Annotated in this window: 98 protein-coding genes and 14 pseudogenes (2 of these 112 cut by a window edge); 51 read left to right on the forward strand and 61 right to left on the reverse strand. The window is 64.6% G+C overall.

Annotation, left to right across the window (positions count from 1 at the left end):
* The 3 genes from AB8Z38_RS14860 to AB8Z38_RS14870 form a co-directional block, all read right to left on the reverse strand.
* Positions 1-964, reverse strand: partial view of a glycosyltransferase family 39 protein gene (locus tag AB8Z38_RS14860; RefSeq protein ID WP_369725849.1) — the 5' portion only. The gene continues 545 nt to the left of window position 1, outside the view; only the first 964 of its 1,509 coding nucleotides appear in the window; the start codon lies at positions 962-964; its stop codon lies beyond the left edge, outside the window.
* 99 nt (positions 965-1,063) lie between these two features.
* On the reverse strand, positions 1,064-1,897 hold the full coding sequence (locus AB8Z38_RS14865) for a ribonuclease HII (protein WP_369725850.1): 834 nt from the start codon (positions 1,895-1,897) through the stop codon (positions 1,064-1,066).
* 64 nt (positions 1,898-1,961) lie between these two features.
* Positions 1,962-3,137, reverse strand: a complete 1,176-nt coding sequence (locus AB8Z38_RS14870; protein ID WP_369725851.1) for a PA0069 family radical SAM protein — start codon at positions 3,135-3,137, stop codon at positions 1,962-1,964.
* Positions 3,138-3,347: 210 nt separating this feature from the next.
* Here AB8Z38_RS14870 and AB8Z38_RS14875 point away from each other — a divergent pair, with 210 nt between their 5' ends.
* Together AB8Z38_RS14875 and AB8Z38_RS14880 are read left to right on the forward strand one after the other, a co-directional pair.
* Positions 3,348-5,762 (forward strand): phosphoketolase, encoded by a 2,415-nt coding sequence (locus tag AB8Z38_RS14875; RefSeq protein ID WP_369725852.1) that lies wholly within the window; start codon positions 3,348-3,350, stop codon positions 5,760-5,762.
* A gap of 8 nt (positions 5,763-5,770) precedes the next feature.
* Positions 5,771-6,949, forward strand: a complete 1,179-nt coding sequence (locus AB8Z38_RS14880) for an acetate/propionate family kinase (RefSeq protein WP_369725853.1) — start codon at positions 5,771-5,773, stop codon at positions 6,947-6,949.
* A 259-nt stretch (positions 6,950-7,208) separates the two neighbouring features.
* Here the strand turns inward: AB8Z38_RS14880 and AB8Z38_RS14885 are convergent, their stop codons facing one another.
* Positions 7,209-8,048 carry an RMD1 family protein gene (locus AB8Z38_RS14885; RefSeq protein WP_369725854.1) on the reverse strand — a complete coding sequence of 280 codons (840 nt, stop codon included), beginning with the start codon at positions 8,046-8,048 and terminating at the stop codon, positions 7,209-7,211.
* Between the two features lie 230 nt (positions 8,049-8,278).
* Between AB8Z38_RS14885 and AB8Z38_RS14890 the strand changes: the two genes are divergently transcribed.
* Both AB8Z38_RS14890 and AB8Z38_RS14895 read left to right on the forward strand, forming a co-directional pair.
* Positions 8,279-8,854, forward strand: coding sequence for a glycosyl transferase (locus tag AB8Z38_RS14890; protein ID WP_369725855.1), 576 nt, complete (start codon positions 8,279-8,281; stop codon positions 8,852-8,854).
* A gap of 65 nt (positions 8,855-8,919) precedes the next feature.
* Positions 8,920-9,848: pseudogene (locus tag AB8Z38_RS14895) on the forward strand (GNAT family N-acetyltransferase).
* 229 nt (positions 9,849-10,077) lie between these two features.
* On the opposite strand, the gene moaB reads toward AB8Z38_RS14895, so the two are convergent.
* Entirely contained in the window at positions 10,078-10,641 is a 564-nt protein-coding gene (gene moaB / locus AB8Z38_RS14900; protein ID WP_369725856.1) for a molybdenum cofactor biosynthesis protein B, read from the reverse strand.
* 81 nt (positions 10,642-10,722) lie between these two features.
* A complete protein-coding gene (locus AB8Z38_RS14905; protein WP_369725857.1) occupies positions 10,723-11,655 on the reverse strand; it encodes a neutral zinc metallopeptidase in 933 nt (310 codons plus the stop codon).
* A gap of 410 nt (positions 11,656-12,065) precedes the next feature.
* On the opposite strand from AB8Z38_RS14905, the gene AB8Z38_RS14910 reads away from it, so the two are divergent.
* The 4 genes and pseudogenes from AB8Z38_RS14910 to AB8Z38_RS14925 form a co-directional block, all read left to right on the forward strand.
* The gene (locus AB8Z38_RS14910) at positions 12,066-13,196 is read left to right on the forward strand and encodes a site-specific DNA-methyltransferase (RefSeq protein WP_369725858.1); all 1,131 of its coding nucleotides are present in this window, start codon (positions 12,066-12,068) and stop codon (positions 13,194-13,196) included.
* Positions 13,197-13,317: 121 nt separating this feature from the next.
* A complete protein-coding gene (locus AB8Z38_RS14915) occupies positions 13,318-13,644 on the forward strand; it encodes a hypothetical protein (protein ID WP_369725859.1) in 327 nt (108 codons plus the stop codon).
* A gap of 126 nt (positions 13,645-13,770) precedes the next feature.
* Positions 13,771-14,455: pseudogene (locus tag AB8Z38_RS14920) on the forward strand (glutathione S-transferase family protein).
* 44 nt (positions 14,456-14,499) lie between these two features.
* Positions 14,500-14,676: pseudogene (locus tag AB8Z38_RS14925) on the forward strand (LysR family transcriptional regulator); the annotation flags it as partial.
* Positions 14,677-14,865: 189 nt separating this feature from the next.
* On the opposite strand, the gene AB8Z38_RS14930 reads toward AB8Z38_RS14925, so the two are convergent.
* Entirely contained in the window at positions 14,866-15,486 is a 621-nt protein-coding gene (locus AB8Z38_RS14930; RefSeq protein WP_369725860.1) for a glutathione S-transferase family protein, read from the reverse strand.
* A gap of 127 nt (positions 15,487-15,613) precedes the next feature.
* Here AB8Z38_RS14930 and AB8Z38_RS14935 point away from each other — a divergent pair, with 127 nt between their 5' ends.
* Positions 15,614-16,894, forward strand: a complete 1,281-nt coding sequence (locus AB8Z38_RS14935; protein WP_369725861.1) for a flavin-dependent oxidoreductase — start codon at positions 15,614-15,616, stop codon at positions 16,892-16,894.
* Between the two features lie 237 nt (positions 16,895-17,131).
* Here AB8Z38_RS14935 and AB8Z38_RS14940 read toward each other — a convergent pair whose 3' ends face one another.
* Together AB8Z38_RS14940 and mutY are read right to left on the reverse strand one after the other, a co-directional pair.
* The gene (locus tag AB8Z38_RS14940) at positions 17,132-17,551 is read right to left on the reverse strand and encodes a PaaI family thioesterase (RefSeq protein ID WP_369725862.1); all 420 of its coding nucleotides are present in this window, start codon (positions 17,549-17,551) and stop codon (positions 17,132-17,134) included.
* A 52-nt stretch (positions 17,552-17,603) separates the two neighbouring features.
* A pseudogene (mutY, locus tag AB8Z38_RS14945) lies at positions 17,604-18,721 on the reverse strand (A/G-specific adenine glycosylase).
* Between the two features lie 83 nt (positions 18,722-18,804).
* On the opposite strand from mutY, the gene AB8Z38_RS14950 reads away from it, so the two are divergent.
* From AB8Z38_RS14950 to AB8Z38_RS15000, 11 genes and pseudogenes are all read left to right on the forward strand, one after another.
* Positions 18,805-19,089 carry a type II toxin-antitoxin system RelE/ParE family toxin gene (locus tag AB8Z38_RS14950; protein WP_369725863.1) on the forward strand — a complete coding sequence of 95 codons (285 nt, stop codon included), beginning with the start codon at positions 18,805-18,807 and terminating at the stop codon, positions 19,087-19,089.
* Positions 19,061-19,384 carry a HigA family addiction module antitoxin gene (locus tag AB8Z38_RS14955; RefSeq protein ID WP_369725864.1) on the forward strand — a complete coding sequence of 108 codons (324 nt, stop codon included), beginning with the start codon at positions 19,061-19,063 and terminating at the stop codon, positions 19,382-19,384. Before AB8Z38_RS14950 ends, AB8Z38_RS14955 begins: the two co-directional genes overlap by 29 nt.
* 2 nt (positions 19,385-19,386) lie before the next feature.
* Entirely contained in the window at positions 19,387-19,875 is a 489-nt protein-coding gene (locus tag AB8Z38_RS14960) for a DUF721 domain-containing protein (protein ID WP_369725865.1), read from the forward strand.
* Between the two features lie 134 nt (positions 19,876-20,009).
* Positions 20,010-20,666, forward strand: coding sequence for a DsbA family protein (locus tag AB8Z38_RS14965; RefSeq protein WP_369725866.1), 657 nt, complete (start codon positions 20,010-20,012; stop codon positions 20,664-20,666).
* 216 nt (positions 20,667-20,882) lie between these two features.
* Positions 20,883-24,347 (forward strand): chromosome segregation protein SMC, encoded by a 3,465-nt coding sequence (gene smc / locus AB8Z38_RS14970; protein ID WP_369725867.1) that lies wholly within the window; start codon positions 20,883-20,885, stop codon positions 24,345-24,347.
* Positions 24,348-24,461: 114 nt separating this feature from the next.
* Positions 24,462-25,439: a small ribosomal subunit Rsm22 family protein gene (locus tag AB8Z38_RS14975; protein ID WP_369725868.1), complete on the forward strand. Its 978-nt coding sequence runs from the start codon at positions 24,462-24,464 to the stop codon at positions 25,437-25,439.
* Positions 25,440-25,573: 134 nt separating this feature from the next.
* Positions 25,574-26,134, forward strand: a complete 561-nt coding sequence (locus tag AB8Z38_RS14980; RefSeq protein ID WP_369725869.1) for a LemA family protein — start codon at positions 25,574-25,576, stop codon at positions 26,132-26,134.
* A 137-nt stretch (positions 26,135-26,271) separates the two neighbouring features.
* A complete protein-coding gene (locus tag AB8Z38_RS14985; RefSeq protein WP_369725870.1) occupies positions 26,272-27,489 on the forward strand; it encodes a M48 family metallopeptidase in 1,218 nt (405 codons plus the stop codon).
* 207 nt (positions 27,490-27,696) lie between these two features.
* Complete coding sequence (locus AB8Z38_RS14990) at positions 27,697-28,452, forward strand: hypothetical protein (RefSeq protein WP_369725871.1); 756 nt, start codon at positions 27,697-27,699, stop codon at positions 28,450-28,452.
* 61 nt (positions 28,453-28,513) lie between these two features.
* The gene (locus tag AB8Z38_RS14995) at positions 28,514-29,182 is read left to right on the forward strand and encodes a hypothetical protein (RefSeq protein ID WP_369725872.1); all 669 of its coding nucleotides are present in this window, start codon (positions 28,514-28,516) and stop codon (positions 29,180-29,182) included.
* Positions 29,183-29,271: 89 nt separating this feature from the next.
* Positions 29,272-29,601 (forward strand): annotated as a pseudogene (locus tag AB8Z38_RS15000) (GIY-YIG nuclease family protein); the annotation flags it as partial.
* A gap of 22 nt (positions 29,602-29,623) precedes the next feature.
* Here AB8Z38_RS15000 and AB8Z38_RS15005 read toward each other — a convergent pair.
* The 5 genes and pseudogenes from AB8Z38_RS15005 to petA all read right to left on the reverse strand — a co-directional run bounded on the left by AB8Z38_RS15005 (position 29,624) and on the right by petA (position 36,365).
* The gene (locus tag AB8Z38_RS15005) at positions 29,624-30,163 is read right to left on the reverse strand and encodes an adenine phosphoribosyltransferase (RefSeq protein ID WP_369725873.1); all 540 of its coding nucleotides are present in this window, start codon (positions 30,161-30,163) and stop codon (positions 29,624-29,626) included.
* A gap of 9 nt (positions 30,164-30,172) precedes the next feature.
* A pseudogene (locus AB8Z38_RS15010) lies at positions 30,173-32,337 on the reverse strand (anthranilate synthase component I).
* A 465-nt stretch (positions 32,338-32,802) separates the two neighbouring features.
* The gene (locus AB8Z38_RS15015; protein ID WP_369725874.1) at positions 32,803-33,477 is read right to left on the reverse strand and encodes a dienelactone hydrolase family protein; all 675 of its coding nucleotides are present in this window, start codon (positions 33,475-33,477) and stop codon (positions 32,803-32,805) included.
* 223 nt (positions 33,478-33,700) lie between these two features.
* A complete protein-coding gene (gene fbcH, locus AB8Z38_RS15020; RefSeq protein WP_369725875.1) occupies positions 33,701-35,773 on the reverse strand; it encodes a cytochrome b/c1 in 2,073 nt (690 codons plus the stop codon).
* Positions 35,774-35,835: 62 nt separating this feature from the next.
* Positions 35,836-36,365 (reverse strand): annotated as a pseudogene (petA, locus tag AB8Z38_RS15025) (ubiquinol-cytochrome c reductase iron-sulfur subunit).
* A 277-nt stretch (positions 36,366-36,642) separates the two neighbouring features.
* Here petA and AB8Z38_RS15030 point away from each other — a divergent pair.
* The 6 genes and pseudogenes from AB8Z38_RS15030 to AB8Z38_RS15055 all read left to right on the forward strand — a co-directional run bounded on the left by AB8Z38_RS15030 (position 36,643) and on the right by AB8Z38_RS15055 (position 40,463).
* A complete protein-coding gene (locus AB8Z38_RS15030; protein ID WP_369725876.1) occupies positions 36,643-37,101 on the forward strand; it encodes a tRNA (cytidine(34)-2'-O)-methyltransferase in 459 nt (152 codons plus the stop codon).
* A gap of 42 nt (positions 37,102-37,143) precedes the next feature.
* Positions 37,144-37,775: pseudogene (gene queE / locus AB8Z38_RS15035) on the forward strand (7-carboxy-7-deazaguanine synthase).
* 17 nt (positions 37,776-37,792) lie between these two features.
* Complete coding sequence (locus AB8Z38_RS15040) at positions 37,793-38,158, forward strand: 6-pyruvoyl tetrahydropterin synthase family protein (RefSeq protein ID WP_369725877.1); 366 nt, start codon at positions 37,793-37,795, stop codon at positions 38,156-38,158.
* Between the two features lie 126 nt (positions 38,159-38,284).
* Positions 38,285-39,172, forward strand: coding sequence for an oxygen-dependent coproporphyrinogen oxidase (gene hemF / locus AB8Z38_RS15045; protein ID WP_369725878.1), 888 nt, complete (start codon positions 38,285-38,287; stop codon positions 39,170-39,172).
* Entirely contained in the window at positions 39,163-39,909 is a 747-nt protein-coding gene (locus AB8Z38_RS15050; protein ID WP_369725879.1) for an HAD family hydrolase, read from the forward strand. Before hemF ends, AB8Z38_RS15050 begins: the two co-directional genes overlap by 10 nt.
* 347 nt (positions 39,910-40,256) lie before the next feature.
* Entirely contained in the window at positions 40,257-40,463 is a 207-nt protein-coding gene (locus AB8Z38_RS15055; RefSeq protein ID WP_369725880.1) for a YodC family protein, read from the forward strand.
* Positions 40,464-41,757: 1,294 nt separating this feature from the next.
* On the opposite strand, the gene AB8Z38_RS15060 is transcribed toward AB8Z38_RS15055, so the two are convergent.
* From AB8Z38_RS15060 to AB8Z38_RS15080, 5 genes and pseudogenes are all read right to left on the reverse strand, one after another.
* Positions 41,758-42,528, reverse strand: a complete 771-nt coding sequence (locus AB8Z38_RS15060) for a TSUP family transporter (protein WP_369725881.1) — start codon at positions 42,526-42,528, stop codon at positions 41,758-41,760.
* A complete protein-coding gene (locus AB8Z38_RS15065; RefSeq protein WP_369725882.1) occupies positions 42,525-43,781 on the reverse strand; it encodes a CCA tRNA nucleotidyltransferase in 1,257 nt (418 codons plus the stop codon). Before AB8Z38_RS15065 ends, AB8Z38_RS15060 begins: the two co-directional genes overlap by 4 nt.
* Positions 43,782-43,791: 10 nt before the next feature.
* The gene (locus tag AB8Z38_RS15070) at positions 43,792-44,055 is read right to left on the reverse strand and encodes a DUF6111 family protein (protein WP_369725883.1); all 264 of its coding nucleotides are present in this window, start codon (positions 44,053-44,055) and stop codon (positions 43,792-43,794) included.
* Entirely contained in the window at positions 44,052-44,723 is a 672-nt protein-coding gene (locus tag AB8Z38_RS15075; RefSeq protein ID WP_369725884.1) for a CoA pyrophosphatase, read from the reverse strand. Before AB8Z38_RS15075 ends, AB8Z38_RS15070 begins: the two co-directional genes overlap by 4 nt.
* Positions 44,720-45,332 (reverse strand): annotated as a pseudogene (locus tag AB8Z38_RS15080) (DUF1285 domain-containing protein). Before AB8Z38_RS15080 ends, AB8Z38_RS15075 begins: the two are co-directional and overlap by 4 nt.
* A gap of 316 nt (positions 45,333-45,648) precedes the next feature.
* Here AB8Z38_RS15080 and AB8Z38_RS15085 point away from each other — a divergent pair.
* The 6 genes and pseudogenes from AB8Z38_RS15085 to AB8Z38_RS15110 all read left to right on the forward strand — a co-directional run bounded on the left by AB8Z38_RS15085 (position 45,649) and on the right by AB8Z38_RS15110 (position 55,515).
* A complete protein-coding gene (locus AB8Z38_RS15085) occupies positions 45,649-46,647 on the forward strand; it encodes an AAA family ATPase (RefSeq protein ID WP_369725885.1) in 999 nt (332 codons plus the stop codon).
* Entirely contained in the window at positions 46,647-47,591 is a 945-nt protein-coding gene (locus AB8Z38_RS15090; protein WP_369725886.1) for a DUF58 domain-containing protein, read from the forward strand. Before AB8Z38_RS15085 ends, AB8Z38_RS15090 begins: the two co-directional genes overlap by 1 nt.
* Positions 47,588-50,399, forward strand: a pseudogene (locus tag AB8Z38_RS15095) (DUF4159 domain-containing protein). The gene AB8Z38_RS15090 and the pseudogene AB8Z38_RS15095 overlap by 4 nt, the downstream one beginning before the upstream one ends.
* Positions 50,400-50,406: 7 nt before the next feature.
* Positions 50,407-52,470: a hypothetical protein gene (locus AB8Z38_RS15100; RefSeq protein ID WP_369725887.1), complete on the forward strand. Its 2,064-nt coding sequence runs from the start codon at positions 50,407-50,409 to the stop codon at positions 52,468-52,470.
* Between the two features lie 230 nt (positions 52,471-52,700).
* Complete coding sequence (locus tag AB8Z38_RS15105; protein ID WP_369725888.1) at positions 52,701-53,099, forward strand: DUF2946 domain-containing protein; 399 nt, start codon at positions 52,701-52,703, stop codon at positions 53,097-53,099.
* Positions 53,100-53,241: 142 nt separating this feature from the next.
* Positions 53,242-55,515 (forward strand): TonB-dependent receptor, encoded by a 2,274-nt coding sequence (locus AB8Z38_RS15110; RefSeq protein WP_369725889.1) that lies wholly within the window; start codon positions 53,242-53,244, stop codon positions 55,513-55,515.
* A gap of 408 nt (positions 55,516-55,923) precedes the next feature.
* On the opposite strand, the gene AB8Z38_RS15115 is transcribed toward AB8Z38_RS15110, so the two are convergent.
* The 8 genes from AB8Z38_RS15115 to AB8Z38_RS15150 form a co-directional block, all read right to left on the reverse strand.
* Positions 55,924-56,307: a RidA family protein gene (locus AB8Z38_RS15115; RefSeq protein ID WP_369725890.1), complete on the reverse strand. Its 384-nt coding sequence runs from the start codon at positions 56,305-56,307 to the stop codon at positions 55,924-55,926.
* Between the two features lie 39 nt (positions 56,308-56,346).
* The gene (locus tag AB8Z38_RS15120; protein WP_369725891.1) at positions 56,347-57,972 is read right to left on the reverse strand and encodes an amidohydrolase family protein; all 1,626 of its coding nucleotides are present in this window, start codon (positions 57,970-57,972) and stop codon (positions 56,347-56,349) included.
* Between the two features lie 10 nt (positions 57,973-57,982).
* Entirely contained in the window at positions 57,983-59,302 is a 1,320-nt protein-coding gene (locus AB8Z38_RS15125) for an MFS transporter (protein ID WP_369725892.1), read from the reverse strand.
* Positions 59,303-59,547: 245 nt separating this feature from the next.
* Positions 59,548-60,318, reverse strand: coding sequence for an IclR family transcriptional regulator (locus tag AB8Z38_RS15130; RefSeq protein WP_369725893.1), 771 nt, complete (start codon positions 60,316-60,318; stop codon positions 59,548-59,550).
* 112 nt (positions 60,319-60,430) lie between these two features.
* Positions 60,431-60,955, reverse strand: a complete 525-nt coding sequence (locus tag AB8Z38_RS15135; protein ID WP_369725894.1) for a GNAT family N-acetyltransferase — start codon at positions 60,953-60,955, stop codon at positions 60,431-60,433.
* A 51-nt stretch (positions 60,956-61,006) separates the two neighbouring features.
* Positions 61,007-61,942, reverse strand: coding sequence for a glycosyltransferase family 2 protein (locus AB8Z38_RS15140; protein WP_369725895.1), 936 nt, complete (start codon positions 61,940-61,942; stop codon positions 61,007-61,009).
* Positions 61,939-63,090, reverse strand: coding sequence for a hypothetical protein (locus AB8Z38_RS15145; protein WP_369725896.1), 1,152 nt, complete (start codon positions 63,088-63,090; stop codon positions 61,939-61,941). The genes AB8Z38_RS15140 and AB8Z38_RS15145 overlap by 4 nt, the downstream gene beginning before the upstream one ends.
* Positions 63,091-63,138: 48 nt before the next feature.
* Positions 63,139-63,630: an NUDIX domain-containing protein gene (locus AB8Z38_RS15150; protein ID WP_369725897.1), complete on the reverse strand. Its 492-nt coding sequence runs from the start codon at positions 63,628-63,630 to the stop codon at positions 63,139-63,141.
* A 110-nt stretch (positions 63,631-63,740) separates the two neighbouring features.
* On the opposite strand from AB8Z38_RS15150, the gene AB8Z38_RS15155 reads away from it, so the two are divergent.
* Positions 63,741-64,634 carry a metallophosphoesterase gene (locus AB8Z38_RS15155; protein WP_369725898.1) on the forward strand — a complete coding sequence of 298 codons (894 nt, stop codon included), beginning with the start codon at positions 63,741-63,743 and terminating at the stop codon, positions 64,632-64,634.
* A 100-nt stretch (positions 64,635-64,734) separates the two neighbouring features.
* Here the strand turns inward: AB8Z38_RS15155 and AB8Z38_RS15160 are convergent, their stop codons facing one another.
* From AB8Z38_RS15160 to AB8Z38_RS15170, 3 genes are all read right to left on the reverse strand, one after another.
* Positions 64,735-65,289, reverse strand: coding sequence for a hypothetical protein (locus AB8Z38_RS15160; protein ID WP_369725899.1), 555 nt, complete (start codon positions 65,287-65,289; stop codon positions 64,735-64,737).
* Between the two features lie 189 nt (positions 65,290-65,478).
* Positions 65,479-65,685 (reverse strand): hypothetical protein, encoded by a 207-nt coding sequence (locus AB8Z38_RS15165; protein WP_007595122.1) that lies wholly within the window; start codon positions 65,683-65,685, stop codon positions 65,479-65,481.
* A 22-nt stretch (positions 65,686-65,707) separates the two neighbouring features.
* Positions 65,708-67,342, reverse strand: coding sequence for an isocitrate lyase (locus AB8Z38_RS15170; RefSeq protein ID WP_369725900.1), 1,635 nt, complete (start codon positions 67,340-67,342; stop codon positions 65,708-65,710).
* Between the two features lie 219 nt (positions 67,343-67,561).
* Here AB8Z38_RS15170 and AB8Z38_RS15175 point away from each other — a divergent pair, with 219 nt between their 5' ends.
* A complete protein-coding gene (locus AB8Z38_RS15175; protein ID WP_369725901.1) occupies positions 67,562-69,007 on the forward strand; it encodes a short-chain fatty acyl-CoA regulator family protein in 1,446 nt (481 codons plus the stop codon).
* A gap of 100 nt (positions 69,008-69,107) precedes the next feature.
* Here the strand turns inward: AB8Z38_RS15175 and AB8Z38_RS15180 are convergent, their stop codons facing one another.
* Positions 69,108-69,401 (reverse strand): antibiotic biosynthesis monooxygenase, encoded by a 294-nt coding sequence (locus AB8Z38_RS15180; RefSeq protein ID WP_369725902.1) that lies wholly within the window; start codon positions 69,399-69,401, stop codon positions 69,108-69,110.
* Positions 69,402-69,586: 185 nt separating this feature from the next.
* Here AB8Z38_RS15180 and AB8Z38_RS15185 point away from each other — a divergent pair, with 185 nt between their 5' ends.
* Together AB8Z38_RS15185 and AB8Z38_RS15190 are read left to right on the forward strand one after the other, a co-directional pair.
* Positions 69,587-69,805, forward strand: coding sequence for a hypothetical protein (locus AB8Z38_RS15185; protein WP_369725903.1), 219 nt, complete (start codon positions 69,587-69,589; stop codon positions 69,803-69,805).
* A gap of 8 nt (positions 69,806-69,813) precedes the next feature.
* Positions 69,814-70,278, forward strand: coding sequence for a hypothetical protein (locus AB8Z38_RS15190; protein WP_369725904.1), 465 nt, complete (start codon positions 69,814-69,816; stop codon positions 70,276-70,278).
* 57 nt (positions 70,279-70,335) lie between these two features.
* Here the strand turns inward: AB8Z38_RS15190 and AB8Z38_RS15195 are convergent, their stop codons facing one another.
* The 3 genes from AB8Z38_RS15195 to AB8Z38_RS15205 all read right to left on the reverse strand — a co-directional run bounded on the left by AB8Z38_RS15195 (position 70,336) and on the right by AB8Z38_RS15205 (position 71,740).
* Complete coding sequence (locus AB8Z38_RS15195) at positions 70,336-70,764, reverse strand: hypothetical protein (protein ID WP_369725905.1); 429 nt, start codon at positions 70,762-70,764, stop codon at positions 70,336-70,338.
* A gap of 16 nt (positions 70,765-70,780) precedes the next feature.
* Positions 70,781-71,134 carry a hypothetical protein gene (locus AB8Z38_RS15200; protein WP_369725906.1) on the reverse strand — a complete coding sequence of 118 codons (354 nt, stop codon included), beginning with the start codon at positions 71,132-71,134 and terminating at the stop codon, positions 70,781-70,783.
* A 63-nt stretch (positions 71,135-71,197) separates the two neighbouring features.
* Positions 71,198-71,740 (reverse strand): hypothetical protein, encoded by a 543-nt coding sequence (locus AB8Z38_RS15205; protein ID WP_369725907.1) that lies wholly within the window; start codon positions 71,738-71,740, stop codon positions 71,198-71,200.
* A 326-nt stretch (positions 71,741-72,066) separates the two neighbouring features.
* Here AB8Z38_RS15205 and AB8Z38_RS15210 point away from each other — a divergent pair.
* Positions 72,067-72,880 (forward strand): annotated as a pseudogene (locus AB8Z38_RS15210) (hypothetical protein).
* A 187-nt stretch (positions 72,881-73,067) separates the two neighbouring features.
* A complete protein-coding gene (locus AB8Z38_RS15215) occupies positions 73,068-73,421 on the forward strand; it encodes a hypothetical protein (RefSeq protein ID WP_369725908.1) in 354 nt (117 codons plus the stop codon).
* 249 nt (positions 73,422-73,670) lie between these two features.
* On the opposite strand, the gene AB8Z38_RS15220 is transcribed toward AB8Z38_RS15215, so the two are convergent.
* The 3 genes from AB8Z38_RS15220 to htpX form a co-directional block, all read right to left on the reverse strand.
* Positions 73,671-74,312, reverse strand: a complete 642-nt coding sequence (locus AB8Z38_RS15220) for a tetratricopeptide repeat protein (RefSeq protein WP_369725909.1) — start codon at positions 74,310-74,312, stop codon at positions 73,671-73,673.
* Positions 74,313-74,483: 171 nt separating this feature from the next.
* Positions 74,484-74,657 (reverse strand): hypothetical protein, encoded by a 174-nt coding sequence (locus tag AB8Z38_RS15225; protein ID WP_369725910.1) that lies wholly within the window; start codon positions 74,655-74,657, stop codon positions 74,484-74,486.
* A 253-nt stretch (positions 74,658-74,910) separates the two neighbouring features.
* Entirely contained in the window at positions 74,911-75,867 is a 957-nt protein-coding gene (gene htpX / locus AB8Z38_RS15230; protein ID WP_369725911.1) for a zinc metalloprotease HtpX, read from the reverse strand.
* A gap of 153 nt (positions 75,868-76,020) precedes the next feature.
* Between htpX and AB8Z38_RS15235 the strand changes: the two genes are divergently transcribed.
* The 6 genes from AB8Z38_RS15235 to AB8Z38_RS15260 all read left to right on the forward strand — a co-directional run bounded on the left by AB8Z38_RS15235 (position 76,021) and on the right by AB8Z38_RS15260 (position 80,878).
* A complete protein-coding gene (locus AB8Z38_RS15235) occupies positions 76,021-76,251 on the forward strand; it encodes a hypothetical protein (RefSeq protein WP_369725912.1) in 231 nt (76 codons plus the stop codon).
* 41 nt (positions 76,252-76,292) lie between these two features.
* Positions 76,293-76,484 carry a hypothetical protein gene (locus tag AB8Z38_RS15240; RefSeq protein WP_369725913.1) on the forward strand — a complete coding sequence of 64 codons (192 nt, stop codon included), beginning with the start codon at positions 76,293-76,295 and terminating at the stop codon, positions 76,482-76,484.
* A gap of 29 nt (positions 76,485-76,513) precedes the next feature.
* Positions 76,514-77,827 carry a lytic murein transglycosylase gene (locus tag AB8Z38_RS15245; protein ID WP_369725914.1) on the forward strand — a complete coding sequence of 438 codons (1,314 nt, stop codon included), beginning with the start codon at positions 76,514-76,516 and terminating at the stop codon, positions 77,825-77,827.
* A gap of 224 nt (positions 77,828-78,051) precedes the next feature.
* Positions 78,052-78,555 carry a DUF1993 family protein gene (locus AB8Z38_RS15250; RefSeq protein ID WP_369725915.1) on the forward strand — a complete coding sequence of 168 codons (504 nt, stop codon included), beginning with the start codon at positions 78,052-78,054 and terminating at the stop codon, positions 78,553-78,555.
* Between the two features lie 171 nt (positions 78,556-78,726).
* Entirely contained in the window at positions 78,727-79,830 is a 1,104-nt protein-coding gene (locus AB8Z38_RS15255) for an alkene reductase (RefSeq protein WP_369725916.1), read from the forward strand.
* Positions 79,831-80,071: 241 nt separating this feature from the next.
* Complete coding sequence (locus AB8Z38_RS15260; RefSeq protein ID WP_369725917.1) at positions 80,072-80,878, forward strand: tetratricopeptide repeat protein; 807 nt, start codon at positions 80,072-80,074, stop codon at positions 80,876-80,878.
* Here the strand turns inward: AB8Z38_RS15260 and AB8Z38_RS15265 are convergent.
* From AB8Z38_RS15265 to glpD, 8 genes and pseudogenes are all read right to left on the reverse strand, one after another.
* Entirely contained in the window at positions 80,867-81,577 is a 711-nt protein-coding gene (locus AB8Z38_RS15265; RefSeq protein WP_369725918.1) for a hypothetical protein, read from the reverse strand. The genes AB8Z38_RS15260 and AB8Z38_RS15265 overlap by 12 nt on opposite strands.
* Before the next feature lie 149 nt (positions 81,578-81,726).
* Positions 81,727-83,508: an ABC transporter substrate-binding protein gene (locus AB8Z38_RS15270; RefSeq protein WP_369725919.1), complete on the reverse strand. Its 1,782-nt coding sequence runs from the start codon at positions 83,506-83,508 to the stop codon at positions 81,727-81,729.
* A gap of 75 nt (positions 83,509-83,583) precedes the next feature.
* A complete protein-coding gene (locus tag AB8Z38_RS15275) occupies positions 83,584-83,913 on the reverse strand; it encodes a DUF2160 domain-containing protein (RefSeq protein WP_369725920.1) in 330 nt (109 codons plus the stop codon).
* A 12-nt stretch (positions 83,914-83,925) separates the two neighbouring features.
* Complete coding sequence (locus tag AB8Z38_RS15280) at positions 83,926-84,732, reverse strand: carbohydrate ABC transporter permease (RefSeq protein ID WP_369725921.1); 807 nt, start codon at positions 84,730-84,732, stop codon at positions 83,926-83,928.
* The gene (locus AB8Z38_RS15285) at positions 84,732-85,736 is read right to left on the reverse strand and encodes a carbohydrate ABC transporter permease (protein ID WP_369725922.1); all 1,005 of its coding nucleotides are present in this window, start codon (positions 85,734-85,736) and stop codon (positions 84,732-84,734) included. The genes AB8Z38_RS15280 and AB8Z38_RS15285 overlap by 1 nt, the downstream gene beginning before the upstream one ends.
* Complete coding sequence (locus AB8Z38_RS15290) at positions 85,736-86,821, reverse strand: ABC transporter ATP-binding protein (RefSeq protein ID WP_369725923.1); 1,086 nt, start codon at positions 86,819-86,821, stop codon at positions 85,736-85,738. The genes AB8Z38_RS15285 and AB8Z38_RS15290 overlap by 1 nt, the downstream gene beginning before the upstream one ends.
* Positions 86,822-86,833: 12 nt before the next feature.
* A complete protein-coding gene (locus AB8Z38_RS15295; protein ID WP_369725924.1) occupies positions 86,834-87,973 on the reverse strand; it encodes an ABC transporter ATP-binding protein in 1,140 nt (379 codons plus the stop codon).
* A pseudogene (gene glpD, locus AB8Z38_RS15300) lies at positions 87,970-89,520 on the reverse strand (glycerol-3-phosphate dehydrogenase). The gene AB8Z38_RS15295 and the pseudogene glpD overlap by 4 nt, the downstream one beginning before the upstream one ends.
* 231 nt (positions 89,521-89,751) lie before the next feature.
* Between glpD and AB8Z38_RS15305 the strand changes: the two are divergent.
* A complete protein-coding gene (locus tag AB8Z38_RS15305; protein ID WP_369725925.1) occupies positions 89,752-90,033 on the forward strand; it encodes a type II toxin-antitoxin system Phd/YefM family antitoxin in 282 nt (93 codons plus the stop codon).
* A complete protein-coding gene (locus AB8Z38_RS15310; RefSeq protein WP_369725926.1) occupies positions 90,030-90,455 on the forward strand; it encodes a type II toxin-antitoxin system VapC family toxin in 426 nt (141 codons plus the stop codon). The genes AB8Z38_RS15305 and AB8Z38_RS15310 overlap by 4 nt, the downstream gene beginning before the upstream one ends.
* Before the next feature lie 2 nt (positions 90,456-90,457).
* On the opposite strand, the gene AB8Z38_RS15315 is transcribed toward AB8Z38_RS15310, so the two are convergent.
* On the reverse strand, positions 90,458-91,309 hold the full coding sequence (locus tag AB8Z38_RS15315; RefSeq protein ID WP_369725927.1) for a DeoR/GlpR family DNA-binding transcription regulator: 852 nt from the start codon (positions 91,307-91,309) through the stop codon (positions 90,458-90,460).
* Positions 91,310-91,445: 136 nt separating this feature from the next.
* On the reverse strand, positions 91,446-92,120 hold the full coding sequence (locus AB8Z38_RS15320) for an HAD family hydrolase (RefSeq protein WP_369725928.1): 675 nt from the start codon (positions 92,118-92,120) through the stop codon (positions 91,446-91,448).
* A gap of 151 nt (positions 92,121-92,271) precedes the next feature.
* On the opposite strand from AB8Z38_RS15320, the gene AB8Z38_RS15325 reads away from it, so the two are divergent.
* Positions 92,272-92,730, forward strand: coding sequence for a nuclear transport factor 2 family protein (locus AB8Z38_RS15325; protein WP_369725929.1), 459 nt, complete (start codon positions 92,272-92,274; stop codon positions 92,728-92,730).
* Positions 92,731-92,948: 218 nt separating this feature from the next.
* Here AB8Z38_RS15325 and AB8Z38_RS15330 read toward each other — a convergent pair whose 3' ends face one another.
* The 10 genes and pseudogenes from AB8Z38_RS15330 to AB8Z38_RS15375 form a co-directional block, all read right to left on the reverse strand.
* Positions 92,949-93,140: a hypothetical protein gene (locus AB8Z38_RS15330; RefSeq protein WP_247440723.1), complete on the reverse strand. Its 192-nt coding sequence runs from the start codon at positions 93,138-93,140 to the stop codon at positions 92,949-92,951.
* A gap of 220 nt (positions 93,141-93,360) precedes the next feature.
* Positions 93,361-93,771: an acyl-CoA thioesterase gene (locus tag AB8Z38_RS15335; RefSeq protein WP_369725930.1), complete on the reverse strand. Its 411-nt coding sequence runs from the start codon at positions 93,769-93,771 to the stop codon at positions 93,361-93,363.
* Between the two features lie 7 nt (positions 93,772-93,778).
* Positions 93,779-95,875, reverse strand: a complete 2,097-nt coding sequence (locus AB8Z38_RS15340) for a 3-hydroxyacyl-CoA dehydrogenase NAD-binding domain-containing protein (protein ID WP_369725931.1) — start codon at positions 95,873-95,875, stop codon at positions 93,779-93,781.
* Positions 95,876-95,877: 2 nt separating this feature from the next.
* Positions 95,878-97,161 carry an acetyl-CoA C-acetyltransferase gene (locus tag AB8Z38_RS15345; RefSeq protein ID WP_369725932.1) on the reverse strand — a complete coding sequence of 428 codons (1,284 nt, stop codon included), beginning with the start codon at positions 97,159-97,161 and terminating at the stop codon, positions 95,878-95,880.
* Entirely contained in the window at positions 97,161-99,428 is a 2,268-nt protein-coding gene (locus AB8Z38_RS15350; RefSeq protein ID WP_369725933.1) for an acyl-CoA dehydrogenase, read from the reverse strand. Before AB8Z38_RS15350 ends, AB8Z38_RS15345 begins: the two co-directional genes overlap by 1 nt.
* Before the next feature lie 254 nt (positions 99,429-99,682).
* Positions 99,683-100,306: a flavin reductase family protein gene (locus tag AB8Z38_RS15355; protein WP_369725934.1), complete on the reverse strand. Its 624-nt coding sequence runs from the start codon at positions 100,304-100,306 to the stop codon at positions 99,683-99,685.
* A 133-nt stretch (positions 100,307-100,439) separates the two neighbouring features.
* Positions 100,440-101,040, reverse strand: a pseudogene (locus AB8Z38_RS15360) (TetR/AcrR family transcriptional regulator).
* 30 nt (positions 101,041-101,070) lie between these two features.
* Positions 101,071-104,209 (reverse strand): annotated as a pseudogene (locus AB8Z38_RS15365) (efflux RND transporter permease subunit).
* A gap of 284 nt (positions 104,210-104,493) precedes the next feature.
* On the reverse strand, positions 104,494-105,600 hold the full coding sequence (locus AB8Z38_RS15370) for an efflux RND transporter periplasmic adaptor subunit (protein ID WP_369725935.1): 1,107 nt from the start codon (positions 105,598-105,600) through the stop codon (positions 104,494-104,496).
* 244 nt (positions 105,601-105,844) lie between these two features.
* Positions 105,845-107,176 carry an MFS transporter gene (locus AB8Z38_RS15375; RefSeq protein WP_369725936.1) on the reverse strand — a complete coding sequence of 444 codons (1,332 nt, stop codon included), beginning with the start codon at positions 107,174-107,176 and terminating at the stop codon, positions 105,845-105,847.
* A 78-nt stretch (positions 107,177-107,254) separates the two neighbouring features.
* On the opposite strand from AB8Z38_RS15375, the gene AB8Z38_RS15380 reads away from it, so the two are divergent.
* Entirely contained in the window at positions 107,255-107,683 is a 429-nt protein-coding gene (locus tag AB8Z38_RS15380; protein ID WP_369725937.1) for a DUF2809 domain-containing protein, read from the forward strand.
* 78 nt (positions 107,684-107,761) lie between these two features.
* On the opposite strand, the gene AB8Z38_RS15385 is transcribed toward AB8Z38_RS15380, so the two are convergent.
* The 3 genes from AB8Z38_RS15385 to AB8Z38_RS15395 all read right to left on the reverse strand — a co-directional run bounded on the left by AB8Z38_RS15385 (position 107,762) and on the right by AB8Z38_RS15395 (position 109,651).
* On the reverse strand, positions 107,762-108,922 hold the full coding sequence (locus AB8Z38_RS15385; protein WP_369725938.1) for a winged helix-turn-helix domain-containing protein: 1,161 nt from the start codon (positions 108,920-108,922) through the stop codon (positions 107,762-107,764).
* A 116-nt stretch (positions 108,923-109,038) separates the two neighbouring features.
* On the reverse strand, positions 109,039-109,287 hold the full coding sequence (locus AB8Z38_RS15390) for a hypothetical protein (RefSeq protein ID WP_369725939.1): 249 nt from the start codon (positions 109,285-109,287) through the stop codon (positions 109,039-109,041).
* Between the two features lie 118 nt (positions 109,288-109,405).
* Entirely contained in the window at positions 109,406-109,651 is a 246-nt protein-coding gene (locus AB8Z38_RS15395; RefSeq protein ID WP_369725940.1) for a hypothetical protein, read from the reverse strand.
* 356 nt (positions 109,652-110,007) lie between these two features.
* Between AB8Z38_RS15395 and AB8Z38_RS15400 the strand changes: the two genes are divergently transcribed.
* Positions 110,008-110,649, forward strand: coding sequence for an OmpA family protein (locus tag AB8Z38_RS15400; RefSeq protein ID WP_369725941.1), 642 nt, complete (start codon positions 110,008-110,010; stop codon positions 110,647-110,649).
* 48 nt (positions 110,650-110,697) lie between these two features.
* Here the strand turns inward: AB8Z38_RS15400 and AB8Z38_RS15405 are convergent, their stop codons facing one another.
* Entirely contained in the window at positions 110,698-111,978 is a 1,281-nt protein-coding gene (locus tag AB8Z38_RS15405) for a phospholipid carrier-dependent glycosyltransferase (RefSeq protein ID WP_369725942.1), read from the reverse strand.
* Positions 111,979-112,179: 201 nt separating this feature from the next.
* Between AB8Z38_RS15405 and AB8Z38_RS15410 the strand changes: the two genes are divergently transcribed.
* Together AB8Z38_RS15410 and AB8Z38_RS15415 are read left to right on the forward strand one after the other, a co-directional pair.
* Positions 112,180-112,881: a FecR domain-containing protein gene (locus AB8Z38_RS15410; protein ID WP_369725943.1), complete on the forward strand. Its 702-nt coding sequence runs from the start codon at positions 112,180-112,182 to the stop codon at positions 112,879-112,881.
* Between the two features lie 2 nt (positions 112,882-112,883).
* Positions 112,884-113,590, forward strand: partial view of a hypothetical protein gene (locus AB8Z38_RS15415; RefSeq protein ID WP_369725944.1) — the 5' portion only. Its footprint extends 412 nt past the window's final position; 707 of the gene's 1,119 nt are visible here — the first part of the coding sequence; the start codon lies at positions 112,884-112,886; its stop codon lies off the right edge, out of view.

The raw sequence follows: 113,590 nt of genomic DNA on the forward strand, positions 1-113,590 counted from the left end.
CGGCACCAGCGACGACAGCCTCGAGCCCGAGCAGGCCGGAGATCAGGACCGCGCCGATCACCGGGGCGAGCGCAAAGAAATAGACGAAGTTGCGCGCGAGTGGCTCAACCGGCGGCCGGTAGATGATGGGCGCTTCCTCGCTCTTGCCGGCGAACAGGCCGGTGTTGAGGAACGTCAGCACCGGGATCGCCGCCGTGCCGAGCACGAGCCCGCCGAACAGCCAGGCCGCGTGCAGCGCGCGGGCGTTCAGGTCCGAGATTTGCGGCAAGGCCGGCAGGACAAGCGTCTCCGCACGCATCAACCAGACCGCATAGGGCAGCGCCAGCACGGCGACCACGATCAGCGCAAACAGCGGATCGAGCGCGCGCAGCGTCTTGCGGCCACGCGCAGTCGAGAACGCAAAGATCACGAGCAGCATGAGCAGGAAGATCGCGGCGGGCGTGGTCAGCAGCAACAAGCCTGCCTCGATCGACCAGGCGAACCAGGCGTTGCCGCGACGCTGGCCGATGATCTGCCAGGAATGCAACAGCAGCAGCGTCCAGAGCGGCCGCGCCAGTATCAAGGGGCCGAAGTCGAGCGCGGGCGAGGAGAAGGCCAGCGCAGTCATGGTCAGCAGCACGGCGAGCACCGCATGCTGGGTGCCGACCACGGCGCGCGCGAGATGGTAAAGCGCGACGAAGGTCGCGATCTCGCACAGTTCGGCCAGGACATAGACGCCCAACATGTGGCCGCCGGCGGCGCGATAGGCGATGTCGGCGAGCCAGAGCGGCAGCGGCGGGCCAAGATCGGTGCCGACCTGGTATTCGCGGCCAAAGGCCAGCAGCGTCGCCAGGTTGCCGGGCGGGCTGCGGTAGAACATCAGCGCCACCAGCAGCCACATCGCGGCCTGCAACAGCACGGCGATCCATACGATCAGCCGCGGCCGGGCGCGAATGAGCTCGATGACCAGGGAGGTAAACCGCATGCAACGTCCGAAAGATGCAGCCAACCCGTCCAGCCGGCCCTATTCGCTCACGATTGTTTTGATAAAGGGCACTGCGCGTCGTGGCAACGACAGTCTGCTCTAGAGGCTGGCGGACGCATCGATTTCGATGGCCGCTTCCACCTGCATCTCGGCCTCGGCGACAGCAAACAAGTCCTGCACCGGCTCGACCGTCCAGGGCATGTGCTTGGCGCGGGCGGCGACGACGGGGGCGAAGAAGCTGCGGTGGTGCACGGTGGGCCCGAGGCGGTCGAGGGCATCGAGATGCTCCGGAACGGCATAGCCCTTGTGCTGCTCGAAGCCGTAGCCCGGGCAGTCCTGCGCCAGCGCGCACATCAGCCGGTCGCGCGTCACCTTTGCGATGATAGAAGCTGCCGCGATCGACAGGACGATGCCGTCGCCGCCGATCACGGCCTCACAGTCGCAGGTGGTATCCAGACGGTCGCGACCATCGACAAACACGTGGCGTGGCGGCTCGGGCAGCGCCACCACCGCGCGCTTCAAGGCCCAGAGCGAGGCGCGCAGGATATTGTCGCGGTCGATGCGGGAGCGCGAGGCGACCGCGACGGAGACCTGCGCCGTCGCGCAGATCTTGTCGAACAGTTTTTCACGTTCCTCCGCGGTCAGGCGCTTGGAATCGTCGATGCCGCGCGGAATGCGGTCGGGATCGAGAATTACCGCAGCCGCCACCACGGGACCGGCGAGCGGGCCGCGGCCGGCCTCGTCGCAGCCGGCGACCGGCCAGATGCCGCGCTTGATCAGCGCGCGCTCGCGGCGGAAGCTCGGCGAAGCAACCGCGATGACGCTTTTCTTGGCCGCACCCTTGCCCGGCTCGGCATTCCCGATCGAAGCCTTCTCAGGCTTTTGAGGCGCGACCTTCTTGGCCGGCTTGCTGACGGACTTGTCCCGAATCATGGCCGGGATCGTGCGCACGCGCCTCCGGCCAGCGCAACCGGGAACCCCGGGCAATTCCCGTTATTCAACGACTCCTCCAGAACAGACTGAGCTGATCGCCCTCCCGCTTCGGCCTCGCAAAATGATCAATCGTCAGCTTGGAGCGGCGCTTGTTCAGCCCGAGCCTCTCGCAGGCGATCTCGAAGCGGCGGCCGATGGTCCAGGCCATCGGGCCGGTGCCCTTCATCCGCTCGCCCCATTTGGCGTCGTAGTCGCGACCGCCGCGCATGTCGCGGATCAGCGTGAAGACGTGGCGGTAGCGGTCCGGATAGTTCGCCATCAGCCATTCGCGGAAGAGATCGCGGACCTCCAGCGGCAGCCGCAGCAGCACGTAGGAGGCTTCCTTGACGCCGGCATGGGCGGCGGCATCGAGAATACGCTCGATCTCGGAATCGTTCAGCGCGGGGATCACCGGCGCCACCATGACGGTGGTCGGAATGCCGGCCTCCGAGAGCTGCTTCAGCGCCTCCAGCCGCTTCGGCGGCGTCGAGGCGCGCGGCTCCATGGTGCGCGCCAGCTTGGGATCGAGCGAGGTAACGGAGATTCCGACCTTGGCGAGGTTGCGCCTGGCCATCCGCGCGAGAATGTCGATGTCGCGCAAGACCAGCGCCGATTTGGTGACGATGCCGACGGGATGGCCGGTGCGCTCCAGCACCTCCAGAATGCCGCGCATGATTTTGCGCTCGCGCTCGATCGGCTGGTACGGATCGGTGTTGGTGCCGATCGCGATCATCCGCGGCTCGTAGCCGGCCGCGGCGAGTTCCTTCTCCAGCAGCGCCGGCGCGTCGGGCTTCACGAACAGCTTTGACTCGAAATCGAGCCCCGGCGACAGGCCGAGATAGGCATGCGTCGGCCGGGCGAAGCAATAGACGCAGCCATGCTCGCAGCCGCGATAGGGATTGATCGAGCGATCGAAACCGATGTCCGGAGAATCGTTGCGGGTGATCACCTTGCGCGAGGTGTCGATGGCCACCGTGGTCTTGAACGGCGGCAAATCTTCGAGGCTTTGCCAGCCGTCGTCGAAGGCGACGCGCGCCTCGGCCTCATAGCGGCCGCTGGCGTTGGATTGCGCGCCCCGGCCTCGCCTGCGCTGGCGGTCGATGGCGACCGCCAGCTCAGGAAAGTCGGAAGCCGCACCCGCCGGCTCGGAGGGCGCCGTGACCGGCAGGTGCTTGAGAGCATGAGAGGATGCTGGACTCATGAAGCCAAGATAGCACGACGAAAGAACAAATCAAGAACACAAACAAAAAACTGGAAAACAATCCCATGCAAAGTAGCCGCCCAAATTTCGGGCGCGGTGACTTGACGTCCCGCAACACGGCTGTCCCGGGCATCACGTCTGATGCCGGTCGGGGATCAATCGTCGCGCAACATGGTTGGTGACGAGCGCTGGGTGAAAGTCGGCAGGAACATGACAATCCAACAAAAAACGACCGCCGCGAGCGGCGACCTCGATCTCCTCGATCGCTACTGGCGCGCGGCGAACTACCTTTCCGTCGGGCAAATCTATCTTCTGGACAACCCGCTGCTGCGCGAGCCGTTGCGGCCGGAGCACATCAAGCCGCGTCTGCTCGGCCATTGGGGCACCACGCCCGGCTTGAACTTCATTTACGCCCATCTCAACCGGGTGATCCGCGCGCTGGACCTGAATGCGATCTATATCTGCGGTCCCGGTCATGGCGGACCGGGCATGGTCGCCAACACCTATCTCGAAGGCAGCTACAGCGAGATCTATCCCGACATCGCGCGCGACGCGGACGGATTGCGCAAGCTGTTCAGGCAGTTCTCCTTCCCGGGCGGCATTCCGAGCCACGCCGCGCCGGAAACGCCGGGTTCGATCCATGAAGGCGGCGAGCTCGGCTACGCGCTGGTCCACGCCTATGGCGCGGCCTTCGACAATCCCGACCTGCTCGTGGCCTGCGTCGTCGGCGACGGCGAGGCCGAGACCGGGCCGCTCGCGGCGTCCTGGCACTCGAACAAGTTCCTCAATCCCGCGCATGACGGCGCGGTGCTGCCGATCCTGCATCTCAACGGCTACAAGATCGCCAACCCGACCGTGCTCGGGCGGATGCCCGACAGCGAGATCCGCGAGCTTTTTCGCGGGCTTGGCCATGAGCCGCTGTTCGTCGAGGGCGACGATCCCAAATTGATGCACCGGATCATGGCGGATGCGCTCGACGTCGCGCTCGCCAGCATCCGCTCGGTCCAGCGGCATGCTCGCGACGGGCGCAAAAACGTCGAGCGGCCGCGCTGGCCGATGATCGTGCTGCGCAGCCCCAAGGGCTGGACTGGCCCCAAGGAGGTCGACGGCCTCAAGGTCGAGGGCTTTTGGCGCGCGCATCAGGTTCCAGTCTCGAACTGCCGCGAGAATCCGGCGCATCTGAAACTGCTCGAAGACTGGATGCGCAGCTACGAGCCGGAAAATCTCTTCGACGCGAACGGCACGCTCATCCCCGAGCTTCAGGTGCTGGCGCCCGAAGGCAGCCGCCGCATGGGCGCCAATCCGCACGCCAATGGCGGGCTGTTGAAGAAGGAGCTGAAGCTGCCTGACTTCCGCAGTTTCGCGGTGGACGTGCCGGAGCCGGGCGGCGTCATCGCAGAAGCCACGCGCGAGCTCGGCAAATTTCTGCGCGACGTCATCCGCCTCAACGCGCAGACGCGCAACTTCCGCATCGTGGGACCGGACGAGACCGCGTCAAACCGGCTCGATGCGGTGTTCGAGGCGACCGAACGAGTGTGGATGGAGCCGATCGAACCTTACGACGTGCATCTCGCGCAGGACGGCCGCGTGATGGAGGTCTTGAGCGAGCACCTTTGCCAGGGCTGGCTCGAAGGCTACCTGCTCACCGGACGGCACGGCTTGTTCTCGTGCTACGAGGCCTTCATCCACATCGTGGATTCCATGTTCAACCAGCACGCCAAATGGCTCAAGGTGACGCGGCATTTGCCATGGCGGCGCCCGATCGCCTCGCTCAACTATCTCCTGACCTCGCATGTCTGGCGCCAGGACCACAACGGCTTCAGCCATCAGGATCCCGGCTTCGTCGATCTCGTCGCCAACAAGAAGGCCGACATCGTCCGCATCTATTTCCCGCCCGACGCCAATACGCTGCTATGGATCGCCGACCATTGCCTGCGCACCTACGATCGCGTCAATGTCATCGTCGCCGGCAAGCAACCTGCCCCCCAATGGCTCTCGATGCGAGACGCGGCCACGCATTGCGACGCCGGCATCGGCATCTGGACTTGGGCGGGCACGGAGGAGGCGGGCCACGAGCCCGACGTGGTGATGGCCTGCGCGGGCGACGTGCCGACGCTTGAGACGCTCGCCGCCGTCGACCTTCTGCGCAATGCGTTGCCCGAGCTGAAGATGCGCGTCGTCAACGTCGTCGATTTGATGACGCTGCAACCGAAGGAGCAGCATCCGCACGGCCTCGCGGATCGCGACTTCGACACCTTGTTCACGCGCGACAAGCCGGTGATCTTCGCCTATCACGGCTATCCTTATCTCATCCACCGGCTGACCTATAACCGCACCAACCATGCCGGCATGCATGTGCGCGGCTTTGCGGAGGAAGGCACCACGACGACGCCGTTCGACATGGTCGTGCTCAACGAGCTCGACCGTTACCATCTCGCGATCGAGGCCATCGAGCGCGTGCCGGGTCTTGCGGCCAGGGCCGCCGACGTGAAACAGCACTTCCGCGACAGACTGATCGAGCATTCGCACTATGTGCGCGAACACGGCGAGGACATGCCGGAGATCCGCGACTGGGTCTGGCAGAACAGCGCAGGCGGCAAGACTCCGGCCGAAGCCGGCGATTGACGGCAGCCATGTCGGACACCGTTCTGGTTCTCAACTCCGGATCGTCGAGCATCAAGTTCGGCCTGTTCGAGCTGTCGGGGTCCGATCCCGCCCTGCTCTGCAAAGGACTGCTCGACGAGCACGAGACGAAGCCTCGACTCGCCGTGAAGAGCCCGGCGGGCGAGACCCTGTTCGACAAGCAACGCACAGAGGCGGATACGGGCAGCGGTCACCTGTTCGCAGACGTGCTTGGGTTTATCGAAGAGCATTTCGGCGAGCGCCACTTGCGTGCCGTGGGCCATCGCATTGTCCATGGTGGGCCAGACTATTCACGGCCGGTCGAACTGACGGAAGACGTCTACGCGAAGCTTGAAGCGCTGACGCCGCTGGCGCCGCTGCACCAGCCGCGCTGTCTCGCGCCGGTCCATACGATCCGGGCGATCCGGCCCGAGTTGAGGCAGATCGCCTGCTTCGACACCGCCTTCCACCATGGTCTGAGGCCGCCCGCGAGCCGCTTCGCCATTCCGAGACGCTATGAAGAGCGCGGCATCTGCCGTTACGGCTTTCACGGCCTGTCGTTCGAATATGTCGCAGGCCGGCTCGCGGACATCGCGCCCGAGCTTGCCGCCAAGCGCACCGTGATCGCCCATCTCGGCAACGGCGCGAGCCTCTGCGCGCTTCGCAACGGCCGCAGCGTCGACACCACCATGGGACTGACGCCGCTCGACGGATTGATCATGGGCACGCGCTGCGGCACCATCGACCCCGGCGTCCTGCTCTATCTGCAACAGCACGAGAAGATGTCGGTCGAGGACGTGCAGCACCTGCTCTATCAGGAGTCGGGCCTGCTTGGGGTATCCGGCATCTCCGCCGACATGCGCTCGCTGCTTGCGAGCGGCGAGGCTGCGGCAAAGGAAGCGATCGATCTCTTCACGTTCCGTGCGGCGCAGGAGGTCGCAGTCATGGCGAATACGCTTGAAGGGCTGGATTGCCTAGTCTTCACCGGAGGGATCGGCGAGCACGCGCCGCAGATTTGCAGCATGATCGGTGAGCGGCTGGCATGGCTCGGCGCGCGCATCGATCCCATCGCAAATGACGCGGCGCACGAGTGCATCAGCGGCAGCGACAGTGCCGTCGACATCTTCGTCATCCCGACCAATGAGGAATTGATGATCGCGCGACATTGCGCGGCGGTGTTGCAGCGATGAACGCTCGTTCGATTAGGTATCCTGGGCAAAGCGAAGCGTGCCCACCATTCAGTGTTCGCGATGAAGGTGGTGGGCACGGCGCAAGTGCGCCTTTGCCCACTCTACGATTCCAGACTCGTGGAGACATACCCTTCACCCAGGTGAGTTTGCGTCTCCTCACGGTGCTGCCCTCTCCCACAAGGGGCGAGGGCACGGTCACGCGCATCTCGCTCGCGGACCGGATTGCTCCAGCGACGCGCCTGTGCGGACTTCTTCCTGCTCAGTGAATGCCGGTATAAATCTGAAAACAGCCGATCGCGACTTCGATCACGATCAGTATCACCACCGCGATTTCGAGGCGGAGGGAACGCTGGGTGTCGATGATGTCCGTCAGCGCGTTGGCGGTCGCCGACACTGCCGTGAGCTTGCGCTCGAGCGTGTCGAGGCGCTCCTTCAGCTCGTACTCGTCTTCGAGACGGGCATAGAGCCGGTCGAGCTCCGGCTTCTCCCAGAGCACGTCGGGCTTCTCGGCGACAGCAACACGGCCAGCAACGCGCTGCTGCACCAGCAGCGCGTTGCCGATCAGTTGCAGAATGCCCTTGCGCCGGCGCGGCGTGCGGCCGTGCTCGGCGAGCTCGCGCGCAAAAGGCTCGATAACATCGAAGACCGCGGCGACACGCCGCTCGTCGCGCGCCAGCGACGTGCTCTTGGCAAGAGCGTCCGCAACCAGCAGCAGCCGGTCGTCGGAGAATTTGGCAAGGCAGATCGGCCCACCCGGCTGGATCGCCTCGGCGCTTTCGTCGCTGCAAAGCTGCGCCTGTGCGGTCTCCTCTTCATAGGGGCTGAACTCGCCGGTGACCCGCGGCTTGAGGCTGTCGATCAGAACCTTCTCCTCGGAAGGAAGCAGGCCGATCAGCACCACGACGCCGTAACGGAAGATCACGGCCAGGCCGGCATGGATCCGGAAGGCGGCGGGCGTCGAGGACACCAGCGTGCCGATATCGAGGCCTGATGCATTGATGCGGTCGCCCAGCATCAGGGCGCGGATCCGCAAGGTCGGCGCGGCGTCCTGCTTCGACGATATTGGCGGAGTGCCAATGGAGAGTTGATCGACATTCACGCGAATATCCTCCTTGCGCGACCCGGCTTTCTACGGAGTCGGCACCGCTGCCGAAACATTTGGCAATTTTGCCACCCGCGCGCGACACATTTGGCTGCGTTGGACAGACGGGGATTTACCATCGCAAGCCGAAGCGTGCCAAAAAGTTGCACTCGGCGACGCCGGGTGTTTATGACACCGTCATAACAGGCTACGCTTCTCCCGAAGTCGCAGACACCGAAGCCCAAATCATGCTGAGCGTCATCATTCCGACCGACGGCGTCGAGCAGACGGCGGTCGCAAGTCTGGCCGCGCTGGTCCCCGGTGCTGCGGCCGGCGTCGTCCGCGAAGTTCTCCTCGTCGACGGCACCCGCAACGGCGTCATCGAGCGCGTTGCCGATGTCGCGGGCTGCCGTTTCATCGGCTACGAGGGTTCGTCGCAAGGTGCAGCCCTCGCTGCCGGCGCGCTGCAGGCCCGTTCGCCCTGGCTGATGTTCCTCCCCGCCGGGGCCGTGCTGGAGACCGGCTGGATCGACGAGACCACCCAATTCATCCAGGCCGTCTCATCGAGCGGCCGGGATCGTGCGGCCGTGTTCCGCTACGCCCGTTCCCCCTATTCTGATACCGGATACCGTGACGTCCTGCGCTTCGTCCTGCGCAAGCTTGCCGGCCCGCTGGCCGATCAGGGACTTTTGATCGCGCGTGATCATTACGACCGGATTGGGGGTTATCCGCCCCAAGCCCGCCGTTCCGAAGCGCAGCTGCTGCGGCGGCTCGGCCGTTCCTCCCGGACGCTGCTGCGGAGCCGGATTGTCATGGTCGGCTGACACGCATCTAATACTTGCCAAAGTCAAAGAATTGTTTGACGATGGCAAGTATCGAGGTGCGTCAAATGACAATCAACGGTACCGAGGATGCCATCGCAGCGGTTCGCGCCTTCAACCGCTTCTACACCCGCAAGCTGGGTGTGCTCGACCAGCATCTGGGAAAAAGCCCGTTTTCGCTCAGCGAGGCGCGCGTCCTCTATGAGCTCGCGCATCGCGACGACCTTGCGGCAAAGGAGATCGGGACCGAGCTTGGCCTCGATCCCGGCTATCTCAGCCGCATCGTCCAAAGCTTCGACGAAAAAGGCTTGATTACGCGAAAGCCCCTGCCCGCAGATCGCAGGCAATACCAGCTCTGCCTCACTGCGAAGGGCCGTCAAACTTTCGCAAAGCTGAACCTCGGCTCGCAAAACGAGGTCGCCGCCATGCTGGCTCCCCTGGCGGCTGACGATGCAAAGCGGCTCACGCAGGCCATGGCGACCATCGAGGCTGTGCTGGAGCAACGTCGAAGCCAGCCCACGGCTTTCGTGCTGCGCAGCCATCGGGTCGGTGACATGGGCTGGGTCATCTCGCGACAGGCCGCCGCCTACGCGGCCGACTACAACTGGGATATCAGCTACGAGGCGCTGGTCGCCGAGATCTGCGCACAGTTCATCAAGAGCTATGACGCCGCGCGCGAGCACTGCTGGATCGCGGAAGTGGCTGGCGAGCCGGTCGGCTCGATCTTCTTGGTGAAGGCCACGGACGAGATCGCGAAGCTGCGCCTGTTGCAGGTGGAGAAGAAAGCGCGGGGACTGGGTGTCGGCCGCGCACTGGTCGAGCAATGCCTCCAGGGCGCGCGCGGAGAGGCTACAGCAAAATGACGTTGTGGACCCAGAGCATCCTGGTCGCCGCGCGCGGCATTTATCGGAGCGCAGGATTCAAGCTGGTCGCGACCGAGCCGCATCACAGCTTCGGCCAGGATCTGATTGGGGAAACCTGGGAGCGGGATCTCTGATGCTGCAGCAGCGGGCGCGATGCGCATGAATGTGCCCTCGCCCCTTGTGGGAGAGGCAGCGACGCTGGCAGACGCGAGCTCGCTTGGGTGAGGGGTTTGTCTCCGCGAACGACTCTTTTGCAATGGTGCGTGCGGATAGATACCCCTCATCCGGCGCTTCGCGCCACCTTATCCGCCTTCGCCAAGGCTTCGGCGGACATGAGGAGAGAAGGGAAGAAAGCGTCCGCCGCTACAGCGTCGCGCCTTGGGCCTTTGGCCTGCGCAAATGTTCGTCCAGCCGCGGCATGATCTCGACGAAATTGCAGGGGCGCGTGCGGTAGTCGAGTTGGGGTTTGAGGATGCCGTCCCAGCCGTCGCGGCAGGCGCCGGGAGAACCAGGGAGGCAGAAGATGTAGGTCGCGCCCGCGACGCCCGCGGTGGCGCGGCTCTGGATTGTCGACGTGCCGATCTTGGCGTGGCTCAGCATGTGGAACGCGATCGAAAAACCGTCCATGCGCTTCTCGAACAGCGGCTCGATCGCCTCCGGCGTGACGTCGCGCCCGGTGAAACCGGTGCCGCCGGTGGTGATGACGACGTCGACGCTGGTATCCGCAACCCAGCGGCGAATCACCGCGCGGATCGCCTCGACATCGTCGGTGACGATCTCCCGCGCGGCGAGATGATGGCCCGCTGCGGTCAGGCGATCCGCGAGCGTCTGGCCGGACTTGTCGTCGGCGAGCGCGCGCGTGTCGGAGACCGTCAGCACGGCGATGTTGAGCGGGATGAACTGTTTTGTTTCGTCGATGGAGGCCACGGGCTTCACTCCTGCTTCACAACCACCGCCGCCATCCTTCGAGGCTCGCCGAAGAGGTGAGCACCTCAGGATGACGGATAACTACAACGACCCGCTGCCGAACGTGTTGCAGGCGTCCACCGTGCCGCGCTGGTAGCCGGTCATGAACCAGCGCTTGCGCTGCTCGGCTGAACCGTGGGTGAAGGAATCCGGCACCACGCGCCCGGTGGCCTGGCGCTGCAGCGTGTCGTCGCCGATCGCGCTTGCCGTGGTCAGGGCCGCGTCGATGTCGCCGGCCTCGAGGAAGCCCGGCCGCTTCTTCTCCTCGCGGTTGACCCAGACGCCCGACAGGCAGTCGGCCTGGAGCTCCACCTTCACCTGCAATGCATTGGACTCGGCCTTGCTGCCGGCCTGCTGCTGCAGCCGCGTCACGCGCGGAATGATGCCGAGCAGGTTCTGAATGTGATGGCCCGCCTCATGCGCGATGATGTAGGCCGCGGTGAACTTGCAGGCATTGCCGGAGCAGCCGTGGAAGCGCGTCTCGACCTCGCGGAAGAAGCCGGTATCGAGGAAGATGGTGCGGTCCGGCGGGCAGTAGAACGGGCCCATCGCCGACTGCGCCATGCCGCAGCGGCCGCCATTGGTGGCGTTGCGGAACAGCACGATCTTAGGGCCGGTGTAGGACTGGCCGCTGGCCTTGAATATCTCGCTCCAGCGATCGTCGATCTCGCCGAGCACGCCGGAGATCATGCTGCCCATCTCGTCCGTCGGCGCGCCGCGCTTGGCGGTCGAGGACTGGCGATCGGTCTGGTAGCTCGGTGCCTGGCCGCCGCCGGTGAGGATCTCGGCGCCGCCGATCAGGATGCGCGGATCGATGCCGAACGCGTAGCCGATCAGGCCGAGCACGATGACGGTCCCGATGCCGAGCCCGCCGCCGCCCATCGGAAGGCCGAACCCGCCGCCTCCACCGCCGCCGCCATCATCGCCGCGACGATCTTCAACGTCGTCGCTGCGGCGGAAATCATCATATCGCATGGCGGGCTTCCCTCAATCCTTGTGGCATCATCTGGGCACAAGTGCGCCAAAGCTCAACGCGCCACACATGTAAAATTTCCGTTGCATCCATCAATATCGCGCTCGGCAAAAGTTGCCTAGTGCGACAGCGTGCCGGTGCCAGCAATATTTTCCGAGGGTCGTGCAATTTTTTCCGAGGGAAATTGGAGTCCTTTTCGGGATCGAGATGCTCCCGCAACGCGAAGAAATCAGAAATACACTGCAAAACACGGCGAATGCGCGCGACGAACCGGGCGCAACGCGCGATGCGATGCCTGCTCACAAAACCAGCGGATTAAGTCGATTTTTACTTTGACGCTTCAATGTAACGGCCAGTCGGTTGTTTGGTCCCGCGTCGCCGACAGCGTCGCCTGAGTCAGAGTTCTTGAGTCATGGTAGAGTCGCGTCGCGGGGCGTCTGCAAGGGCGCCCCGCACAAATTTTGAATCCGCCTCGCATCGCATCATCCTCGGCGATTGCGTCGCTGAGATGTCGAAGCTTCAGGCCGGTTCGGTCGACCTCGTGTTCGCCGATCCGCCCTACAATCTCCAGCTCAAGGGCGACCTCAAACGCCCCGATGAATCCCATGTCGATGCCGTCAACGACGAGTGGGACAAGTTCGAATCGTTTTCCGCCTATGACGATTTCACCCGCGCCTGGCTGCTCGCCGCGCGCGCTGCGATGAAGCCGTCGGCAACGATCTGGGTGATCGGCTCCTATCACAACATCTTCCGCGTCGGCGCGATCATGCAGGACCTCGGCTTCTGGCTCCTGAACGACATCGTCTGGCGCAAGTCGAATCCGATGCCGAATTTCCGCGGCCGCCGCTTCACCAACGCGCACGAGACCATGATCTGGGCCGCGCGCGACGAGAAGGCCAAGGGCTATACTTTCAACTACGAAGCGCTGAAGGCCGCCAACGAGGACGTGCAGGCACGTTCCGACTGGCTGATCCCGCTCTGCACCGGCGAGGAGCGCCTCAAGGGCGCCGATGGCAAGAAGGTTCACCCGACGCAGAAGCCGGAAGGCCTGCTCGCGCGCGTGCTGCTGTCGTCGTCGAAACCCGGCGATCTCGTGATCGATCCCTTCAACGGCACCGGGACCACAGGCGCCGTCGCAAAACGCCTCGGCCGCTCCTATATCGGCTTCGAGCGCGACAAGGTCTATGCCAAGGCGGCGGAGGCCCGCATCGCCGCGGTCGAACCGCTGCCGGAAGCGAGCCTCGCCCTGTTCATGACCGCGCGCGAAGCGCCGCGGGTCGCGTTTTCCGAGTTGATCGAGCGCGGCATGATCATGCCGGGCACCAAGCTGTTCGACGCCAAGAAGAAGCTCGGCGCGCTGGTACGTGCCGACGGCGCGATCATGTTCGGCGACAAGGTCGGCTCGATCCATCGTATCGGCGCCGTCGCGCAGGGCGCGCAGGCCTGCAATGGCTGGACCTTCTGGCATATCGAGACCAAGAAGGGCCTCAAGCTGATCGACGAACTCCGCGCCGAAATCCGCGCAGGTATGGCGGCGGGATAAGTCCCGTCCACCGTCATTCCGGGCTCGCGCTAACGCCCGCCCCGGAATGACGACTTCTTGAACGCCGCACCCGCTGAAACTGCGATAGCATCATCACTCCCGCCCCGACCCGGCCGGTCCGATGCGACGACAGTCCGAGACATTGCTGCTGGTGCCGCTGCTGCCGATCTTCCTGGTCGGCATGTTTCCGATGTTCCTGATCGGGCTGCTGGGATTTTTCGGGCTCGCCCTGTTCGGTGTGCTCGTGGTCTGCGTCGGGCTCGCCAGCAGCAACGAGGCCCACAACAGCTTCAATCACGAGGTCATCGTTCACGGCTATGCGCGGGGGTCGGAGCGCGCCACCCAGGCGTCAAACGTGCACGCGGCGACGCGACTGGCGTTGCGGCTCGAGGCCGTGGGCGCGGCCATGGTCATTACGGCGGCAATCGGCCTCTGTTACGCCGGCTGATCTGCACGACGCGCAGATGCCGCACGGCAAACTCGCCGCTTGTGCTTTCGGACAAGGTTCAGCAAGACAAGGCCGCCCGCGGCACGACGCTGCATTGTTCTGCAAAAACGCAATCGGGGAGACAACATGCTCAAATTCTATTTCAACGGATCGCCGAACCCGACCAAGGTCGCGCTTTATCTCGAAGAGGCTGGCCTGCCCTTCGAGCCCGTGAAGATCGACACCCGCAAGGGCGAGCAGTTCACGCCGGACTATTTGAAGATCAATCCGAACGGCAAGGTGCCGGCGATCGACGACGCGGGCACGATCGTTTTCGACAGCAACGCCATCTTGCTCTATCTCGCCGAGAAGACCGGAAAATTCCTGCCCGCGGCCAGCGCGCGGCGAGACCCTGTCCTGGCTGATGTTCATCGCCACCGGCGTGGGGCCGTATTCCGGTCAGGCCGTGCACTTCAAGCATTTTGCGCCGAAGGACCAGAACCACGACTACGCCCATAACCGCTACCAGTACGAGACCGATCGCCACTACAATATCCTCGACGCTCACCTCACAGGTCACCGCTATATGGTGGGCGACAGCTATTCGATCGTCGATATGGCGCTGTGGGGCTGGGCGCGGATGGTGCCGTTCAAGCTCGGCGACGACGCCTTTGCGCGATACCCGAACGTCAAGCGGCTGGTGGACGAAATCTCGGCACGTCCCGCGGCCGCGCGCGCGCTCGCGCTGAAGGACAAGTTCACCTTCAAGGCCGAGATGGACGATGAGGCCCGCGGCAACATGTTCAAGCACATGACCACGAAGGTCGCCTGATCGCGTCTTGCTGTCATGAAAGGTCCGCGCGTCATTGCGCGTGGATCGCGGCGCTGTCGCGGCAATTCGGGCTGGTCACCGTGACGCCGCCGCTCGATCCCGGCATCGACGAGCAGTTCATGTTCCATCCGACGCGGGCGCAGATGGACCAGGGCTCAATCTGGCTGCGGCGGCTGATGCTGGAGACGGAACGGGAGCTGGAGAAACGGAAGACTGGATAGGGTGCAGCTTCAGCAAATACGGTGTCGTCCCGGACAAGCGCGCCTCAAGCGCGCGACGATCCGGGACCCATAGCCACAGGAAGTAGTGGTTAGGGGGACTCGGAGTTGCCGCCATCGCGCCACAACCGCTCCCTGTGGTTATGGGTCCCGGGTCTGCGCTTACGCTTGCCCGGGACGACACCGGGGTTGTTACCCCTTCTGCGCGTCCATCACCTTGCGCACGGCCGGGCGGTCGGACATCCGCTTGAAGTGGTCGGCGATCTTCGGCGTGGCGTTGATGTCGACGCTGTCGCCGTCGAGCCAGGTTGACAATGTGTAGAGATAGGGATCGCAGATCGTGAACTGGTCGCCCATCACCCACGGCCCTTTGAACATCCTCTGCTCGATCAGGGAAAAGCAGGCGCCCATGGTCTTCGGGACCATCGCCTTCATGTCGGCGAACGAGCTCTCTTGCGTCGCCCAACGCGCACCGCGCATCTTGTGGGCATGGTTGATGTGCACGGTCGAGCAGAGATAGGAGTTGAACGACTGGACCTGGGCGAAATCGAAGGCATCGTCGAGCGGCGCGAGTTTCGCGTTGGGGAAGGTCTGCGCGAGATAGGCCAGCATCGCCGGCGTCTCGGTGAGGACGCCACGATCGGTCACCAGGGCGGGGACGCGGCCCTTCGGATTGATCGCGAGATAGGCCGGGCTGTTCTGCTGGTTGTCCTTGAAGCTCAACCGTTCCGCCGCGTAGTCGGCGCCGGCCTCTTCGAGGGTGATGTAGGTGGCGAGCGCGCAGGTGCCGGTGGCGTAGTACAGCTTGAACATGTCGGACCTCATGGGAAAGCAGAAAATTAGCGGCGGCCGGCCCCCTGGTCCATAGTACCACATCCTCTTCGCAGTTGCCCACCGGCGCCCGCTCGTGCCAAGACGCCCGCAATCGGAGGGGCTTTTCATGACCGTACTCATCGCCGGTGGCGGCATCGGCGGGCTGACGCTTGCGCTCAGCCTGCGCGGAATCGGTGTTCCCGTGAAAGTGTTCGAGAGCGTCGCGGAGCTGAAGCCGCTCGGCGTCGGCATCAACGTGCTGCCGCATGCGGTGCGCGAGCTGATCGAGCTTGGCCTCATGGACAAGCTCGACGCGAGCGGCGTGCGCACGCGCGAGCTCGCCTATTTCTCCAAGCACGGCAAGCCGATCTGGAGCGAGCCGCGCGGGCTCGAGGCCGGTTACAAATGGCCGCAATTCTCGATCCATCGCGGCACGCTCCAGCAGCTGCTGCTCGACACCGCGGTCGAACGGCTCGGCCGCGAGAATATCCTGACCAGCCATCATCTGACCGGCTGGACCGAGACCGCCGACGGCGTGCGCGCCGACTTCGTCGACAAGGCGACCGGCAAGCCGGCGGGCACTTACGACGGAACACTGCTGATCGCCGCCGACGGCATCCATTCCGCCGCGCGAGAGAAGCTCTATCCGCAGGAGGGGCCGCCGATCTGGAATGGCCGCATCCTGTGGCGCGGTGTCACACCGTCAAAATCCTTCCTCACCGGCCGCACCATGATCATGGCCGGCCATGAGATCCTGAAATTCGTCTGCTACCCGATCTCGAAACAGCCAGACGTGGCCGGCAACCACCTGATCAACTGGGTCGCCGAGCGCCACATGCCGCCGACCTACCAGTGGCGCCGCGAGGACTACAATCGGACGGCGCGGCTGGAAGAATTCCTGCCCTGGTTCGAGAGCTGGCAGTTCGACTGGCTCGACGTGCCCGGCCTGATCAAGGCCTGCCCGCACGCTTATGAATATCCGCTGGTCGACCGCGATCCGGTGTCGCAATGGACCTTCGGCCGCGTCACGCTGATGGGCGATGCCGCGCATCCGATGTACCCGATCGGCTCGAACGGCGCCTCGCAGGCGATCCTCGATGCCCGTACCATCACCCGCGAGATCCTGGCGCATGGCCCGACGCAAGCGGCGCTGCTCGCCTACGAGACCGAGCGGAGGCCTGCGACCACCGACCTCGTCCTGCTCAACCGCAAGAACGGCCCCGAGCAGGTGATGCAGCTCGTCGAAGAGCGCGCGCCCGACGGCTACACGGTCGTCACCGACGTGCTGTCGCAGCAGGAGCTCGAGGATGTCGCCGCGAACTACAAGCGCGTCGCGGGTTTCCAGGTCGAGGCGCTGAACGCGAAACCGCCGATCGTGAGCGGGGGCGCGAAGCGGGTGGGGGGCTGAGTTCGGCTCAATAGCCGTAACGCTCTCGCACGAAGCGAGATGCACGTTGATGTGCCCTCGCCCCTTGTGGGAGAGGGCAGCGACGCTGGTGGACGCAGACTTACTCGGGTGAGGGGTTGTCTCCGCGAATACATCTCTGGCAATTGAGCTCGCTGAACTGACCCCTCATCCGGCGCTTCGCGCCACCTTCTGCCACAAGGGGAGAAGGGAAGCGGAGCGCGTGGCAAAATCGGAAAGCTAGAGCACCACCCTCGCCGCTTCCAGCAGCCGCTCGCTGGCCGTCGCGGTTGCCAGCACCGTGCCGTCCGCGGCCATCAGCCTGGCCTCGACGAATGCAATCGTCTTGCCGAGCTGCGTCACCTTGGCCTCGGCGGTGATCGGCCCGGGCTTTGCGGGGGCCAGGAAATTGACCGTCATGCTGATGGTGGTGGTGTAGAGCCGGCCCTCGCTCATCACGAGCACGGCGGGGCCCATTGTGTCGTCGAGCATGGCCGAGAGCATGCCGCCCTGGATAAAGCCCGCCGGATTGCAGAACTCGGGCTTGCCTTCGAAAGCGAGCTTGATCCAACCATCTTCGGGACGGGCATCGAGCAGCCGCCATCCCAGCAGCTCGGCACAGGGCGGCCTTCGAAAATCGTCGAGCGCGGTCTTGATCATGCGAAGCTCCGTTTCGCCCCGCTGTTAACGCAGCTCTGCTGCCAGCATGGTGTCAGGAGGATGCGGCCGGCGCGAGGTCCAGCGCCTGCGCGATCACCTTGCGCATGACGTTGGGCAGTGCTTCGTCGGCAAGGGTCGCGATCGGCACCCAGCGCATCCCTGCCGGCGCGCGGGTGCGAGCCGCTGCCTTCGCCGTGTAGACCACGAGTTCCAGCGGGAAATGCGTAAAAACGTGCGTGACCACGCCGACCTTGCGCTGCCAGCGCGAGAGCCCCTTCAAATCAGGCGCCTGTTGTTTCGCCGCCGCATCGTCTTGTCCGGCCAGCCAGTCCGAGCCGGGCACCTCGGTCATGCCGCCGAGCAGGCCTTTTTCGGGACGGGATCGAACCAGCAATTCGTCACCGCGCGTGACGACGAAGGCGGCGCCGCGCCGCAAGCTCCCGCTCTTCTTCGGCGCCTTGCGCGGAAAGCTCTCCTGCGTCCCTCGCGCGCGCGCCGTGCAGCCCTCGTTGAGCGGACAGAGCGAGCAGGCCGGCTTCTTCGGCGTGCAGATCGAGGCGCCCAGGTCCATCAGCGCCTGCGCGCTGTCACCGGCACGCGTATCGGCGAGCAGCGTCGCAGCCAGTTGCTGGATCACCGGCTTGGCCTGCGGCAACTCCTGTTCGACCGCGAACAGCCGAGACACCACCCGCTCGATATTGCCGTCGACCGGCATGGTGCGGCGATCGAACGCGATCGCCGCGATCGCCGCTGCCGTATAGGGCCCGATGCCCGGCACGCGCGCAGGCCCTCCTCCGTGTCGGGAAAGACCCCGCCATGCTCGCGCGTCACCGCCACCGCGCAAGCATAGAGATTGCGAGCGCGGGAGTAATAGCCGAGCCCGGCCCACATCCGCAGCACCTCGTCCTGCGAGGCCCGGCCCAGCGCCATGACGTCAGGCCAGCGCGCGACGAACTTTTCGAAATAGGGCCCGACCGCCTTCACCGTGGTCTGCTGGAGCATGATCTCGGATAGCCAGACGCGGTAGGGATCCGACGTCTCGCCGGGACGGGCTCGCCACGGCAATCGGCGGCGGTGGCGGTCGTACCAGGCGAGCAGCAATTCGGGGCTACCCGATAAGGTGCTCGCCGCTGGGCTACGTTCCCTCTTGAGCGTGGTCGTGGAAGGCATTTGCCTTTACTAAGGGAGGATCTGATCTGTGGCCAGCGTGTCCCCGACGTTGCGCGCTATAACGCCTTACGTTATACACGCACATGATCCAGAGCTTTGCGAACGCCGAGACCGAGTTGATCTGGTCCGGACGGCGAAGCCGAAAATTGCCGCCCGACATTCAGAATGCCGCCTTGCGAAAACTGCGTTTGTTGAACCAGGCACGGGTTGTGGCTGACCTCAGGGTTCCTCCGGGCAATCGACTCGAAGCGCTGAAGGCCGACCGCCAGGGCCAGTATTCGATCCGGATCAACGATCAGTGGCGCATCTGCTTTGTTTGGGACGACGGAGGACCGAGAGATGTCGAAATCGTCGATTACCACGGCTAGGAGCGGGCTGCTGCGCAATCCCCATCCGGGCGAAATCCTGCTGGAGGAGTTTTTGAAGCCGATGGAGCTCAGCCAGAACGCGCTGGCGCGCGCGGTTCGCGTGCCGCCACGGCGGATCAACGAGATCGTCCTGGGCAAGCGTGACATTACAGCTGACACGGACCTGCGGCTCGCCCGCTATTTTGGGCTGTCAGAGGGCTTTTTTCTGGGCCTCCAGATGGATTACGATCTGATGCAGCGGCGGCGCGAGATAGATCGCGACTTGAAGGCCATCCGGCCGCGCGCGGCCGCCTAGCTATGGCGCGCTTTTCCAAACCCGGCCCGATCAGCGCCAAGCCGCTGTCGCTGCTGCTCAACGACGTCTTTGCCGAGGCCTACGCCAAGCAGGGCTTTGCCGCGCGCGAGCTGGTGACGCGATGGGCGCAGATCGCCGGGCCGGAGATCGCCGCCCATGCCGAGCCCCTCAAGATGCAGTGGCCGCGGCCGGTCGAGGGCCAGCCGCAGGAGCCGGCGACGCTGGTGCTGCGGGTCGAGGGCCCGATGGCGCTGGAGATCCAGCACTCGGCCGATGTGATCCTGGAGCGGGTCAACCGCTTCTTCGGCTGGAGCGCGGTCGGCAAGCTCGCCTTTCGCCAGGCTCCCCTGTCGCGCACCCGGCGCCCAATGCGGCCGGGTCCGCCGGACCCCAAGGCTGTCGCCAAGGTGGCGGAAGAGCTCGGGGAGATCGAAGATGAACAATTGAAAACGGCGCTGGCCCGGCTCGGCGCCGCCATCAAGCGAAATTGAGCCTTATTCTGCGACCAATCTGGACCTGTCCTTGCGGCCCGCCATTGCCTCAAACCACGTTTCAAGCTAGCGACAGGCCGCCCGGAACCCTGCTACGAAGTTCGGGCGAGACCACGCCAATTCGGGAGCCGACCTTGATCATCACCCGCCGCGCCTTCACCACGATGCTGTCGCTGACCGGGCTTGCCGCGCTCGCCGGGCTCTCGCCGCTGCGGTTCATCTCGGAGGCGATGGCACAGAGCGCCGCGGATGTGGCCAAGCCAGTCTCGCTGCCCGACATGGCGCTGGGCCCGAAGGACGCCGCCGTCACCATCACCGAATACGCCTCGATGACCTGCCCGCATTGCGCGGCCTTCAACGAGCAGGTATTCCCCAAGATCAAATCGGAATACATCGACACCGGCAAGGTGCGCTACATCTTCCGCGAGTTCCCGCTCGACATCAAAGCGGCCGCCGGCTCGATGCTGTCGCGCTGCATCGCCAATGGCGACGCGCCGAAATATTTCGCCGTCACCGACATGCTGTTCCGCCAGCAGAGCGATTGGGTGGTGAAGAACACCACGGAGACACTGACGCGGATCGGTAAGCAGGCCGGCCTCACCCAGCAGCAGGTCGAAACCTGCCTGAAGGACCAGGCGCTGCTCGACAAGATCGCCGCCGACCAGAAATACGCGAGCGACGTGTTGAAGGTCGATTCCACGCCGACCTTCTTCATCAATGGCGAGAAGATCAAGGGCGAGGCCTCGTTCGAGGAATTCGCGAAAAAGATCAATCCGCTGCTGAAGAGCTGATCCGAAGATTCAACACCTGATTCGCGCATCCAAAGCCGTATCTTTCCCGTCATAAATCCCTTGGGAAAAGCGGCTTTCGCAGGTTGCCCTCGCGGCGCACCACGGCCATTGTCCAGCCGCATGAGTAGCCTTGGGCGACTCACCAGACAGCGACATTACCTTCCATGGTATTGTCCCGGCAGGGAGATCGCGCCCTGTCAACAGAGATGCGTGCTTATGAAAATCACCCGCCTGCGCCTACACGGATTCAAGTCCTTCGTTGAGCCCACGGACTTCGTCATCGAGCCCGGCCTGACCGGCGTGGTCGGACCCAATGGCTGCGGCAAGTCAGATCTGGTCGAGGCGCTGCGCTGGGCGATGGGCGAGACCTCGTACAAGTCGCTGCGCGCCGCCGACATGGACGCGGTCATCTTCGCGGGCTCCGGTAACCGTCCGGCGCGCAACCACGCCGAAGTGACGATGACGATCGACAACGCCGATCGCACCGCGCCGGCGGCGATGAACGACAGCCAGCTTCTCGAAATCTCCCGCCGCATCGAGCGCGAGGCGGGTTCGGTCTATCGCATCAACGGCCGCGACGTGCGCGCCCGCGACGTGCAGATCCTGTTTGCGGACGCCGCCACCGGCGCGCGCTCGCCGGCCCTCGTCCACCAGGGCAAGATCGGCGAGATCATCCAGGCCAAGCCCGAGCAGCGCCGCCGCGTGCTGGAAGACGCCGCCGGGGTCGCCGGCCTGCACGCCCGCCGCCACGAAGCCGAGCTGCGGCTGAAGGCGGCCGAAACCAACCTCACCCGCGTCGAGGACGTGATCGGCCAGCTCGCGGGCCAGATGGAGGGCCTCAAGAAGCAGGCCCGCCAGGCCGTGCGCTATCGCGAGGTCGCTTCCAAGGTCCGCAAGGCGGAAGCAACCCTGTTCCACCTGCGCTGGATCGGCGCCCATGCCGACGTGAACGAGTCCGGCCACACCCATGATCTCGCCGTCCGCGAGATGGCCGAGCGCACCCAGCACCAGGCCGAGGCCGCGCGCATCCAGGCGATCCGCGCCGCCGAAATGCCGGCGTTGCGCGATGCCGAAGCGCGCGCCGCGGCCGGCCTTCAGCGCCTCACCAATGCCCGCGAACTGCTCGACCGCGAGGAGGAGCGCGCCAGGGAGCGCGTCGCCGAGCTCGAACGCCGCCTGGCGCAGTTCGAGGGCGATATCGCCCGGGCCCAACAGCAGACCATGGATGCCGACGTCGCGCTCGAGCGGCTCGATGCCGAGGACGCCGAACTCAAGGAAGAGATCAAGTCGCGCGTCGAAAAGCGCTCCGGCGTCGACGAGCGCGTGGCCGAAGCCGAGGCTACGCTGACCGAAGCCGAAGGCCAGTTCTCGGAGCTCACCACCGCGCTCGCCGACCTCACGGCTAAGCGCAACCAGCTCGAGGCCAACGTTCGCACCCACCGCGACAAGCTCGCCCGGCTCGACCAGGAGATCGCCAATGTCGCCGCCGAAGAGCAGAAGCTCGCGGACCAGACCGGCGGCTTCGGCGATCTCGACGAGCTGACTGCCGCGGTCGAGAACGCCGAACAGACGCTGGCGGCTTCGGAAGCAGCAGCCCACGCGAGCGAAGCCGCTCACGTCGCAGCGCGCCAGACGCTGGAATCCTCGCGCTCGCCGCTGAACGAGGCCGACAAGCGCGTGCAGCGGCTCGAGACCGAGGCGCGCACGATCGCCAAGATCGTCAACGGCGAGACCAAGAATCTGTGGCCGCCGATCATCGACGGCATCACCGTCGACAAGGGTTTTGAAAAGGCGATCGGCGCAGCGCTTGGCGACGATCTCGACGCACCCGTGGATCCGTCGGCGCCGATGCGCTGGACCAATGCCGGCGTGACCGAAGGCGATCCGGCGCTGCCCGATGGCGTCGTGCCGCTTGCCGATCATGTGCAGGCGCCGGCCGAACTGGCGCGCCGCCTGGCGCAGATCGGCGTGGTGCCTCGCGAGCGCGGTGCCGAACTCGTTTCGCAGCTCAAGACCGGCCAGCGGCTGGTTTCGCCCGAAGGCGACGTCTGGCGCTGGGACGGCTTTGTCGCAGCAGCTCACGCCCCGACCGGTGCCGCGCGCCGGCTTGCCGAGCGCGCGCGCCTCGTCGACCTCGAGAACGAGCTGGAGCAGGCCCGCATCGACGCGCAGATCCAGCGACAGGCGCTGGAAAATGCCGAAGCCGAATTGCAGATGGCGGCCAGCACCGAGGGCGCATCGCGCGAGGCCTGGCGCGCCGCGCAGCGCGAGCTCAACGCCGCACGTGAGCGCCATGCCACCGCCGAACGCGAGATCAACCGTCACGCCGCGCGCAAATCGGCGCTGATCGAAGCGCATAGCCGCCTCGCCGCCGACCGCGCCGAGGCCGAGGCCGCGCATGAATACGCTGCCGCTGCGATCTCCGAGCTGCCGCCCAGCGAAGACGCCGAAATCCGTCTCGCCGCGGTCCGCAGCGACATCGAGGGACATCGCCGCATGGCGGCCCAGGTCCGCGCCGAGGCGCAGGCGCTGGCACGCGAGGCCGAACTTGCCGACCGCCGCGTGCAGGCGATCCTCGCCGAGCGCACCGAGTGGCAGAACCGCAAGGGCAGCGCGGCCTCCCACATCGACACCATCCAGGCCCGCATCACCGAAGTCTCGATCGAACGCAGCGATCTCGAGAACGCGCCCGCCGTCTTCGCCGAGAAGCGCAGCGCACTGATCACCGAGATCGAATATGCCGAGAACGACCGCCGCGTCGCTGCCGACGCGCTCGCCGCCGCCGAAACCGCGATGGCTGAGACCGATCGCGCGGCCAAGCTGACGCTCGAAGCGCTGTCGAGCTCCCGCGAGGCCACCGCGCGTGCCGAAGAGCGCATGGAAGGCGCGCGGCGCCGGCTCGAGGACATCGAGCGCGAGATCCGCGACATGCTCGAAGTCGAGCCGCAGGCCGTTGCCGGCCTCGCCGAGATCGAGCCCGGCGCGGAGCTGCCGCCGCTCGGCGAGACCGAGGAGGAGCTGGAAAAACTGCGCCGCGACCGCGAGCGCCTCGGCGCCGTCAATTTGCGCGCCGAGGAAGAGCTGCGCGAGGTCGAGACCCAGCACACCAGCCTCACCACCGAGCGGGACGACCTCGTCGAAGCCATCAAGCGGCTGCGCCAGGGCATCCAGAGCCTGAACAAGGAAGCCCGCGAGCGGCTCCTGACCTCGTTCGAGGTGGTCAACAATCACTTCAAGCGGCTGTTCGTCGAGCTGTTCGGCGGCGGCGAGGCGGCGCTGCATCTGATCGAGAGCGACGACCCGCTCGAAGCCGGCCTCGAGATCATCGCCAAGCCGCCTGGCAAAAAGCCGCAGACCCTGTCGCTGCTCTCGGGCGGCGAGCAGGCGCTGACCGCGATGGCGCTGATCTTTGCGGTGTTCCTCACCAATCCGTCGCCGATCTGCGTGCTGGACGAAGTCGACGCGCCGCTCGACGATCACAACGTCGAACGCTACTGCAACCTGCTGCACGAGATGACCGCCTCGACCGACACCCGCTTCATCATCATCACGCACAACCCGATCACGATGGCGCGCATGAACCGGCTGTTCGGCGTCACCATGGCCGAGCGCGGCGTTTCTCAGCTGGTGTCGGTGAACCTGCAAGAGGCCGTGGACATTCTCGACCAGAACGTGGCTTGAGAAGATTGACCGTCATTCCGGGGCGATGCGCGGCATCGAGCCCGGAATCTCGCGCGACGATCTCTAGATCCCGGCTTCGCGACTTCGTCGCGCCCCGGGATGAAGGCGGTGGACATGATCTCGCCCACGCTTCCCGCTGAGCTAAAGGCAGCCCTCGACGCGAAGCTCCAGGGCTTCTCGCGCACCGACGCGGCGCAGCGATCGCAGAAGATCTCGACCACCTATCGCGCCGGCGGCGGCTCCGGCACGATCAAATCCGAGGCCGATGCGCTCGCCTATGCGCTGGCGCGGATGCCGGCCACTTACGCTGCCGTCGCCGCAAGCCTGAGCGCACTGACCGAGACCGCGCCGGAGTTCGCCCCGGAAACTCTGCTCGACGTCGGCGCGGGCCCGGGCACCGCAAGCTGGGCCGCGGCGGAGGCTTTTTCGTCATTGCAAGATTTCACGCTGCTCGACGCCAACGCCACCCTGAGCCGGCTTGCGCTCGAGCTGGCACACGACAGCTCGCGCCTCGCGGATTGCCGCTATTTGCCGGGCGACGCCGCCACCAACCTCGTCGAGGTCGCTCAAGCCGATCTCGTCGTCGCGAGCTATGTCATCGGCGAGCTCGGCGAGAGCGACCAGCGCAAGCTCGCCGAAATGATGTGGGCCAAAGCGCGCCATGCGCTGGTCGTGATCGAGCCCGGCACGCCTGCCGGTTATTCACGCATCCTCGCACTGCGCCAGCAGCTGATCGCGGCTGGCGCCTATGTCGCCGCGCCCTGCCCGCACGAAAAGCCCTGTCCTCTCATCGCGCCCGACTGGTGCCATTTCAACCAGCGCCTGCCGCGCTCGCAGGCGCACCGCCAGATCAAAGGCGCCGACGTGCCGTTCGAGGACGAACGCTTCATCTACGTCGCATTGACCCGCACGCCGCCCGCAACACGCGCCGCCCGCGTGCTGGCGCCGCCGGACATCGGCAAGGCCGAGATCACGGCCAAGCTCTGCACCGAGGACGGCGTCGAACTCGCGAAGGTGCCGCGCCGCGACAAGCCCGCCTATGCGCATGCACGGCGCTGGCGCTGGGGTGATGCCGCCACGGCCGAAAGTTAACCTCGTTAGCCGCTTTTGCCTTGAACTCGGATGGTTCCCCGTTCGACCAAGTCTTACCTTTCCTCTGCGCCGGGCTCTCCCCCGGCCCCGTTTTGGTCTACGCTGCCCGCCTCAATCCCCTTCAGGAGTTCTCCATGTCGACCGGCTGGATCGTTCTCGGCGTTATCGTCGTCCTCGTGCTGTTCGCCTTCGGCGCCTACAACCGGCTGGTGGCGCTGAGCCAGCGCGTCGGCCAGGCCTTTGCCGATATCGACGTGCAGCTCAAGCAGCGTCACGATCTGGTCCCGAACCTGGTCGAGACGGTGAAGGGCTATGCCTCGCACGAGCGCGGCACGCTCGACGACGTCATCAAGGCGCGCAATTCGGCGATGTCGGCGCAGGGGCCGACGCAGGTGTCCGCGGCGGAGAACCAGCTCTCCGGCGCGCTCGGCCGGCTGATCGCGCTGTCGGAGGCTTATCCGGACCTCAAGGCCAACGCCAACTTCCAGCAGCTCGCCAGCGAGCTCTCCGATCTCGAGAACAAGATCGCGGCGAGCCGCCGCTTCTTCAACAGCGCGGTCCAGGAATACAACACCGGCATCCAGCAGATGCCCGCCGCGTTGTTCGCCGGCATGTTCGGCTTCACCCGGAAGGATTTCTTCGATCTCGGCGCGACCCGCACCGAAGTCGAAGCGGCGCCCCAGGTGAAGTTCTGATTCAGCTCACCAAACGGTGTCATTCCGGGGCGATGCGCAGCATCGAACCCGGAATCTCTTCGAGATCACCAATCTCTGGATTCCGGGTTCAGGCCTGCGGCCTGCCCCGGAATGACGGTGGTTAGACGGAAGCAGTCATGGCAGCGTACGGTCTCTACACGCACATCGCATCGAACAAGTTTCGTTCGATGCTGCTGCTCGGTGGCCTGTTCGCGCTGGTCTATGTACTGGTCTATGCCGGCGCGCTGGTCGCCGAAGTCGTCATCAACGGCAACGAGACCGCCGCCTTTTATCTGAGCCGTGCCTTCGCCGACCTGCTCAAGGCCGCGCCTTTCGCGACGGTCGCGGCAATCGCCTGGATCGTGATCGCTTATTTCTTCCACCAGTCGATGATCGACGCGGTGACCGGCGGCCATGACGTCACCCGGCAGGAGCAGCCGCGACTCTACAATCTGCTCGAAAACCTCTGCATCTCGCGCGGCATCACCATGCCGAAGCTGAAGATCATGGAGAGCCCGGCGCTGAACGCGTTCGCGACCGGTCTCAACCCGCGGCAATATGCCGTTACCGTCACCACGGGGCTGCTGAAGGCGCTGAATGACCAGGAGATCGAGGCGGTGTTGGGTCACGAGCTGACTCACATCAAGAACGGCGACGTGCAGCTGATGGTGGTGGCCGTCATCATCGCCGGCGTGGTCGGCTTCTTCGGCGAATTGTTCTTCCGCCTGTTCACGAATCTGAGCTGGAGTTCCGGCGGCTCGTGGTCGTCCGGCTCCTCCTCGTCATCGCGTTCGTCCTCGTCCTCGAGCGACAGCAAGAGCTCCGGCGGCGGCGCAATCGTCGTCATCATCATCGCAGTCGTGCTGATCGTGGTGGCCTGGCTGGTGTCGCAGGTGGTCAAGCTCGCGCTGTCGCGCTCGCGTGAATATCTGGCGGATGCGGGTTCGGTCGAGCTGACCAAGAACCCCGACGCCATGATCTCGGCACTGCGCAAGATCGAGAACCGCGGCGAACTGCCGGGCGCGACTTCGGCGGTGATGGAGCTTTGCCTGGACAATCCGCGCGAGGGCTTTGCCGATCTGTTCGCGACCCACCCGTCGGTGCAGTCGAGAGTCGACGCGCTGGTCAAGTTTGCCGGCGGCCATGATCCCGGCCCGCTGCCGCCGCCCAGCGACGAAACGGAAGAGCCCGAAGCACAGACCGGCCAGCAGAATGCCCCGCCGCCGCTGCCGCACGGTCCGTGGAACGACGCAGGCAGTCAGACCAGTCCGCCTCCCGTGCCTGCACCAAGCCCCTCCGGAACCACGCCCGGCAATCCGTTAGGCAACCCCATAGGTCCTTGGGGCCGCCATTGAACGCGTGATTTGCAGCAAGTTGCGGCGTATTTCCCGGCGCTTGGGAAAAACCACGGGAATTGCCGCAAGCGTGGCCTGCGGAATTGAATTCTCCCTTGTTTCTGCCATGTTCGCGCCCAACAGCAGACTTGGGACCTTCTTGGGACATCGATTTGGGGCCCGGCCGATTGCGACCTCGCGATCGGGGGCGCGCGTTAGGGGACAGCAATGGCAAAGCCGGCAGTGGTTGTGGTGGGCGCGGACAAGGGCGGGGTCGGCAAGACTACGGTGTCGCGCACCTTGCTCGATTATTTTTCCGCCAACAACGTGCCGACGCGCGCCTTCGACACGGAGTCGCCGCGCGGAACGCTGAAGCGCTTCCATCCCGATATCACCGAGATCGTCGACATGACGACGACGTCGGATCAGATGAAGATCTTCGATACGCTCAACGCGACAAGCCCGTCGGTCACAGTGATCGACGTCCGCGCCGGCCTGCTCTCGCCTGCGCTCGCCTCGTTGCGCGACATCGGCTTCCTCGATGCCGCCAAGGCCGGTCAGATCACCTTCGCGGTGTTCCACATCCTGGGCCCCTCGATCGCCTCGCTTGACGAAATCGCCGAGACCGCGAATTTCATGTCCGGCGCAAAATATTTCCTGGTCAAGAACTTCATCAACGACACCCAGTTCTTCCAGTGGGATCAGGCGACCTATAATTCCTACTTCCACCGCATCAAGGACGCGACCGAGCTGACCATCCCCAAGCTCAACGAAATGGCCTATGAGCAGGTCGAAGTCTCCTCCGTTCCGTTCCTGAAATTCGTCGCCAACAAGGGCATCAACGACGAGGCCGCGAACTATTCCTTCGTGCTGCGCGGGTATGTCCGGCACTGGCTCGCGAACGTCTGGAGCGAGTTCGACCGGATCCGGCTGACCGACATCGTCGGCTCGACCAAGGCTGGGGCCCGCAGCAGCGAAAAATAGTTGCGAGCGACGTGCGGATACGGCTGGATTGGGGCGGTGAGTTCGCTCAGATAAGCTCAAGATGTCCGCAACGCCCCTCTACATCATCTGCTCGCCCCGCCCGCAGGTCGGCAAGACGCTGCTGGCGCGGCTCTTGAGCGAATTCCTGCTGCTCAAGAACGGCAATGTCGCGGCCTTCGACGTCAATCTGAAGGAGCCGTCGCTGCTCGACTATCTGCCGAAGATCACCGAAACGGCCGATGTGATCGACACGTTCGGCAAGATGCAGCTGATGGACCGCGTCATCGTCGATGATGGGATTGCCAAGGTGATCGACCTCGGCTTCCACGCCTTCGACGAGTTCTTCAAGATGACCGACGAGATCGGGCTGCTGAAAGAGGCGGCGCGCCGGCATGTCGCGCCGATGATCCTGTTCGTCGCCGATACCGACCGCGTCTCCGCCCGCGCCCATGAGATGCTGCGCGGGCAGATCCCGCGGATGAACCTGATCATTGTGGACAATGAATTCATCATCCGCGGCGAGTTGCCGCCTGCCATGGCCGACGGCCGCCTGCTGCGCCTGCCGGCGCTGCCCGGGTTCCTGAAGACCTATATTGACCGGCTGACCTTCTCCTTCACCGGCTATCTGCGCCAGGAGAAGGACTCCTCGACCGAGCTGCATCAGTGGGTCCGCCGGAATTACCTTTCGTTCCGGGAGCTCGAGCTCAGTCTGATCCTGCAGCGCTCATAGCGCTTTATTTACCCGGGTAATATTGACGGAGAGCCGGATCGCGCCTACTGAGGAGCCCATCGGCATCCCCTCAACAAGGCCCCACGCCCGTGAGCACTCACCGGAAAGCAGCCATCGCCGCCTACAAGGAACGCAAGACCATCGCGGGCATCTTCGCCGTTCGCTGCGCGGCCTCGGGCGAGGCCTGGGTCGGTCAGGCTCCTAACCTCGAAACTATCCAGAACCGTATCTGGTTCTCGCTGCGCCAAGGCAGCCACACCTGCCGCAGCCTCCAGGCCGCGTGGAACACGCATGGCGAGGCGGGCCTGACGTTTGGCGAGTGCGAGCGTCTGGAGAACGAGGAAGCGGACTACGTCCGCAATGCGCTCCTGAAGGAGCGCTGGCTGCATTGGCGGTCCGCGCTGAAAGCCGAGGCGATCTGGAGATCGCCGCAGCCACCGCTCAATGCCCTTCGAACGTCATCAGCGTGCGCACCGGCACGTCCATGGCGCGCAGCTTGGCGGCGCCGCCGAGCTCGGGCAGGTCGATGATGAAGCAGGCGGCGACCACATTGGCGCCGATCTGGCGCAGCAGCTTCACCGCGCCTTCCGCGGTGCCGCCGGTGGCGATGAGATCGTCGACCAGGATGACGCGCTCGCCGGGCTGGATCGCGTCGACATGCATCTCCATCTCGTCGATGCCGTATTCCAGCGAATACGCGATACGCACGGTAGTGTGCGGCAGCTTGCCTTTTTTCCGGATCGGCACGAAGCCGGCCGAGAGCTGATGCGCCACCGCGCCGCCGATGATGAAGCCGCGCGCCTCCATGCCGGCAACCTTGTCGATCTTGTTGCCGGCCCAGGGATTGACCAGCTCATCGACCGCGCGGCGGAAGGCGCGCGCGTCGGCGAGCAGCGTGGTGATGTCGCGGAACATGATCCCCGGTTTGGGATAGTCGGGGATGGTGCGGACGCTCGCCTTCAGATCGTGATCAAAATTCATCGGTGTCTCTCAATTGGCCGGCGCTTCCAGCCGGAACGCATTCTCAACGATACGCAGACCCACCTCGTTGCCAAGCGACATCAGCGATTCCGGATGGAATTGCACGCCGGCGACCGGCAGCGTCTTGTGCTCGAGTGCCATTGCAACACCGTCCTCGGTGCTTGCGGTGACGGACAAAACCTCCGGCATGCTATCGCGTTCGACATAGAGCGAGTGATACCGGCCGATCACGATCTCGTTCGGCAGATTGCGCATCAGGCGCCCGCCGCGGACCTGAACCCGCGACGGACGACCGTGCGCGGGATGCGTGAGCTGGCCGAGCTCGCCGCCAAAATATTCGCCAATTGCCTGCACGCCAAGGCAGACGCCGAACACCGGCAGTTTGTCCGCCAGCGCGGCGCCGATGGTCGTCTTGATCCCGAAATCCTCAGGCCGCCCGGGTCCCGGCGACAGCACCAGCAAATCCCACCTCTTCTGCTTCAGCATGTCGAGCGCATGCACATAGCGGACCACGGTGACGCTGGCGCCGACCTGGCGGAAATAGTCAGCGAGCATGTGGACGAAACTGTCGTCATGATCGATCAGCAGCACCCGCTTGCCCGATCCCGTGGCATCAGGCGCAAAGGCCGACAGCGGCTTCGGCGGGTCACCGCGCAGCGCCTGGAACAGGGCCGCGGCCTTGACCTGGCATTCGCGGTCTTCCGCGGCGGGATCGGAATCGAACAGGCAGGTGGCACCGACGCGCACCTCGGCGAGGCCATCCTTCATGCGGATGGTGCGGATGGTGAGGCCGGTGTTGATGCTGCCGTCGAAATTCACCGCGCCGATCGCGCCGGCATACCAGCGCCGGGGCGAGCGTTCGTGATCCTCGACGAACTGCATCGCCCAGAGCTTTGGCGCGCCGGTGACCGTGACGGCCCAGGCATGGGTCAGGAACGCATCGAGCGCGTCGAAGCCCGGGCGCAGCATGCCCTCGACGTGATCGACGGTGTGGAACAGCTTCGAGTAGGTCTCGATCTGGCGTCGCGCCAAAACCTTGATCGTGCCGGGGACGCAGACGCGCGCCTTGTCGTTGCGATCGACGTCGGTGCACATGTTGAGCTCGAACTCGTCCTTCTCCGAGTTCAGGAGCTGGCGGATCTGCTCGGCGTCGCCGATCGCATCACTGCCGCGCGCGATCGTGCCGGAGATCGGACAGGTCTCGACCCGGCGCCCGTCGGAGCGCACGAACATTTCGGGCGAGGCCGACACCAGGAACTCGCCGTCACCGAGATTCATCAGCGCGCCGTAAGGCGACGGGTTGATGACGCAGAGCCGCTGGAACACTTCAGCCGGCGAGCGGTCGCAGGGTTCGGCGAAGAGCTGACCGGGCACGGCTTCGAACAGATCGCCGCGGGCAAAGGCTGCGCGCGCGGTCTCGACTGTCGCCTGGTACTCGCCGGGGGCGTGATCGGCAAAGCCCTGGCGCGGCGTCTTCTGATACGGGCTGTCGGCTGTCTCGCGTGGCAGGCCTTCCGTCGACTTGCCCTTCCAGGCGAAGTCGTAGGCCAGCATCACGCCGCGGCCGGTGGCGCGGTCATAAGCGAGCAGGCGATCGGGCACGTAGAGCACGATGTCGCGCTGGTCTTTTCGCGCGGCCGCTTCTGCACGATGTCCTCGATCTGGAACACGAGGTCATAGGCGAAGGCGCCGAACAGGCCGAGCAGCCCGTCGTCGTTGGCGGAGAAGGCGGCAACGAGATCGCGCACCAGCGACATCACGCTGGCCCGGCGCGTGCGCTGGTCCTCCTCGACCGGAGCGTCGCCGCGGATGATGTGGCCGGCAAGGTGCGATGGCGTCTTCTCGGAGATCACCACGCAGGGCTCGCGCAGCACGTCGCCGAGAAAGGCAACCAGGACCTGCCCGCGCTCGTTGAGCGCTTCCAGCTTGAAGTTGACGCCGACGGTCTCGAGCTTGAGTGGCGGATCGGAGAAGCCGAGATCAAAGCTCTCGTAGCGGCCGGGCACGGTCGTTCCCGACGACAGCACCACGCCATGGCGGCGGTCGAGCAGGTTGATGAGATCGTCCAGCCGGTTGGCCTCGCCGGTAAACTGCTCCGCCACGCGCGTGATCGACAGGCCCGCGCGGGTCACATAGTCGGATCTGGCCGGGAGGGTGAAGACGGTCCTGTTCATGTGGTCCTCTTACGAAACTTGTCGAGGGAACGCCACACAGGACAAACGATCAGGCCGCCGCACTGCGTGGGCGACCTTCGACGATTTTGAGAAAAGAAATCGCACCGGCCACCTCTTAGGAGGTGCGCCACCAAAGACGGGATGGGCGGGCCACGGTGCTCATGGCCGGATACTCACCATGGCGCGAAGGCGGCGTCAAGGTGTCGCCTCCGGTAGCCCGCATGGAGCGCAGCGCAATCCAGGTCCGGTACCATGATGAGACAGCCCCGGATTACGCTGCGCTCCATCCGGGGTACAAGTCAAAGGCCACACCGCTTCCAAAGGGCTGCCATCTCGGCATCGCTGGCAAACTCGCCGCGCTCAGCTTGATCGAGACCCTCGCGAACGACCGCTCTGTGCTCCTCCGGGATCATGAAGACCTCGCGGTCTCGGGGCCTCTCGTCTTCGGATCGATCCGGCACAGTCTCACCCCAGGTGCTTCCTAAAAAACTCCGTCGCCCGTCCCCAGGCGAGTTCGGCGGCTTCGCGGTCGTGCACGGCCTGGCGCTGCTCGTTGACGAAGGCGTGCTCGGCGTCATAGCGGAACAGCTCCAGCGACTTGCCGGCGGCCTTCATCGCGTTCTCGAACCCGCTGACCAGCTCCGGTGTGCACCATTCGTCCTTGTTGGCGAAGTGCGCCTGCAAGGGAATCTTGACGTCGGCGGGCTTGGCCGCCTGCTCCGGAGGGATGCCGTAGAACACGACGCCGGCCGCAAGCTCGGGGATTTTGGTCGCGCCGATGATGGTCACGGCGCCGCCAAGGCAGAAGCCGGTCAGACCCACTTTGGCGCCGTTGCGCGACAGATATTGCGTGGCGCCGCGCACGGTCTGCGTGGTGGCGTCCATGAAGTCGAGGGAGTTCATCTCTTTGCCGGCCGCGTCGGTGTCGTGATAGGGCACGACCTTGCCCTTGTAGAGATCGGGCGCCAGCGCATCGAAGCCGGCCAGCGCGAAGCGATCGCATAGGCCCTTGATCTGGTCCGACAGCCCCCACCATTCCTGGATCACGACCACGCCCGGCGCGTTGCCGCGCGCAGCATTCGCGAGATAGCCCGAGGCGTCCTTGCCGTCCGGGCGCTTGAAGCTGATTGCGGTTCCCATGGGTGTCCTCCGACGAGTTTCTGGGGAATGGTTGGCGGCATTTTGGCCGCTGCGGGCGCGTAGCGCAATCCACACTCACGTCATTCCGGGGCGCACGCAGTGCGAACCCGGAATCTCGAGATTCCGGGCTCGACGCTGACGCATCGCCCCGGAATGGCGGAGGGGCGAGCAACAAAAAAGCCCCCTTGCGGGGGCCTCTTGATTCTCGTCTCGCGTACGCCGCTCAGTGCGAGTCGGCCCAGACTTTCTTCTTGGTGAAGTACATCAGGCCGGCGAAGATGATCAGGAAGATGAAGACCTGGAAGCCGAGGCGCTTGCGCGCCTCCATGTGCGGCTCCGCGGTCCACATCAGGAACGTGGTGACGTCCTTGGCGTATTGCGCCACCGTCGCCGGCGAGCCGTCGTCATAGGTCACCTGGCCGTCGCTGAGCGGCTTCGGCATCTTGATGGCATGACCCGGGAAGTACTTGTTGTAGTAGGAGCCCTCCGGGATCGTCACGCCTTCCGGCACCTTGTCCTCAAAACCCTGGAGTACGGCCGCGACATAGTCCGGGCCCTGCTCCTGGTACTGGGTGAAGAAGTCAACGAGGAACAACGGGAAACCGCGGCCGTAGGAACGCGCCTTGGTGATCAGCGACAAGTCCGGCGGAGCCGCACCACCGTTGGCCGCGCGCGCCGCCTGCTCGTTCGGGAAGGGCGAGGGGAAGTAGTCGGCCGGCCGGCCCGGGCGCTCGAACATTTCACCCTGGTCGTTCGGACCGTCCTTGACCTTGTAGTCGGAGGCGAAGGCGGCCACCTGCGCCGTCGAATAGCCGGGACCGCCGGGATCGCCGAGATTGCGGAAGGCGATGTAGGACAGGCTGTGGCAGTTCGAGCAGACCTCCTTGTAGACCTTCAGACCGCGCTGGAGCGCACCGCGGTCATACTTGCCGAAAGGGCCCGCGAAGGACCAGCTGTTGCCGGGCGGCCTGGTGCCGCCTTCCTCGGCCCGGGCGCTGTCGCTCGAGCCGGCAAGCAAGGAGCCGGCGAGCGCAAGAGCGATCACGGTCGACACCATCGGGGTCGACTTGCTGCCGGTCTTGGCCAGAACCGCTTCTGCGATCGAGTTCGGCACCGGCCGCGGCTTCTCGATGCGCGAGAGCAGCGGCAGCACGATCAGGAAGTAGGCGAAGTAGCATACCGTCAGGACCCGGCCGGCGATCACGTAGATGCCTTCCGGCGGCTGCGCGCCGAGATAGCCGAGCAGGATGCAGACCGCGACGAAGATCCAGAAGAACTGCTTGGCCAGCGGCCGGTACTTCGACGATCTGGTCTTGGCGGCATCGAGCCAGGGCAGGAAGCACAGGATGATGATGGCCGAGAACATCCCGATCACGCCAGCGAGCTTGTTCGGGATCGAGCGCAGGATCGCGTAGAACGGCAGATAATACCATTCCGGCACGATGTGCGGCGGCGTCACGCCGGGGTTCGCCGGAATGTAGTTGTCGGCGTCGCCGAGATAGTTCGGCATGTAGAAGATGAACCAGGCGTAGAGCAGCAGGAAGCAGGCGACGCCGAAACCGTCCTTGATGGTCGCGTGCGGCGTGAACGGCACCGTGTCCTTTTCCGTCTTCGGCTCGACGCCGTCCGGATTGTTCTGGCCGGCGACATGCAGCGCCCAGACGTGGAGCACGACCACGCCCGCGATCAGGAACGGCAGCAGATAGTGCAGCGAGAAGAACCGGTTCAGCGTCGGATTGCCGACCGAATAGCCGCCCCACAACAGCGTCACGATGCTCTCGCCGACATAGGGAATGGCGGAGAACAGGTTGGTGATGACGGTGGCGCCCCAGAAGCTCATCTGGCCCCACGGCAGCACGTAACCCATGAAGCCGGTCGCCATCATCAGCAGGTAGATGATCACGCCGAGGATCCACAGCACCTCGCGCGGCTCCTTGTAGGAGCCGTAATAGAGTCCGCGCAGCATGTGAACGTAGACGGCGACAAAGAACATCGATGCGCCGACCGCGTGCATGTTGCGCAGCAGCCAGCCGAAATTGACGTCACGAACCAGCAGCTCGACCGACTTGAAGGCGAGATCGGCATGCGGCGTGTAGTGCATCGCCAGGATCACGCCGGTCAGGATCTGGATCCCGAGCATGAAGGAGAGAATGGCGCCGAACGTCCACCAATAGTTCAAGTTGCGCGGGGTGGGATAGACGACGAAGGAAGAGTGGATCAGACCCATGATCGGCAGACGTCGCTCGATCCATTGCAGGGCCGGATTGCTCGGCTGGTAGTCGGATGGTCCGCTCATGATGCGATCCTGAGGAAATAATACGACATGACGGTTCGAGGCTGCGGACGCGGGTCCGCAGCTCAGCCGATCTGGATTTTGGTGTCGGAAACGAACTGGTAGGGCGGCACCGCGAGGTTCGCGGGCGCGGGCCCCTGGCGGATGCGGCCGGACGAGTCGTACTGCGAACCATGGCAGGGGCAGAAGAACCCGTCGTAATTGCCTTCATGGGCGATCGGGATGCAGCCCAGATGGGTGCAGATGCCGATCACGACCAGCCACTGGTCATGGCCGGACTTGACCCGGGCCTCGTCGCTCTGCGGATCCGGCAGGCTCGCCACGTTGACGGCGCGCGCCTCGTCGATCTGCTTCTTGGTGCGGTGGCTGATGTAGATCGGCTTGCCGCGCCAGAACACCTTGATGTCCTGCCCCTCGGCGACCGGGCTGAGATCGACCTCGATCGGCGCACCGGCGGCGATGGTCGAGGCGTCCGGATTCATTTGGGAGATGAAGGGCCAAAGTGCGGCCGCGCCCCTACTGCTGCGGCAGCTCCCGTTGCAACGAATAAGAAATCACGGCGTGTCGGATGGTCCGCCGAAGACGCTGTCGTCACGATTCCAACCCTTTCTTCTTAGCTGCCGGTGGAACCGCTCCAGGGAGAGCCCAAAGGTCCCCAGAACAGTCTGCCGGCGCCCGCGGCCCCCGCGGCGGCAGAACTTCGCGTGTTCCCGCCAAAACAGGCGGAAACAGCAGTCCAGAATCGTTCTATTCGCACCCTTGCCGGGCGAGCGCAAGCCCGCTAACCGCGCGGAAGCGTGCAATGCACGAATTCCGTCGCTGGCGATGTTTTAATGAGACATTTCCGGCCCGCAGCAACCCGGTCACGACACATGCAGATAGCGCTTTTCCAGCCCGACATTGCCCAGAACACCGGCACGATTCTCAGGCTCTGCGCCTGTCTCGGATTGGCGGCCCATATCATCGAACCCGCCGGCTTCCCGTTCTCCGACCGGCTGTTCCGCCGGGCGGGAATGGACTATCTCGACCATGTCAGCGTGACCCGTCACGATTCATGGTCGAAATTTTCGGCCTGGCGCGAGGAACAACATTATCGGCTGCTGCTGTTCACCACCAAAGGCGCTACCGACTACCGCGATTTCCGTTACCAGACGTCCGACATCCTGCTATTCGGGCGCGAGAGCGCCGGCGTCACCGATGCGGTGGTCGAAGCTGCCGATGCCCGCCTGGTGATCCCGATCTCGCCGGGGCTGCGCTCGCTCAATGTCGCCATGACCGCGGCGATGGCCGCAGGCGAGGCGCTGCGGCAGGTCCGGAACCCGCAAGTTTGACAGCCAGTTTGACAGCAAGTTTGACAGTTTAAGGAGAGACGATTGAGTTACGCGGTCAAGGAAATCTTCCTGACCCTGCAAGGCGAAGGCGCCCACGCGGGGCGCGCCGCCGTGTTCTGCCGTTTTGCCGGCTGCAATCCTGGAGCGGCCGGGAGGCCGATCGCGACGACGCGACTTGCAAATTCTGCGACACGGATTTCGTCGGCACGGATGGCACGCTTGGCGGACGCTACGGCTCGGCCGCGGACCTCGCCGAGACCATCGCCGCGCAATGGACCGGATCGGCCGTGAACCGCTATGTGGTGCTGACCGGCGGCGAGCCGCTGTTGCAGGTCGACACCGAACTGGTCGCGGCGCTCCACGCCCGCGGCTTCGAGATCGGGGTCGAGACCAACGGCACGGTCGCGCCGCCGGACGGGCTCGACTGGATCTGCGTCAGCCCCAAGGGCGGCAGCGAACTGGTGCTGCGCCATGGCCACGAGCTGAAGCTGGTCTATCCGCAGGCGCTCGCTACGCCGGAGACTTTCGAGGGCCTCGCCTTCGAACGCTTCTCGCTCCAGCCGATGGACGGGCCGGATGTCGCCGAGAATACCGCACGCGCGATCGACTATTGCCTGCGCCATCCGCAATGGCGGCTGAGCGTGCAGACGCATAAATCGCTCGGCATCAGATAGGACGGGTTGACGGACAGATGTGGGAATTGACGAAATCGTTTCGCTTCGAGGCGGCGCATTCGCTGTCGGGCACGACCTTTGGCGCTGACAGCGAAGAGATCCACGGCCACTCCTTCCGCGCCGAGGTGACCCTGCGCGGCACGCCGGATCCGGCGACCGGGATGCTGGTGGACCTCGGCGTGCTCCAGCGCGCCATCGAGGACGTGCGCGTGATGCTGGACCACAAGTTCCTCAACAAGATCGAGGCGCTTGGGATCCCGACGCTGGAAAACCTCTCACGCTTTGTCTGGGAGCGGCTAGAGCATATCGGCAAGCTCACCCGCGTCAGCATTCACCGCGACAGTTGCAACGAGAGCTGCACCTATTACGGTCCGCAAGGATAGACTTCGAGGATTTCGTAGGGTGGGCAAAGCGCAGCGTGCCCACCATTCAAGATCACGGTGAAAGATGGTGGGTACGGCGCAAGGGCGCCTTTGCCCACCCTACGGCACTACGGTTGGGATTTGCAGATGGACGTTTCAATCATCGAAGACCGCAAAGCCCGCGCCCGCGCCTGGTTCGAATCCTTGCGCGACGACATCTGCGCGAGCTTCGAGCGGCTGGAGGATGACGCGCCGCAAAGCCTCTATCCCGGCGACGCCGGCCGGTTCAAACGCACGCCGTGGCAGCGTACCGATCATACCGGCGCGGCCGGCGGCGGCGGCGTGATGTCGATGATGTACGGCCGCCTGTTCGAGAAGGTCGGCGTGCATTGCTCGACCGTGCACGGCGAATTCGCGCCCGAGTTTCGCGCGCAGATCCCCGGCGCGGCGGACGATCCGCGGTTCTGGGCCTCCGGCATCTCGCTGATCGCTCACTTACGCAATCCGCACGTGCCGGCAGTCCACATGAACACGCGCTTCGTCGTCACCACCAAGGCCTGGTTCGGCGGCGGCGCCGACCTCACGCCGGTGCTCGATCGCCGCCGCACGCAGGACGACGCCGACACGATCGCCTTCCACGCCGCGATGAAGGACGCCTGTACCGGACCGAACGGCGTTGCCGATTACGACAAGTACAAGACGTGGTGCGACGAGTATTTCTATCTGCCGCACCGGAAAGAGGCGCGCGGCGTCGGCGGCATCTTCTACGACTGGCACGACAGCGGCGACTGGGACGCCGACCTCGCCTTCACCCAGGACGTCGGTCGCGCCTTCCTCAAGACCTATCCTGACATCGTGCGGCGCAATTTCGCAACCGCCTGGACCGCGGAGGATCGCGAGGAGCAGCTGGTTCGGCGCGGGCGTTATGTCGAGTTCAACCTGCTCTATGACCGCGGCACGATTTTCGGACTCAAGACCGGCGGCAATGTCGACTCGATCCTGTCATCGCTGCCGCCGGAGGTGAAATGGCCATGAGCGCGATCAAGCCGCTCCCCCGCGCCATGCTGATCGACATGGACGACACCATCCTGTCGGCCTATGGCCGGCCCGAGATCGCCTGGAACACGATCGCCAACGAGTTCGCCGACGAGCTCGCGCCGCTGCCGCCGCGCGAGGTCGCAACGGCCGTGCTGGCCTTCGCGCGAAACTTCTGGGCCAATGCGGACGCCTCATGGCGGCTGAAGCTTGCCGAAGCCCGGCATCTGACGGTCAAGGGCGGCTTTGCCGCGCTCGCCGCGGCTGGCCACCGCGCCCTGCCCGACGATCTCGCGATGCGCCTGGCCGATCGCTTCACCAGCTATCGCGAAGAGGAGATGTTCGTCTTCCCCGGCGCGCATGATGCCATCGACAGGCTGAAGGCGCTCGGCGTCAAGCTCGCGCTGGTGACCAACGGCGCCGCCGTCACCCAGCGCGCCAAGGTCGAGCGATTCGAGCTGGCGCATCGTTTTCACCACATCCAGATCGAGGGCGAGCACGGCTTCGGCAAGCCGGAGGAGCGCGCCTATCTGCATGCGATGGACGCGCTCGGCGTCACCGCCGAAGACACCTGGATGATCGGCGACAATCTGGAATGGGAAGTCGTCACCCCGCAGCGCCTCGGCATCTATGCGATCTGGATCGACGTGCATGGCGAGGGCCTGCCCGAGGGCTCGACCGTCCGGCCCGACCGCATCATCCGCTCGCTGACCGAACTGCTGCCGGGCGAGCCGTAACCAGGCGCGAACAAAAAAATCTCGAAAACAACCCCATGCACAGTAGACGGCTGCCGCAAATTCAACGGCTTGCGGATTTTGCGAAAAACCTTTGACCTGTCGGGCAAAACAGGCGCATGATGTCATTGTCGCGGGGCATGGCCAAGAAAGCCCTTGCGCAATCGATCCAACAGGCGCACTTGCCTGACTCAGTGAAATCGCTCCGGCTTGAAACCGTGCCATCGGTGTTTCAACAGCCTGGCAGCGGATCCGCCTGCCGCAGCACATCCAGCAATCCAGCAGCCCGTGATGGGCATGTCATGCCTGTTTGCTAGCCTCTCAAGTCAATCAACCCGAAAGGACCATCCATGGAACTGAAAGCCGGCGATATCGTCATGCTGAAATCCGGCGGCCAGCCGCTCACCGTCGCAACCGTGAAGGGCGACGACGTGACCTGTCTCTGGATGGGCGCAGAAGGCGATTTGTTTCGCGAGACGCTGCCGCTCGCGGTGCTCGAACGCCTGGAAGTGGAAGACCTCGACGAAGACGAGGATGACGACGAAGACGAGGAATAGGCACGGTTGAAGCCTGATTAGACCCGGAGTGCTCGGCTCCGGCGCACCTGATGTCCGCTTGGTCCGCCAATCGCGGCGCATTAGCGGACATCGCTTGTCGCAAGTCCGTAGGATGGGTCATCGCGCGCCGCTACGGAGGCGGGTCGGCCAACCGACACGAACCAGCGTTTCATCGGGATCAGACATGGCAAACTCGTGCATCCCCCATGGTTTGTCTTCGGGTGATCGCTGAAATTCGCGGGCCGCGGCGTCAACGTTCTCGAGATAGAGATAAAGGCCAAAAGGGTTTCAATTCTCGTCTACGCTGCCGCCCGGGCAAAGTTACGACGATACCCGTCATGATGAGGTGATTGCAGAAAAAGGCGATGGGTTTCGCAAGGGCTCAACCCATCCTACGGACTGCACTTCTTCTCCCGCGCCACGCCAGCGTAGCTTGTGCCGTGTGGCAGCCATGTCCGCAACGGTCGTCGGCTGTGAATCAAGCTTCCCCCACGGAAAAGATCCCTGGGTTGGATGTAGCGAATCCTCGGGCGGACAAACCAGTGCATTTTTCTCGGCGACGTGCCGAGACAGTCTCACCTACAAGAACTACGTGGACTGCGTCGAGACCAAGGTGTTCCTGGGCGAGTATCGCAACAGAGCCTACTGGTTTTGCAGCAGCCTCTCTGCTGGCAACAAGTTCAAAGTCGCCGAACTCAAGCGATCAAGACGCTAGCGCTACTCAACTCCGTCGCGCCTGATGTCCGCTTCACCGCCAATCACGGCGACAGCGGACATCGCTGAAGCCCGTAGGATGGGTGGAGCGCAGCGATACCCATCAAGGTCTCGCGCCATGCTCGCGGGTGTCGTCGGAATCGTTACGACGAGAACCCGTCATGATGAGGTGATGACGGAAGCGATGGGTTTCGCGAGGGCTCAACCCATCCTACAGGCTGCGCCGGGCATCACGCACCGCCAATCGCCCTCGTGATCTTGCCGCTGCCGCCGCAATTGGGACAGGGAGACGCACCGATGCGTCCCTTGCCATGACATTCGGGACAGATGTCTTCGCCGGTGCCGGGTGTTCCGGGGCGGGCTTCGTCACCGGGATTGAGGGTCGCCTGGTTCGTTGAGGCCTGGGAAGCTGAACCGGTGTTCTGAGGGGTCGAAGGATCTGCGTTTGCCATTTGCATCTCCCTGGTCGACCGCAAACGCGCTTCACCGACGGAAGTTGCTAATGGTGATATCCGACGCGGTAGTCCGGAACGAGGTTCGATCCCCGGTCCACGCGCGAATGCCTTCCGGGCCGGGTCATCTACGCGATGAGTTGCCTCACCGCAGCCGAGATCATCACCAACCCGCCGGTGATCACCGCAACATCGAGGATCGCCGTGTGGATGTGCACCGGCATGCGCTCGACGAACGCCTTGGCGAGGAATGCGCCGGGGATGGCGATGGCCCCGATCAGCAGCGCGAAGGCGAGCACCTGCGCGGTGACGGCGCCGGCGAGGCCGAACACCGAGATCTTGATGAGGCCGGTGCCGAGCGAGATCATTGCATCCGTGGCGATCACGGCGGCGCCTTCGAGGCCCGCGGCCATCAGCAGCGAGAGCAGGATCACGCCGGAACCGGACGTGCCGCCCACCAGCACCCCGTAGCCGACCGAGCCTGCCGCCAGACCAGTGTCGCCGATCTTGACTTGGCGGCGGCGGAGCACGCGGCGCAGCGGCACGCTCAGGATCAGCATGGTGCCGATAACCAGCGCCGCGCCGGCATTGCTCAGCCGCGTATAGCCGTAGGCGCCGAGCGCGGTGGTCAGCGCCGCGCAGGCGAGCACGATCAGTGCGCGGCGGCGGTCGGCATAGCGGAGATAGGCAATCGCACGGCTCGAATTGGTGAAGATCGCGGAGATCGCGATGATCGGCACCACGGGTTCGGCGCCGACCAGCGGCACCAGCACCAGCGGCATCAGCGCGCCGGTCCCGTAGCCGGCCAGACCACCAATGATCGATGCGAACAACGCCATCAACGCGACCAGCAGCAGCTGAAACAGCGAGATGTCGGCGAAGCCCGAGACGATGGTCAATGTTTCTGATCGCGCCTGATGCGTGCCGCAGCTTGATCTGCGATGGAAGCGAGTGCGGCTTCATCTAGTGGAAAATCGGCGGCGAGCCAAGCGTCCTCGGCGAGGGTCAACACATGTCCGAGCGCCGGCCCCTCGGCCATGCCGCGCGCGATGAAATCGGCGGCTTTCAGCGGGAATTTCGGCGCGGTCCAGCGCTGCGGCAGCTCGGCCAGCGCGCGCCAGCGCGACGATGTCACGTCGCCGCCTTTCCTCGCCCAGCCCAGCAGCACGCGATCGTGATAGCGCTCCGGCCCGAGCCGGTAGAGCAGCCGCCGCGCGCTGGCCTCGTCCTTGGTGGCGAAGCGCCACCAGCGGTGCCCCATCGAATCCAGCGCCTTGGCCTCATTGTTGGAGAGCCGCAAGCGCGCGGCGACGCGTTTTGCATCCTCGGTCACGGCCACCGTCAGCGCGGCGAGCCGACGGGTTACGCTCGCGGGCAGGCCGAGCGCGCGCTCGATCGCGATCATCGCCGACAACGGTCCGGTATAGACGACGCCGCCGATCAGCGCTTGCAGCAAGCCGGCATCGGCCATCGCCAGCGCGGCGCTCGATGCGCCGCCGGCGACCAGCAATTTCAGCATCTCCATGCGCACCCGCTCGGCCGACAGGGTCGCGAGGCCGGCGCGGCCACGGATGCAGGCAAGGTAGCCGGCGCGGTCGGGCTCGCCGGCACCGAAGGCGGCGTGGATGCGGAAGAAGCGCAGGATGCGCAGGTAATCTTCAGTGATGCGCTGATCGGCATCGCCGATGAAGCGCACACGCCGCGCTCGCGCATCCGCGACGCCGCCGACATAGTCGTAGACGACGCCGCCCGCATCGACCGACAACCCGTTCATGGTGAAGTCGCGGCGCTCGGCGTCCTTGACCCAGTCGCGGCCGAAGGCGACGCGCGCCTTGCGGCCGAAGGTTTCGGTGTCCTCGCGCAGCGTGGTGACCTCGTAGGGCTGGCTGTCGATCACGAGCGTGATGGTGCCGTGGTCGATGCCGGTCGGCACGCTCTTGATGCCGGCGCTCTTTGCGCGCCGCATCACCTCCTCCGGCAATGCCGTGGTCGCGATGTCGATGTCGCCCGGCGCGAGATCGAGCAGCGCGTTACGGACGGCGCCGCCGACCACGCGCGCCTCCTCACCGTCCACATTGAGAATTTGCAGGACGCGCGCGGTCCCGCCTGAGATCAGCCAGGGCGCTTGCGCAAGGATCGGCTCCGCGCTCATCATCCCGCCTTTATTTTTCGGTGCCCGGCACGAGCTTGCCGTTGACGACATGGGCGGGAACGTAGGTCGAATTCGGCGCGGCGCCGGAGAAATGCGCAAACCCGATCAGCCCCGCGATCACCAGCACCAGGGCCGCCAGGGCCAGGCGCGCGACGATGGTGGTCGGCCAGGACGATTGCACGAACAGGCCGGTACGCGTCGCGGCCAGGAACAGCGCATAGACGGCAAAGGGAATGAGAAAGATTCCGATCTCGGTCAGGACCGGCCGGATCATGACGAATAAATCCGCTCATAAAGCACGCGCAGCATGCCGGCCGTCGCACCCCAGATGTAGCGCTCGGCAAACGGCATCGCATAATAGGACCGCTCCATGCCGCGGAATTCCTTGCTGTGCACCTGGTGGTTGGCCGGGTTCATCAGGAAGGATAGCGGCACCTCGAACGCGTCATCAACCTCGGAATGGTTGATCGTGAGCTGAAAGCCCGGCCGCACCCTCGCAACCGTCGGCAGGATGCGGAAGCCGAACCCGGTGCCGTAGAGATCGAGATAGCCGATCGGCTCGACGAAATCGCGCGACAGGCCGACCTCCTCCTCCGCCTCGCGCAAGGCCGCATCGAGCGGGGAGGTGTCGGTCGCGTCGATCTTGCCGCCGGGAAACGCGATCTGGCCGGCATGGTCGTTGAGATGCGCGGAGCGCTGCGTCAGCAAGATCGTCGGGTCGGGATGGTCGACCACCGCGATCAGCACCGCGGCCGGCCGCACCGGCTGCTCGCGCGCGATGATCTCGAGCATCTTGTCGGTGCCCGGATCGCCCGAAGCCGGAATGATGTTGGGATCATAGAGGCCGGGCGGAACGTCGAAGCCGAGCCGCTCCCTGGAGCGGGCAAAGAATTCAGCCGCTCCGGCCGCGACAGACTCGGTCTTCAAGACAGGCTTGTTCAAAGCGCGGCCCTCACCTGCTCCGCATCGGCCATGGCGAAGAATTCGCCGGCCGATCTCGACGCCGAACATCGGCTGGCCATCGACCATCCGCTCCTCGCCCATGTCAACCAGATCGTAATAGAGCGCGCGGGTGACCTTGGCCCAGAGATCGGCGCGCACGTGCAGATAGGGCGTCAGCCCGCCGTCCCTGGCCTGTTCGAAACGCAGCCGGTGCGCGGCATCGCAGGTGACCCAGTCGTCGACATTGGTGCGGAAGCGGAGCACGCGACGGCTGTCCTCGCCGTCCTTCTGCATCTCGACCGCCATGAACGGCGCATCGTCGACGCGGATGCCGACCTTCTCCACCGGCGTGACGAGGAAATGCTTGTCGCCTTCGCGCTTCAAAATCGTCGAGAACAGGCGAACCAGCGCAGGCCGGCCGATTGGCGTGCCCAGATAGAACCATGTACCGTCGTTGGCGATTCGCATGTCGAGATCGCCGCAAAACGGCGGATTCCACAGATGCACCGGCGGCAGTCCTTTTTTGGCGCCTTCGGCACTGGCAGCAGTTTTGGCGGCGGCAGTCAGCCCGTCGAGAGCACGATCGGTGCCCTGCCCTTGGTTCGCCATGGTTTGCCCTGAGTTTGTCATTTCGCACGATGGGTCATTTGGCACGATTGGTGCAGGTCTGAATTGTAAGTCTACGTTGTATGTCGGTGCGTGGTTCCACCCCGCATTAGTCCGGTGTGGAGTTCGCCACTTCGTGATGCCCTACATATCCCCAAGCCGATAAGGTGGGGATAGGTTAATTCAACGAATACATGGCCTTCCTGCAAGTCTAGCATAGGGCCCATGAGATCGCGTCACGACAAAGTCACGGGATGACGTGACGACAGATGATCTGACGACGCAAGATAGCCGCATGGCAGGCTTAAGGAGCTGACGGATGGCGGAAAGTGTCGAGAAACTCGAGGACGGGATCGTTCGCTCGGCCGAGCAGGTGTCGAGCCAGATTCGTGCGGCCAAGGACGCGATCGCATCCGTCATCTTCGGTCAGGATCGCGTGATCGAGAACACGCTGGTCACCATCCTCTCCGGCGGCCACGCGCTCTTGATCGGCGTGCCCGGCCTGGCCAAGACCAAGCTGGTCGAGACGCTCGGCGTCACGCTCGGTCTCGATGCCAAGCGCATCCAGTTCACGCCCGATCTGATGCCGTCGGACATTCTCGGCGCCGAAGTGCTCGACGAGAGCACCGCCGGCAAGCGCTCGTTCCGCTTCATCGCCGGTCCGGTGTTCGCACAGCTGCTGATGGCCGACGAGATCAACCGCGCCAGCCCGCGCACGCAATCGGCGCTGCTGCAGGCGATGCAGGAGCAGCACATCACCGTTGCCGGCGCGCGCCACGATCTGCCCAAGCCGTTCCACGTGCTCGCGACTCAAAACCCGCTGGAGCAGGAGGGCACCTATCCGTTGCCCGAAGCGCAGCTCGATCGCTTCCTGATGGAGATCGACGTCGATTATCCCGATCGCGATGCCGAGCGCCGCATCCTGTTCGAAACCACCGGCGCCGACGAGACTCTGGCGAGGGGATCGATGAGCGCGGACGCGCTGATCACGGCGCAGCGGCTGGTTCGCCGCCTGCCGGTCGGCGATTCCGTGGTCGAAGCCATCCTGTCGCTGGTGCGCGCCGCTCGTCCCGGGCCGGACAGCGGCGAGACCGGCAAGTTCATCGCCTGGGGACCTGGCCCGCGCGCCAGCCAATCCTTGATGCTCGCGGTGCGCGCACGCGCGCTGATCGACGGGCGTCTCGCGCCCTCGATCGACGACGTGCTCGACCTCGCCGAGCCCGTGCTGAAGCACCGCATGGCGCTGACATTCCAGGCGCGCGCCGAGGGACGCACCATTCCGGAGGTGATCCGGCAGTTGAAGACACGGATCGGTTGATGGCAGCGGAGAACGGGCACACGGCGAAGGAGATCATTGCGATCCGACGTGCCGATGGCGAAAGCCGCACGCTCGCCGCTTCGCTGCCGCGCCTGGTTCTGGAAGCCCGCCGTATCGCCGCCAATGTCATCCACGGCCTGCATGGCCGCCGCCGCGCCGGCGCGGGCGAGAGCTTCTGGCAGTACCGCCGCTTCGTCTCGGGCGAGCCGTCGCAGAATGTCGACTGGCGCCGCTCGGCGCGCGACGACCATCTCTATGTCCGCGAGCACGAATGGGAAGCCTCGCACACGGTCTGGATCTGGCCCGACCGCTCGCCTTCGATGGCGTTCGCCTCGAAACAGGCGCGCGAGTCCAAGCTCGAGCGTACGCTGATCGTCGGCTTTGCACTAGCCGAGCTGCTGGTCGCGGGCGGCGAGCGCGTCGGCGTCCCCGGCCTGATGGCGCCGACCGCAAGCCGCAGTGTCATCGACAAGATGGCGCAGGCGATGCTGCATGACGATTCCGAGCGGCCGAGCCTGCCGCCGTCCTTCGTGCCTTCGGTGCTGGCCGAGACGATCGTGCTGTCGGATTTCTGGTCGCCGATCGACGAGATCAGGGCGACGCTTGCAGGGCTCTCCGGCTCCGGCGCGCATGGCACGCTGGTGCAGATCGTCGATCCCGCCGAAGAGTCGTTTCCTTATTCCGGCCGCGTCGAGTTCGTGGAGCCGGAAGGCTTCGGCGTGATCACCGCCGGTCGCGCCGAGAGCTGGGCGCAGGATTACACCGCGCGGCTCGCGCTGCACCGCGACCAGATCCGCGCCGAGACCAACAAGCTCGACTGGCTGTTCGCGACACATTCGACCGACCGTTCCGCCGCCGAACTGCTGCTGTTCCTCCATGCCGGCATGCAGGTGAGCAAGTCGGGCGCCCGCACCACCACCATCAAGGCGGGACCAGCCGCATGATGGGATTGCCGCTCGCTTTCACCGAACCGCTGCTGCTGATCGGCCTCGTCAGCCTTCCCGTGCTGTGGTGGCTGCTCCGCGTGATGCCGCCGCGGCCGCGCCGCATCGAGTTTCCGCCGACGCGGCTATTGTTCGACATCGCGCCGAGGGAAGAGACGCCCTCGCGGACGCCGTGGTGGCTGACCGCGTTGCGGCTTTGGCTGCGGCGCTGGTGATCTTCGCCGCCGCCGGCCCGATCTGGAATCCACGGACCGGGCTTGCGGGCAGCAAGGCGCCGCTGATGATCATGTTCGACGACGGCTGGAGCGCGGCATCGAACTGGGACGTCAGGATCAGGGCCGCCGACGAATTGATCGCCAATGCCGACAACGACCGCCGCGCCATTGCGCTGGTGCCGCTGTCGGAGCCGAACCGCGACATCACCCTGATGCCGGCGGGTGCGGCGCGCGTCGCGCTGCGGCAGCTCTCGCCAAAACCCTATTCGATCGAACGCGTCGAAACGCTGGCGGCGATCGATCGCTTCCTGAAAGCGACCGGCGATTGCGAGATCGCCTGGCTGTCCGACGGCGTCGACACCGGCCGCGGCGAGGAATTTCTGCAAGGCCTCGGCAAGACCATCGGAGAGCGCAGCTTGACGGTGTTCGAAGGCGGCACCTCGTCCCCGCTGGCGCTGGCCGCCGCCGAAAACGCGGCTGCGAAAATGACGGTGAAGGTGCTGCGCACCGACAGCGGCATCGCCGCCGGTACGGTGCGGGCACTGGACCAGAAGGCCTCGCCGATCGGCGAAGCCCGTTACACTTTCGGCCCGCAGGACAAGGAAACCGAAGCCGCGTTCGACCTGCCGGTCGAGCTGCGCAACGACATCGCCCGGCTCGAGATCTCCGGCGAGCGCTCGGCCGGCGCGGTGCAACTGCTCGACAAGCGCTGGCGGCGTCGCGCGATCGGCATCGTGTCGGGTGCGAGCAGCGAGACCGCACAGCCGCTGCTGGCGCCGAGCTTCTATCTCACCCGCGCGCTGGCGCCGTTCGCCGATGTGCGGCTGGCCGACAAGGGCGCGCCGCAGCAGGGCATCACGCAATTCCTCGACCAGAAGCTGCCGATGATCATCTTGGCCGATGTCGGCACCGTCGCGCCCGAGTTGCGCGAACGCCTCAACGCCTGGATCGATCAGGGCGGCGTGCTGGTGCGCTTCGCGGGCCCAAGGCTGGCGCAGGCCGAGGACGATCTCGTCCCGGTCAAGCTGCGCAAGGGCGGCCGCACGCTCGGCGGCAGCCTGACCTGGGAGAAGCCGCAGCATCTCGCCGCTTTCGCGGCCGACGGTCCCTTTGCCGGCGTCGTCGTGCCCAAGGACGTTACCGTGAGCCGGCAGGTTCTGGCCGAGCCCGATGCGGTGCTCGCCACCAAGAGCTGGGCCTCGCTTGAAGACGGCACGCCGCTCGTCACCGGCGAGCATCGCGGCAAGGGCATCGTCAGCCTGTTCCATGTCAGCGCGGACATGCGCTGGTCGGACCTGCCGATGTCGGGCAGCTTTGTCGAAATGCTGAGGCGGATCGTCGACATGTCCGGCTACACCTCGAAACCTGGCGCCGGTGTTGCCGCTGAGGCCAGCACCGAGACGCTGGCGCCGCTGCGCATGCTCGACGGTTTCGGCGCCTTCGGCCCGCCGCCGGCCGCCGCAAAGCCGCTGACTGCCGATTATCGCGACCGCGCCACACCAGATCATCCGCCCGGCTTCTACGGTCCGGCAGAAGGACCGCTCGCCGTGAACACGCTCGCTAGCGCTGACCGCATCGCCGCCCTGAACACCGCGAGCCTGCGCGCCCGGCACGCCACCTACACCAATGCCGAGCCGCGAGACTTGCGCGGCTGGCTGCTGTCGACCTCGCTCGCACTGTTTTTGGTCGACGCCATCATCGTCGCGCTGCTCGGCGGCGGCCTCGCCGCGCTGCTGCGCCGCCGTGCCGCGCCCGCGATGATCGTGCTCGGCCTGGTGCTTGCGGGCCTGCTGTCGTTCGCGCCGACGCCGTCGCGCGCCGACAGTGCCGCGGACGAGTTCGCGATGAAATCGACGTCGCAGACCCGCCTCGCCTATGTCGTCACCGGCAATGCCGATGTCGATTCCATCGTCAAGGCCGGTCTGTCCGGGCTGACGCTGTTCCTGGCGCAGCGCACCGCGCTCGAGGCCGGCGATCCCGTCGGCATCGATCCCGCGCGTGACGAGCTCGCGTTTTTCCCGCTGATCTACTGGCCGATCGTGCCGGGCGCGCCGAAGCCGCCGCAGGACGCCATCAACAGGATCGATGCCTATATGAAGCAGGGCGGCACCGTGATCTTCGACACCCGCGACGCGGTCGAGGCGCCGCCCGGCGAGAACGGTGCGTCGCAGACGCCGGGCATGCAGAGCTTGCGCGAGATCCTGTCCTCGCTCGACGTGCCCGAGCTCGAGCCGGTGCCGCGCGAGCACGTGCTGACCAAGACCTTTATCTCTTGCGCGACTTCCCAGGCCGCTTCAACACCGGCCAGACCTGGGTCGAAGCGCTGCCGCGCGAGGACGACGACGAGAGCGCGCAGAAGCCCGCGCGCGGCGGTGACGGCGTCTCGCCGATCATCATCACCTCCAACGACCTTGCCGGCGCTTGGGCGCTCCGTCCCGACGGCCAGCCGATGCTGCCGCTGACGCCGGGCGAGCCGCGCCAGCGCGAATTCGCCTACCGCGCCGGCGTCAACATCGTGATGTACACGCTGACCGGCAACTACAAGGCCGACCAGGTGCACGCGCCGGCGCTGATCGAACGGCTGGGGCAATAGGATCGACATGAATTACGGCATCGCGTTCACGCCGCTGGTTCCCGCGATCGTCCTCTGGATCGCGTTGGCGGCGATCGTCCTCATCGCGGGCGTGCTGCTGCTGGCACGTGCCCGCGGCACGGCCGTACGTGTCGCCGCGCTGGCGCTGTTCCTGCTGGCGCTCGCCAATCCCTCCTTCACACGTGAAGACCGCGATCCCCTCACGTCGATCGCCGCCGTCGTCGTCGACAAGAGCCCGAGCCAGAATTTCGGCAAGCGCAACCAGGAGGCCGCGCAGGCGCAGGAAGCGCTGGTGGACAGCCTGAAGAAGATCAAGGGCCTCGAGGTGCGCGTGGTCGACGCCGGACAGGCCGACGGCGAGACCGACGGCACCCGGCTGTTCGGCGCGCTGGCCTCGGCGCTGTCCGACGTGCCGGTCGACCGCGTCGCCGGCGCGTTCCTGATCACCGACGGACGCGTCCATGACATCCCGGCCAACGCGGCCGCGCTCGGCTTCCAGGCGCCGGTGCATGCGCTGATCACCGGACAAAAGGACGAGCGCGACCGCCGCATCGCGATCACGGCGGCGCCGCGCTTCGGCATCGTCGGCCAGACCCAGACCATCAGCTACCGGCTCGACGACCAGGGCGTCTCCGGCGAGCGCGCCAAGGTCACGGTCCGCCGCGACGGCGAGGTCATCAGCGAGCGCACGCTGTCGAGCGGCCAGAGCGCGAGCGTCGACGTCGAGATCAAGCATGCCGGCCCCAACATCGTCGAGATCGAGGCTTCGCCGCTGGAGCGGGAGCTGACCCCGGTGAACAACCGTGCCGTCGTCGCCATCGACGGCGTGCGCGACAAGCTGCGCGTGCTGCTGGTCTCCGGCGAGCCGCATTCCGGCGAGCGCACCTGGCGCAACCTCTTGAAGTCCGACGCCAGCGTCGACCTCGTGCACTTCACGATTCTGCGTCCGCCGGAGAAGCAGGACGGCACGCCGATCAACGAATTGTCGCTGATCGCGTTTCCGACCCGCGAGCTGTTCCAGCAGAAGATCAACGAATTCCAGCTGATCATCTTCGACCGCTATGCCCGCCAGGGCGTGCTGCCGGTCGCCTATTTCGACAACATCGCGCGCTACGTGCGCGGAGGCGGTGCGGTGCTGGTCTCGGCCGGCCCCGACTACGCCTCCAACACCAGCATCTGGCGCACGCCGCTGGATTCGGTGCTGCCGGCAGAACCGGTCGGCGTGACCGAGAAGCCGTTCTATGCGCATCTGTCCGACATCGGCAAACGCCATCCGGTGACGCGCAGGCTGGAAGGCTCGGCCTCCGAGCCGCCGCACTGGAGCCGCTTCTTCCGCACCGTCGACACCCGCAACTCCGTCAATCCGCCGGTGATGACCGGTGCGGACGGCAAGCCGCTGCTGTTCCTGACCCGCTTCGGCGAGGGCCGCGTCGCGCTGCTGCTGTCAGATCACATCTGGCTGTGGGCGCGCGGTTATGAGGGCGGCGGCCCGCATCTCGATTTGCTGCGGCGGATGTCGCACTGGCTGATGAAGCAGCCGGATCTCGACGAGGAAGCGCTGCGCCTCCAGGTGCAAGGCAAGTATCTCGTGGTGGTGCGCCAGACCATGGCGGACAGCGTGCAGCCCGTCACCGTCACCTCACCCTCCGGGGTGACGCGTGAGCTGACCCTCAACGCCGGCGACCCCGGCGAGTGGCGCGCCAGCCTGCCGGCGGGCGAGCTCGGCCTCTGGCAGGCCACCGACGGCACGCTGAAGGCGCTGATCAATGTCGGCCCGACCAATCCGAAGGAGTTTTCGGAAGTCACCTCGACCACCGAGACCTTGAAGCCGCTGACGCAGGCGACCGGCGGCGATGCGGTGCGCGTGGTCGACGGCTCCAGCGTCGAGCTGCCGCGCATCGTGCCGGTGCGCTCGGCCAGCGTCTTCCATGGCGACGGCTGGATGGGCGTGCGGATGCGCGACGCCAGCGTGGTGAAGGGCGTCGGCGTGCTGCCGATCTTCGCCGGCCTGATCGGGCTCCTGCTGCTACTTGGCGCGTTCGCCGCGACCTGGGTGCGCGAGGGGCGCTGATCCCGTGATTCACCTCTCCCCAACGGGGAGAGGTGTTCGAGTTCGGGGCCGCCTGCTCATTCAACCAAAACTCGTCCCACTTGAGTTGCCCCAACGACACACCGACCCGATTGCTTGTGCGGGCGGCTCCGCGCGCGGTTGACACCCATAGACCAATCGCGCGATGTTACATTGTAACGTTGCGGCGACACCAAGGGTTGGTGCGTCGCGATGCGGGGTGGCGTCTTTAGATGAAGTGGTTCCGGTCGAACATCAGGCACGGCGCCCGGCTCGCGTTGTTCGCGCTGCTGGTGCAGTTCGCGCTGACCTTCGGCCACAGCCACTGGTTCGCGCAAGCCGCTCCCCTTGCCCAGTCCCAACTGACGGGCAGCGCCAAGACAATCGCTGGGGCCGACCACGCCGCGGTCGAGAAGCCATCACCCGCAGCCCCCGATCGCGAACATCCGGGCGACGACAATTGCGCGATCTGCGCCTTGGTCGCGATGGCCGGCACGGTTATGTTCGCGACACCGCCATTGCTGCAACTGCCGCAGGCAGTCGAACTGCTCTACCGCACCACCGATGCCGAGTTCGTCCACCTGAACTCGGTCCGCACGGCGTACCAGCCGCGCGCTCCTCCCGCCTCCTGATTCCCAACGATTGAGCTGCCTATCGGGATCGGCGTTGCGCCGATCTCGCAAGGCCATCGAAATTGAGCCGTCGTGTAACGACGGTGCGTGCCACCTGCAAACCTCTGAATGAGCGCGGCGGTGCGGAAGCGGACTCAGGACAATGCTGTCTTCAAAACCGATATTGGCGGGCACGAGCCTCGCCGCACTGACGCTGCTTCATCTCGGCGGCAGCGCCATGGCGCAAACCGCAACGACGCCCCCCGCCACGACGTTGCCCACCGTCGAAGTCGATGCGCCCAAGCGGACGCAGGCGCCGCGCCGCCCCAAGGTTCGCGTCGCAGTCGAGAAGCGACGGGCAACGCCGCAGGCGCCGCCGCGCACCGAGGCGCCGGCCACCGTCGCTGGCGAGAGCGAACGGTTCGACACGGCGCGTCAATCCGTGCTCCCGCCCGCAGGTGCCGCGACCCACACGCTCACGCACCAGGCGATCGAGGCGCTGCCGCAGGGGAGCAACGCCTCGCTGGACAAGGTGCTGCTGCAATTCCCCGGCGTCACCCAGGACTCGGCCGCGAGCGGCGACCTCCATATCCGCAACGAGCACGCCAATCTGCAATATCGCATCAATGGCGTCATGCTTCCGGACGGCGTCGGCGCGTTCGGGCAGATTCTCGACACCGGCATCGTCGGCAGCCTCAGCCTTCTCACCGGCGCGCTGCCTGCGCAATATGGCTTGCGAACCGCGGGCGTGCTGGACATCCAGACCAAGGCCGACGCCTTCAACAATACGGGCGTCGTCGGCGTCTATGGCGGCAGCCACGGCACCATCTCGACCAACGTCGAATATGGCGGAACGGTCGGCCAGACCCAGTACTTCCTGTCGGGCCGCTTTCTCCAGAACAATCTCGGCATCGAGAATCCGGCGCCGTCCGTCAATGCGATTCACGACCGCACCAACCAGGAGAAGGGATTTCTCTATCTCTCGACGGTGCTCGATCCCACCAGCCGCCTCACCTTCATGAGCGGCGTATCGAACGCGACGTTCCAGATTCCGAACAATCCCGGACAGACGCCGAATTTCACCGCCTTCGGCGTGTCGGATTTCGACTCGTCCCGCCTCAACGAGCACCAGAACGAGTTCAACCAGTTCAACGTCGTCGCCTACCAGACATCGAGCGGCGAGTTCGACACGCAGACCGCGTACTTCAACCGCTACAGCCAGCTGCACTTCTATCCCGACCCGATCGGCGATCTCGTGTTCAACGGCGTGTCCTCGGACGTCTATCGCCAGAGCGTGATCAACGGCATCCAGCAGGACACTGCCTGGCGGGTCGGCTATGCGCACACGCTGCGCTTTGGCTTCTCCGTCAGCGCGGAGCGAACGCTGGTCAACAACGCAACGACGGTGCTGCCGCTGGTCGATCCCGCGGACCCCACGGCGGGCACCATCGACGCGCCCTTCTCGGTGTTCGATTCCAACGCAAAGACCGGTTGGCTGGTCGGAACCTACGTCCAGGACGAATGGAAGATCACCAACAATTTGACGCTCAACGCCGGCCTGCGGTTCGACCAAATGTATCAATATGTCGATGCCAACCAGCTCAGCCCTCGGGTCAGCCTGACCTGGAAACCGTTCGACGGCACGACGTTCCACGCAGGCTATGCGCGCAACTTCACCCCACCCTCGCAAGTGATCGCCTCGCCGGTCAATCTCGCGCTGGTGACCCCGCCCGGCGCGCCCGCCAACACCCAGACGCCGGAAGTCGGGCTGAACAGCCCGGTGCTGCCGGAACGGTCGCATGTGTTCGACGTCGGCGTGGTGCAGAAGATCTATCCGATCCCCGGCCTCGAGGTCGGCGCCGACGCTTACTACAAGAAGGCGCGTGACCTGCTCGACGACGGCCAGTTCGGCGCGGCCTATGTGCTGAGCGGCTTCAACTACGATCGCGGCGAGAACGTCGGCGTCGAGTTGAAGTCGACCTACAAAAACGGCGATTTCAGTGCTTATGCCAATCTCGCCTGGGCCAAGCAGATCGCGACCAATGTGGCGTCGAACCAATATTTGTTCGGCCAGGACGAGCTCGGCTACATCTCGACCCACTACATCTACACCGATCACGCGCAGATGCTGAGCGCGTCGGCCGGCGCCTCTTATCTGTGGCAGGGAACGCGCTACAGCGTGTCGATGATCTACGGCAGCGGCCTGCGCTCGGGCTTTGCCAATACCGATCACCTGCCCGGCTACACGCAGGTCAATTTCGGCCTGTCGCACGACTTCAACATCGTCGCGCCGAACAAGCCGACCACATTGCGGTTCGACGTGGTCAACGCCTTCGACACCATCTACCAGATCCGCGACGGCTCCGGCATCGGCGTGTTCGCCCCACAATACGGACCGCGGCGCGGCTTCTATGTCGGCCTCTCGCAGCGGTTCTAGAGCATGATGGCGTTGGGTTTAACTTCTCACCAGGGCGAAGGTGGTCTCCCTCTCCCGCTTGCGGGCAGGGCTATCGCATTTAGCATTTTGGGCGGTGTGAGCGCGCGCCTCGTCCTTCGAGACGACCGCTTCGCGGTCTCCTCAGGATGAGGCTAAGCGGCAATCGGAGCCCGTTGAAACTGCTGCCGCACACTCGGTCCTCATCCTGAGGGCCCGCCGAAGGTGGGCGTCTCGAAGGATGACCACAGAGAAATCTGCCCCATATGCGATCGCCCTGCGCTTGCGGGGGAGGGGCTGGGGCGGGAGGTCTCCCGCAATCGAGAACCCCCGTATGGAGAGAACCCTCACCCGTCGCTTCGCGCCGACCTCTCCCGCAAGCGGGAGAGGTCGAGCGAGCCCGCGGCCGGCTCACCTGCGATAGGCGACGCAGTCGATTTCCACCTTGCAATCCACCACCATGCTCGACACCACGCAGGCCCGCGCCGGCGGATTGGTGCCGAAATATTCGGCGAAGACCTTGTTGAAGCTTTGAAAGTCGCGGGGATCGTCGAGCCAGACGCCGCAACGCACGACATCCTGGGGCTCGTAGCCGGCTTCACTCAGGATCGCGAGCAGGTTGCGGATCGCCTTGTGCGATTGCGGGATGATGCCGCCCTCGATCACCTCGCCGTTCTCCATCGGCGTCTGCCCTGAAACGTAAAGCCAGCCGTCGGCCTCGACCGCGCGGGCAAAAGGAAGGTGCTGGCCGCCGGTGCCGGTGCCGCCGGCCGCGCCGTATCGTTTCAGCGTCATTGGTCTCGTCCTGTCTGTGGTGATGATGTCTGCGGGCCTTCACCCCTTGATCAGGGCGCGCCCCGGCCGCGCGAAGGTGCTGCGTCCGTCCGTGACAACGGCCTCGCCGGCGACGAACACAGAGCGGATGCCTGCGGGCATTTCCGTCGGCGTCTCGAACGTCGCCTTGTCCATGATGGTATCGTCGAACAGAGTGAGATCTGCAACCATGCCCGGCCGCAGGATGCCGCGATCGGACAGGCCGAAGCGCTGGGCGGGCATCGCCGTCATTCGCCGCACGGCATCTTCCAACGTCAACCAGCCTTGCTCGCGCGTCAGCCGGCCGGCGACGCGCGGGAAACTTCCGTAGGCGCGCGGATGCGGCTTGGTGCCGGGGCGCGGAATGCCATCGGAGCCGACCATGTGCAGGCGATGGGTGAACGCGGCGCGCAAATCGGCTTCATCGAGCTGGAACATGATGATGCCGGTCTGGCCCTGGTCCTCCTCGATGCACCGAACCATCAGATCGAACGGCGAGATGCCGAGCTCGCGCGCGGCGTCGACCATCGACTTGCCCTCGAGCGGTTTCAGCGCGGGATTGCCGGTGCCGGAAATGCGCACATTGTGCCAGCCGATCAGCACGATCTTGGACTGCGCGGTATGCGGATCGGGATCGCCCTCCTCCACCAGCACGCGCAGCGCTTCGCGCCTGGCCGGATCGCGCAGGCGGGCGCGCAACGCGTCGATGCCGCCTTCGAGCGCCGCCGGCGGCAACAATTGCAGCATGTAGGAACTGCCGGCAGGATACGGATACATGTCGAAGGAGATATCGATCCCCTCCGCGCGCGCGGCCTCGAGCCGGTCGAGCGCCTTGGGGATCGCGCCCCAGTTCGGCTTTCCTGCCGATTGCAGATGCGACAGCAGCCCGGCCGCTCTGGAGGCGCGCAGGATCGCGATGAACTCGTCGATCGATTGCAGGAGGCCCGCTTCATAGCTGCGGATATGCGCGGTGAGCAGCTTGCCGTGAACCCGCACCGTCTCCGCCAGTGCGCATAGCTCCCTGCTGTCGGCATAGGCGCTCGGCGGATAGACGAGGCCCAGCGACAGGCCGGCAGCGCCTTGCTTGAGTTGCTGCGCGAGCAGCGCCTGCATCGCCGCGATCTCCTGCTCTGTCGCCGCGCGGCGGTCGTAACCGAGCACGGCGAGCCGGATCGCGGCATGTCCGACCAGCGAAACCAGGTTGAGCGCCACGCCCGGCCCTTCCAGCGCCAGCCGGTAGCCCTCAAAACTGTCGAAGATCTCGTTCGCCCGGGTTTCGCCGGCGAGACCCGAGAAATGCAGGCGCAGCATCTCGGCAGAGCCTGCGGTGGCCGGATAGAGCGAGAAGCAGCAATTGCCGACCACGAGCGTGGTCACGCCCTGCAACACCTTCTCGGGCCTGTCGGGTTCGCGCAGGCAGATCAGGTCGTCGTGGCAATGGGCGTCGATGAAACCGGGCGCGAGATAGCATCCGCGCGCGTCGATGATGTCGGCCTCCTCCGCCGGCAAGGACGCCCCGATCGCCGCGATGCGGCTGCCGCTGATGCGCAGATCGGCCTCGAACCACGGCGCGCCGGTGCCGTCAATCAGCCGGGCATTGCGGATGAGAGTGTCCTTGCTGCTGCGTTGGCTCGTACCTTGGGGCATGCCCCCCTCCTCAGTGCACCGGCACGGCGTCCGGCGGCGGTTCCTCGGCGAAATCGGGAATCGATTCGATCCGCCCCAGCACCACGACATAGAAGAAGATGCCGATGAGCAGCACCACGCCGGCGATCATGAAGGCACCGGCAAACGACTGAGTCCAGTCCACGACGATTCCGGTCACGATCGGTGCGAGCACGCCCATCATGTTGTTGGTGAAATTGAGAATGCCGCCGACCGTTCCCGCCCCGCCCTTCGGCGCGATCAGCGACACGATCGAGGACCCCACGGGTGCCGCGGCCGACAATCCCGAGATCGCGATCGACAACCACAGCAGGGCCCAGCCCGGCTTCACGGTGAAGGCGGCGCCGATGACGGCAAGCCCCATCAGCATGCCGACGATGATCACCGACTGACGCACCCGCGTGCTGTCGTAACCACGGGCGATCAAATGATCCACCAGGAAACCGCCGATCAGGAGATCCGACAACGTCGCGAAAATCCAGGGAATCGTCGAATAGCCCGCGGCCGACATCAGGTTCATGTGCATGGTCTGCGCGAGATAGCCCGGCAACCAGGTGAGGAAGAGATAGAAGGTGTAGCCATAGGCGGAGAACCCGATGGTCAGTCCCCAGACCTTGCGGTTGCGCAAGAGGTAGCCGAGCATGCGGCTCTGTCCTGCCGTGGCAGGGCCTTCCGGCGTGCCGCCGCCGGCGATGATATAGTCATGCTCCGCTCTCGATAGCTTCGGATCTTCGCTCGGATTTCGATAGATGAAATAGTAGGCGACGAAATACAGCAAGCTCAGCAGCGCGGTGACGCCAAAGCCCCAGCGCCAGCCGTAGAGGAAGATCACGTAAGCGACCAGCGGCACGCCGATGACGTTGGAGAATTTAGCGGCGGAATCGAAGATCGCAGTCGAGCGCGCGCGTTCCTCGAGCGGAAACCAATGGCCGGTCGCCTTCTGACTCGCCGGAAAGGCCGGCGCCTCCGCGACGCCGAGCAACAGGCGTGCGCCGGCGATGCCCCAGAGTCCGCTGGCGAGCGCGGTGATCGTGGCGGCGACCGCCCAGAGGAAGCTGCTGGCACGACCGACCATGGTGACGCCGAAGCGGTCGAGCACCATGCCGCCGGGGATTTGCAGCAACGAATAGGTCCAGAAGAACGCGCTGCCGAGCAGCCCGATATCCGTGGCGGTGAGGCCAAGCTCCCTGGTGAGTTCGGGCGTCGCGGCGGAGAGCCCGACCCGATCGATGTAGTTGATGAGAATTCCGACGCCGAGGAGACAACCGATCAGCCAGCGTCGCCCGGGTACCTGTTGGCCTGCATTCGCCATTTCGATCCTCGCCTGGAACGCAGCACCGCATTCCTCCCCCGAAACGGAGACGGGAGAACCTCGCCGCGCCTGCTGCAATGTCCGTTATAGTGGACAGTATTATCTTGTAGCGTCACGTTAAATATTACGGCGGCATGATGTCAAGAGCGGACATGCGAGGCCCATCGGCCCGCCGCCAGCACGCGCGACCACGCGCGAGGCCCCGATGCCGGTGCATCAGCCGTCGCGCTGCCGGCCAACTGTGTTTAGTTTCGATCCGAGAGTTCGGTTGCGGTGGCGACGAGGTCGTCCAGCAGCGCAGTCCTGCGGTCCTTCAGCGAGTCCGCGGGAACGACGAAGCAGAGCGTCGCGACCGCAACACCCTTTTTGTCCCGGATCGGGGCGGCAAGACACGACGTGAACCGATCGGACAGCGCCGTCGTCACGCATTTGCCCTCGCGTCTCGCGCGTGCGACGTCCTTGACGAAATCGTCGACATCGAGGACGCGGCCGTCCGGAAGACGAAAATCCTCTTTCGGAACGAAGGCGCGGATTTCTGCCGGGCTCATATGATCGAGCAGCAACCTGCCGGATGCAGTCCACGGCAGCGGCACCTCGATCCCGACATCCGTCGTGATCCGGAACAGGCCCGAGCCGTCTCGCGTATCGACCACCACATATTTGCGACCACGCAACGCGCAGAGTTGCGCGGTGGCGCTGTGCTGGGTCGCCAGCCGGTCGAGGGCTTCGCGGCAGCGGCGATGCAGCGGATTGGCTTCCGCATAGGCCCGCCCGTAGAGATGCACCGCCTTGCCGAAATAGACCTGACCGCCCTCGCCGACGCTCTCCAGCAGGTCCGCCTCGATCAGGCGGTTGGCGATGGCATAGACCGTCGAGCGCGGCGCGCCCATCTGCTTCGCAAGGTCGCTGAGCCTGGAGGGCGCGCGCAAATGCAGCAGGGCTTCCAGGAGATCGATGGTCCGATCAATCCCGTTCTGGCGTTCCGCGGGCGAGGTGCCCTTCCTGGATGCGGCCAAACTTCAAATGTCCTTCGTCAGCTGCGCAGCGGCGGTTTTGGCATAAACCGCGCCGACGGCATAGCGTGTCCGGCTTTCCGCGTTCGGAATAAAGCCTCAGCCTTGGTAAAGCTCAGACTTGGGACCCGCGCGCCTTGCTCCAGTCGGGAGCGACCTTGCCGGAGACGCCCTCGAAGGCGCCGTCGACGAGCTCGAGCACCAGGATGCGAGCCGAATCGACCGGGCCCGGCATGGTGACGCGGCCCTTGGGCACAGCCTTGAAGCCGACGCGGCTGTAATAGGGTTCGTCGCCGACCAGCAGCACGAGGCGGTGACCATTTTCCCTGGCGACCTTCAGCGCGCGCTCCATCAACAGGCGGCCGACGCCGCGGCTGCGGAACGGCGGCTCGACCGTGAGCGGCCCGAGCAGCAGCGCCGAGGTCGCGCCGATCAGGATGGGCAATTGCCGGACGGAGCCGACCAGGAGCGTGCCGATGCGGGCGGTGAAGGAGACGTCGAGCAGATGATCGACGTGCTCGCGGATGCGATAGGCGCTGAGCACGAACCGGCCGGGGCCGAAGGTGCGCTCGTGCAGGCGCTCGATGGCCTGGGCGTCGCCGGCGGATTCGGGACGAATGGTGAGTGAGAGATCGCTCATATTGGATCGCGGAATAGCATCTGGACCCCTGGCCGTCCATGGGAGTGCATGTCAGTTCCGTTTCGGCGACGGCTGCGACAGATAGGCCAGCATCTTCATCTCGCGCCGTCCCCGCGTCACGGTATCGAGCACGAGCCCCGAGGACACCGACAGCAGGGCCATGATCATCAATCCCATCGACAGCACGGCGGTCGGCAGCCGCGGCACGAGGCCGGTCTCGATGAAGGTGATCGCGATCGGGATCGCGAGGATGATCGCGGCCAGCGCCAGCAGAACTCCAATGACCGAGAAGAAGCGCAGCGGACGCTCCGAGCGATAAAGCTTCAGAATGGTGCCGAGGATGCGAAAACCGTCGCGCCAGGTGTTGAGTTTGGAGAACGAGCCCTCCGGCCGCGCGTAATAGGGCGTCTCGACCTCCGCGACCGGCAGCGATAATTCCAGCGCATAGACCGCGAGCTCGGTCTCGATCTCGAAACCATCGGAGAGCACGGGGAAGGATTTGACGAAGCGGCGCGAGAACACGCGGTAGCCCGACAGGATGTCCTTGAATTCCTGTCCGAAGGTCGAGGACAGAAAGCCGGTCAACATGCGGTTGCCGGTGCGGTGGCCGAGCCGGTAGGCCGCCTGCGACTGGTCGATGCGAAGCCCGACCACCATGTCGAGATGCTCGTCGAGCAGCTTGTCGACCATGGGCGGCGCGCTCGGCGCATCGTAGGTGGCATCGCCGTCAACCAGCACGTAGATGTCGGCCTCGACGTCGGCGAACATACGGCGCACGACGTGGCCCTTGCCTTGCCGCCGCTCGCTGCGCACGGTCGCGCCGGCGTCCCGCGCGACGGCAGCGGTGCGGTCGCGTGAATTGTTGTCGTAGACGTAGATCTCCGCCGCGGGCAGCGCCCTGCGGAAGCTGGCGACGACGCTGGCGACCGCCGCCTCCTCGTTGTAGCAGGGCACCAGCACCGCGATGCGAGGTTGCGCTGACATCATCGCTGCAGCACTCCGAGCCTCGCCGATGCGCTCCGAAGCGGCGCGGCCTGTCGCGCGTGATCCGGCTGCATCAGCCAGGCGAACGAGACAGTCCAGAGCGACAGCATCGCGATCGGCACGACGTAATAGGGCGTGAAGATCGGGTGGGTCAGGAAGAAGATCAGGTTGACGAGGAGATTGCCGGCGACGAGGAGGGCCACCTGCCGTGTTCTCACCTCACCGTTTGGCAACAGCCACGCGGTCGACCCGATCGCGAGCACGATCAGCACGAATTGCATGTCGTGCAGATAGTGACCGAGCACGGCAAGGTCGAAGCCCGGTGCGACCACGTCGGCGCTGCCGTAGGTCGTCGCCAGCGGGCTGCCGGCATTGATGGCCTGCGCGATCAGGGTCGGCGCGATGCCGACGAGCACGCCGGCCGCGAAGCCGAGGCCCTGCACCAAAGTGGCAAACTTGCGCGGCCACGCGAAGGAAATGCCGAAGAACACGAAATAGCCGGCCGCGAGCAGCGCATTCGGCAGCCTGAAATTGACGGAGGCGCCGAGCAGGAGACCGATCAGCGCAATCAACAAGAGGCTGCGCCTGTCCCTGGTCAACCACAGCGCCGTCAGGAGGCCTGCGAGGGCGCACAGCGCCATGGTCGGTGCGACCGAATAGCTCGCCTTGGCCGGATTGATCATCAGGTAAACGGCGAGCGCGCCGAACAGACCCGCGCTGAGGACCGACGGCAGCGTCCGTGCCATGGCAATGCCTGATAGCGCAAGGCCGCACACGATCAGGCTCGCGGCGACATAGAGCGGCACCACCTGGTGGCCCTGCGGGAACAACGCCAGCAGAAATCCGGTGCCCGGCGGATATTGCAGCACGACCTTGCCGCTCGGCATCGGATTGTGACAGGGCCAGCGCGCAGGATCCGCCCCTTCCGCGAAACCGATCTGCTTCATCTTGCCTTCGAAATAGCGATCATCGTCGCGTGCCGCGTCGGTGTTCAGCCCATCGGCGCCGAAGCGCTGGAACAGATGCGCCTGGCGGAGATAGCAGATGTCGTCATAGACCCCGCGCGCTTCGCTCCAGCGCGACATCGTGACGATGTTGCTGGCGAGGATCGCAAGGCAGATCAGGCCGAAGGCGAGTTTTACGATTGTCATCCGGTTTCCGAGGCGCACTTCGGGGCGAGTTACTACCACAGCCCGCCCTCAACGCCACGTCGCAATCACGGGCTTGCCGTCCAGCACTTCCGCGATCCGCAGCCGCGTGCCGGGGGTTGCGCCGTCGGGCAGCGCGGCGCAATCGAAGAACCCGCATTCGATGATCTCGCGGTTCGGCGCGGGCAACTTGTCCTGCCGGAAATGCCTGACCACGTAGACCGCGACATGGTCGCGGCGGGAGACGTGGCTGTTGAGGAAGATGCCGTGCAGCTCCGCCGCGCCGGTGAGATCGATGTCGCCCTCCTCCTTGAGCTCGCGGCGCATCGCCTGCTCCATGGTCTCGCCATGGTCGACGCCGCCGCCGGGCAGATACCAGCCGTCGACATAGCTGTGCTTGACCAGAAACACCTTGTTGTCGGCATCGAGCACCACCGCGCGGACGCCGAGCGTCATGCCGCGGACGAGCAGGAAATAGGCGTGGAAGACGCGCCGCAGCAGCGGCTCAGATCTCCGTCGGATCTTGTCCAGGCGCTTCGCCATTAACGATGCGCTCCCCTTCAGGCCCTGGCAGGCTTCGCTTGCAGGCTTTCCTTGCGCGTCGCCCGCGACCTTGCCATTACAGCAATGGAATAGCGAGGCAATCGCGCGCCATGGCACCTTTGACGGCCCCCTTCACGCTCGCCCATCTGTCCGATCCGCATCTGCCGCCGCTGCCGACGCCGCGGCTGGTCGAACTCGCGGGCAAGCGTGCGCTCGGCTATGTCAATTGGAGGCGCAACCGCCACAAATACCAGCGCCGCGAGGTGCTCGACGCGCTCGTCGCCGACATCAAGGCGCAAGCGCCTGACCACATCGCGGTGACCGGAGATCTCGTCAATCTCGCGATGGAGGCGGAGTTCGCGCCGGCGCGCGCCTGGCTCGACAGCGTCGGTCCACCCGACCGCGTCACCACGATTCCCGGCAATCACGACGCCTATGTCCGCGCCACGCGCCACCGCTTCGGCGAGAGTTTCGCGCCCTATCTGGCCGGCGACGACGGCAGCACCGGCTTTCCCGCGATACGCCGCCGCGGGCCGGCCGCACTGATCAGCCTGTCCAGCGCCGTGCCGACGCTGCCCTTGATGGCAACGGGCACGCTCGGGCGCGAGCAGCTTGCAGCCCTCGCAGGCGTGCTCGAGCAGCTCGCGGCCGAAGACGTGTTTCGCGTGCTGCTGGTGCATCATCCGCTGAAGTCCCGCGCATGGCAGAAGCGGCTGACCGATTCCGCCGCGCTGCTGGCGCTGCTCAAGCGCCACGGCGTCGAGCTGGTCCTGCAGGGGCATGACCACGTTCATTCGACGATGTGGTTCGAAGGCCCCAACGGCAACATTCCCGCGGTCGGGGTGCCGTCGGCCTCCGCGCTGGCGCACGGGCGCTATCCGGCAGCGGCGTATAACCTGTTCGCGATCGAGAAGGACAATGCCGGCTGGCGCTGCGAGCAGGTGGTGCGGAGCCTGGATCATGGATTGCAGGTCCGGGAGATCAAGCGCGCGCGGTTGATTTGAAGCAGGGCCGTCATTCCGGGGCATGCGAAGCATGAACCCGGAAGCTCGAGATTCCGGGTTCGATGCTGACGCATCGCCCCGGAATGACGGCGGAGGCTTCTCACCAGCTCCGCAAGGCGGCAAGCAGGGCGATCCCGAACAAGGCGATGGCACCGAGGATGAAGCCGAGCACGAACGGCCAGACGCGCGAGCGGCGCGGCGGCGCGGCCAATACGGGTTTCGGCTCGGGCGGGATCACCATCGCATGCTCGCGCTCGATCATGCGGCGGGCGACATAGTCCGTGACGGCGTCGACGATGACGGAGGTGTCATGCGATTCGGCGAGCACGATGCGGCCGAAGCGGGTGTCCTGGACGAAGCGGTACATCCGCTTGTCGCGCCCCATCACCACGTGTGCGACGACGTCGATCCAGAGCCGCGGCGTGTCGCCCTGGCTGATGCCGCGGTCGAACAGGTCGATTTGCTCGGGCACCTGCGCGAACAACGGATCCAGCGCATCGTTGAGGATCTCGAGCCGCGCCACTTCGGCGTCGCGCAAATCGACGACGACACCGGTGCGATCGGCGGCCTCGATCCGCGCGCGCAGCAGCGCATCGCGCAGCCGCACCGGGCGCGGCTGGCTGGGATGGGTCCCACTGGTCTCAGGCTCTGACATTGTCGGCCTCGTCCTCGACTTTCCTCCGTTAACCTAGCAGCAACCACAACGCCCGCAAAGGGCGTATCATTCCAGATACTTACGGCGCCCACAGGCGGTTGATGTGTGCCAAAAACAGACGATCCCACCCGGCTTGCGCCGGATGGGACCTTCCGTCCTTGGACGTCTTCTTGTTCAGTCAGGCAGCCGTCAGGCCGAGACCCGCGACGGCTCTTCCACGATCGAGAAGCGGACGCCGGCCTTGTGGCGGTTCTCTTCCGAAACCGAGCGCCAGGCATCCTCGGCTTCCTTGCGGGTCTTGAACGGACCCTGCACCTGGGCCGAGCCTTCCACCAGCTTGTGGAAGTTCATCGAGCCGAACTCGCCGCCGATCACCCAGAAATTGCTGTTGGTCATTGTCAGTCTCCTGTTACCCGACTTAGCCGAACTGGTTCATCGTGTTGTGGGCGCCGCCCGCCTTGAGAGCGGCCTCGCCGGCGAAGTACTCCTTGTGGTCGTCGCCGATGTCGGAGCCGGCCATGTTCTGGTGCTTGGCGCAGGCGATGCCCTGACGGATCTCCTGGCGCTGAACATTCTTCACGTAGCCGAGCATGCCCTGCTCGCCGAAATACTCCCTGGCGAGATTGTCGGTGGAGAGAGCTGCCGTGTGATAGGTCGGCAGCGTGATCAGATGGTGGAAGATGCCGGCACGCTTGGCTGAGTCGGCCTGGAAGGTGCGGATGCGCTCGTCGGCTTCAAGGGCCAGCGGCGTCTCGTCGTATTCCGGCTTCATCAGGTCGGCGCGGTTGTACTTGCTGACGTCCTTGCCGGCTTCCTTCATCGCGTCGTAGACCTGCCAACGGAAGTTGAGCGTCCAGTTGAACGACGGCGAGTTGTTGTAGGCCAGCTTCGCGTTCGGAACCACCTTCCGGATGCGATCGACCATCTTGGCGATCTGCTCGATATGCGGCTTCTCGGTTTCGATCCAGAGCAGGTCGGCACCGTTCTGGAGCGAGGTGATGCTGTCGAGCACGCAGCGGTCTTCGCCGGTGCCGGGGCGGAACTGGTAGAGATTGCTCGCCAGCCGCTTCGGACGCAGCATCTTGCCGTTGCGGTTGATGATGACGTCGCCGTTGCGGGCGTTCTCCGCCGTCACTTCCTCGCAGTCCAGGAAGCTGTTGTACTGATCGCCGAGATCACCCGGCTTATGGCTGACGGCGATCTGCTGCGTGAGGCCGGCGCCGAGCGAGTCGGTGCGGGTCACGATGATGCCGTCTTCGACGCCGAGCTCCAGGAACGCGTGGCGGCAGGCCCGGATCTTGGCCAGGAACACCTCGTGCGGCACGGTCACCTTGCCGTCCTGATGGCCGCACTGCTTCTCGTCGGAGACCTGGTTCTCGATCTGGAGCGCGCAGGCGCCCGCCTCGATCATCTTCTTCGCGAGCAGATAGGTCGCCTCGGCATTGCCGAAGCCGGCGTCGATATCGGCGATGACGGGCACGACATGGGTCTGGAAGTTGTCGATCTTCGCGATCAGCTCCTTCTCGCGGGTCTTGTCGCCTTCCTTGCGCGCCTTGTCGAGGTTGCGGAAGATGTCGTTGAGCTCGCGGGAATCCGCCTGACGCAGGAAGGTATAGAGCTCTTCGATCAGCGCCGGCACCGAGGTCTTCTCGTGCATGGACTGGTCGGGCAGCGGTCCGAACTGGGAGCGCAGTGCTGCGATCATCCAGCCGGAGAGATAGAGATAGCGGCGGTCGGTCGTGCCGAAGTGCTTCTTGACCGAGATCAGCTTCTGCTGGGCGATGAAGCCGTGCCAGCAGCCGAGCGACTGAGTGTACTTGGTCGGATCGGCATCATAGGCGGCCATGTCGGCACGCATCAGCGCCGCGGTGTAGCGGGCGATATCGAGGCCGGTCTGGAAGCGGTTCTGAAGGCGCATGCGGGCCACGGCCTCAGCGGTCACGCCGTTCCAGGTGTCCTTGGTCTTGAGCAGCGCTTCGGCCGCCTCGATCTGGCTCTGATACGACGCCGGTGCCTGAATGCCCTGGTCGATCCCGCGCGGTTGGAAGTTCATGTCCGTGATCCCTTCAGTCTTCGTCACTGTCGACAAACTTGACAGTGCATTGCGAAATGCATGGCGAGAGCTAAACGCGAGAACAGGAAGTTCGTATAGAGGTCTTGTACTTGAATGGTGATGTCATGTAACATCAGTACATGTAATAGATGTCACTTTGTAACGATTGTAATTTACATAGGTCAGCACGTCTGTCTTTAACGCCCTTGGAGACCCCAAATGGCCGCCGATTCCGGGAAGAAACTGTTCGTCGGCCCGCGTTTCCGGCGGATCCGGCAGCAATTGGGGCTATCGCAGACCCAGATCGCCGAGGGGCTCGGGATCTCGCCCAGCTACATCAACCTGATCGAGCGCAATCAGCGCCCGGTGACAGCGCAGATCCTGCTGCGGCTCGCGGAGACCTACGACCTCGATTTGCGTGATCTCGCGACCGCCGATGAGGATCGCTTCTTCGCCGAGCTGAACGAGATCTTTTCCGATCCCCTGTTCCGCCAGATCGACGTGCCCAAGCAGGAGCTGCGCGACCTCGCCGAACTCTGCCCCGGCGTCACCCATGCGCTGCAGCGGCTCTACGCGGCCTATGCCGAGGCGCGCCAGGGCGAGACGCTGGCCGCGGCGCAGATGGCCGACCGCGACGTCGGTACGCGCTATGAGGCCAATCCGGTCGAGCGTGTGCGCGAGCTGATCGAGGCCAACCGCAACTATTTTCCGGAACTCGAGCAGGCCGCGGAGAATTTGCGCGACGAGTTGAACGTGCCGGCGGAAGAGCTCTATGCGGCGCTCGCGGCGCGATTGCGCGAAAAACATTCGATCCAGACCCGCATCATGCCGGTGGACGTGATGCGCGAGACGCTGCGCCGTTTCGACCGCCATCGCCGCCAGCTCCTGATTTCCGAACTGGTCGACCCGCCGGGCCGCGCGTTCCAGCTCGCCTTCCAGCTTGGGCTTGGCGAATCCGCGCAGCAGCTGGAGACCATTGTCGGCCGCGCCGGCCCGCTCGACGACGCGCCCCGCCGCCTGTTCCGCATCACCCTCGCCAACTATTTTGCCGCCGCCGTGATGATGCCCTATCCGGCGTTCCTCGCCGCTGCCGAAGCGCTCAGCTACGACATCCATTTGCTGGCGCAGCGCTTCAATGCCGGCTTCGAGCAGGTCTGTCATCGGCTCACGACCCTGCAGCGGCCGAACGCGCGCGGTATTCCGTTCTTCCTGCTCCGCGTCGACAACGCCGGCAACGTCTCGAAGCGTTTTTCGTCCGGCACGTTTCCGTTCTCGAAGTTCGGCGGCACCTGTCCGCTCTGGAACGTGCATTCGACCTTCGACACGCCGGATCGCCTGTTGAAGCAGGTGATCGAGCTCTCCGACGGCACGCGCTATTTCTCGATCGCGCAGATGGTGCGCCGGCCGGTCGCGCCGCACCCGCTGCCGCAGCCGCGCTTCGCGATCGGATTGGGATGCGAAATCCGTCACGCATCGCGGCTGGTCTATGCAGGCGGCATGGATCTGGAGAAGGCGGAAGGAACGCCGATCGGCGTCAATTGCCGCCTCTGCGAGCGCGAAAACTGCGCCCAGCGCGCCGAGCCGCCAATCACGCGTACGCTGATCCTGGACGAGACGACGCGGCGGGTGAGTTCGTTCGCGTTCTCGAATGCGCGGGAGTTGTAAGCGGGGACGATGGGCGTTTGCCGGCAAACGCGCTCCACAATCTCGCTGTCGTCCCGGCGCGAAGGCGGGGACGACGCGGGGAGAGCGCTGCGACCGCCTCCTACGCCAGCGTATGCACGATCACCGGCCCCGCCACCGCGCGCGCGTCTCCAGCGAGCAGCGGACCGAGGTCTTTCTCGATCCAGGCGATGGCACGCCTGTTCGCCTCCTCCGCCTGCTCGAACTTGTCGAAGATCGAGATCGCGGTGACCGTATCGTCGCCGGCATACACGACGTAATAGGCGCGAAAGCCCTCGACGTCGCTGATGATGGGAACGGCGCCGTCCTTGATGCGGCGCGCCAGCTCTTCCGCGCTCCCGCTTTTGGCTTTGGCCTGACGAATGGCGGCGTACATGGGATCCTCCCGGCTGCGTGTGGGCCCGGCGCCCAATTGCGATCCTACGCCGAAGCAGCGGATCGATCCACGCTTGCGTGCGCAGTTGTCGACGCGCACTGCTGTCTGCCATTGACGTTGGAACTTCCGCTTTTTCCCAATGTTGTCCGACGAGCTGCGTGCGGTGATGTACCGCCGGTCGGGCGATGAAGAACTTTTCAAATGCGGAATTCTCCCCCGAGGTCATCGAGATCATGAGCGCTGCGCTGACAGCTGCGATCGCAACGCTGCCCGAGCCGGTCCATGCCGGGCATGTCGACGTACTTGCCCAATCCATCCTCCGCACGGCGAATGCGGGCGAGCGCGATGTCGCGGTGCTCGAGCGGATTGCGCTGATTGAGCTCCAGCTCGCGCCGCGGTCATGATGAGGTCAATGATGAGAATTGAAACGGGCTTTGCTGCAGTTGCTTTCCTGCTTTGCGCCTCTCACGCCGCACATGCCGCGAGCTGGACCACCTATCGCATTCCGGAAACGGGCACCGCGGTGGACATTCCGGGCTCCATTTTCGCCGAAGAGGCCGGCAAGCCGGACGGCTATGGGCAGCGGTTTCGCTCGGCCGACGGCAGCGCGGATCTCACGGTGCAGGCGGTGCCCCGAACCGGCGAGTCGCCGGCAGCGTTCCTCGCGCGGAAACATCCGCCATCCGGCATCGTCTATAAACGCATCACCCCGCGCTTCTTCGTGGTCTCCAGCGTCAAACGCGACGTGATCTGGTACGACCGCTGCAACTTTTCCGGCCGCTACGTGCATTGCGTTTTGATCAACTACCCGGCGGACCAGAAACGGCAGTGGGACAGTGTCGTGACCAGGATCAGCAACACCCTGCATGGCGGTTGAAGTCCGGGGCAGGTACAAAAAAGCTGCCCGAAGCATCGGGCAGCAGTGTCGTGAGGACTAGCGAACCGTCGTCGATGTCGTCGACATGCTCGGCTTGGAGCCCGGCACATGCGACATGGTCTTGGTGGTCGAACCGACCTGCTCACCCGCTTTCACCTTGGTGCGCGTGTGCGAGCGGCTGAACGTGCCGCCCTCATGCGCCTGCGCGCGGGCATTGGCGTTGAGCACCGGGCCATTGCCCTTGTTCATGCTGGTGCCGGTCTGCGCTTTGCCATTGGCTGCCGCCGCGCTGCCGCCGGCCGCAATCGAGGAGCCGGTGCGGCCGGACGCCGAAGTCGAGGTGCCGCCGGTGCCGAGCGTGGTGGCCGAGGTGCCACCGGCAGCCGCGGACCCACCGGTGCCGCCCGTCATGCTGGTTTGCGCAAAGACCGGCGAGGAGGCGGCGAGCAGAAGCGCGACCGCCGAGGCCGTGATAAGTGTTTTCATGAATCAATCCTCTTGTTCAAGGCGACGATGTCGAAATCGTGCAGCCATTGACAGTGACTGTGCTGGCGCTGGTCGAACCAGGCCCACCTGACGTCGATGACGAGCTCGACACGTTGCCGCCGCCGGCCTGGACATGCACCGACGATCCTCCGGCCGAACTCGAGCTCGACAACGACCCAGCCGACGAGCTCGATCCAGTCGTGCCGGAGCCAGACGAACCGAGTGCGGTGATGCTGCCGTCAGGATGTTTTTCGACGGTCACCTTGCAGGTCTGGCCCGATGCGTTCTTGCCGGTCTTTTCCATGGTCTCCGCAAAAGCAGTGCTGCCCATCAGGGCGATCACCGCGATCGCAATGCTCGACTTGTTCATTGCGTTCTCCTCCAACAGAGATGAAGGGAGCGGCATTGCCGCCGCTCCCTTTGGACCAAGGCGTCAGTCCTTGTCCTTGTCCTTCTTCATCTCATCCTTGTGGTGGCCTTTGCCCTTTTCCATGCCCATGTCGCCAGCATGGCCGGCGGATGAGCCGGCTGCGCCGACTGTCGAGCCGCTCTTGCCGCCACCCGCGGACGAGCCGCCGGTGCCGACAGTCGAAGCGGAGTTCGATCCCGAGCCCGCTGCGGAGCCGCCGGTGCCTAGACTCGACGAGCTCTTGCCGCCACCCGCCGAGGAGCCGCCGGTGCCGAGCGTCGAAGCCGAACCGGAACCGGTGCCGCCGCCGGCCGCGGAGCCGCCCGTGCCGACCGTGGAACTGCTGGTGCCACCGCCCGCGGACGAGCCACCGGTGCCGAGCGTTGAAGCCGAGCCGGAGCCGCTACCGGAGCCCGCTGACGAACCGCCGGTGCCGATCGTCGAGTTGCTCGTGCCGCCGCCGGCCGAGCTGCCGCCCGTTCCAACCGTCGAACTCGATTGCGCGACCGCGAGTGCAGTACCGGCCAGCAGCGCCGCTGCGGCCGCAGACAATTTCAGGATCCTCATGTCCCATCTCCTCCAATTTTCAAATTGCCAAAACAGGCGTGGGATAAAGTGGCAAGCATACGAAACGTTCCGACGGCATTTGCACCGGCTATGCACGAAACGCGTTGCATTGAAGTAGCCGCTACGACGATGCGTTCCGTCGATCTCGACGCTCCTGAGCAGCGGCTGATGCTCCTGCTTGGTTAACCCGGGACTAACCCGCATCCAGCGGTCTGCAACCAGCCATTAAGCACGCCTCAACATCGCTGCCTTAGTCTCGCCCTACTCACTTTTCGCAAACAACGGCGGCTTATCCTGCCGCGTGAAGTGACATCAGGGGGTTCATCATGCGCGTTGCATTGCTGCTGGCTGCGACCGTCGTCGGCACGCTCTTCGCCAGTCCATCCAATGCCGGCTCACCCGAGGCTGCATCCGCCGATGCCGCGCAGGCGCTGCCGCCCGGATTCCAGAGCTACCGCGGCTACATGTTCGACCTGTCGGAGAACTCCGACCGCAAGGATGTCGACAAGCTCACCGAAAATCTGAAACGCCAGATCGACGTCGTGGAGAGTGTCGGCCTTTCGCCGCGCGTGACGCGCTTCTTCCGTACCGTCCCGATCATCGCGAGCGAGCTGGCCTGTCTCGACGAAGGCGCCGCCACCGCCTGCTACGGCCGGGTCACGCCGGACATCCAGCGCACGGCGCCACGGACGCTGACGGTGTGGGATCACGACAAGCAGCGCTGGACCAATCCGAACGCCGTGGACCTCGCGGTCGATTCGGGGCTCGGCGTGATCATGGTGCGGCCGGACATGATGCGTTACGAGAAGGAAGCCGTGCTGCTCCACGAGATGTTGCACGCCTATCACGCGCGGCTGTTGCCGGACGGCTACGCCAACAAGGGCGTGATCAGCTATTACGCTTACGCGAAGTCCAAGGACTTCCTGCCCAAGGAAGCCTATGCGCTGAAGAATCCCATGGAATTCTTTGCCGTGACGGCCAGCATTTTCCTGGCCGGCAAAAGCGAATTCCACGACCCCAAGACCCGCGAAGCGCTCAAGGAAAAAAATGCCGGACTATTACAAATATCTGGTCGGCGTGTTCGGCTTCGACCCCGATCCGGCGGCGGCTTCCAGCGGACCGGTGGCCTCGCTGAAGTGAAGCGGAGCTAGCGCCCCTCGCGCCAACCAACCCCAATCATCACGGCAAAGGTCGCGCTCCCCAGCGCGGCCTTTTTGTTTTGTAAACCGGAAGCTGCGGATGACGCGCGGCCGGGAATTGCCAAGCCGGGGCTCGATCTGCATAGTCCCGCCCGCATCGGTACCTGTTTCGAAAAGGATAGAACAACATGGCGGACGCCGACCTGGATGTCGTGATCCGGCAACTGGCCAGACAGCTGCATACGGGCCTGATGACCCGCGCCAAGGAGCGGCGGGATCGCCTCAACGGCCTTGCGGCCAAGGCCAAAGGCAAGGAGACGGGCGACCGCTTCAAGATGATGGCCAAGGCCACGATGGAGCAGGCGACCGCCGCCGCCAAACGCCTCCAGATGTCTGCCGACAACGTCGCCGACAGCTATGCCCGCGCAATGCGAGCAGCGGCCAGCACGCCGGTCGCGGCCAAGGCGGAGCAGAAGAAGGCGGAGAAGAAGGCGCCGAAGGAGAAGCCGGCGAAGAAGGCGAAAGCGAAGAAGGCGAAATAATCGCGACGCCTCCTTCCTTCTCCCCTTGTTGTGGGAGAAGGTGGCATAGGCGGCCTTCGGCCGCCGTTCACTTAGGACGCCGATGCTTCGCATCGGCTATGGCGCCGGATGAGGGGTGCTGTCCGCGAACTCAAATCGAAAGATTCTTCCTCGCGGTGAGATACCCCTCACCCGTCTCGCCGCTATCGCGGCGAGCCACCCTCTCCCACAAGGGGAGAGGGAAAAAGCGCCCGGAATATCGCGAAAATCCTATCGCCGCGGCCCGGAGACCTCCGTCGGCTCGGTGGTCGAGAGCTCGGCAAGCTTCGCGCGGGCAGCGTCGTGGGTGCGGCCATCCTTGCCTGGAGGCGACGCAAGCGCGGCTTCGAAATCGGCGCGGGCATCGTCGGCCTGGCCGCGGGCGAGGAACGCCAGGCCGCGATCGTAGCGGGCTTGCGCGTCCGACGGGTCGAGGCGGACGGCGGTGCTGTAGCTCAAGATCGCGCGATCGAGATCGCCTTTGGCGGCGAGCGCAACGCCGCGCTCGTGGTAGGGCGCGGCGAGCCTGGGATCGAGCGCGATCGCCTCGTCATAATCGGCAATCGCAAGCTCCACCGCACCGTTCTGCCGGCAGGCCAGCGCGCGATCGCGATAGAGCGAAGCGCGGCTGGGATTGAGGTGGATCGCTTCGTCGAAATCGGCGATTGCCCGCTGATAGTCGCCGTGGCGCAACGCGATCCGCCCGCGCCCCTCAAAGGCAAAGGCGATCAGCGAGCCGCGAAACGGGGAGAAGCCGATCACGGCCGAGCAGATATCGGGCTCGTCTTCGTCACCGCAATTCACGACCGTATGCGTGGACAGGCCAATGAGCACGCCCAGGACGATCAACAATGGCACTACAGCTCTGGTCATGCTCGACGGTGACCGGCAGCGCGCCGGCCACACATCCCCTTTCGAAGGAACACTCTCGACCAGGTGTTAACACCGGAGGGACCTGCCCTGTGTGCGCCAGATCACAAAGGCGCGCGACGACATTGCTGCGCATGAGCAGCGCTCAGAACGCCCGCCCTTCGGCGAACCACGTCAAGTCGAGAACCAGAAGAAGCTCTTCCAGGCCATCAAGGCGAGCAAACAGCACCAGCCTACCGTCACTGCTGCGAGCGACGTCAGGAGAAGCGCGCCTTCCATTCGTTCTAAAAAGCCCTCACGTGGTGCAATATCGCGTTCGACCACGTGCTCGATCTGCAACGGTACCATGCGAACCTCCGGCAATTTGCATTTGCAAACTCTGCCACTCGGCAAGCATTCCAACCTGTTGCTCTCCCAGCCAAGGCGAGCAACGCTGGTCCGACTCAATGTGCGACAAAGCGCAAGAGACATTTCGGATGTGCGCGGCAGCAGTCTGCATCCTGACAATGACCGCGGCAGCTACCGGCAATGCGACGTTGCGCGACAGATTTCGCGCTCGAATTGCAGCATCGTAGACATGCGTTCGCGCCGCCGCGATCGCTCAGCCCCAAGGACCGCGTGAAGGACCGCGTGACGGACCACGCGACGACGAGCGGCCCCACGGTCCCTGCGGCGGATAGTTTTCATTCGCACCGACCGACGGCATGGCCTGCGCGCCGAGCTCGGCTGCCAATTGCTGGAGCGCCGCGATGCGGTTCTGCGTCGAGGGATGGGTGGCGAAGAGACTGTCCACGCCATGGCCCGACAGCGGATTGATGATGAACATGTGCGCGGTCGCGGGATTGCGCTCGGCCTCGAGATTCGGCACCTGATGCGCAGCATTCTCGATCTTGACCAGCGCCGATGCCAGCCACATCGGCTGGCCGGCGATGCGCGCGCCGAGATTGTCGGCGGCATATTCGCGGGTGCGGCTGATCGCCATCTGCACCAGCATGGCGCCGAGCGGCGCCAGGATCATCATCAGGATCGAGCCGACAATGCCGGGACCGTTGTTGTCGCGGTTGCCGCCGAAGAACATCCCGAACTGCGCCAGCATCGAGATGGCGCCGGCAATGGTCGCGGTGACCGTCATCAACAGCGTATCGTGATGTTTGATGTGCGCGAGTTCATGCGCGATCACGCCGGCGAGCTCCTCGCGGCTGAGCTGGCGCATCAAGCCGGTGGTGACGGCAACCGCGGCGTTCTCCGGATTGCGGCCGGTCGCGAATGCGTTGGGCTGCGGCTCGTCCATCAGGAAGACGCGCGGCATCGGCAGCCCGGCGCGGCGCGCAAGCTCGGCGACCAGGCCGACCAGCTCCGGTGCGCTGGCGCGGTCGACCTCATGGGCGCCGTACATCGAGAGCACCATGCGGTCGGAGTTCCAGTAGGTGAAAAGATTGGTCGCCGCCGCAATCAGGAGCGCGATCATGGCGCCGCCGGCACCACCGATCAGATAGCCCACGCCCATGAACAGGGCGGTGAGGCCTGCGAGAAGCATTGCGGTACGAAGATAGTTCATGGCCGTCTCCCGGGCCGGCCACGGCCGCTCGAGGCGTCGAAAGGCCGGCGAGCATGAGGTGGGGATGACCCCGGCTAGCCCGCAAGGTTTCAGGGTGCGTCGCGGCGCCGCGGCTATTGACCCAGCCCGGGACAGCCGGGCACGATCGACGCCATGCATTTCGAGATTCTCGGCGAAATGACCGAGGTCGAAACCTTCGCCAGCGGCTCGGGCATTCGCGAGATCGCCCGGCTGCGGCGAATCTATGGGCGAGGCCGCTGGCGCAAGCGCAAGGGTGTCGCCCGAGTGCGATTATCCGATGGCTCTATCCACCTCGCTGAGATACATTGGTATGAGGCTGCCGGCATCGGCCGCAAGGAGTTCAAAATCAAAGGCCTGCTCTGAAGACCATGACGAAATCGCGAAGCAAGCAACTGGTGATCTGCGTGAACAACGAGGGCTACGCGGCCTCTCTGGAGAAGCGCAAGATCTACGAGGTGCTGCGCGACCCGGCGGCCGATAAGCACGGCATGCTGCGGATCATCGATGAGTCGGGCGAAGACTATCTTTATCCGAAGACATTCTTCCGCTCCATCGCATTGCCGCTCGCCACAAAGCGCGCCGTATTGGCGGCCTGACGCTCATCCGCCCAGCACCAGAGATATTGATGCCGATGAACTGCCTTGGTTCTCGCCTTGCGGTCGCAACGATCGCGGTCTCATTTATCCTCGCTCTTCCTGCCTTCGCCCAATTCGCGCCGCCGGCTGCAAGGCCTGCCGCTCCGAAAACGGCGGCCTCACCGCGCGCGGCGTCGTGCCACAACGGGGCGAACTTCGATCGCTTCCTGGCTGATGTGAAACAGAAGGCGGTGGCGGCCGGCGTATCGCAACGGGCGCTTTCGGAAGCTTCGCCATACCTCGTCTACGACCAGGGCATCGTCAACCGCGACCGCGGCCAGCGCGTGTTCGGCCAGCTCTTCACCGAATTCGCCGGCCGCATGGCCGCACCCTATCGCATGCAGAACGGCCAGCAGCACATCAAGACATACGCCGCCGCGTTCGCGCGCGCCGAGAAAGAATACGGCGTGCCGCCGGCGGTGATCGCCGCGTTCTGGGGACTGGAGAGCGATTTCGGCGCCAACATGGGCAATCTGCCGACGCTGAAATCGCTGGTGTCGCTGGCCTATGACTGCCGGCGTTCGGAGATGTTCGTGAACGAGACCATCGCGGCGCTGAAGGTCATCGACCGCGGCGATCTCACGCCGGAGGAGATGATCGGCTCCTGGGCCGGCGAACTCGGCCAGACGCAATTCCTGCCGACGCATTACGTGAATTACGCCGTCGACTATGACGGCGACGGCCGGCGCGACCTGCTGCGCAGCGCGCCCGACGTGATCGGCTCGACGGCGAACTACATCGCCAACGGATTGAAGTGGCGGCGCGGCGAGCCGTGGCTGGAAGAGATCAAGGTACCGCAGAACCTGCCGTGGGATCAGACCGATCTCACCGTACAGCAGCCGCGCGCGAAATGGGCCCAGCTCGGCGTGACTTATCCGGACGGAAGGCCGCTGCCCAACGACAATCTCGCGGCCTCGGTGCTGCTGCCGATGGGACGGACCGGACCGGCCTTCATGGCGTATCCGAATTTCGCAGCCTATACCGAATGGAATAACTCGCTGATCTATTCGACCACCGCGGGCTATCTCGCCTCGCGCATCGCGGGCGCCGCGCCGATGCGCAGGCCAGCCGGGCAAGTGACGCAACTGCCGTTCAACGAACTCAAGGAATTGCAGCAGTTGCTGGTGCGCGCCGGCTTCAATGTCGGCAAGGTCGACGGCGTGCTCGGTCAGCAGAGCCGCGCTGCGGTGAAGGCGATGCAGATCAAGTACAGCCTGCCCGCCGATTCCTGGCCGACCGCGGAGCTGCTCGCGCGCATGCGCGGCGGCACGGCCCAGGCGCAACCGGCGAGCGCGATCCGCTGAGCGCCCTTTGTCATGCCCGCGAAGGCGGGCATCCAGTACTCCGAGGCGCTTCGGTTCGATGCCTCGCGTCTGGGCGTACTGGATCGCCCGGTCAAGCCGGGCGATGACAGCCGGAGAATTTTCGCACTGCACGGGCGGTTTCCGCGATTGTATTTTTCCCTGACGCTCCCATGTCTGTGGCTCAGGTTTCTCCTGAAATCTCCCACCATTGAAGCGAGCATCACATGTCCTTTCACGACGCCGTCGTCCCCGCCTACTTGCAAATGCTGAACAGCCTCATCGGCCTGCTCACCAAGGCTGAGGCGCATTGCGCGGCCAAAAAGATCGACCCGAGCGTCCTGCTCGGCTCGCGCCTGTTCCCGGACATGTTGCCGCTCTCGAAGCAGATCCAGCTGGCCAGCGATTTCGCCGCCAAGGGCTGTGCACGGCTGACGCATAGCGACCTGCCCTCGACGCCCGACACGGAGACGAGCTTTGGCGAGTTGAAGCAGCGTCTCGCCAAGACGGTCGACTACGTCAAATTGTTCAAGCCGGAGCAGTTCGAGGGCGCCGACACCAAGGACGTCACCTTTCCGGTGGGCCCGGACCGGTCGATGACTCTCAAAGGCCAGCAATTCTTCAGCGCGTTCTCGCTGCCGAACTTCTATTTCCACGCCGCGACCGCCCACGGCATTTTGCGCCATAACGGCGTCGAGATCGGCAAGCGCGATTTCATGGGCCTGAACTGAGTTCGCGGGCCGCGGCAGCGGAAATTCGCTGCCGTGGCCGAAATTGCAGGTGAATTGTACCAGACAGGGTGGCGCGCGCAGCACGCCTGCACTTTCCGTATGGCTCCTCCCTTGCGTTGATTGCCGCGATGCACAAATGTTCCGGACCTCTCATCGTCTGGAAGCATACTCATGAGCCGTCCCACCAAATTGTTTGAGACCTACAAGCTCGGCCCGATCACGCTTGCGAACCGTTTCGTGATGGCCCCGCTGACGCGCAACCGCGCTGCGCCCGGCACTTTCGTGCCGAGCCCGCTCGCCGCCGACTATTACGGCCAGCGCGCTTCCGCGGGCCTCCTGATCACCGAGGCGAGCCAGGTCTCGCAGCAGGGCCAGGGCTATCAGGACACGCCCGGCATCTACTCCAAGGATCAGGTCGCCGGCTGGCGCAAAGTCACCGAGCGCGTCCATGAGCGCGGCGGCAAGATCTTCATCCAGCTCTGGCATGTCGGCCGCATCTCGCATGTCGACCTCCAGGCCAATGGCGCAGCCCCGGTGGCGCCCAGCGCGATCCGCGCCAAGGGCAAGACTTTCGTCAACGGCACCTTCGCCGACGTCTCCGAACCCCGCGCGCTCGAGCTCTCCGAAATTCCAGGGATCATCGACGACTTCAAGCGCGCCGCGAAGAATGCATTGGAGGCCGGTTTCGACGGCGTCGAAATCCACGGTGCTAACGGCTATCTGCTCGAACAGTTCGCCAAGGATGGCGCCAACAAGCGCACCGACGCCTATGGCGGCTCGATCGAGAACCGCGCGCGGCTAACACTGGAGGTCTCCAAGGCCGTTGTTGCCGAGGCAGGCGCCGACCGTACCGGCATCCGGATCTCTCCCGTGACGCCGGCCAACGATATCTCGGACTCGAACCCGCAAGCCTTGTATGACCATATCGTCGATGGCCTCAGCGCGCTGAAGCTGGTCTATCTCCACGTCGTCGAAGGCGCCACCGGCGGTCCGCGTGACATCGCGCCGTTCGACTATGCGGCGCTGCGCAAGCGCTTCTCCGGCACCTATGTCGCCAACAACGGCTACGATTTCGAGCTAGCGACCAAGGTCCTCGATGCGAACGCGGCCGATCTCATCGCGTTCGGCAAGCCGTTCATCTCCAACCCGGATCTGGTCGAGCGGCTGAAGCAGGGCGCGGCGCTGAACGATTGGGACAAGAACACGTTCTACGGCGGCGGTGCCAAGGGGTACACGGATTACCCGGCGCTGGAAGCGGCCGAGCCGGCGGAGTAGGTCGTCGTCGCCGCTCCATCCTCCGTCATTGCGAGGAGCCCGCGACAAAATTGCAGAGCAATTTGCGCTGGCGACGAAGCAATCCGGACCGCCTCCGCGGTAAGACTCTGGTTGCTTCGCTTCGCTCGCAACGACGGTGTGGGGTCGGCGGGCCGAACTGACAAAGAAAGCAAAAAAGGCCGGGATCGCTCCCGGCCTTTCCCGTATTGCTGCGTCGTCGCGTCCCTGCTCTAATGCGACGATGGATGCCACCGAGACACTCGTTCGCCGCGCGACTGAAGCGTTCAATTCGGGCAAGCCGGATGAGGCGCAACGTCTGTGTGAACAAGGCCTTGCACGCGAGCCTGGCGATCCGGTGCTGCATCATCTGCTGGCCGCTGTGTTGTTCTCCAGGAATGCCATCGCCCCTGCTCATGCGCATATCGACGTGAGCCTTGCCAAGCGCCCCGGCAATGCCGCAGCACGGCTGCTTGCCGCCCGCATTGCGCGCAGCGAGGGGAACTTCGACGTCGCGCTCGCGCACATCGATTCGGCGATCGCCACCAGCCCGCAACGCGAAATGTTCGTCGAGAAGGCGAGAACACTCGATCAGGCTGGCCTGAGGGCTCAAGCACGAGAATCCTGGCGAGCGATCCTAAAGGTCATCCCCGGTCACCAGGAAGCGGCGGCACGGCTCGGCCGGCTAACGTGGGAGGATGGCGATCCCGCCACCGCCGCTAACCTGCTCGAACAGGCGGTCGCAACGGGCGCACCGGCTTCGGTTTGGTTCGATCTTGGCGTCGCGCGACAGGATTTGCGTGACCACACCGGCGCGGCAAGCGCCTATCGCAAGGCGCTCGAACTCAAGTCCGACCATGCGGAGGCCGCGCTCAATCTCGGCATCGCCTTGCAAGAGAGTGGAGCGGTCGACGACGCCATGCGCGCCTTTGCCCAGGCCTATCGCCTGCGGCCGCAATTGTTCGGCTCGATCGCGATGGCGCTGACCTCGGCCTCACATGGCCGCCTCTGGCTTGACGAGGACGGATTGCGCCGCGCATTAGGAGATTAGGCGTCCACGTTTCGCACGGAAATGCTTGCGGTAGACGTTGGGCTCGGCCAGCACGTCGGCAACGACCTTCGCGTAAGCCTGCTGGTGAGGCTCGTCAAACACCTCGAACGCGAGCTCAGGTGCTTCGCGCGGTACGGCAAAACACTGCGCGACCGGAGTCCCCTTTTCGAGAACGCCGGAAAAACCCGGCTCAATCCATACGGCCGGAAAGTTGATGCCGCCGTCGTGAAACCGGTCGGCGTCGACCAGACCCGAAACCAGGCGGAATGGCAGATCATCGCGATTGACCGGATGCGTCGCGAACAGCGACCAGCCGGGCTCGAGCTCGATCGTCCAGAAACTGTTGAACTTGATCGCAGACCGCCCGTTCGCGAAAGGCGCAGCAGCGAATTGGGCTGCGGGGTGGAAACTCAGAGGCGCACGCGGATGTCCCGAGGTCGCCGGCTCCGGGATGTCCCAATCCCAACTGAATTGTCCCGACTCGATCCTGATGTCGCATGGCAGCGGAATCATGACGCCATGGGCCATCGCATCGACGAAGGGCGGACATTGCTTGACCGTGCGTATGTCTCGGCCGTGGACGTCCGAGTGCGCCTTCGCCGGCATTGCGCGCAGCCAGTCGGGCAAGGCTCTGCGCGCCGGATAGGGCCGGATCAAGTGGTCGGCCAGCATGGGATCGCAACGGAACGTCATGCGCATGGCGAAGTCTCGCTTCCGGATCTAGGCCCGCCAATTCAGATCAAGGCCGTCGGCAACGCAATAGGCCAATAAGACAAAAGGCCGGGATCACTCCCGGCCTCCTGCTCCTGGACAGCCGGAACGAGCCCGGCCGTCGTGATGTCTGCGAATTACTTCGCTTCGGCGCGCTTCGGCGGCGAGGCCGGCCACGACTTGATGAGCGTGTCGTAGTCGACGGTCTCGCCCTTCGGCTTCTCGTTCGCGAGCTTGCGCTGCGGAGCGATGTTGCCGTCCTTGGCCGACTTGGCAAACCAGTATTCGGCCGTCTCCTTCTTGTTCAGCTTCGGCCCGCAGGCGCCCTGGACGCCGGATTTCTCCAGACGCTCCATGACGGAATCCTGCGCGGCTGCCAGCGAGTCCATCGCCGCCTGCGGCGTCTTCGCACCGGACGACGCATCGCCGATGTTCTGCCACCACAATTGCGCAAGCTTCGGATAGTCAGGCACGTTGTTGCCGGTCGGGGTCCACTGCACGCGCGCGGGCGAGCGGTAGAACTCGATCAGGCCGCCGAGCTTCGGTGCTCGTTCCGTGAAGCTCTTGTCCCAGATGTCGGATTCACGGATGAAGGTGAGACCGACATGGCTCTTCTTGAGGCTCGTCGTCTTGGAGACGATGAACTGGAGGTAGAGCCAGGCCGCCTTGCGGCGATCGACCGGGGTCGACTTCAGCAGCGTCGCCGAACCCACGTCCTGGTAGCCGAGCTTCATGCCCTCTTTCCAGTAGGAGCCGTGCGGAGACGGAGCCATGCGCCACTTCGGCGTACCGTCCGCATTCATGACCGGCAGGCCGGGCTTCACCATGTCGGCGGTGAAGGCGGTGTACCAGAAGACCTGCTGGGCGATATTGCCTTGGGACGGCACCGGTCCCGATTCGGAGAAGGTCATGCCTTGCGCCTGCGGCGGGGCATATTTCTTCATCCAGTCGAGATACTTCACGATCGAATAGACCGCCGCCGGGCCGTTGACGTCGCCGCCACGCTCGACGCTCGAGCCGACCGGACGGCAGCCTTCCATCCGGATGCCCCATTCGTCGACCGGCAGGCCGTTCGGAATGCCCTTGTCGCCGTTACCGGCCATCGAGAGCCAGGCATCGGTGAAACGCCATCCGAGCGAAGGATCCTTCTTGCCGTAGTCCATGTGGCCATAAACGCGGGTACCGTTGATTTCCTTGATGTCGTTAGTGAAGAAATCAGCGATGTCCTCATAGGCCGACCAGTTCACGGGCACGCCGAGATCGTAGCCGTACTTGGCCTTGAACTTGGCCTTGTAGTCGGGGTTGGTGAACCAGTCGTACCGGAACCAATACAGGTTGGCGAACTGCTGGTCGGGCAGCTGATAGAGGTGACCGTTCGGCGCGGTCGTGAACGACTTGCCGATGAAGTCGTTGACGTCGAGCATCGGGTCGGTGACGTCCTTGCCGTCCTTCGCCATCCAGTCGGTCAAGTCGACCGCCTGGCCGTAACGGAAGTGGGTTCCGATGAAGTCGGAGTCGTTGATCCAGCCGTCATAGACGTTCTTGCCGGACTGCATCTGGGTCTGGATCTTCTCGACGACGTCACCTTCCTGGATGATGTCGTGCTTCACCTTGATGCCGGTGATTTCCTCGAACGCCTTCGCGAGCGTGCGGGATCTGTACTCGTGCGTGGTCAGGGTTTCGGAGACGACGTTGATCTCCATGCCCTTGAAGGGTTCAGCGGCCTTGATGAACCACTGCATTTCCTTCATCTGGTCGTCTTTCGACAAGGTCGACGGCTGGAATTCGCTGTCGATCCACTTCTTGGCGGCGGCTTCGTCCGCGCGCGCCGGCGCGGCAATCGTCATCGAAGCCGCGATCAGCGCGACCGCGCTGGTCATGGTCAGAAGACTGTCCTTGGTCGTTCGCAAGTGTCGCATCTAGTTTCCTCCGGTTGTAGCGACAAACAAAATCCAGGCCCGGGTAGACCCCGGATCTGCTCTTTCTCGCCTGACTCAGACGGTGCGAAAAATCACCGCGCCTGAAACAAGCGAAATCACGGTTGCGAGCCACAGGCTCGTAATCTCAAGGGTCCCCTCCCCCATCGGCAGCGTCGCGATCGGGTCAGTGCCGACCAGACCGATCCACGCAAGGTGAATGACGGCGGCGGCAATCAGCGAGATGAAGAGGCGGTCACCGCGCGTGGTCGGAATGCGCAGAATCCCGACGCGCTCGGCCTCCGGATAGACGGCGGCCAGCCAGGTCATCACGGCCAGCGTGCAGGCGAGCGCCACAAAGAAGATCGCCGTCGGCAGCGTCCATGCCATCCATGCGATGGATTCCATTGTCGCCTCCCCTCACACCCGGCCAAGCGCGAAGCCGCGCGCGATGTAGTTGCGGACAAACCAGATCACCAGCGCGCCGGGGATGATGGTGAGCACGCCGGCCGCGGCCAATAGCCCCCAATCCATTCCGGCCGCCGAGACCGTACGGGTCATGACGGCGGCGATCGGCTTGGCGTTGACCGACGTCAGCGTGCGCGCCAGCAACAGCTCGACCCAGGAGAACATGAAGCAGAAGAACGCCGCTACGCCGATGCCGCTGGCGATCAGCGGCACCAGGATCCTGATGAAGAAACGCGGGAAGGAATAGCCGTCGAGGAAGGCCGTCTCGTCGATCTCGCGCGGCACGCCGGAGACGAAGCCCTCGAGGATCCACACCGCCAGCGGAACGTTGAAGATGCAATGCGCGAGCGCGACGGCCCAGGGCGTATCGAACAGGCCGATCGCCGAATAGAGGTTGAAGAACGGCAGCGCGTACACCGCGGCCGGCGCCATGCGGTTCGAGAGCAGCCAGAAGAACAGATGCTTGTCGCCGAGGAAACGGTAGCGAGAGAACGCATAGGCCGCGGGCAAGGCCACGGAGATCGAGATGATGGTGTTGATGACGACGTATTCCAGCGAGTTGATATAGCCGGAATACCAGCTCTCGTCGGTGAAGATACGCCGGTAGTGCTGCAGCGTCGGGGTGTGCGGCCACAGCGTCATCGTCGAGACGATCTCGGCGTTGGTCTTGAAGCTCATGTTGACGAGCCAATAGATCGGCAACAGCAGGAAGATCAGGAACAGCGCCATGATGAGGCGGCGGCCGGGAATCGAATGCATCAGGCCACTCCTTCCTTTGGCTTGGGTGCAGTCACGGGCTTGAGCCCGGCCGAAGGCTTGGCGTCAGCAGGTTTTGAATCCAAGGACTTGGGCTCCGCCGCCGGCTCGTTCTCCGCCCGGACTCTGCGCTCAGTGCCGGCATTGGTCATGACGGTGTAGAAGATCCAGCAGACGATCAGGATGATCAGATTGTAGACCAGCGAGAGCGCCGCGGCCTTGCCGAGGTCGAACTGCCCGAGCGCAATCTTGACCAGCTCGATCGACACGAAGGTCGTCGAGTTGCCCGGTCCGCCGCCGGTGACGACGAACGGCTCGGTATAAATCATGAACGAGTCCATGAAGCGCAGCAGCACCGCGATCAGCAGCACGCGATTCATCTTCGGCAGCTGGATCGCCCTGAACACGGCCCAGCGCGAGGCGCCGTCGATTTGGGCAGCCTGATAATAGGCCTCCGGGATCGACTTCAGGCCAGCGTAGCAGAGCAGTGCGACGAGGCTGGTCCAGTGCCAAACGTCCATGACGATGACGGTGACCCAGGCGTCGATGTCGTTGGAGACGTAATTATAGTCGATGCCGATGGCGTTGAGCACATAGCCGAGCAGCCCGATGTCGGGCCGGCCAAAGATCTGCCAGATCGTGCCGACCACATTCCACGGGATCAACAACGGCAGCGCGAGCGTGACGAGGCAGGCGGCGACCGTCCAGCCGTCGCGCGGCATCGACAGCGCGACCACGATCCCAAGCGGCACCTCGATGGCGAGGATGACCATCGAGAAGAACAGGTTGCGCCCGAGCGAGGCGAGGAAGCGGCCGCCGAGGTCGGTCGAGGGATCAAGCAGTTCCTTGAACCAGCCGACGCCGTTCCAGAAGAACTGGTTGTTGCCGAATGTGTCCTGCATCGAATAGTTCACCACCGTCATCAGTGGCAGCACCGCCGAGAAGGCGACGACCAGGAAGACCGGCAGCACCAGGAACCAGGCTTTTTGGTTGATAGTCTTGTCCATCAGGCGGCTCCCTCCACCAGAAGGCTATCGGCATAGACGTGAAGATGCGCGGGGTCGAATTTCAGGCCGGCGGTGCCGTCCGAGCTGGTGAAGCCGGCGCGCGCACGCGCGGCAAGTTTTGCGCCACCGAGGCGCGCACGGGCAAAGCGGATGCGACCGAGATCGTCGATGCGCTCGATGTTTGCGGTGAGGAGGCCGGGCGCCGGCGCGACGACGTCGACAAACTCCGGACGCACACCGATCTCGATTTTCGCGCCCGCCGGCAATTTGTCGTAGCTGCGATTGAGCGCGATGGCATGGCCGCCGATCCGCGCCTCTCGTCCCTTCACTTCGGCCGGCAGGATGTTCATGCCGGGCGAGCCGATGAAATAGCCGACAAACGTGTGCGCGGGCTTGTCGAACAGCTCGGCCGGCGTGCCGCTCTGCACCACGCGGCCGTCATGCATGACCACGACGGTGTCGGCAAAGGTGAGGGCCTCGGTCTGGTCGTGGGTGACATAGATCATCGTCAGGTCGAGCTCGCGATGCAGCGCCTTCAGCTTGGAGCGAAGCTGCCATTTCAGCTCGGGATCGATCACGGTCAGCGGCTCGTCGAACAGCACGGCGGCGACGTCGGAGCGGACGAGGCCGCGGCCGAGCGAGATCTTCTGCTTGGCGTCGGCCGTGAGCCTGGTCGCCTTGCGGTTCAGATAGGGTTCGAGGTCGAGCAGGCGGCCGATCTCGGTGACGCGCTTGTCGATCTCGGCCTTCGCCACGCCGCGGTTCTTCAACGGAAACGCCAGGTTCTGCCCCACCGTCATGGTGTCGTAGATCACCGGAAACTGGAACACCTGGGCGATGTTGCGCTTCTGGGTTGACAGCGGTGTGATGTCTTCGCCGTCGAACAGGATTTTCCCCCGCGACGGCGCGATGATGCCGGAGATGACGTTGAGCAGCGTGGTCTTGCCGCAGCCGGACGGCCCGAGCAGCGCATAGGCGCCGCCCTGTCGCCAGGTCATCGTCACCGGCTTCAGCGCAAAGCTCTCCTGCGGTGCATCATTGCCGCCGTAGGAGTGGGCGAGATCGACCAGGTCAATGCGGGCCATGGCGCATCTCCCTCACGTATTTTTCTTTAACGCGTTTTCTTCACGCGAACCGCCAGGCACTTCGCTTGAAAACGCTATGGGACACGGCGCGGCGACCAGGCGGTCGGCCGCATCGAACACGAAGACGTCGTTGGGATCGAGCACGGCGTCGATGGTCTGGCCGGGCTCGAACTCGTGAACCCCGTGCAGCACCGCAACCCAGTTCGATCCGTCGCGGGTCAAATGCACGAAACTCTCCGAACCTGTGATCTCGGTCACCGTGACCGTGGCATGGAAGGCGTGGCGGTCGGTCTCGCCGTTGGCAAGTGCGAGCTGGTGCGCGCGGAAACCGACGCGATAGGCGCCATCGGCGAGCGACGAATAGAGACCGGACGCCGGCGCGGCAATGCCTCCGGCATATTGCACCGAGCCGTTCTTCTTCTCGATGCCGACGAGGTTGAGCGGCGGATCCGAAAACACCTGCGCCACGCGCAACGTCTGCGGCTGGCGGTAGACGTTGGGGGTGCCACCGATCTGGAGCGCCTGTCCCTCCCACATGCAGACCGTGTTGCCGCCGAGCAGCAGCGCCTCGCTGGGTTCGGTGGTGGCATAGACGAAGATCGCGCCCGATGCCTCGAAGATGCGCGGCAGCTCGGCGCGCAGTTCTTCGCGCAGCTTGTAGTCGAGATTGGCGAGCGGCTCGTCGAGCAGCACGAGGTCGGCGCCCTTGACCAGCGCACGTGCCATCGCCGTGCGCTGCTGCTGGCCACCGGAGAGCTGCAGCGGCGTGCGCTTCAGGAAGGGCTCCAGCCGCAGCAGTCTTGCGGCTTCCGCGACACGCTTTTCGATCTCCTCGCGCGACTTGCCCTGCACGCGCAACGGCGAAGCAATGTTCTCATAGACCGTGAGCGAGGGGTAGTTGATGAACTGCTGATAGACCATCGCAACCGAACGTTGACGCACGTCGACGCCGGTCACGTCCTTGCCCTCGACCAGCACCTTGCCCGAAGTCGGCTTGTCGAGGCCGGCAAGCAGCCGCATGATCGAGGTCTTGCCCGACAGCGTCGGCCCGAGCAGCACGTTCAGCGTGCCGCTCTCGAGCGTCAGCGAGACGTCGCGGATGTGCGGAACCCCGTCGACGGTCCGGGTCACGTGATCGAGTGTCACGCTCATGAGCGTCCTCCTGCTTCCAACAGGGGACTTTGCGGCACAGCATGGGTCCTGATCCAGTCGTCAAGCGTGGCAATTTCGTCGGCAGATAGTCGAAGGCCGAGCTTGAGCGCCGCCAGACGATGTCCTCGGCGGTCACCGCCCATTCGTTGGCCATGAGGTAGCGAACCTCCCGTTCGGTCAGTGTCGCACCAAAAGCCTGGCCGAGATCGGCGGCCGACTTTGCCTCGCCGAGCAGCTTGATGGCGCGGGTGCCGTAGGCGCGCGCGAGGCGCCGCGCATGCTCGGGCTTGAGGAAGGGATATCCCCGCAGGAGGTCTGCGATCAGACCGTCGACGGCCGACACGTCCATGTCGCCGCCGGGCAGCGGCCATTTGCCGGTCCAGCCTTCGCGCGCTTTCGCACTGCGGAGATAGGGCGCGAGCCGTTCCAGCGCCTCTTCGGCAAGGCGGCGATAGGTCGTGATCTTGCCGCCATAGATCGACAGCAGGGGCGAACCGCCCGGCGTATCGAGCTCGAACACATAGTCGCGGGTCGCAGCCTTGGCTTCGCTAGCGCCGTCGTCATAGAGCGGACGCACGCCGGAATAGGTCCAGACCACGTCCTGCGGCGTCACCGGCTTGGCCAAATATTCGCTGGCCGCAGCGCAGAGATACTGGATCTCCTCCACTGTGGCCTTCACCTTGGACGGATCACCGTCGTAGTCGCGGTCGGTGGTGCCGATCAGCGTAAAGCCGTCCTGGTAGGGGATGACGAAGATGATGCGGCCGTCCGCGTTCTGGAACATGTAGGCGCGGTCGTGGTCGTAGAGCTTCTTGACCACGATGTGTGAGCCCTGCACCAGGCGGACTTTTGCCTTGGCGTTGACGCCGGCGCCGCGGCCGAGCACGTCCTCGACCCAGGGGCCGCCGGCATTGACCAATGCACGGGCCTGGATCTGCGAGCGCGCACCGGTCAGCGTGTCGACCATGCCCACGGTCCAGATGCCGTCGGACTGGCGGATTTCGGTGGCGCGGGTGCGGGTGCGGATCTCGGCGCCCTTGTCGGCGGCATCGCGCGCGTTGAGCACGACGAGGCGGGCATCATCGACGAAGCAGTCGGAATATTCGAACGCGCGGGTATAGCGATTCGGGATCAGCGGACGGCCGACCTCGTCGCGCTGGAGATCGACCGAGCGCGTCGCCGGCAGCAGATGCCGGCCGCCGATATGATCGTAAAGGAAAAGACCGAGGCGCAAGAGCCAGGCCGGGCGCAGACCGGCGTGATGCGGCAAAAACGAAACGAAGGGGGCGGATGATGTGGGGCGCGATGCCCCAGAGGATTTCGCGCTCGATCAGCGCCTCGCGGACCAGCCGAAACTCGTAATATTCGAGATAGCGCAGGCCGCCATGCACGAGCTTGGTCGACCAGGACGACGTCCCGCTCGCCAGATCGTTCATTTCGCACAGGAAAACGGTGTTGCCGCGGCCCACAGCGTCGCGCGCGATGCCGCAGCCGTTAACACCGCCTCCAATGATGGCGAGGTCGAAAACACGCTCCAACAGACGCATCCCCCGGGCGACCACCCGTTCAATCGAGTGGTTACTTTCGCTTTTGATTAGATCACAGCCAAAAACGAAAGCAACATGAAAGAGAGGCGGGAGGAAGCGAAAGCGGAACTTTTTTGGTGGGCAACTTGGCCAAGGAATCGGCACCCTGCCGCCCGAGCCAGTGGCAATATCGCCCTTGAACAGCCATTTGGGACCCGTATAGTCATAATAGTCACATTGGTCCTAGCCAGCATGAGCGATCCCAGCACTGCACCTGACGCACCGCCGAGTGACACCTGGACGCTTGCCAACGCCAAGGCCCGGCTGTCCGAGGTGATCGACCGTGCCCAAAGCGGCCCTCAAATCATTACCCGGCATGGCAAGCCCAACGCCGTGATCGTTTCCGCCGAGGAATGGGCACGCAAGACCGCCCGCAAAGGCACGCTGGCTGAATTCCTGCTCGCCTCTCCGCTGCGGGGCGCCGACCTTACGCTTGAACGCGTGCACGACGCGCCACGCGACGAAATGCCGTGAACTTGCTGCTCGACACCAACGTCCTGTCGGAGGTTCAGCGGCCGGCGCCCTCGCCGAGTGTCCTGGCCTGGCTCGATACAATCGACGAGGATCGTGCATTCATCAGCGTGGCCTCAATCGCCGAGCTTCGCCGCGACATCGCACTGCTGGATGATGGCCGTCGGCGCGCAGCCCTCGCCGCCTGGCTCGCCCACGATCTGCCGGAGCGATTTTCCGGGCGCATCCTCCCGATTAATCAGGCGGTGGCCGAGCGCTGGGGCGACCTGATGGCTCAGAGCCGCAGGAGCTGCGTCGCGTTGTCCGTCATGGATGGCTTCTTTGCCGCGACCGCGCTCAGCAACGATCTCACGCTCGTGACGCGCAACGTGAAGGATTTCGCGGCGTTCGGCGTGACGCTGCTCAACCCGTGGGACGGCCCATAGTCTTACCTTAGCCTGACTACCGGCGCGGCCTCAGGCGCCGCATCCTGCGTCGGCTCCGCCGCTGCCTCATCCAAATCCCCCGCCACCTTCGGCATCGCCGCCATCACCTCAATACCCTTGCTGTGGCAGATGGTGGCGAGGCGCTCCGGCAGTTCCTGGTCGGTCACGAAAGTCTGGATCTGGCTGATATGGGCGATACGCACCGGCGCGCTGCGCCGAAGCTTGGTCGAGTCCGCAACCAGCATGACGCTGCGGGCGTTGGCGATGATGGCTTGCGCCACTTGCACCTCGCGATAGTCGAAGTCGAGCAGCGCGCCCTCCTCGTCGATCGCCGATGCACCAATGATGGCGTAGTCGACCTTGAACTGGCCGATCAATTGCGTTGCGGTCGAGCCGACCACGGCGCCGTCGGCGCGCCGCACCGTGCCGCCGGCGACCACCACCTCGATGCGAGGGTGACGATAGAGCAGCATCGCGACGTTGAGATTGTTGGTGATGACGAGAAGGTCCTCGTGCGAGGTCAAGGCGCTTGCGACCTCTTCCGTCGTGGTGCCGATGTTGATGAACAGCGAGCAGCCATTCGGGATCAGCGATGCGGCGGCAGCCCCGATCGCCTTCTTCTCGTCGGCGGCGACGAAGCGGCGCGCCTCATAGGCGAGATTTTCCACCCCGGAGGCGATGATGGCGCCGCCATGGATGCGGGTCAGCGAACGGCGCTCGCAGAGATCGTTGAGATCCTTGCGGATGGTCTGCGCCGAAACCTCAAACCGGCGCGCCAGCTCTTCGACCATGACGCGGCCCGAGGCACGCGCGATATTGAGGATTTCGGCTTGGCGATGGGTCAGTCCGGTCACGGCATCGGCCTCAAATCGGGAAGCTGCATGGTGCGGCGGTTCGCCCCATCGGTCAATGCGAGAGCCTATCACGGTTAACCGACAAGCGCCCTCACCACGCCATTTCCTACTAGGTCATGTCCTACCAAGTCATGTCCTACCAAGTCATGGCGGCGGCGAGGCGCGCGAGGAGGTCCGGATCGTCGTAGGCGCTCGCGGACGCGATCGCCCCGGCGGCAACGAGGTCGGCGTGGCCAAGGGTCGTGCGCATGCCGATGGTCGGAATGCCGGCCGCGGCGGCCGATTGCACGCCGGAGCGGGAGTCCTCGAACGCGATCGAGGTTTGCGCCTTGGCGCCGACAAAGCGGAGCCCTTCCTGATAGGGCAGCGGATGCGGCTTGCCGTGTGGCAATTCGTCGCCGATCACGATCGCCTTGAAACGATTCGTGATGCCGAGGCCGGACAACAGCAACTCGGCGTTCAGGCGCGGCGCGTTGGTGACCGCGACCATGGGAATGCCGGCTGCGTCGGCCTGGTCGAGCAGCGCCATCAACCCCCGCAAAGGCTCGATCCGTCCGGCGACTAGGTCGCGAAAAATCTGTTCCTTCTCGTTCATGATGACCGCGCGGGATTCCAGCGTTTCCATCGGCAGGAATCGCTCCCCGATCGAGGCGTTGGAAAAGCCCTGCAGCTCTTTCTTGAAGCGCGCGTCATCCACCACATGACCGCGCGGTCCAAAGACCCGCTCGAACGCCTCGCGATGAAGTGCGTCCGTATCGGCCAGCGTGCCGTCGATATCGAACAGCAACGCTCTGCCTTTGGCCTCGATCATGTCCGTACTTTCCAGAATGCGCGGTGCATCGATGCGAAAGACGTATCAATACAGCCGCGATCGCGCAATGACGCATCGGCATGACCAGCGACACTCGACAAAGCCGCATTCGGCTGCAACACTCGTTGCAAGATCAAAAAGGAGGAAAACCATGACGATCGATCGGCGCGACCTTGCTCTCTCGGCCCTCGTGGTCTCGGCGCTTGCACTCGCGGCCCCGGTCCCGGCGCTGGCGGCGTCAGCGGATGAAGAGGCCGTGGCGAAGAAGGTCGAGGCCTTCCGCCTCGCTCAGATCGCAGCCGATCCCAAGGCACTCGCCGCGCTCTGCTGGGACGATCTCAGCTACAGCCATTCCAGCGGTAAGGTCGAGGACAAGGCGACCTTCATCGCCAATGCCACCGACGGCAAATCGAAATTCCTGTCGATCGAGTACCAGAATCCGACCATCAAGGTCGTCGGTCCCGCCGCGATCGTGCGCTTCCACTGGGTCGCGGAACAGGAGATGGCGGCCGATGGGAAAAAAGTGCCGACCAACCTGCACATCCTGATGAACTGGCAGAAGCAGGGCGACGATTGGAAGCTGTTGTCGCGGGCAGCGACGAAATTGTGATGCTTTTCTTTCCCTCTCCCCTTGTGGGAGAGTGTGGCTCGCCGCGTTAGCGGCGAGACGGGTGAGGGGTCTCTCTCCGCGCGTACATCTCTTGCATCTGAGCGCGTTGAAGCAACCCCTCATCCGGCGCCGTAGCCGAAGCTTTGCTTCGGCGTTCTCAAGAACGGCGGCCGCAGGCCGCCTATGCCACCTTCTCCCACAAGGGAGAAGGAAGAAGCCTACGCCGCTTCCTTCACATCACCGTTCACCAGCTTGCGCGCGGCGCGCTCGGCTTCGCGGGCGTTGCGGAAGAGCTGGCCTTCGAGCCGGTTGAAGCGGTCGGATGAGGCGAAGAAGCAGTAGCCTCCCTGGCTGCGAACGACGATACCTGCGGTCTGTGAATTGACTTCGATGATGTAGCTGTCCGGCATGGCCCGTGGATTCCTCAGTGCGGGCAAATAACCGGATCTCGGCCCAAAAGTTCCTCGGGCCAATCAGCCGGTTCCGCCCCGAATCGACGCGCAATTGAGTACGCCCTGACCTCATCCGTTTTGTGACCTGTTGTTGGCAAAGCCGCGACGCGTCGGCCCACTCGCGCCGCGTTTGGCAGTGCGGTATGTCTTCGCCAGATGAGACGCAAACCCGCGGCGGTTACGTCGCAACCGGCGGATCGTTCCTCTGGATCACCTGCGGATGCCCGGTGTCGTCGATCGAGACATAAGTAAAATTACCATCGGTCACGAGGATCGGCTGCAGCTCCCTTCGCCGCAGCGCCCAGGCTTCGAGATGCACCGTGAGCGAGGTGCGTCCAAGGCGGACGAGGTTGGCGTAGACGGAAACGAGATCGCCGACATAGACCGCCTTGCGAAAATTCATAGCCTCGATCGCGACCGTCACCGTGCGCGACTTCGCGACCTTTGATGCGAACACGCCGCCGCCGACGTCCATCTGGCTGAGCAGCCAGCCGCCGAAAATATCGCCATTGGCATTGGTGTCGGCCGGCATCGCCAGCGTGCGGATGCAGAGATCGCCGCTCGGCTCGGCATTCCCCTGTTCGCTCATGAAATTCTCACTTGAAATTGTCCCAGCCCGGATCGGGCGCAAACCGGCCGCCGAATCGTTCGGCCAGCGCGCGCAAGGTGGATACGACATTCTCCACGCCGCGCGCACGCGCGTAGTTCAACGGACCGCCCCGGAACGGCGCGTAGCCGGTGCCGAAGATCATGGCGCCATCGACCGCGTCGGCATCGTCGACGATGCCCTCGCGAAGAGCCGCAACGCAGACATTGGACATCGGCAGCACCAGCCGGTCGATCATCTGGTCGGTGACGCGCGGGCCGGTCTCGGGCAACGGCGCCTTCTCGGCCTTGCCGTCCTTCCAGGTGTAAAAGCCCCTGCCGGTCTTGCGGCCGAGCTCGCCCTTGGCGACCTTGTCGCGCAGCCAGGCCGGCGTCGGCGGCAGGAGATCGCCGAATTTGGTGCGCAGCATGTCGCCAACATCCAGGCAGATGTCGAGCCCGACCTGATCGGCCAGCTCGATCGGCCCCATCGGCATCCCGAACTGTTCGGCGGCGGCATCGATCAGGCGCTGGTCGATCTTCTCGTCCAGCATCACCATCGCTTCCAGCATGTAGGGCGTCAGCGCGCGGTTGACGAGGAAGCCGGGCGAGCTCTTGACGGACAGCGGCAGGCGATCGATCGCGCCTACAAAGACAAGCGCCTCTTTCAACACCTGCGCATCATTGCCGTCATGGCTGACGACCTCGACCAATTGCAGCCGCGACACCGGATTGAAGAAGTGCAGGCCGACCAGCCGCTCCGGCCGCGCCAGGCCGTTGCGCAAATCCTGGAGCGGAATGCTCGAAGTGTTGGTCGCAAGAATCGCGCCCGGCTTCATCCTGGGCTCGAGGCCGGCATAGACCTTCTGCTTCAGCTCGAGCTTTTCCGGCACCGCTTCGATGACGAGATCGGCTCTGCGGACGCCCTCGCTATCCATGTCGGGGATCAGGCGGTCGAGCGCATCACGGACCTCGGTCGGCTTGCGGATGATCTTGCCGTAGAGCTCGGCGGCGCGCTTGACCGCGCCGGCGATCGGTTCGGCCTTCATGTCGGCGAGCGAAACGCGCATGCCCTGCCCCGCACACCAGGCTGCGATGTCGCCGCCCATCGCGCCGGCGCCGATGACATGGACGTGCTTGATGGTGTTGCCGCTGCCGGCCGCCTTCTTCATCTGCTCGCGCAGGAAGAACACGCGGATCAAATTCTGCGCGGTCGGCGTCACCATCAATCTGGCGAACGACGCCTGCTCTGCCTTCAGCATCGCGGCCTTGCTGCCGCCATGGGTCTCCCAGAGTTCGATCAGGGCGTAAGGCGCCGGATAATGCTCGCGCGGCGCGGCCTTCGCTGCTTCGCTGCGCATGCGCTTGGCGAGCAGACCGCGCACCGGTCCGAAATTGGCCGCGCGCGTGAGAAGGCCCGGTCGCGCCTTTTTCAGCCGGCCGAACAGCGCATCCTTCACCGCGTTGCGGACATGGCGCTCCTGCGTCACGGTATCGACGAGGCCGAGCGATTTGGCGCGGCGCGCATCGATGGTGCGACCGGTCAGCATCAGCGCCATCGATTGGGTCGGATTGACCAGCGCGGTGAAGCGCGCGGTGCCGCCGAGGCCGGGATGCAGGCCCAGCATCACCTCCGGGAAACCGAAGCGCGCGCCATCGATCGCGATCCGCGACTGACAGGCCAGCGCCACCTCGAGTCCGCCGCCAAGGCAGAAGCCGTGGATCACCGCGACCGTCGGCAGCTTCAGCGCCTCCAGACGATCGACCACCGCATGCGCAGCGCGGATCCGGGTTTCCACCACCGCGGGATCGCTGGCGCCGCGGAATTCGTTGACATCCGCGCCGGCAATGAAGCCGGACGGTTTTGCCGAGCGGATCACGAGACCGGCGGGACGCTCGGTCTCGATCGCAGCGAGCACGGTGTCGAACTCCTCCATCACGTCAGCGGAGAGCGTATTGGCGCTGGCATTGGCGCGATCGAACAGCAGCCAGGCGACACCGTCGGCATCGCGAGAAAGCTTGAAGTTCTTGTATGGGCCGTCAGCCGCAGGTGGAGGCCCGAGATCCAGCACGCGGTCGCCAAGCGCGGTCATGATCCTTGAATCCATCGTCACACCGCCTCGATCAGCATGGCACCGCCGAGCCCGCCGCCGATGCATTCGGTGGCGACCCCGCGCCGGGTGCCGAGCCGCTTCATCGCATTGACCAGATGCAGCACGATGCGATTGCCGGAGGTGCCGACGGGATGGCCGAGCGAGATCGCGCCGCCATCGACATTTAGCCTGTCGCGATCGATCTCGCCGGCAGCACCGTCGAGTCCGAGAATCTCGCGGCAGAACTTGTCATCGTTCCACGCTGCGAGACAGCCCAACACCTGGGTCGCGAAGGCCTCGTTCAGCTCCCAGGTCTCGACATCCTTGATGGTGAGATTGTTACGGGTCAGCAGCGGCGTCGCCGACATCACGGGGCCCAGCCCCATGATGCTGGGATCGAGTGCGGCCCAGTTGCTGTCGACGATCACCGCCTTCGGCGTCAGTCTGTGTTTTGCCACCGCCTCGTCGGAAGCGAGGATCACCCAGGAAGCGCCGTCGGTGATCTGCGAGGAATTGCCGGCAGTGACCTGGCCCCAGGGGCGCTCGAACACCGGCCTCAGTTTTGCGAGCGTCTCAGACGAAGAGTCCGGCCGCACGCCGTCGTCACGGTCGAAGAACTTGCCGTTGCGGGAGAAGGCGGTCTCGACCTCGCCCTTCAGAAAGCCTTCCGCCTGCGCATAAGCGAGCCGGCGATGGCTCTCGGCGGCATAGACATCGGACTGCGCGCGGGTGATGCCGAAGAGATGACCGACGACCTCGGCGGTCTGGCCCATGTTCAATTCGGTGATGGGATCGGTCAGTCCGCGCTCGAGGCCAATGATCGGCTTGAGATAGCGCGGCCGCAGTTTGAACGCCGCGCCCAGTTTCGCGGCGATGCCTTTTGCCGTGGCAAGACCGGCAAACCAGCGCACCCCGGAATTCGGCCAGACCAGCGGTGCGTGGCTCAACGCCTCGGTGCCGCCGGCGAGGATCATGTCGGCGTGGCCCTCGCGGATGTAGCGATAGCCGGTGTCGATCGACTGCATGCCCGAGCCGCAATTGATCTGCACGGTGAAGGCGACCATGTCCTCGCCCATGCCGAGCCTGAGGGCCGCGACGCGCGCCGGATTCATCTCGTCCGCGATCACGTTGACGCAGCCAAGGATGACCTGATCGAAGGCCGTAGGCGAAAACGGCTGGCGCGCCAACAGCGGCCGGCCGCATTGCACGGCGAGATCGACCGGCGTGAACGGCCCCGGCCCTGACCGCGCCTTCAAAAACGGCGTCCGGCTGCCGTCGACGATGAAAACCGGTCGTGCCATCAGCTCGCCGCCCTCTGTTCGCCGAGTTCCTGGAAGAATTGATGCACGTCTCCGGTTTTCTTGTAAATCGGCGACAGCGCCTCCGGCGCAAAATCATCGACCTCGACCACCTTTGCGACGGCCTCACGGGCCGCGACCAACTGCTCGCCTTCGGCCTGCGTGATCACGCCCTTGGTCACGGCCTCGTTCCAATCGCTCAGATGCGCGGCACGCATGCGCTTCGCGATCGCGTCGCAGTTTACGACAAGCGCAAATGCGCGCTCCAGCCGGGCAAAGCCGCTGTCGTCGTCGACATTGGCCAGATCAGGCGTGAGGCGATCGCGCGCGGCCGACGGCTCCAGCACGAGGCTTGCGCATTGGTGCACGACGCGGTCGCTTGGGCCGAGCACGCGGGCACCAAAGGGCTGGACCACGAGCTTGAGGATCACAGCGACAAAGCGGTTCGGCAGGTTGGCGAGGATTTCGGCAAGCCGGTTCTCGATGGTCCTGAAGCCGGCCGCCATGCACCATTCCAGCGCGGCAAAATCGTCCTTGTGCCGGCCCTCGTCCTGCCAGCGTTTCAGCGCGGCCGAGAGCAGGTACAGCTCGGAGAGGATGTCGCCGAAACGCGCCGACAACATCTCCTTGCGCTTGAGCGCGCCGCCGAGCGTCAGCAGCGCCATATCGGCACAAAGTGCAAACGCCGCGGAATAGCGCGAGAGCTGCCGATAAAATCGTGTCGCCTCGCCCGCATCAGGCGCCGGTGCGAACGCACCCAACGTCCAACTCCGGCCGAAGGCACGGAACAGGGTCCGAAAACTGTGGCCGACATGCTTCCAGAACGCGTTGTCGAACGCCGTCAGTCCGCGCTCGCGATCGGTATCGGCGAGCGCGTTCATCTCGTCGAGCAGATAGGGATGCGCCCGAATGGCGCCCTGCCCGAACACGATGAGATTGCGGGTCAGGATATTGGCGCCTTCGACCGTGATGCCGACGGGGACGGCGCGATGCAGATTGCCGAGGTAGTTCTGCGGGCCGTCGATCACGGCTTTGCCGGCATGGATATCCATGGCGTCGTCGACCGCGGTCCGCATCCGCTCGGTCGCATGCAGCTTCATGATGCCGGAGATGACGGCGGGATGGACGCCGGCGTTCAACGCCGCGCAGGTCAGCCGCCGCGCCGCGTCGAGCTGATAGGCGGTGGCGACGATGCGCGCGAGCGGCTCCTCGACGCCTTCGAATTTGGAGATGGAAATGCCGAACTGCTCGCGGATGCGGGCATAGGCGCCGGTGGTGCGCGCGGCATAGGCGGCGCCGGCCGCCGACAGCGACGGCAATGAAATGCCTCGGCCGGCGGCGAGCGCAGTCATCAGCATCTTCCAACCCTGTCCCAGCCGTGCCTGACCGCCGATGACATAGTCGAGCGGGATGAAGACGTCGTGGCCCCAGTTCGGGCCGTTCTGAAACACCTGCATCGCCGGCAAGTGGCGATGGCCGATCTCGACGCCGGGCAGATTGGTCGGGATCAGCGCCACGCTGATGCCGAGCTCCTCCACATTGCCGACGAGACGATCGGGATCATAGGCCTTGAATGCGAGGCCAAGCAGCGTCGCCACCGGACCGAGCGTGATGTAGCGCTTGTGCCAATTGAGCTTCAGGCCCAGCACCTCACGGCCCTCGAACATGCCCTTGCAAATGATGCCGGTGTCGATCATCGAGGCGGCGTCGGAGCCGGCTTCCGGGCTGGTGAGGCCGAAGCAGGGAATGTCGCGGCCATCGGCAAGCCGCGGCAGCCAGCGTTCCTGCTGCTCCCTGGTGCCGAAGCGCATCAACAGCTCGCCGGGCCCGAGCGAGTTCGGCACCATCACCGTGACGGCGGCCGCGATCGAACGGGTCGAGATCTTGCGCACGACTTCCGAATGCGCGTAGGGCGAGAAGCCGAGGCCGCCAAACTCCTTCGGAATGATCATGCCGAAGAATTTTTCGCGCTTGATGAAGGCCCACACGTCCTGCGGCAGGTCGCGCCATTCCCAGAAGATCTTCCACTCGTCGAGCATGGCGCAGAGCTCGTCGACGGGGCCATTGAGGAAGGCGTGCTCCTCATCGGTCAGCGTGGCCGGCGGCACCTTCAACAGCTTCGCCCAATCGGGGTTGCCAGTGAAGAGATCGGCGTCCCACCAGACATCGCCCGCTTCCAGCGCCTCACGCTCGGTGTCCGACATCGCCGGCAACACGCCGCGCGCCCAGGAGAAGATCGGCTTTGTGATGTTGTCGCGGCGGAAGCTCATGGCAGACCTCTTGGATCGGCGCGGATGTCGGACATTTTAGCGGAAATCGGCTGGCGGGAGTGAACACTTCGGCAGCAAAACGAAGCGAATTGACGCGGCCGGGCGACCCCGGGCGATAACGGCCGGGGGCGGTGGCAGTTCCGGGAGGGGAGGCAGTAGCCCGGATGGAGCGCAGCGCAATCCGGGAAAGCCTATCCGCGAGGTGAGAATCCCGGATTGCGCTTCGCTCCATCCGGGCTACGGGCTCCGCGAGCCTAATCCGGCCGGACCATCTCGAACATGTTTTCCGGCTTGATCTCGAAATAGTCTCCGCGGCGCCCCGCGCGCACGATCGGGTGGGCGGCTGCGGTCTGGTAGACGCCGTCCTTGATCATGGCCTTGTCGATGTGGACGGCGACGACTTCGCCCAGCGTCAGCCAGGCATTTGCTTCCTTGCCGTCGGCGCCCTTGAGGCGGACGACATCGCAGACCTTGCACTCGAAGGCGACAGGGCTTTCGCCGACGCGCGGCACGTTGACGAGGTTGCCGGGCACGGCGGTCAGGCCCGCGATCTCGAATTCGTCGACCTCGGGGGCGACATGCGCGGCGGTCGCGTTCATGTGCTTGGCGAGATCCATCGTGGCGAGATTCCAGACGAATTCGCCGGTCTGCTGGATGTTCGCGACCGTGTCCTTCCAGTGGGTGGAGGAGAAGCCGATGATCGGCGGCACGTAGCAGAAGGCGTTGAAGAAGCTGTAGGGAGCGAGGTTGACGTGGCCCTTGGTGTCACGGGAGGAGATCCAGCCGATCGGCCGCGGCGCGATGATGGCGTTGAACGGATCGTGCTTGAGGCCGTGGCCCTTGGAGGGCTCGTAGAAGTGAAGGTCTTTGTCGGTCACGCGCTGCTTCTCCGCTGCCCGTCATTCCGAGGCGGTCCGCAGGACCGAACCCGGAATCTCGAGATTCCGGGTTCGCGCTTTGCGCGCCCCGGAATGACGGCAGGTGCGCTTATAGGAAAAATTCCGCCGCCCGTCAGTGGCGCGGAGACAGGCCCGCAATGACAAAATCGATCATCTGGTCGATCGAGGGGCCCGGCTTGGTGGCGCACTGGGCGATCATCTGGGGGTGGAAGAAGCGCATCATTGCGGTGCAGGTGCACAGCGCGGCCAGTTGCAGGTCCGCCGCCTCGAACTCGCCGGAGGCCACGCCTTGCGCGATCATCTGGCCGATCATTCCGGCGACACACTCCATATGGGTGACACAGACGCCCCAGTCCTCCTGCATGGCGATCTCGACCATCTCATGCAGCTTGTTGTCGCCGACATAGCGCTCGGTGTTCATGCGATGGACGGTGGTCAGCAGCTCGCGGAAGCGCTCCAGCACCGGACCGGACCTCGCCACGATCCGCTGCGCCTCCAGTTCGACCTCACCCATCAACGAACGGGCCACCGCCTGATGGATCGCCTTCTTCGATCTCGAAGAAGCGATACACGTTGGCGGGGCTCATCCTGAGCTCCTTGGCGATGTCCCCGACCGTGGTCTTCTGGTAGCCGATCTGGCGGAACAGCCGCTCGGCCACCTCGAGAATACGGTCCCGGGTGTCGCCTTCGATATGTTCCGCAATCAGTGCCATATGTCAGGACTCGTCAGTACTTCTTGTCACTTATTCAGCCGCTTCAGCAAGCGGAATTGCGTGCTCGTCATCGCTCCCATGCTGCGGCGCGGCAGGCTGCTCGGGAGTGCCGGCCTGATCGAGGCTCTTGCGGAACCACAGGGCGTAGAGGCCCGGCAGGTAGAGTAGCGTCAGGAAGGTCGCGACGAACAATCCACCCATGATGGTGATCGCCATCGGGCCCCAGAAGGCCGAGCGCGACAGCGGGATCATGGCCAGGATGGCGGCGAGCGCCGTCAGCACCACGGGGCGGGCACGGCGGACGGTTGCCTCGACGATTGCCTCGCGCCGGGTCAGCCCGTGCGAAACGTCGGTCTCGATCTGGTCGACCAGGATGACCGCGTTGCGCATGATCATACCGGCGAGCGCGATCAGGCCGAGCAGCGCGACGAAACCGAACGGGGCGTTGGCGATGTTGAGCCCGAGGGAGGCGCCGACGATCCCGAGCGGCGCGGTCAGGAACACCAGGATCAGGCGTGAGAAGCTTTGAAGCTGGATCATCAGCAGCGTCAACATCACCATCACCATCAGCGGGAAAAGAACGAAGATCGAGGCATTGCCCTTGGCGGACTCCTCGAACGCCCCGCCCGGCTCGATGCGGTAGGCCGGATCGAGCTTGTCCTGGATGCCCTTCAGCTTCGGCGCGATCTGGCCGGTGACGTCGGGCGCCTGCACGCCGTCGACGACGTCGGAGCGCACGGTGATCGCCATGTCCCGGTTGCGCCGCCACAGGATCGGCTCCTCGTGGGCATATTCGATTCTAGCGATCTGCTCGAGCGGCACGGCAACGCCGTCGCGCGTGGTGATGGTCAGATCGCCAACGCTGCCGAGGTCGAGACGTTCGGACGGGACCGCCCGGGCGACCACGCCGACCTTCTCGATGCCGTCGCGAATGGTCGTGACCTGTGAGCCCGAGATCAGCATCGAAAGCGCCTGCGACACATCCTGCGGGGTCAGGCCCATGGCACGGGCACGATCCTGGTCGACGACGAGCTTGAGGTAAGGCGACTGCTCATTCCAGTCGAGCTGGACGTCCTTGACGTTCTTGTTGTCGCGCATGATGTCGCGCACCTGGTAGGCGATCTCGCGCACCTTGTTGGCATCGGGCCCGATGACGCGGAACTGGACGGGGAAGCCGACCGGCGGACCGAAGTTGAAGCGATCGACGCGCACGCGCGCTTCCGTCAGCATGCCGTCGGCAGCCGCACGCTCGATCTTGGCCTTGACGCGCTCGCGCGCCTCGACGCCCTTGGCGACGATGACGATCTCGGCAAAGGCCTCGTTCGGTAGCTGCGGGTTGAGGCCGAGCCAGAAGCGCGGCGAGCCCTGGCCGACATAGGCGGTATAGGTGTCGATGTCCTTGTCGTCCTTCAACAGCGTCTCGGCCTCCTTCACGGCCTTCTCAGTGACGTTGAAGGCGGTGCCCTCCGGCAGGCGGAGCTGGAGGAACAGCTCGGGCCGCTCCGACAGCGGGAAAAACTGCTGCTGCACATGTCCAAAGCCGACGATCGAGGCAACGAAGACGCCGACGGTCGCGGCCACCACCGCGATGCGATGGTTGACGCACCATTGCACGACGGCACGTAGGCCGCGGTACATGCGGGTCTCGTAGACCGCGTGCGGATCATGATTTTGGTGCACCTTGATGTTGGGCAGCAGCATGACGCCGATATAGGGCGTGAAGATCACCGCCACGAACCAGGAGGCGACCAGCGCGATCGCCACGATCCAGAAGATGCTGCCGGCATATTCGCCGACCGCGGAATTGGCGAAGCCGATGGGGAGGAAGCCAGCGGCCGTGACCAGCGTTCCCGTGAGCATCGGAAACGCGGTGGATTCCCAGGCAAAGGACGCCGCGCGCATGCGGTCCCAACCCTGCTCCATCTTCACCACCATCATCTCGACGGCGATGATGGCATCATCCACCAGGAGCCCGAGCGCGATGATCAGCGCGCCGAGCGTGATGCGGTGCAGGTCGAGCGACAACGTATTCATCACGATGAAGACGATGCCGAGCACCAGCGGCACCGAGAGCGCGACCACGATGCCGGTCCGCCATCCGAGCGCGAGGAAGGACACGAACAGCACGATCACCAGCGCTTCCATGAACGAATGCACGAACTCGCTGACGGCATGCTCGACCACCTTGGGCTGGTCGGCGATGAGCCGGACGTCGACGCCCTGCGGCACGGCCTTCATGAATTCGGCGGTAGCCTTTTCGACCTCCTTGCCGAGATCGAGGATGTTGGCGCCCTTGGCGGTGACGACGCCGATGCCGATCGCAGCCTTGCCCTCCTGGCGCACCTTGAAACTCGGCGGATCGACATAGCCGTGGGTGATGGTGGCGATGTCACCCAGGCGGAAAACGCGGCCGTTGCTCTCGACCGGGGTCTCCGCCACGGCCTTGACGCCGTCGAGCGCGCCGGTGACGCGCAGCGGCACACGCTGCGCCGAGGTCTCGACCGTGCCGGCCGGCGTCACGTTGTTCTGCTTGGCGAGTGAATCGAACAGCGCCTGCGGCGTGATGCCGAGGGTGGCGAGCTTGGCGTGCGAGAATTCGACGAAGATGCGTTCGTCCTGATTGCCGTAGACGTCGACCTTGGTCACGCCCGGCACCTTCAGGAGGCGCTGACGAAAACCTTCCGAGACCTTCTTGAGCTGGGCATAGTCGGCGCCGTCGCCGGTCATCATGTAGAGAATGGAATCGACGTCCGAGAATTCGTCGTTGACGACGGGTCCCAGAATACCCGAGGGCAGCTGGCCCTGCACGTCGACCAGCTTCTTGCGCAACAAGTAGAAGAGATAGGGCACGTCCTTCGGCGGCGTGGAGTCGCGGAAGGTCACCTGGAGCGCGGTGAAGCCGGGCTTGGAATAAGTCTGCACCTTCTCGAAGTAAGGCAGCTCCTGGATCTTCTTCTCGATGGGATCGGCGACCTGCGCCTGCATCTCCTGCGCGGTCGCGCCCGGCCAAAGCACGGAGACGTTGACCACCTTCACCGTGAAGAACGGATCCTCGGCGCGTCCGAGCTTCTGATAGGAGAAGAAGCCGGCGACGCCGAGCACCAGCATCAGGAACAGGACCAGCGTCGGATGGCTGACAGCCCAGGCCGAAAAGGTTGAAGCGCTTCATGGCTCTCTCCGCGAGACGATCCGATTGCCAAAAACAACAGCCACTCTGTTCAAACCGTCGTCGCGAGGCAGCGAAGCAATCCAGGGGGCTGGGCAGGTTCTGGATCGCTTCGCCGCTTCAGCCTTCGCATTTGCGCTCTGGCCGAAACTCACCTCACACGACGAAACTTAGTTTCTTGTCATTCCGGGATGGTCCGAAGGACCAGACCCGCAATCTCGAGGTTCTCAGGTGCGCGATTGCGCACCATAGTTCGATGCTTTCGCATCGCCCCGGAGCGACGAAGGCTAAAAGGACAGTGACGAGACGATCCGCACCTTCTGGCTCGGATCGAGCTTCTGCACGCCGAGCGCGACGATCTTGGCGCCCTCTTCCACACCGCTGGTGATGAGGACGTCGTTGCTCTCGTAGGACTTCACCGTGACCGGCTTCAGCGCGACCGCGCCGTTGTCGTCGACGACGTAGAAGGAGGGCTTGCCGCCTTCGTTGAACAGCGCTGACAGCGGCAGCCGCGCGACGCGCTCGGTGGCGGCGTCAGACAGCGTCAGCGTCGCGGTCATGCCGAGCGAAACCTTGTCGTCGGCCTCGGGCAGCGAGAATTTTGCGAGGTAAGTGCGCGTGGCGGGATCCGCGGTGGGCGCGATCTCGCGCAGCTTGGCGGCGTATTTCTTGCCCGGCTCCGACCAAAGAGTGACGCTGGCGGCGCCCGATTTGGCACGTCCGACCAGCGTCTCAGGGATCGCGACGACCGCTTCCTTTTCGGCAAAGCGGGCGACGCGGATCGAAGTCTGGCCTGCGGCAACCACCTGGCCGGGCTCGATCAGCGTTGCGGTGACGACGCCACGGGCGTCGGCGTTGAGCGTCGCGTAGGAAAGGGAATTCTTGGTCAGTTCGACCGAGCGCACGGCGCGGTCCAGGCGCGCGCGGGCCTCGTCGGCCGCGGCGCGGCTCGTATCCATCGCCGCATCCGTGGTCCAGCCCTTGGCCTTCAGCTCCTTGGCACGCTGCTCGGCGGCGGCGGCCTGGGCCAGCACGCCGGTCGCAGCCGTTTGCTCGGCCACGGCCTGCTCGGCCTGGAGCTTCAGGTCGACCTCGTCCAGAGTCGCGAGCGGCTGGCCGATTTCGACGGTCTGACCGACTTCGACCAGGCGCTTTGCGACCTTCCCGGCGACGCGGAAGCCGAGATCGCTCTCGATCCGGGGCTTGACCGTGCCGACGAAGCTGCGCTCCGGCGTCTCGGCCTCATAATGGGCGGTTGCGACCAGAACCGGGCGCGGCGGCTCGGCTTGTTGCGCCACGGTGTCGTTGCATCCGGCCAGCGCCGCGGCCATCACGGCCAGCGATATACCTGCCAAGAGCCTGGAGTAGCTCGATAAAACTAACCGGACGAACATCGGAGGACACTCCTGCGCACTGCAATGAGAGGAATGTCGACTAATCACTGATGAAAGTCAATAATCGTTAGTCATCAGAAATCTGTGATCGTTTAGGGGTGGTAAAGCGGCCCATGGCCGCCACGAAGGTGCTATTGTAGGGTGGGCAAAGCGTAGCGTGCCCACCAGATCGGTCGGCCTTTCGGGAGAAACGGTGGGCACGGCGCGCGAAGAGCGCGCCTTTGCCCACCCTACAAGGCTTCCGTTACCGCCTCTGCTCCGCAAACTCGTGCTTGCTCTCGTGGCCGCCGATGAAGACCAGAATGCCGGCGATCAGCGGCAACACCGCGAGCACCAGAAGGCCGGTCGAGGTCTGCCCCGTCGCTTCCTTGACCCAGCCGATCAGATACGGACCGCCGAAGCCGGCGAGGTTGCCGATCGAGTTGATCAGCGCGATCGCGCCCGCCGCCGCCGTGCCGGAGAGCCAGGCGGTCGGCAGGGTCCAGAACACGCCGAAGCAGCAGAATACGCCGATCGCCGCGATGGCCAGCACAACCATCGTCATAGTCGGATCGGTCAGGTAGCTGGAGACGGCAAGCGCGATGGCCGTGAGCAGCAGCGGCGCGCCGACATGCATCACCCGCTCGCGCGTCGCATCCGAATGCCGCGCCCACAGGATCATGGCGATGGTGCCGAACAGATAGGGGATCGCGGTGACGAAGCCGGTCTGGGCGTTGGTGAGGCCGAATGCCTTGACGATCTGCGGCAGCCAGAACTGCATGCCATAGAGCGCGCCGACGAAGCCGAAATAGACCAGGCTCAGCATGATCACCTTCGGTGATGACAGCGCCTCGCCGAGCGACAAATGTTTCACCGCCTGCTTGGCAGCGATCTCGGAGTCCAGCTTCGTCTTGAGCCAGGCCTTCTGCTCGGCCGAGAGCCAGCCCGCCTTCTCGGGCCGGTCCGTGAGATAGAACCAGGTGACGATGCCGAGCAGCACCGAGGGGATGCCCTCGATGATGAACAGCCACTGCCAGCCCTTCAGGCCCATGGCGCCGTCGAGCCCGAGCAGGAGACCCGAAGTCGGCGCGCCGATCACGGTCGAGACCGGGACTGCGATCGCGAACGCCGCGAGGAAGCGGGCGCGATACTCGGCCGGATACCAATAGGTGAGATAAAGGATGATGCCGGGGAAGAAGCCGGCCTCGGCGACGCCGAGCAGGAAACGAAGGACGTAGAAGCTCGTCACACCGCTCGTCAGCGCCATCAGCCCCGAGATGATACCCCAGGTCACCATGATACGCGCGATCCAGCGGCTGGCGCCGAACTTTTCGAGCGCGAGGTTGCTCGGCACCTCGAAGATGAAATAGCCGATGAAGAAGATGCCGGCGCCCCAGGAAAAGATCAGCGGTGTGAACTTCAGCTCGGCATTCATGGTCAGCGCGGCGAAGCCGAGATTGACGCGGTCGAGATAGGAGAAGAAGTAGGCGAGCACCAGGAACGGAATCAGGCGCCAGGAGATGGCGCGGATGGTCGAGGTTTCGATTTCCGTCTTGTTGGTGCTCGCGGAACCGGCATAGGTCGTGGTCTGGCTCATGGCGTCCCCCGAATTATTGTTTTTGTGAGCTGATCTTCGGTTTTGAGCATCACAGGCAAAGAGTCAATGGAGCAGGCGATGCAGGGGGCGCAGTTGGAGAAACCTGTTGCGCCGTTGCGAACATCCGTGATCCGCGCCGGGCTCGCCCTCGCGGTCATCGCCTGCGGGCTGTCCTTGCGCTGGTACGGCTTCCCGCTAGGCCTCCCCGCCTTCGCCGTGAAGTATGGCGGATCGCTGCTGTGGGCGACGATGATGTATCTGCTGGTCGGCGTTTTGCTGCCGCGGCTGACGCGGGCGCAGATCGCAGGGCTCGCGATGGTGATCGCGGTCGCGGTCGAATTTTCCCGGCTGGTGCATGCGCCGTGGCTCGATGCGTTCCGGCTTACTACCGCTGGCGCCCTGCTGTTGGGGCGCATCTTCTCGCTGTGGAATTTGCTGGCCTACGCGATCGGGATTGCGTTCGGCGTTTGGATCGACGGTCTCGTAGAGTGGACAAAGGCGCCTTAGCGCCGTGCCCACCACCTTGCTTGGCGCGGCGATTTCGGTGGGCACGCTTTCGCTTTGTCCACCCTACGAAAGCGCATCTCACTCCGCCAGTTGAAATCGCTCGAAGCGATCGAGCTCGTCCTCGATCTTCTGCTTGAGCTCCTTGCGCCGCGCCGTCTTCTTGCCCTGCCCGACCCAAGTCCATTTCTGCATCAGCAGCTTTTTGTTCTGCCGGTCAGCCTTGAGGTCGAGCGCAGCGACGATCTCGTCGCCGACCAGCACCGGCAGCGCGAAATAACCGAGCTTGCGTTTTGCCTTGGGTACGTAGGCTTCGAACAGGTGATTGTAGCCAAAAATGAGACTGGTCCGCTTGCGCTGGATGATCAGGGGATCGAACGGCGAGAGGATGTGGACAAGATCCGCCGACACCTCGCCCGGCTCCAGCGCGGACGGCTGCGCCCAATGCTCCTGCTTGCCGGCGCCCTCGAGCGAAACCGGAACCAGCTCGCCGCGGCGAACGCGCGAGGCGATCAGCGCTGCTACCCCTTTCTTGCTCGGCGCGTCGAGATGACAGGCCGAGTCGAGACTCACCACGCCCTGTGACCGCAAGGCGCGGTCGAGCAGATAGGCCGTAATTTCCTTGGCTGATGCCGGCTTCGGCAATGTGTCCCAGCCGAAATGCCGCGTCATCAGCTCATAGGTCTTGAGCATGCCCTGGCGCTCGCTGACGGTGGCAACGCCGGTGTAGAAGGCGAGCTGCAACGCCCGCTTCGAGGGCTTTCGGCTCTGCCAGAGATGCTCCTTCTCGGTGAGCACGTCGTCCTCGATGTCGCGGATCGTCAGCGGGCCGGCGCGAAGCAGCCGCATCACCTTGCGCGTGTCGGCCGGCTTGACCGACGCATACCATTTATGCCCCTCGCGGCGGTGCTCGCGCATCGCCGGCAGAAAGAAGCGAAAATCGTCCGACGGAACGTAGGACAGCGCATGGGTCCAGTATTCGAACACGCTCTTGTCGACACTCTGGGCGTGACGCAGATCGGCGCGGCGATAGTACGGGATGCGGCTGAACAGGATGTGGTGGTGGCAACGCTCGATCACGTTGATGGTGTCGATCTGCACATAGCCGAGATGGGCAACTGCGTCCGCCACGGCCGCCGCGCCTTCCCCGAACGGCGCGCGCGTGTCGAGCCGCTGGGCATGCAGCCAGATCTGCCGGGCCTGTGTCGTCGGGAGCGGAAGCGGTTTGGCTAAACGAGGCATTGCGAGGAGCAATGTAGCGGGATTCGCGCCGGAGAAAGAAGCGGGCAGAGAGGCGGATCGAGGAAAGGCCGCGCTGCCAGCTGGTGACAGCGCGGCCGGATGATGCGGCCTCGCGCCTATTTCATCATCATAGCCTTCTGCGCCTTCATGTAGTGCATGCAGGCGCTCTTCATCTTGGCATTGCTCATGTCGGTGTTGACCATGGCCATTTCCTTGTTCGCGGCCATTTTGGCAGGCGTATCGGCAGGGCCGGACATCATGGCGGTCGATTTCATCAGGTTGGCGCTGTTGCACGCCATCATCGCGGCGGACGCGGGGGAAAGGGCAAACACGAGAAAGGCAGCGGCGGTGAGCAAGGTCTTCATCAAAAGTCTCCTCCGTAAAACGAAACCGGCGTCATGCCGGCCTTCGCAATTACGTATTCTCTAGCGACAACGTTTCGCGGAGAAGACAATTCTTTTGCTGCAGTGCGAAGCGCGGCAATCAGCGGCCGCCTTTGGGCGCTTTGGACCGGTCACCGAGGCTGCCGGTGGCGACATCGGGTTCGCAGGCGGCCTTGCCGCGCCCCTCGGACTGGCAGCGATAGACGCTGCCAGTGAGGCGGTCGACCAGCCACACGGTCTCGTCGTTCGGGGCCTCGAGGCCGACATAGCGGGACGTGAGAGCTGTGATCAGCGTCGACAGCAGGATCGCCACCGCGATCATCGCCGCGCCGATATAGATGGGCATGGAGCTTACGGACACGGTCCGATCCGGCGGGCCATTGCGATAAAACTGATAGTCACTCGGCCTCGGCACGGGACGGAACTCGGCTCCTCTTGTCTGCAATTGTTGGATCAAGGTTTTCTGCTAGGCGCGCATCTGGCCAAATTCTTGTTCGCGAGCAGGCCACGCGACGACGCCTTTGCGACAATCGACGTACTTGGGTTTCCATCCAAAAGCGGCGTCCCGTCCCCACAAATCGAGGTAGGATGACCTCGCAGCCCCGTTGTCACCAACGTGACGAAGATCACATCTGGGCCTTTGAACCTACTCTATGCTCGCGGCATCAAATCGCCATCAGGCGTCACAGCGAGGTTACGACAATGACCCATTTCAACAAGTTTTTTGGACTGACGGTGATTACCCTCACGGCCGCACTGTCGCTGACAGCCGGCCTGGCTTTCGCCGGCGACACCAACGTCTCCTCCAGCCAGATCCTGGATGCGTTGAAGCCAAAGCCGGTGACCCGCGGCCTGTCCGTCGGTCCGCAGGCCGACCCGACGGTGCAGGCCAAGGAAGCGACGTTCCTCAACACCGTGCGCAACCGGCAGACCCGTTCGCTCTCGATGGGCGAGCGCGACCAGATCGCCGAGCTCGCCGCGACCAAGCCGAACATCGATCTGGAGATCCAGTTCGACTACAACTCGGCCGACATCGCCAAGACCTCGGTACCCTCGGTACAGGCGCTCGGCAAGGCGCTGTCAGATCCATCGCTGAAGGGCTCGACCTTCGTGGTCGCCGGCCATACCGATGCGATCGGCACCGAAGAGTACAATCAGGGGCTCTCGGAACGCCGCGCCGACACAATCAAGAAGTACCTGGTGCAGAACTACGGCCTCAACGGCACCGATCTCGTCACCGTCGGCTATGGCAAGACCAAGCTGAAGGACGCTGCCAATGGCGCCGATCCCGTCAACCGCCGCGTCCAGGTCGTGAACATGGATACCAAGACGGCCTCGAAATAATCGCTGCGCGAAACACGCCGCCCGCCACGACGATGGCGGGCGGCGATGTCATATCCAGCTCTGAAACAGCATCAGCCGGTTGAACGTCTGCATCGACGTGCCGATGAACGCCGCCGAAATCGGCAGCATCACCGCAAAGCCTATCGCGGCGACGCCGACATAAGCCCACAACAGCCAGCGCGGCGACCCCTCTTTGGCCAGCACATAGACCAGCGCGAGCGAGGCCGCTGTTGCGGCCGGCAGATAATAATAGATGAAGCCCAGCGTACGCGGCAGCAACGCCCAGGCAAGCCAGGGCCCGAAATAGAACGCCGCGATCAGGAATGCATCCCACCGCCGCGCGACGATAAAGTCGCGGAGTACCACGGCGAGCGCGAGCAGCGCCGGCCAAAGCACCAGCGGATTGCCGAGGAAAACGACCGCCGCGACGTTGTCGTCGGCCGTCTTGTCGAACAGGAACCAGACCGGCCGCGCGAGCAACGGCCACGACGGCCACGAGCTCATATAAGTGTGGCCCGCGATCGCGGTGGTGGTGTTGTCGGCAAAGATCCGGCGCTGCGCCTCGATCAGATCCGACAGCGACAGACCGTAAAGTGGAACGAAGGCGGCGAGATACGTCGACGCCGGCAATAGCGCGAAGCAGAGCGCGACATGGTGCGCCCTGAAGTCGGGCCAGAGATCCGGCCGGTACCAGTCGCCCGGCCTGGCATCGGCAAACAGCGTGCGCCAGCTCCGCATCAGGCGGACCATGGCAACGATGACGACGCAGACGCCGAGCGGAAACAGCCCGCTCCATTTGCACGCGGCGGCGAGACCGAACAGCGCCCCGGCAAGCGCGAACAATGCATGCGGGCGCTCTCTTCGAAATCCGTGCATGAAGGCGGCGGTCGCGAGCAGGCCGAATCCAAGCGCGAAGATGTCGAGCATCGCGATGCGCGACTGGACGTACAGCATCTGGTTGAAGGCCCCGATCAGCGCGGCTGCGATCGCGGGGCCTTGTGCGGCAAACAGCGCGAGACCGCAGAGATAGATCGCCACGATCGCGAGTGCGCCAAACACCGTCGCCGGATAGCGCCAGCCGAACGCATTGTCGCCGAACGTCGCGATCGATGCCGCGATGATCTCTTTTGCCAGCGGCGGATGCATCGGATTGAGCACCGGCTGCGACAGCGTGGGGCCGAGCATCTGCCGCGCCGCGGGCACGTAATGCACCTCGTCGAACACCAATTTTTCCGGCGTTACGAGGCCGATCAGCAGCGCGAGATGTGCGGCTAGGAAAATCGCGACAGCAATCACTGCGCTCCGCGACAGCTTTGGAACTGCAGGCAATTGACCCGGCTTCTGTGGGGCTATTCTGCGTGGCAAATCTGCGTCACCGCGGATAAAAAAGACAACTCGCTCGCAGCATTGAACGCATTCTGCAGCGGCTGTCACTAAGCTAACGCGCGTCCTGCGCCGCTTGTGATAATTCTGCCACAACACAAATGCGCGCGGTCCGGTACGATCAGGGACATATCGATCGGTAGCGAAATGATTTTGCGTTCTTTGCTCTTCCCAATGCTGTTGTCGGCGTTGCTGTGCACAGCACCTTGCGCGCAGGCGCAGACCCGCGTCGGCGAAGCCGTCGTGGTCCAGAACGAAGTGGTGCGCCTCGCCGCGACCGCGACGCCGATCAATGTCGGCGACAGCATGCTGCGCGACGAGACCGTGCAGACCGGAGCCGACAGTGCGGCGCGCTTCGTCATGGCCGACAGCACCAACCTGTCGCTCGGGGCGAGCGCAACGTTGAAGCTCGATCGCACCGTCTTCAACGACGAGCACAGCTATCGCGACGTCGCGATCCGCATGACGACCGGTGCATTCCGCTTCGTCACCGGGCATTCGGAGAAGACCGCCTACAAGATCACGACGCCGCTCGCGACCATCGGCGTACGCGGCACCACGCTCGACATCCTGTCCCAGCGCGGTCGCTCCGTCGTCGTGCTTCAGGAGGGGGCCGCCAGCGTCTGCACGCTGAGCTTCCAATGCGTGCAGCTCATCCAGCCCGGCGAGACCGCGATCATCACCTCGAGCGGCGGCAAGATCAGGATCGCCAAGACCAACACACCGCCCTGGACTTTCGCCGCCAACTGCGCCGCGAGTGCCGGGCTGTGCGCGGTCAACCAATATGCCGACGCCTCGCCGACCATCACGCCCGCCGTCCATGACGACGGCATGCTGTGCGGGCGCTGATCATGACGAAACTCCGGATGCGGCGCTTCGTTCTCCTGGCTGCGCTCACCACAGCCGGGACGTTCTTGCTGCTGGCAGCCCAGTTGCAGCCGGTGGCGGCCCAGACGCCGACGCCTACGCCGACTTACACGCCCACACCTACGCCTACGCCCACGGCGACACCGACACCGACGCCGACCCCGAGCGCTTCACCATCGCTAAGTCCGAGTCCGTCGCCGACGCCGACCGGCGCCGATTCCAGCGGCAATTCGATCGGCGGCCTCGCCAACCAGCGCTTCAACCAGATGATCACCAACCGGGTGCTCGGCACTGTGCTGCTCGGTGTGAACGAGCAGGTCAATTGCAGCGACTGCGTCAGCGCGTTCGGCTCGGCCGGCTCGTTCTCCGCCGGCATCCACGGCCGCAAGGAGCTCACCAACAACCTGTCGCTGCTCGCCGGCATCGCCTACACGCAATACAGCGAGGGCGGTTACAACATCACCAGCGCGCCGATCGGCGCCTTCGCGCTGCGCTATGACTTCACCGACTGGGGCACGTCGCGCCCGTTCTTCGACATCGGCACGATCCTGACCCCGTGGGAGAAAGCGCGCTACACCCGCAGCTACAACACCAGCCTCGGACCGGTGAGCGTCACGAGTTCGACCAACGCCGCGAATTACGCGGTCTACGGCCGTGCCGGCTGGATGAGCCGGCTGTCACCCCGCGACGA

It is taken from the genome of Bradyrhizobium sp. LLZ17, assembly GCF_041200145.1.
Classification (GTDB): Bacteria; Pseudomonadota; Alphaproteobacteria; order Rhizobiales; family Xanthobacteraceae; genus Bradyrhizobium.

Coding starts and splice junctions, on each gene's coding strand:
- AB8Z38_RS15260 (WP_369725917.1), top strand. CDS start 80,072: ATGGATGCCACCGAGACACTCGTTCGCCGCGCGACTGAAGCGTTCAAT.
- AB8Z38_RS15275 (WP_369725920.1), bottom strand. CDS start 83,913: ATGGAATCCATCGCATGGATGGCATGGACGCTGCCGACGGCGATCTTC.
- AB8Z38_RS14980 (WP_369725869.1), top strand. CDS start 25,574: ATGTCGACCGGCTGGATCGTTCTCGGCGTTATCGTCGTCCTCGTGCTG.
- AB8Z38_RS15265 (WP_369725918.1), bottom strand. CDS start 81,577: ATGCGCATGACGTTCCGTTGCGATCCCATGCTGGCCGACCACTTGATC.
- AB8Z38_RS15005 (WP_369725873.1), bottom strand. CDS start 30,163: ATGAATTTTGATCACGATCTGAAGGCGAGCGTCCGCACCATCCCCGAC.
- AB8Z38_RS15175 (WP_369725901.1), top strand. CDS start 67,562: ATGGCCGCCGATTCCGGGAAGAAACTGTTCGTCGGCCCGCGTTTCCGG.
- AB8Z38_RS14995 (WP_369725872.1), top strand. CDS start 28,514: ATGTCCGCAACGCCCCTCTACATCATCTGCTCGCCCCGCCCGCAGGTC.
- AB8Z38_RS15235 (WP_369725912.1), top strand. CDS start 76,021: ATGCATTTCGAGATTCTCGGCGAAATGACCGAGGTCGAAACCTTCGCC.
- AB8Z38_RS15185 (WP_369725903.1), top strand. CDS start 69,587: ATGAAGAACTTTTCAAATGCGGAATTCTCCCCCGAGGTCATCGAGATC.
- AB8Z38_RS14915 (WP_369725859.1), top strand. CDS start 13,318: ATGCGACGACAGTCCGAGACATTGCTGCTGGTGCCGCTGCTGCCGATC.
- AB8Z38_RS15270 (WP_369725919.1), bottom strand. CDS start 83,508: ATGCGACACTTGCGAACGACCAAGGACAGTCTTCTGACCATGACCAGC.
- AB8Z38_RS15285 (WP_369725922.1), bottom strand. CDS start 85,736: ATGGACAAGACTATCAACCAAAAAGCCTGGTTCCTGGTGCTGCCGGTC.
- AB8Z38_RS15190 (WP_369725904.1), top strand. CDS start 69,814: ATGATGAGAATTGAAACGGGCTTTGCTGCAGTTGCTTTCCTGCTTTGC.
- AB8Z38_RS15110 (WP_369725889.1), top strand. CDS start 53,242: ATGCTGTCTTCAAAACCGATATTGGCGGGCACGAGCCTCGCCGCACTG.
- AB8Z38_RS15350 (WP_369725933.1), bottom strand. CDS start 99,428: ATGAGCTTCCGCCGCGACAACATCACAAAGCCGATCTTCTCCTGGGCG.
- AB8Z38_RS15195 (WP_369725905.1), bottom strand. CDS start 70,764: ATGAAAACACTTATCACGGCCTCGGCGGTCGCGCTTCTGCTCGCCGCC.
- AB8Z38_RS15385 (WP_369725938.1), bottom strand. CDS start 108,922: ATGCCTCGTTTAGCCAAACCGCTTCCGCTCCCGACGACACAGGCCCGG.
- AB8Z38_RS15330 (WP_247440723.1), bottom strand. CDS start 93,140: ATGCCGGACAGCTACATCATCGAAGTCAATTCACAGACCGCAGGTATC.
- AB8Z38_RS15340 (WP_369725931.1), bottom strand. CDS start 95,875: ATGGATTCAAGGATCATGACCGCGCTTGGCGACCGCGTGCTGGATCTC.
- AB8Z38_RS14865 (WP_369725850.1), bottom strand. CDS start 1,897: ATGATTCGGGACAAGTCCGTCAGCAAGCCGGCCAAGAAGGTCGCGCCT.
- AB8Z38_RS15395 (WP_369725940.1), bottom strand. CDS start 109,651: ATGCCCATCTATATCGGCGCGGCGATGATCGCGGTGGCGATCCTGCTG.
- AB8Z38_RS14930 (WP_369725860.1), bottom strand. CDS start 15,486: ATGTTCAAGCTGTACTACGCCACCGGCACCTGCGCGCTCGCCACCTAC.
- AB8Z38_RS15370 (WP_369725935.1), bottom strand. CDS start 105,600: ATGTTCGTCCGGTTAGTTTTATCGAGCTACTCCAGGCTCTTGGCAGGT.
- AB8Z38_RS15290 (WP_369725923.1), bottom strand. CDS start 86,821: ATGGCCCGCATTGACCTGGTCGATCTCGCCCACTCCTACGGCGGCAAT.
- AB8Z38_RS15400 (WP_369725941.1), top strand. CDS start 110,008: ATGACCCATTTCAACAAGTTTTTTGGACTGACGGTGATTACCCTCACG.
- AB8Z38_RS15055 (WP_369725880.1), top strand. CDS start 40,257: ATGGAACTGAAAGCCGGCGATATCGTCATGCTGAAATCCGGCGGCCAG.
- htpX (WP_369725911.1), bottom strand. CDS start 75,867: ATGAACTATCTTCGTACCGCAATGCTTCTCGCAGGCCTCACCGCCCTG.
- AB8Z38_RS15085 (WP_369725885.1), top strand. CDS start 45,649: ATGGCGGAAAGTGTCGAGAAACTCGAGGACGGGATCGTTCGCTCGGCC.
- AB8Z38_RS15100 (WP_369725887.1), top strand. CDS start 50,407: ATGAATTACGGCATCGCGTTCACGCCGCTGGTTCCCGCGATCGTCCTC.
- AB8Z38_RS15160 (WP_369725899.1), bottom strand. CDS start 65,289: ATGTCAGAGCCTGAGACCAGTGGGACCCATCCCAGCCAGCCGCGCCCG.
- AB8Z38_RS14880 (WP_369725853.1), top strand. CDS start 5,771: ATGTCGGACACCGTTCTGGTTCTCAACTCCGGATCGTCGAGCATCAAG.
- AB8Z38_RS15375 (WP_369725936.1), bottom strand. CDS start 107,176: ATGAGCCAGACCACGACCTATGCCGGTTCCGCGAGCACCAACAAGACG.
- AB8Z38_RS15295 (WP_369725924.1), bottom strand. CDS start 87,973: ATGAGCGTGACACTCGATCACGTGACCCGGACCGTCGACGGGGTTCCG.
- AB8Z38_RS14905 (WP_369725857.1), bottom strand. CDS start 11,655: ATGCGATATGATGATTTCCGCCGCAGCGACGACGTTGAAGATCGTCGC.
- AB8Z38_RS15030 (WP_369725876.1), top strand. CDS start 36,643: ATGCAGATAGCGCTTTTCCAGCCCGACATTGCCCAGAACACCGGCACG.
- AB8Z38_RS15165 (WP_007595122.1), bottom strand. CDS start 65,685: ATGACCAACAGCAATTTCTGGGTGATCGGCGGCGAGTTCGGCTCGATG.
- AB8Z38_RS15040 (WP_369725877.1), top strand. CDS start 37,793: ATGTGGGAATTGACGAAATCGTTTCGCTTCGAGGCGGCGCATTCGCTG.
- AB8Z38_RS15320 (WP_369725928.1), bottom strand. CDS start 92,120: ATGATCGAGGCCAAAGGCAGAGCGTTGCTGTTCGATATCGACGGCACG.
- AB8Z38_RS15150 (WP_369725897.1), bottom strand. CDS start 63,630: ATGGCGAAGCGCCTGGACAAGATCCGACGGAGATCTGAGCCGCTGCTG.
- AB8Z38_RS14910 (WP_369725858.1), top strand. CDS start 12,066: ATGGTAGAGTCGCGTCGCGGGGCGTCTGCAAGGGCGCCCCGCACAAAT.
- AB8Z38_RS15245 (WP_369725914.1), top strand. CDS start 76,514: ATGCCGATGAACTGCCTTGGTTCTCGCCTTGCGGTCGCAACGATCGCG.
- AB8Z38_RS15050 (WP_369725879.1), top strand. CDS start 39,163: ATGGCCATGAGCGCGATCAAGCCGCTCCCCCGCGCCATGCTGATCGAC.
- AB8Z38_RS15155 (WP_369725898.1), top strand. CDS start 63,741: ATGGCACCTTTGACGGCCCCCTTCACGCTCGCCCATCTGTCCGATCCG.
- AB8Z38_RS15120 (WP_369725891.1), bottom strand. CDS start 57,972: ATGCCCCAAGGTACGAGCCAACGCAGCAGCAAGGACACTCTCATCCGC.
- AB8Z38_RS15305 (WP_369725925.1), top strand. CDS start 89,752: ATGAGCGATCCCAGCACTGCACCTGACGCACCGCCGAGTGACACCTGG.
- AB8Z38_RS15065 (WP_369725882.1), bottom strand. CDS start 43,781: ATGAGCGCGGAGCCGATCCTTGCGCAAGCGCCCTGGCTGATCTCAGGC.
- AB8Z38_RS14960 (WP_369725865.1), top strand. CDS start 19,387: ATGGCGCGCTTTTCCAAACCCGGCCCGATCAGCGCCAAGCCGCTGTCG.
- fbcH (WP_369725875.1), bottom strand. CDS start 35,773: ATGAGCGGACCATCCGACTACCAGCCGAGCAATCCGGCCCTGCAATGG.
- AB8Z38_RS15070 (WP_369725883.1), bottom strand. CDS start 44,055: ATGATCCGGCCGGTCCTGACCGAGATCGGAATCTTTCTCATTCCCTTT.
- AB8Z38_RS15140 (WP_369725895.1), bottom strand. CDS start 61,942: ATGATGTCAGCGCAACCTCGCATCGCGGTGCTGGTGCCCTGCTACAAC.
- AB8Z38_RS15200 (WP_369725906.1), bottom strand. CDS start 71,134: ATGAACAAGTCGAGCATTGCGATCGCGGTGATCGCCCTGATGGGCAGC.
- AB8Z38_RS15170 (WP_369725900.1), bottom strand. CDS start 67,342: ATGAACTTCCAACCGCGCGGGATCGACCAGGGCATTCAGGCACCGGCG.
- AB8Z38_RS14990 (WP_369725871.1), top strand. CDS start 27,697: ATGGCAAAGCCGGCAGTGGTTGTGGTGGGCGCGGACAAGGGCGGGGTC.
- AB8Z38_RS15280 (WP_369725921.1), bottom strand. CDS start 84,732: ATGCATTCGATTCCCGGCCGCCGCCTCATCATGGCGCTGTTCCTGATC.
- AB8Z38_RS15225 (WP_369725910.1), bottom strand. CDS start 74,657: ATGGTACCGTTGCAGATCGAGCACGTGGTCGAACGCGATATTGCACCA.
- AB8Z38_RS15205 (WP_369725907.1), bottom strand. CDS start 71,740: ATGAGGATCCTGAAATTGTCTGCGGCCGCAGCGGCGCTGCTGGCCGGT.
- AB8Z38_RS14935 (WP_369725861.1), top strand. CDS start 15,614: ATGACCGTACTCATCGCCGGTGGCGGCATCGGCGGGCTGACGCTTGCG.
- AB8Z38_RS14955 (WP_369725864.1), top strand. CDS start 19,061: ATGTCGAAATCGTCGATTACCACGGCTAGGAGCGGGCTGCTGCGCAAT.
- AB8Z38_RS15105 (WP_369725888.1), top strand. CDS start 52,701: ATGAAGTGGTTCCGGTCGAACATCAGGCACGGCGCCCGGCTCGCGTTG.
- AB8Z38_RS15115 (WP_369725890.1), bottom strand. CDS start 56,307: ATGACGCTGAAACGATACGGCGCGGCCGGCGGCACCGGCACCGGCGGC.
- hemF (WP_369725878.1), top strand. CDS start 38,285: ATGGACGTTTCAATCATCGAAGACCGCAAAGCCCGCGCCCGCGCCTGG.
- smc (WP_369725867.1), top strand. CDS start 20,883: ATGAAAATCACCCGCCTGCGCCTACACGGATTCAAGTCCTTCGTTGAG.
- AB8Z38_RS15135 (WP_369725894.1), bottom strand. CDS start 60,955: ATGAGCGATCTCTCACTCACCATTCGTCCCGAATCCGCCGGCGACGCC.
- AB8Z38_RS14875 (WP_369725852.1), top strand. CDS start 3,348: ATGACAATCCAACAAAAAACGACCGCCGCGAGCGGCGACCTCGATCTC.
- AB8Z38_RS15345 (WP_369725932.1), bottom strand. CDS start 97,161: ATGGCACGACCGGTTTTCATCGTCGACGGCAGCCGGACGCCGTTTTTG.
- AB8Z38_RS15125 (WP_369725892.1), bottom strand. CDS start 59,302: ATGGCGAATGCAGGCCAACAGGTACCCGGGCGACGCTGGCTGATCGGT.
- AB8Z38_RS14940 (WP_369725862.1), bottom strand. CDS start 17,551: ATGATCAAGACCGCGCTCGACGATTTTCGAAGGCCGCCCTGTGCCGAG.
- AB8Z38_RS15335 (WP_369725930.1), bottom strand. CDS start 93,771: ATGAGCGAACAGGGGAATGCCGAGCCGAGCGGCGATCTCTGCATCCGC.
- AB8Z38_RS15090 (WP_369725886.1), top strand. CDS start 46,647: ATGGCAGCGGAGAACGGGCACACGGCGAAGGAGATCATTGCGATCCGA.
- AB8Z38_RS15255 (WP_369725916.1), top strand. CDS start 78,727: ATGAGCCGTCCCACCAAATTGTTTGAGACCTACAAGCTCGGCCCGATC.
- AB8Z38_RS15015 (WP_369725874.1), bottom strand. CDS start 33,477: ATGGGAACCGCAATCAGCTTCAAGCGCCCGGACGGCAAGGACGCCTCG.
- AB8Z38_RS15380 (WP_369725937.1), top strand. CDS start 107,255: ATGCAGGGGGCGCAGTTGGAGAAACCTGTTGCGCCGTTGCGAACATCC.
- AB8Z38_RS14985 (WP_369725870.1), top strand. CDS start 26,272: ATGGCAGCGTACGGTCTCTACACGCACATCGCATCGAACAAGTTTCGT.
- AB8Z38_RS15215 (WP_369725908.1), top strand. CDS start 73,068: ATGGCGGACGCCGACCTGGATGTCGTGATCCGGCAACTGGCCAGACAG.
- AB8Z38_RS14950 (WP_369725863.1), top strand. CDS start 18,805: ATGATCCAGAGCTTTGCGAACGCCGAGACCGAGTTGATCTGGTCCGGA.
- AB8Z38_RS15220 (WP_369725909.1), bottom strand. CDS start 74,312: ATGACCAGAGCTGTAGTGCCATTGTTGATCGTCCTGGGCGTGCTCATT.
- AB8Z38_RS15410 (WP_369725943.1), top strand. CDS start 112,180: ATGATTTTGCGTTCTTTGCTCTTCCCAATGCTGTTGTCGGCGTTGCTG.
- AB8Z38_RS15145 (WP_369725896.1), bottom strand. CDS start 63,090: ATGACAATCGTAAAACTCGCCTTCGGCCTGATCTGCCTTGCGATCCTC.
- AB8Z38_RS14870 (WP_369725851.1), bottom strand. CDS start 3,137: ATGAGTCCAGCATCCTCTCATGCTCTCAAGCACCTGCCGGTCACGGCG.
- AB8Z38_RS14975 (WP_369725868.1), top strand. CDS start 24,462: ATGATCTCGCCCACGCTTCCCGCTGAGCTAAAGGCAGCCCTCGACGCG.
- AB8Z38_RS15325 (WP_369725929.1), top strand. CDS start 92,272: ATGACGATCGATCGGCGCGACCTTGCTCTCTCGGCCCTCGTGGTCTCG.
- AB8Z38_RS15180 (WP_369725902.1), bottom strand. CDS start 69,401: ATGTACGCCGCCATTCGTCAGGCCAAAGCCAAAAGCGGGAGCGCGGAA.
- AB8Z38_RS15250 (WP_369725915.1), top strand. CDS start 78,052: ATGTCCTTTCACGACGCCGTCGTCCCCGCCTACTTGCAAATGCTGAAC.
- AB8Z38_RS15390 (WP_369725939.1), bottom strand. CDS start 109,287: ATGAAGACCTTGCTCACCGCCGCTGCCTTTCTCGTGTTTGCCCTTTCC.
- AB8Z38_RS14890 (WP_369725855.1), top strand. CDS start 8,279: ATGCTGAGCGTCATCATTCCGACCGACGGCGTCGAGCAGACGGCGGTC.